Source organism: Bacteroides sp. D55t1_190419_B8 (assembly GCF_015558905.1).
Taxonomy (GTDB): Bacteria; Bacteroidota; Bacteroidia; order Bacteroidales; family Bacteroidaceae; genus Bacteroides; species Bacteroides vicugnae.
Map to the genome: position 1 here is coordinate 172,565 of NZ_JADMOU010000006.1, position 100,726 is coordinate 273,290.

At 47.4% G+C, this 100,726-nt stretch carries 110 protein-coding genes and 7 pseudogenes (1 of these 117 only partly in view); 84 read left to right on the plus strand and 33 right to left on the minus strand.

All coding sequences use genetic code 11. The features are described 5' to 3' along the window. Together I2I13_RS07945 and I2I13_RS07950 are read left to right on the plus strand one after the other, a co-directional pair. Positions 1–477 carry the 3' portion of a toprim domain-containing protein gene (locus I2I13_RS07945; RefSeq protein ID WP_005812865.1) on the plus strand. The gene continues 423 nt to the left of window position 1, outside the view, so 477 of the gene's 900 nt are visible here — the last part of the coding sequence; its start codon lies beyond the left edge, outside the window; its stop codon occupies positions 475–477. Between the two features lie 183 nt (positions 478–660). Then, positions 661–1,605 carry a hypothetical protein gene (locus tag I2I13_RS07950; RefSeq protein WP_229102524.1) on the plus strand — a complete coding sequence of 315 codons (945 nt, stop codon included), beginning with the start codon at positions 661–663 and terminating at the stop codon, positions 1,603–1,605. Between the two features lie 37 nt (positions 1,606–1,642). On the opposite strand, the gene I2I13_RS24615 is transcribed toward I2I13_RS07950, so the two are convergent. Next, positions 1,643–1,765, minus strand: coding sequence for a hypothetical protein (locus I2I13_RS24615; protein WP_255518806.1), 123 nt, complete (start codon positions 1,763–1,765; stop codon positions 1,643–1,645). Positions 1,766–1,847: 82 nt separating this feature from the next. On the opposite strand from I2I13_RS24615, the gene I2I13_RS07955 reads away from it, so the two are divergent. The 14 genes from I2I13_RS07955 (at position 1,848) to I2I13_RS08020 (ending at position 12,901) form a co-directional block, all read left to right on the plus strand. Then, the gene (locus tag I2I13_RS07955; RefSeq protein ID WP_229037530.1) at positions 1,848–2,372 is read left to right on the plus strand and encodes a hypothetical protein; all 525 of its coding nucleotides are present in this window, start codon (positions 1,848–1,850) and stop codon (positions 2,370–2,372) included. Further along, positions 2,369–3,139 (plus strand): metallophosphoesterase, encoded by a 771-nt coding sequence (locus tag I2I13_RS07960; protein WP_007837351.1) that lies wholly within the window; start codon positions 2,369–2,371, stop codon positions 3,137–3,139. Before I2I13_RS07955 ends, I2I13_RS07960 begins: the two co-directional genes overlap by 4 nt. 356 nt (positions 3,140–3,495) lie before the next feature. Then, positions 3,496–3,813 (plus strand): hypothetical protein, encoded by a 318-nt coding sequence (locus I2I13_RS07965; protein WP_229098794.1) that lies wholly within the window; start codon positions 3,496–3,498, stop codon positions 3,811–3,813. Beyond that, positions 3,810–4,142: a DUF4134 domain-containing protein gene (locus I2I13_RS07970; RefSeq protein WP_005812854.1), complete on the plus strand. Its 333-nt coding sequence runs from the start codon at positions 3,810–3,812 to the stop codon at positions 4,140–4,142. The genes I2I13_RS07965 and I2I13_RS07970 overlap by 4 nt, the downstream gene beginning before the upstream one ends. A 58-nt stretch (positions 4,143–4,200) precedes the next feature. Continuing rightward, positions 4,201–4,611, plus strand: a complete 411-nt coding sequence (locus I2I13_RS07975) for a DUF4134 family protein (protein WP_074909339.1) — start codon at positions 4,201–4,203, stop codon at positions 4,609–4,611. A 194-nt stretch (positions 4,612–4,805) separates the two neighbouring features. After that, positions 4,806–5,978 (plus strand): tyrosine-type recombinase/integrase, encoded by a 1,173-nt coding sequence (locus tag I2I13_RS07980; protein ID WP_006743472.1) that lies wholly within the window; start codon positions 4,806–4,808, stop codon positions 5,976–5,978. A gap of 124 nt (positions 5,979–6,102) precedes the next feature. Beyond that, positions 6,103–7,365: a site-specific integrase gene (locus I2I13_RS07985; protein ID WP_006743471.1), complete on the plus strand. Its 1,263-nt coding sequence runs from the start codon at positions 6,103–6,105 to the stop codon at positions 7,363–7,365. Between the two features lie 148 nt (positions 7,366–7,513). After that, positions 7,514–7,834, plus strand: a complete 321-nt coding sequence (locus I2I13_RS07990; protein WP_006743470.1) for a helix-turn-helix domain-containing protein — start codon at positions 7,514–7,516, stop codon at positions 7,832–7,834. Between the two features lie 12 nt (positions 7,835–7,846). After that, complete coding sequence (locus tag I2I13_RS07995; RefSeq protein WP_006743469.1) at positions 7,847–8,161, plus strand: hypothetical protein; 315 nt, start codon at positions 7,847–7,849, stop codon at positions 8,159–8,161. A 37-nt stretch (positions 8,162–8,198) separates the two neighbouring features. Next, entirely contained in the window at positions 8,199–9,449 is a 1,251-nt protein-coding gene (locus I2I13_RS08000) for a site-specific integrase (protein ID WP_006743468.1), read from the plus strand. A gap of 67 nt (positions 9,450–9,516) precedes the next feature. Further along, positions 9,517–10,344: a hypothetical protein gene (locus tag I2I13_RS08005; protein WP_005812835.1), complete on the plus strand. Its 828-nt coding sequence runs from the start codon at positions 9,517–9,519 to the stop codon at positions 10,342–10,344. 288 nt (positions 10,345–10,632) lie between these two features. Beyond that, the gene (locus tag I2I13_RS08010; RefSeq protein WP_005812832.1) at positions 10,633–11,031 is read left to right on the plus strand and encodes a hypothetical protein; all 399 of its coding nucleotides are present in this window, start codon (positions 10,633–10,635) and stop codon (positions 11,029–11,031) included. Next, entirely contained in the window at positions 11,028–12,266 is a 1,239-nt protein-coding gene (locus tag I2I13_RS08015; RefSeq protein WP_006743467.1) for a hypothetical protein, read from the plus strand. The genes I2I13_RS08010 and I2I13_RS08015 overlap by 4 nt, the downstream gene beginning before the upstream one ends. Before the next feature lie 17 nt (positions 12,267–12,283). After that, positions 12,284–12,901 (plus strand): hypothetical protein, encoded by a 618-nt coding sequence (locus tag I2I13_RS08020; protein ID WP_005812828.1) that lies wholly within the window; start codon positions 12,284–12,286, stop codon positions 12,899–12,901. Between the two features lie 268 nt (positions 12,902–13,169). Here I2I13_RS08020 and I2I13_RS08025 read toward each other — a convergent pair whose 3' ends face one another. Together I2I13_RS08025 and I2I13_RS08030 are read right to left on the minus strand one after the other, a co-directional pair. Beyond that, positions 13,170–13,919, minus strand: coding sequence for a nucleoside phosphorylase (locus I2I13_RS08025; RefSeq protein ID WP_006743466.1), 750 nt, complete (start codon positions 13,917–13,919; stop codon positions 13,170–13,172). An 11-nt stretch (positions 13,920–13,930) separates the two neighbouring features. Next, positions 13,931–14,431, minus strand: a complete 501-nt coding sequence (locus I2I13_RS08030; protein ID WP_006743465.1) for a nucleotidyltransferase domain-containing protein — start codon at positions 14,429–14,431, stop codon at positions 13,931–13,933. A 395-nt stretch (positions 14,432–14,826) separates the two neighbouring features. On the opposite strand from I2I13_RS08030, the pseudogene I2I13_RS08035 reads away from it, so the two are divergent. The 27 genes and pseudogenes from I2I13_RS08035 to I2I13_RS08165 all read left to right on the plus strand — a co-directional run. Continuing rightward, positions 14,827–14,928 (plus strand): annotated as a pseudogene (locus I2I13_RS08035) (DUF4134 family protein); the annotation flags it as partial. A gap of 48 nt (positions 14,929–14,976) precedes the next feature. Continuing rightward, complete coding sequence (locus I2I13_RS08040; RefSeq protein ID WP_005816074.1) at positions 14,977–15,276, plus strand: DUF4133 domain-containing protein; 300 nt, start codon at positions 14,977–14,979, stop codon at positions 15,274–15,276. 122 nt (positions 15,277–15,398) lie between these two features. Continuing rightward, positions 15,399–18,104, plus strand: a complete 2,706-nt coding sequence (locus I2I13_RS08045) for a TraG family conjugative transposon ATPase (RefSeq protein ID WP_008021336.1) — start codon at positions 15,399–15,401, stop codon at positions 18,102–18,104. A gap of 220 nt (positions 18,105–18,324) precedes the next feature. Beyond that, positions 18,325–20,865, plus strand: a complete 2,541-nt coding sequence (locus tag I2I13_RS08050; protein WP_005816117.1) for a hypothetical protein — start codon at positions 18,325–18,327, stop codon at positions 20,863–20,865. Positions 20,866–20,879: 14 nt separating this feature from the next. Continuing rightward, on the plus strand, positions 20,880–21,605 hold the full coding sequence (locus tag I2I13_RS08055; RefSeq protein ID WP_005816118.1) for a hypothetical protein: 726 nt from the start codon (positions 20,880–20,882) through the stop codon (positions 21,603–21,605). A gap of 27 nt (positions 21,606–21,632) precedes the next feature. Beyond that, complete coding sequence (locus I2I13_RS08060; protein WP_005816119.1) at positions 21,633–22,397, plus strand: DUF5045 domain-containing protein; 765 nt, start codon at positions 21,633–21,635, stop codon at positions 22,395–22,397. A gap of 43 nt (positions 22,398–22,440) precedes the next feature. After that, positions 22,441–23,271: a phage antirepressor gene (locus I2I13_RS08065; RefSeq protein WP_005816120.1), complete on the plus strand. Its 831-nt coding sequence runs from the start codon at positions 22,441–22,443 to the stop codon at positions 23,269–23,271. A 15-nt stretch (positions 23,272–23,286) separates the two neighbouring features. After that, the gene (locus I2I13_RS08070) at positions 23,287–23,688 is read left to right on the plus strand and encodes a hypothetical protein (protein ID WP_005816121.1); all 402 of its coding nucleotides are present in this window, start codon (positions 23,287–23,289) and stop codon (positions 23,686–23,688) included. Beyond that, on the plus strand, positions 23,688–24,818 hold the full coding sequence (locus I2I13_RS08075) for a hypothetical protein (RefSeq protein ID WP_005816122.1): 1,131 nt from the start codon (positions 23,688–23,690) through the stop codon (positions 24,816–24,818). The genes I2I13_RS08070 and I2I13_RS08075 overlap by 1 nt, the downstream gene beginning before the upstream one ends. A 65-nt stretch (positions 24,819–24,883) precedes the next feature. Continuing rightward, positions 24,884–25,285 (plus strand): hypothetical protein, encoded by a 402-nt coding sequence (locus I2I13_RS08080; protein ID WP_005816123.1) that lies wholly within the window; start codon positions 24,884–24,886, stop codon positions 25,283–25,285. A gap of 3 nt (positions 25,286–25,288) precedes the next feature. Beyond that, on the plus strand, positions 25,289–25,903 hold the full coding sequence (gene traK, locus I2I13_RS08085) for a conjugative transposon protein TraK (protein ID WP_005816126.1): 615 nt from the start codon (positions 25,289–25,291) through the stop codon (positions 25,901–25,903). A 12-nt stretch (positions 25,904–25,915) separates the two neighbouring features. Further along, positions 25,916–26,335 carry a hypothetical protein gene (locus I2I13_RS08090; protein WP_005816127.1) on the plus strand — a complete coding sequence of 140 codons (420 nt, stop codon included), beginning with the start codon at positions 25,916–25,918 and terminating at the stop codon, positions 26,333–26,335. Then, entirely contained in the window at positions 26,319–27,461 is a 1,143-nt protein-coding gene (gene traM / locus I2I13_RS08095; protein WP_005816128.1) for a conjugative transposon protein TraM, read from the plus strand. Before I2I13_RS08090 ends, traM begins: the two co-directional genes overlap by 17 nt. Positions 27,462–27,530: 69 nt before the next feature. Then, on the plus strand, positions 27,531–28,376 hold the full coding sequence (gene traN, locus I2I13_RS08100) for a conjugative transposon protein TraN (protein ID WP_005816133.1): 846 nt from the start codon (positions 27,531–27,533) through the stop codon (positions 28,374–28,376). After that, a complete protein-coding gene (locus I2I13_RS08105; protein WP_005816135.1) occupies positions 28,376–28,921 on the plus strand; it encodes a hypothetical protein in 546 nt (181 codons plus the stop codon). Before traN ends, I2I13_RS08105 begins: the two co-directional genes overlap by 1 nt. A gap of 8 nt (positions 28,922–28,929) precedes the next feature. Then, positions 28,930–29,583, plus strand: coding sequence for a hypothetical protein (locus tag I2I13_RS08110; protein ID WP_005816136.1), 654 nt, complete (start codon positions 28,930–28,932; stop codon positions 29,581–29,583). A gap of 87 nt (positions 29,584–29,670) precedes the next feature. Further along, positions 29,671–30,558: a fimbrillin family protein gene (locus I2I13_RS08115; RefSeq protein WP_118200184.1), complete on the plus strand. Its 888-nt coding sequence runs from the start codon at positions 29,671–29,673 to the stop codon at positions 30,556–30,558. Positions 30,559–30,638: 80 nt separating this feature from the next. Then, the gene (locus tag I2I13_RS08120; protein WP_005816140.1) at positions 30,639–32,828 is read left to right on the plus strand and encodes a type IV secretory system conjugative DNA transfer family protein; all 2,190 of its coding nucleotides are present in this window, start codon (positions 30,639–30,641) and stop codon (positions 32,826–32,828) included. A gap of 53 nt (positions 32,829–32,881) precedes the next feature. Next, the gene (locus I2I13_RS08125) at positions 32,882–33,379 is read left to right on the plus strand and encodes a hypothetical protein (protein WP_005816141.1); all 498 of its coding nucleotides are present in this window, start codon (positions 32,882–32,884) and stop codon (positions 33,377–33,379) included. Between the two features lie 88 nt (positions 33,380–33,467). Further along, a complete protein-coding gene (locus tag I2I13_RS08130; protein WP_005816149.1) occupies positions 33,468–34,676 on the plus strand; it encodes a putative resistance-associated DNA invertase in 1,209 nt (402 codons plus the stop codon). A 505-nt stretch (positions 34,677–35,181) separates the two neighbouring features. After that, complete coding sequence (locus tag I2I13_RS08135; protein ID WP_008021340.1) at positions 35,182–35,754, plus strand: UpxY family transcription antiterminator; 573 nt, start codon at positions 35,182–35,184, stop codon at positions 35,752–35,754. 97 nt (positions 35,755–35,851) lie between these two features. Further along, positions 35,852–37,054, plus strand: coding sequence for a GNAT family N-acetyltransferase (locus I2I13_RS08140; RefSeq protein ID WP_008021343.1), 1,203 nt, complete (start codon positions 35,852–35,854; stop codon positions 37,052–37,054). Positions 37,055–37,097: 43 nt separating this feature from the next. After that, positions 37,098–38,219 carry an efflux RND transporter periplasmic adaptor subunit gene (locus I2I13_RS08145; protein WP_005816213.1) on the plus strand — a complete coding sequence of 374 codons (1,122 nt, stop codon included), beginning with the start codon at positions 37,098–37,100 and terminating at the stop codon, positions 38,217–38,219. Next, a complete protein-coding gene (locus tag I2I13_RS08150; protein WP_008021345.1) occupies positions 38,216–41,329 on the plus strand; it encodes an efflux RND transporter permease subunit in 3,114 nt (1,037 codons plus the stop codon). The genes I2I13_RS08145 and I2I13_RS08150 overlap by 4 nt, the downstream gene beginning before the upstream one ends. Beyond that, positions 41,330–42,688: an efflux transporter outer membrane subunit gene (locus tag I2I13_RS08155; RefSeq protein WP_005816221.1), complete on the plus strand. Its 1,359-nt coding sequence runs from the start codon at positions 41,330–41,332 to the stop codon at positions 42,686–42,688. Between the two features lie 137 nt (positions 42,689–42,825). Beyond that, a pseudogene (locus tag I2I13_RS24465) lies at positions 42,826–43,140 on the plus strand (hypothetical protein); the annotation flags it as partial. Next, positions 43,137–43,475, plus strand: a pseudogene (locus tag I2I13_RS08165) (SIS domain-containing protein); the annotation flags it as partial. The pseudogenes I2I13_RS24465 and I2I13_RS08165, both read left to right, overlap by 4 nt. 99 nt (positions 43,476–43,574) lie before the next feature. Here the strand turns inward: I2I13_RS08165 and I2I13_RS08170 are convergent. Further along, a pseudogene (locus tag I2I13_RS08170) lies at positions 43,575–44,387 on the minus strand (IS1380-like element IS614 family transposase); the annotation flags it as partial. Between I2I13_RS08170 and I2I13_RS08175 the strand changes: the two are divergent. From I2I13_RS08175 to I2I13_RS08200, 6 genes and pseudogenes are all read left to right on the plus strand, one after another. Continuing rightward, positions 44,382–44,693: pseudogene (locus tag I2I13_RS08175) on the plus strand (ATP-binding cassette domain-containing protein); the annotation flags it as partial. The pseudogenes I2I13_RS08170 and I2I13_RS08175 overlap by 6 nt on opposite strands. 117 nt (positions 44,694–44,810) lie before the next feature. Beyond that, positions 44,811–45,344 carry a GrpB family protein gene (locus I2I13_RS08180; protein WP_008665086.1) on the plus strand — a complete coding sequence of 178 codons (534 nt, stop codon included), beginning with the start codon at positions 44,811–44,813 and terminating at the stop codon, positions 45,342–45,344. Between the two features lie 120 nt (positions 45,345–45,464). After that, a complete protein-coding gene (erm(G), locus tag I2I13_RS08185) occupies positions 45,465–46,199 on the plus strand; it encodes a 23S rRNA (adenine(2058)-N(6))-methyltransferase Erm(G) (RefSeq protein WP_008021360.1) in 735 nt (244 codons plus the stop codon). A gap of 397 nt (positions 46,200–46,596) precedes the next feature. Then, positions 46,597–46,811 (plus strand): annotated as a pseudogene (locus I2I13_RS08190) (nucleotidyltransferase domain-containing protein); the annotation flags it as partial. Further along, positions 46,792–47,532 (plus strand): class I SAM-dependent methyltransferase, encoded by a 741-nt coding sequence (locus tag I2I13_RS08195; RefSeq protein ID WP_005816203.1) that lies wholly within the window; start codon positions 46,792–46,794, stop codon positions 47,530–47,532. The pseudogene I2I13_RS08190 and the gene I2I13_RS08195, both read left to right, overlap by 20 nt. Before the next feature lie 37 nt (positions 47,533–47,569). Beyond that, positions 47,570–48,064 (plus strand): HD domain-containing protein, encoded by a 495-nt coding sequence (locus I2I13_RS08200; RefSeq protein ID WP_008021362.1) that lies wholly within the window; start codon positions 47,570–47,572, stop codon positions 48,062–48,064. A 159-nt stretch (positions 48,065–48,223) separates the two neighbouring features. On the opposite strand, the gene I2I13_RS08205 is transcribed toward I2I13_RS08200, so the two are convergent. Further along, positions 48,224–48,676: a hypothetical protein gene (locus I2I13_RS08205; RefSeq protein WP_007664626.1), complete on the minus strand. Its 453-nt coding sequence runs from the start codon at positions 48,674–48,676 to the stop codon at positions 48,224–48,226. Between the two features lie 1,362 nt (positions 48,677–50,038). Further along, positions 50,039–51,325, minus strand: a complete 1,287-nt coding sequence (locus I2I13_RS08210) for an IS1380-like element ISBaov1 family transposase (RefSeq protein ID WP_007664617.1) — start codon at positions 51,323–51,325, stop codon at positions 50,039–50,041. A 139-nt stretch (positions 51,326–51,464) separates the two neighbouring features. Here I2I13_RS08210 and I2I13_RS08215 point away from each other — a divergent pair. The 4 genes and pseudogenes from I2I13_RS08215 to I2I13_RS08230 all read left to right on the plus strand — a co-directional run. Continuing rightward, a pseudogene (locus I2I13_RS08215) lies at positions 51,465–51,962 on the plus strand (SIS domain-containing protein); the annotation flags it as partial. After that, on the plus strand, positions 51,959–52,147 hold the full coding sequence (locus I2I13_RS08220; RefSeq protein ID WP_005816226.1) for a hypothetical protein: 189 nt from the start codon (positions 51,959–51,961) through the stop codon (positions 52,145–52,147). The pseudogene I2I13_RS08215 and the gene I2I13_RS08220, both read left to right, overlap by 4 nt. Positions 52,148–52,381: 234 nt before the next feature. Next, entirely contained in the window at positions 52,382–53,524 is a 1,143-nt protein-coding gene (locus I2I13_RS08225; RefSeq protein WP_007897423.1) for an ImmA/IrrE family metallo-endopeptidase, read from the plus strand. Next, positions 53,515–54,072 (plus strand): DUF4411 family protein, encoded by a 558-nt coding sequence (locus I2I13_RS08230; protein ID WP_005816230.1) that lies wholly within the window; start codon positions 53,515–53,517, stop codon positions 54,070–54,072. The genes I2I13_RS08225 and I2I13_RS08230 overlap by 10 nt, the downstream gene beginning before the upstream one ends. A 162-nt stretch (positions 54,073–54,234) precedes the next feature. Here I2I13_RS08230 and I2I13_RS08235 read toward each other — a convergent pair whose 3' ends face one another. Then, positions 54,235–54,864: a M23 family metallopeptidase gene (locus tag I2I13_RS08235; protein WP_007837448.1), complete on the minus strand. Its 630-nt coding sequence runs from the start codon at positions 54,862–54,864 to the stop codon at positions 54,235–54,237. A 220-nt stretch (positions 54,865–55,084) separates the two neighbouring features. Between I2I13_RS08235 and I2I13_RS08240 the strand changes: the two genes are divergently transcribed. The 16 genes from I2I13_RS08240 to I2I13_RS08315 all read left to right on the plus strand — a co-directional run bounded on the left by I2I13_RS08240 (position 55,085) and on the right by I2I13_RS08315 (position 71,358). Then, positions 55,085–55,846, plus strand: coding sequence for a DUF4099 domain-containing protein (locus tag I2I13_RS08240; RefSeq protein ID WP_005816235.1), 762 nt, complete (start codon positions 55,085–55,087; stop codon positions 55,844–55,846). A 23-nt stretch (positions 55,847–55,869) separates the two neighbouring features. Continuing rightward, entirely contained in the window at positions 55,870–56,094 is a 225-nt protein-coding gene (locus I2I13_RS08245) for a hypothetical protein (protein WP_005816237.1), read from the plus strand. Between the two features lie 37 nt (positions 56,095–56,131). Then, entirely contained in the window at positions 56,132–57,727 is a 1,596-nt protein-coding gene (locus I2I13_RS08250; RefSeq protein WP_005816239.1) for a hypothetical protein, read from the plus strand. A gap of 30 nt (positions 57,728–57,757) precedes the next feature. After that, complete coding sequence (locus I2I13_RS08255; RefSeq protein WP_005816242.1) at positions 57,758–58,900, plus strand: toprim domain-containing protein; 1,143 nt, start codon at positions 57,758–57,760, stop codon at positions 58,898–58,900. Next, positions 58,897–59,382 carry a PH domain-containing protein gene (locus I2I13_RS08260; protein ID WP_005816244.1) on the plus strand — a complete coding sequence of 162 codons (486 nt, stop codon included), beginning with the start codon at positions 58,897–58,899 and terminating at the stop codon, positions 59,380–59,382. Before I2I13_RS08255 ends, I2I13_RS08260 begins: the two co-directional genes overlap by 4 nt. Continuing rightward, complete coding sequence (locus tag I2I13_RS08265; protein ID WP_005816246.1) at positions 59,363–60,064, plus strand: hypothetical protein; 702 nt, start codon at positions 59,363–59,365, stop codon at positions 60,062–60,064. Before I2I13_RS08260 ends, I2I13_RS08265 begins: the two co-directional genes overlap by 20 nt. 17 nt (positions 60,065–60,081) lie before the next feature. Beyond that, positions 60,082–60,765, plus strand: coding sequence for a hypothetical protein (locus tag I2I13_RS08270; protein ID WP_005816248.1), 684 nt, complete (start codon positions 60,082–60,084; stop codon positions 60,763–60,765). Positions 60,766–60,858: 93 nt separating this feature from the next. Beyond that, on the plus strand, positions 60,859–61,521 hold the full coding sequence (locus tag I2I13_RS08275; RefSeq protein WP_005816251.1) for a hypothetical protein: 663 nt from the start codon (positions 60,859–60,861) through the stop codon (positions 61,519–61,521). Positions 61,522–61,536: 15 nt separating this feature from the next. Next, positions 61,537–62,358 (plus strand): M23 family metallopeptidase, encoded by an 822-nt coding sequence (locus I2I13_RS08280; protein WP_005816253.1) that lies wholly within the window; start codon positions 61,537–61,539, stop codon positions 62,356–62,358. A 32-nt stretch (positions 62,359–62,390) separates the two neighbouring features. After that, positions 62,391–62,663 carry a hypothetical protein gene (locus I2I13_RS08285; RefSeq protein ID WP_007897422.1) on the plus strand — a complete coding sequence of 91 codons (273 nt, stop codon included), beginning with the start codon at positions 62,391–62,393 and terminating at the stop codon, positions 62,661–62,663. 9 nt (positions 62,664–62,672) lie between these two features. Further along, positions 62,673–64,472, plus strand: a complete 1,800-nt coding sequence (locus tag I2I13_RS08290; RefSeq protein WP_005816255.1) for a hypothetical protein — start codon at positions 62,673–62,675, stop codon at positions 64,470–64,472. Between the two features lie 82 nt (positions 64,473–64,554). Further along, positions 64,555–67,011 carry a zincin-like metallopeptidase domain-containing protein gene (locus I2I13_RS08295; protein WP_005816257.1) on the plus strand — a complete coding sequence of 819 codons (2,457 nt, stop codon included), beginning with the start codon at positions 64,555–64,557 and terminating at the stop codon, positions 67,009–67,011. Positions 67,012–67,015: 4 nt separating this feature from the next. Continuing rightward, a complete protein-coding gene (locus I2I13_RS08300; RefSeq protein ID WP_005816260.1) occupies positions 67,016–68,572 on the plus strand; it encodes a glucosaminidase domain-containing protein in 1,557 nt (518 codons plus the stop codon). After that, positions 68,569–68,751, plus strand: a complete 183-nt coding sequence (locus tag I2I13_RS08305) for a hypothetical protein (protein ID WP_005816263.1) — start codon at positions 68,569–68,571, stop codon at positions 68,749–68,751. Before I2I13_RS08300 ends, I2I13_RS08305 begins: the two co-directional genes overlap by 4 nt. 72 nt (positions 68,752–68,823) lie before the next feature. Continuing rightward, entirely contained in the window at positions 68,824–69,429 is a 606-nt protein-coding gene (locus tag I2I13_RS08310; protein WP_005816265.1) for a hypothetical protein, read from the plus strand. A 6-nt stretch (positions 69,430–69,435) separates the two neighbouring features. Then, positions 69,436–71,358 carry a zincin-like metallopeptidase domain-containing protein gene (locus tag I2I13_RS08315; protein WP_005816267.1) on the plus strand — a complete coding sequence of 641 codons (1,923 nt, stop codon included), beginning with the start codon at positions 69,436–69,438 and terminating at the stop codon, positions 71,356–71,358. 106 nt (positions 71,359–71,464) lie between these two features. Here I2I13_RS08315 and I2I13_RS08320 read toward each other — a convergent pair whose 3' ends face one another. Together I2I13_RS08320 and I2I13_RS08325 are read right to left on the minus strand one after the other, a co-directional pair. Continuing rightward, a complete protein-coding gene (locus tag I2I13_RS08320; protein WP_005816269.1) occupies positions 71,465–71,830 on the minus strand; it encodes a DUF2958 domain-containing protein in 366 nt (121 codons plus the stop codon). A 2-nt stretch (positions 71,831–71,832) separates the two neighbouring features. Then, complete coding sequence (locus tag I2I13_RS08325; RefSeq protein ID WP_005816271.1) at positions 71,833–72,126, minus strand: hypothetical protein; 294 nt, start codon at positions 72,124–72,126, stop codon at positions 71,833–71,835. Positions 72,127–72,520: 394 nt separating this feature from the next. On the opposite strand from I2I13_RS08325, the gene I2I13_RS08330 reads away from it, so the two are divergent. Beyond that, positions 72,521–73,783 carry an ATP-binding protein gene (locus I2I13_RS08330; protein WP_005816273.1) on the plus strand — a complete coding sequence of 421 codons (1,263 nt, stop codon included), beginning with the start codon at positions 72,521–72,523 and terminating at the stop codon, positions 73,781–73,783. Positions 73,784–73,923: 140 nt separating this feature from the next. Here I2I13_RS08330 and I2I13_RS08335 read toward each other — a convergent pair whose 3' ends face one another. From I2I13_RS08335 to I2I13_RS08365, 7 genes are all read right to left on the minus strand, one after another. Beyond that, positions 73,924–75,330 (minus strand): OmpA family protein, encoded by a 1,407-nt coding sequence (locus I2I13_RS08335; protein ID WP_005816276.1) that lies wholly within the window; start codon positions 75,328–75,330, stop codon positions 73,924–73,926. Between the two features lie 54 nt (positions 75,331–75,384). Then, entirely contained in the window at positions 75,385–76,836 is a 1,452-nt protein-coding gene (gene mobV / locus I2I13_RS08340) for a MobV family relaxase (RefSeq protein ID WP_005816278.1), read from the minus strand. Positions 76,837–77,044: 208 nt separating this feature from the next. Beyond that, complete coding sequence (locus I2I13_RS08345; RefSeq protein WP_005816280.1) at positions 77,045–77,929, minus strand: hypothetical protein; 885 nt, start codon at positions 77,927–77,929, stop codon at positions 77,045–77,047. 79 nt (positions 77,930–78,008) lie between these two features. Further along, positions 78,009–78,503 carry a hypothetical protein gene (locus I2I13_RS08350; protein WP_005816282.1) on the minus strand — a complete coding sequence of 165 codons (495 nt, stop codon included), beginning with the start codon at positions 78,501–78,503 and terminating at the stop codon, positions 78,009–78,011. Further along, positions 78,493–78,906: a hypothetical protein gene (locus I2I13_RS08355; protein ID WP_005816283.1), complete on the minus strand. Its 414-nt coding sequence runs from the start codon at positions 78,904–78,906 to the stop codon at positions 78,493–78,495. The genes I2I13_RS08350 and I2I13_RS08355 overlap by 11 nt, the downstream gene beginning before the upstream one ends. Positions 78,907–78,984: 78 nt before the next feature. Further along, positions 78,985–79,431: a hypothetical protein gene (locus I2I13_RS08360; RefSeq protein ID WP_004319947.1), complete on the minus strand. Its 447-nt coding sequence runs from the start codon at positions 79,429–79,431 to the stop codon at positions 78,985–78,987. A gap of 24 nt (positions 79,432–79,455) precedes the next feature. Continuing rightward, the gene (locus I2I13_RS08365) at positions 79,456–80,568 is read right to left on the minus strand and encodes a hypothetical protein (protein WP_005816286.1); all 1,113 of its coding nucleotides are present in this window, start codon (positions 80,566–80,568) and stop codon (positions 79,456–79,458) included. 254 nt (positions 80,569–80,822) lie between these two features. Here I2I13_RS08365 and I2I13_RS08370 point away from each other — a divergent pair, with 254 nt between their 5' ends. The 10 genes from I2I13_RS08370 to I2I13_RS08415 all read left to right on the plus strand — a co-directional run bounded on the left by I2I13_RS08370 (position 80,823) and on the right by I2I13_RS08415 (position 85,300). Next, positions 80,823–81,446, plus strand: coding sequence for a recombinase family protein (locus I2I13_RS08370; RefSeq protein ID WP_005816288.1), 624 nt, complete (start codon positions 80,823–80,825; stop codon positions 81,444–81,446). A 16-nt stretch (positions 81,447–81,462) separates the two neighbouring features. Continuing rightward, on the plus strand, positions 81,463–82,146 hold the full coding sequence (locus I2I13_RS08375; RefSeq protein WP_005816290.1) for a DUF3800 domain-containing protein: 684 nt from the start codon (positions 81,463–81,465) through the stop codon (positions 82,144–82,146). Positions 82,147–82,149: 3 nt separating this feature from the next. Beyond that, on the plus strand, positions 82,150–82,686 hold the full coding sequence (locus I2I13_RS08380) for a hypothetical protein (protein ID WP_005816292.1): 537 nt from the start codon (positions 82,150–82,152) through the stop codon (positions 82,684–82,686). Positions 82,687–82,880: 194 nt separating this feature from the next. Next, complete coding sequence (gene trxA / locus I2I13_RS08385) at positions 82,881–83,180, plus strand: thioredoxin (RefSeq protein ID WP_005816294.1); 300 nt, start codon at positions 82,881–82,883, stop codon at positions 83,178–83,180. 10 nt (positions 83,181–83,190) lie between these two features. Continuing rightward, on the plus strand, positions 83,191–83,766 hold the full coding sequence (locus I2I13_RS08390; protein WP_007837469.1) for a DUF6155 family protein: 576 nt from the start codon (positions 83,191–83,193) through the stop codon (positions 83,764–83,766). 14 nt (positions 83,767–83,780) lie between these two features. Next, positions 83,781–84,026: a hypothetical protein gene (locus tag I2I13_RS08395; protein ID WP_005816298.1), complete on the plus strand. Its 246-nt coding sequence runs from the start codon at positions 83,781–83,783 to the stop codon at positions 84,024–84,026. A 183-nt stretch (positions 84,027–84,209) separates the two neighbouring features. Continuing rightward, on the plus strand, positions 84,210–84,647 hold the full coding sequence (locus I2I13_RS08400) for a DUF4186 domain-containing protein (RefSeq protein WP_005816300.1): 438 nt from the start codon (positions 84,210–84,212) through the stop codon (positions 84,645–84,647). Further along, the gene (locus I2I13_RS08405) at positions 84,644–84,850 is read left to right on the plus strand and encodes a hypothetical protein (RefSeq protein ID WP_005816302.1); all 207 of its coding nucleotides are present in this window, start codon (positions 84,644–84,646) and stop codon (positions 84,848–84,850) included. Before I2I13_RS08400 ends, I2I13_RS08405 begins: the two co-directional genes overlap by 4 nt. Before the next feature lie 9 nt (positions 84,851–84,859). Next, complete coding sequence (locus I2I13_RS08410; protein ID WP_005816304.1) at positions 84,860–85,096, plus strand: hypothetical protein; 237 nt, start codon at positions 84,860–84,862, stop codon at positions 85,094–85,096. 24 nt (positions 85,097–85,120) lie between these two features. Beyond that, the gene (locus I2I13_RS08415; protein ID WP_005816310.1) at positions 85,121–85,300 is read left to right on the plus strand and encodes a transcriptional regulator; all 180 of its coding nucleotides are present in this window, start codon (positions 85,121–85,123) and stop codon (positions 85,298–85,300) included. 300 nt (positions 85,301–85,600) lie between these two features. Here the strand turns inward: I2I13_RS08415 and I2I13_RS08420 are convergent, their stop codons facing one another. Beyond that, entirely contained in the window at positions 85,601–86,092 is a 492-nt protein-coding gene (locus I2I13_RS08420) for an SLOG family protein (protein ID WP_005816313.1), read from the minus strand. A gap of 3 nt (positions 86,093–86,095) precedes the next feature. Further along, on the minus strand, positions 86,096–86,662 hold the full coding sequence (locus tag I2I13_RS08425; protein WP_005816315.1) for a hypothetical protein: 567 nt from the start codon (positions 86,660–86,662) through the stop codon (positions 86,096–86,098). Here I2I13_RS08425 and I2I13_RS08430 point away from each other — a divergent pair. Beyond that, positions 86,656–86,907: a hypothetical protein gene (locus I2I13_RS08430; RefSeq protein WP_225494525.1), complete on the plus strand. Its 252-nt coding sequence runs from the start codon at positions 86,656–86,658 to the stop codon at positions 86,905–86,907. The two genes, I2I13_RS08425 and I2I13_RS08430, sit on opposite strands and share 7 nt — an antisense overlap. Before the next feature lie 306 nt (positions 86,908–87,213). Here I2I13_RS08430 and I2I13_RS08435 read toward each other — a convergent pair whose 3' ends face one another. From I2I13_RS08435 to I2I13_RS08460, 6 genes are all read right to left on the minus strand, one after another. Further along, positions 87,214–87,492: a plasmid partition protein ParG gene (locus I2I13_RS08435; RefSeq protein ID WP_005816317.1), complete on the minus strand. Its 279-nt coding sequence runs from the start codon at positions 87,490–87,492 to the stop codon at positions 87,214–87,216. A 7-nt stretch (positions 87,493–87,499) separates the two neighbouring features. After that, positions 87,500–88,255 (minus strand): ParA family protein, encoded by a 756-nt coding sequence (locus tag I2I13_RS08440; protein ID WP_005816319.1) that lies wholly within the window; start codon positions 88,253–88,255, stop codon positions 87,500–87,502. Between the two features lie 119 nt (positions 88,256–88,374). Beyond that, complete coding sequence (locus I2I13_RS08445) at positions 88,375–88,800, minus strand: single-stranded DNA-binding protein (RefSeq protein ID WP_005816321.1); 426 nt, start codon at positions 88,798–88,800, stop codon at positions 88,375–88,377. Positions 88,801–88,853: 53 nt separating this feature from the next. Further along, a complete protein-coding gene (locus I2I13_RS08450; protein ID WP_007837478.1) occupies positions 88,854–89,210 on the minus strand; it encodes a helix-turn-helix domain-containing protein in 357 nt (118 codons plus the stop codon). Positions 89,211–89,257: 47 nt separating this feature from the next. After that, complete coding sequence (locus I2I13_RS08455; RefSeq protein ID WP_007837480.1) at positions 89,258–89,509, minus strand: hypothetical protein; 252 nt, start codon at positions 89,507–89,509, stop codon at positions 89,258–89,260. Further along, positions 89,497–90,051, minus strand: a complete 555-nt coding sequence (locus tag I2I13_RS08460; RefSeq protein ID WP_005816324.1) for a hypothetical protein — start codon at positions 90,049–90,051, stop codon at positions 89,497–89,499. Before I2I13_RS08460 ends, I2I13_RS08455 begins: the two co-directional genes overlap by 13 nt. Before the next feature lie 882 nt (positions 90,052–90,933). On the opposite strand from I2I13_RS08460, the gene I2I13_RS08465 reads away from it, so the two are divergent. Next, on the plus strand, positions 90,934–91,248 hold the full coding sequence (locus I2I13_RS08465) for a hypothetical protein (RefSeq protein WP_224204806.1): 315 nt from the start codon (positions 90,934–90,936) through the stop codon (positions 91,246–91,248). A 355-nt stretch (positions 91,249–91,603) separates the two neighbouring features. Here I2I13_RS08465 and I2I13_RS08470 read toward each other — a convergent pair whose 3' ends face one another. Beyond that, the gene (locus I2I13_RS08470; protein ID WP_004319910.1) at positions 91,604–91,990 is read right to left on the minus strand and encodes a single-stranded DNA-binding protein; all 387 of its coding nucleotides are present in this window, start codon (positions 91,988–91,990) and stop codon (positions 91,604–91,606) included. A gap of 36 nt (positions 91,991–92,026) precedes the next feature. Here I2I13_RS08470 and I2I13_RS08475 point away from each other — a divergent pair, with 36 nt between their 5' ends. After that, positions 92,027–92,212, plus strand: coding sequence for a hypothetical protein (locus tag I2I13_RS08475; RefSeq protein ID WP_005816330.1), 186 nt, complete (start codon positions 92,027–92,029; stop codon positions 92,210–92,212). Between the two features lie 607 nt (positions 92,213–92,819). Here the strand turns inward: I2I13_RS08475 and I2I13_RS08480 are convergent. Together I2I13_RS08480 and I2I13_RS08485 are read right to left on the minus strand one after the other, a co-directional pair. After that, complete coding sequence (locus I2I13_RS08480) at positions 92,820–93,002, minus strand: hypothetical protein (protein WP_004319908.1); 183 nt, start codon at positions 93,000–93,002, stop codon at positions 92,820–92,822. Between the two features lie 15 nt (positions 93,003–93,017). Continuing rightward, positions 93,018–93,602 carry a hypothetical protein gene (locus I2I13_RS08485; RefSeq protein ID WP_005816332.1) on the minus strand — a complete coding sequence of 195 codons (585 nt, stop codon included), beginning with the start codon at positions 93,600–93,602 and terminating at the stop codon, positions 93,018–93,020. A gap of 65 nt (positions 93,603–93,667) precedes the next feature. On the opposite strand from I2I13_RS08485, the gene I2I13_RS08490 reads away from it, so the two are divergent. Continuing rightward, positions 93,668–93,880, plus strand: coding sequence for a hypothetical protein (locus I2I13_RS08490; RefSeq protein ID WP_007837487.1), 213 nt, complete (start codon positions 93,668–93,670; stop codon positions 93,878–93,880). 925 nt (positions 93,881–94,805) lie between these two features. Here the strand turns inward: I2I13_RS08490 and I2I13_RS08495 are convergent. The 6 genes from I2I13_RS08495 to I2I13_RS08520 form a co-directional block, all read right to left on the minus strand. Then, positions 94,806–97,061: a cation:proton antiporter gene (locus I2I13_RS08495; RefSeq protein ID WP_195649238.1), complete on the minus strand. Its 2,256-nt coding sequence runs from the start codon at positions 97,059–97,061 to the stop codon at positions 94,806–94,808. Positions 97,062–97,112: 51 nt separating this feature from the next. Next, on the minus strand, positions 97,113–98,129 hold the full coding sequence (locus tag I2I13_RS08500) for an inorganic phosphate transporter (protein ID WP_004305685.1): 1,017 nt from the start codon (positions 98,127–98,129) through the stop codon (positions 97,113–97,115). 15 nt (positions 98,130–98,144) lie between these two features. Continuing rightward, positions 98,145–98,792, minus strand: coding sequence for a DUF47 domain-containing protein (locus tag I2I13_RS08505; RefSeq protein WP_004325331.1), 648 nt, complete (start codon positions 98,790–98,792; stop codon positions 98,145–98,147). Positions 98,793–98,870: 78 nt separating this feature from the next. Beyond that, positions 98,871–99,506 carry a DedA family protein gene (locus tag I2I13_RS08510; RefSeq protein ID WP_195649239.1) on the minus strand — a complete coding sequence of 212 codons (636 nt, stop codon included), beginning with the start codon at positions 99,504–99,506 and terminating at the stop codon, positions 98,871–98,873. Positions 99,507–99,655: 149 nt separating this feature from the next. Then, positions 99,656–100,087, minus strand: a complete 432-nt coding sequence (locus I2I13_RS08515) for a hypothetical protein (protein WP_195649240.1) — start codon at positions 100,085–100,087, stop codon at positions 99,656–99,658. 84 nt (positions 100,088–100,171) lie between these two features. Further along, on the minus strand, positions 100,172–100,618 hold the full coding sequence (locus I2I13_RS08520; protein ID WP_195649241.1) for a GNAT family N-acetyltransferase: 447 nt from the start codon (positions 100,616–100,618) through the stop codon (positions 100,172–100,174). Positions 100,619–100,726 lie beyond the last annotated feature (108 nt).

A 100,726-nucleotide genomic window follows, 5' to 3' on the forward strand; every position in this document is an offset into this window, starting at 1 on the left:
AGGGAGATACACTACAAGGTTGAGCAAAAACATTACTATGGCATTGCCTTTGGCAATCTGAGTGAAGGACATGAGGTGCGCAATCCCTATTTCAAGGGCTGCATCGGGCATAAGGACATCACCCTGCTTGCCCATACGTTCAACGAGTGGCAAAACGGTTGTCTGGTCTTTGAGGGCTTCATGGACTTCCTTGCTTATATGACCCTCGTTAAACAGCAAGACCGATGGTTTGTCGTTGAAAGCCCTTGCGACTATATGATACTGAACTCAGTCGCCAACCTCAAACAGGCATTGCATTACCTTGACCGTTACACCCACATCCATTGCTTCCTCGACAACGACCAGGCAGGACGCAAGACGGTTGAGAGCATCAGCAATGTATTCGAGTACAGGGTGACGGACGAGTCCTTCAGATATGCCGACTACAAGGATGTCAACGACTATCTGATGAGGAAGAAACGAACGGCATCTGAATGACATTATAAAGACGAAAACACCATCATTTGATGCAAAAATGGCTCAAATGCATTGAAATTACATATCAAATCTGCACTTTTTCGCCCAAACATGCTTGATTCTCAATTATTATCCTTATTTTTGCATCGTTTTAATACATTATTAAAATGTAGCAGAATGGAATTGAAAAAAGAAATAAGGATATTGGGCAGACGCTTTGAGGTGGAACCTCGTGCCAAGGAAAGCCTGAAAGGCATCACGGTTGGCGAGAAACTCTCATACCGTTTCTATGATGGCACATACCAAGGCACGCCCCTGCTGTTCGTTGAGCCCAAGAAGGGCAATCCCTCTCCACGGACTTGCGCCATCACGGGCAAGCGGTTGACCGAAGCCCTGGGACTGCCTGCGGTGTTTATCCTTGCGCCCGGACCCACCTACGAGCGACACAGACTGGCAGACAAAGGAGTCTTCTTTGTCATGTCCGAGGAATATGCCCATCTGCCAGGCATCATAGCATTGGAGAAGACAAGCAACAGGAAGATTGCCGAAGTATTGACCCCTGTGGCGCAATACATACTACTCTATCACCTACAGGTGGGCAGTATTGAAGGAATGTCGCCAAGGGATATTGCACCGTTGCTTCCATATTCTTACGAAAGCGTCACGTTGGGTGTCACCTGTCTTGAAGATGTAGGACTGTGTCAAAAGATTCAGAACGGACAGCGCAGCAAGGTGGTACACTTCGAGTTGAAGGGCAAGGAACTGTGGGACAAGGCTCAGAACGTCTTGCTGTCACCTGTGGAGAACCGCATCTTTTGCGATGACATACGCTTGGATGCGGAATACCCCGTATGCGGCATCAATGCCCTGGCACATTATTCCATGCTTAATCGTGACCGGGAAGAGATGATAATGATGACAAGCAAGGAATATCGTGCCGTCAAGTCGGCTGATGTCATGGAGAATCCCAACATCTATGACGGCAACTATATCATAGAGGTATGGAAATACCCTGTTGTCAGCAAAATGGGCGACAAAAGCCAGTGGGTTGATCGCCTTTCCCTTGTCCTTTCGTTGAGAGATGATGATGATCCGAGAGTAGAAAAAGAAGTAGAACGAATAATCAGTGAACAGAAATGGAAGGATTAGTCAAGTTCCGTGAAGCATTTGCGGAATACTCAGAAAACTATGTGGTGATAGGCGGAGCAGCCTGTGACATCACCATGACCAATACCGTGGTGCGTCCACGCGCCACACACGACATCGACATGATAGTCATCGTAGAGAACATGACCGAGGCTTTCGCCAATCGCTTCTGGCAGTTTGTGCGGGAGGCTGGCTATCGACCTGAAAAGAGGAAACAGGAGGCTGGTGAGCCACCAAGGTATGAAATGTATCGTTTCCTTGATGGTAAAGACGGCTATCCCGAGATGATAGAACTGCTGTCACGCCACCCCGACGTGCTTGGAGAGCCAAAGGGATTTGTCATAGAACCTATCCCGACCGATGAAGATGTGTCGAGTCTTAGTGCCATCATCATGGACGATGATTACTATCACTTTACTATCGCACACAGCCAACTGACTGATGGCATACGCCATGCCAATTCCGCTGCCTTGATAGCACTGAAGGCAAGAGCCTACCTAAATCTCATGGCAGACAAGCGGGACGGCAAGCATGTGAACACCAAAGACATCAAGAAGCACCGTTCGGACATCCTGAAAAATGTGGTCATAATGACTGAGGACAACATTGAGGCTCCTGCTTCAATAGTGGCATGTATAAGGGAGTTTGTCGCCTCCATCAGAGCCGACTGGTCAACTCTCGCAGAACCATTGTCAAAGTCACTCGGTCAAGACGAGGCATTTGTGACCGGACTGTTAGATCAACTGGATGAATTGTTTATAGAAGCATGACCAATATGAAGATACAATACGCATCCGACCTGCATCTGGAGTTTGCCGACAATTGGCGGTATCTGAAAGCCCACCCCTTGGAGGTGACGGGCGACATACTGCTGCTTGCCGGCGACATCGGCTATCTCGGCGATGACAACTACTCCAAGCATCCCTTTTGGGACTGGGCATCGGAGAACTACAAGGAGGTGCATTGCTGCATGGGCAACCATGAGTTCTACAAATATTATGATGTGGCGACACTGCCCGACGGCTATCTCTTGGAGGTACGTCCCAATGTATTCAGCCACTACAACGGTATTGCGAGGATTGGCGACACCGACATCATCCTCTCCACCCTTTGGTCGAGGATTCCTTTGGAGGACGCTTACTTCACCGAGCAAGTGATAAGCGACTTCCGCCGTATATTATATAAAGGTGAGCTGATGACCCATGCCCAATTCAATGCTGAGCATGAACGTTGCCTCACCTTTATCAAGGATGCAGTGGCATATTCGCAAGCAGCCCATAAGATTGTTGTCACCCATCATGTACCATCGTTCCGTATGCTCCACCCAAAGTTTCAAGGCAGCAAGGCAAACGTGGCGTTCACCGTAGAGTTGGAGGACTATATCACCGATAGCGGCATAGACTATTGGATATACGGACATTCGCACACCAACATCGATGCCAGGATAGGCAACACCCAATGCTTGTCCAACCAGTTGGGCTATGTTTTCTCTAACGAACATCAGGACTTCTCCCATGGCAAGTACCTGACCATATAGCCATCCACATTTTTTTCATCCACCCTCTTTACAAGCTCTTCCCTATCGGAAGGGCTTTTTTTGTGCCTTTCGAGTTTGATTTTTGAGTATGATTGCGAGTGTAATCAAAATTAGAGTTAAGATTTGGCTCCGCGGAAAGTCATTTCGGTTTAAGATTGAAGAAAAGGTAGTTCCTTTGCATCGGCAATAAGCCAAACCATAGTAAAATCAAACTTGAAAATATGAAGTCATTTGTAATATTCGCCATTGTCGTGACCATAATCTATGTCATCTACTATACGGTCATCATCGTGCAGGATCTGTACGGAAAGCCCAAGGACGAGAAGTCACAGGGCGAGTCGTTTGATGTCAGTGACATGACCGACGAGGAAGAGTCGATAGCGGTCAGCGAGAGCGACGGTGGTTTCAGCGTAGGCGACAACCAATATGAGACAGCCTACGAGGAGAAGCAGCTTGCAGAGCCTACAGAGGAGGCAGCCGCCACTGCGGAAGAGAGCAAGCCTCATGTGCTTGAAAAGATACAAAGCGCAATCGAGAAGAAGATGGAGGAAGTGAATACCACCTATTCCGACCCCATGTATTCGGAAGAATTGAACAACACCATCATCGCCCGCGGTCTTCGTCACAATGGACGTGACATGGTCAAGGTGGAATCACTCAATAATGAGATATGATGTCAAAAACAAGAAGTGCATTTCTATCATTATATGCCGCTTTAACCCCAGCTCTGGCCAGTGCTAAGTGTGGCAACGTGGACTACAGCTGGGGAGCGGACGCACTTGCGAGTGCCCATGACTATGCCGTGACGATGATGCTCTATATCGTTTATCTGTGCTATGCAGTGGCGGGCATCGTGGTCATAGTCAGCGCCTTGCAGATATATATAAAGATGAATACGGGCGAAGAAGGAGTGAAGAAGAACATCATGATGCTGGTGGGAGCCTGCCTGTTCCTCATAGGAGCGACCATCGTCTTCCCCGCTTTCTTCGGTTATCAGATTTGAGATACAGGTGATACGAGATAAGATAACTCAAAGTGTAACAAATTAAAAGGTAAAAAGAATGTTTGAAAGGATTAACAAGAAGGTGAAGGGATTCTTCTCTTCACAGCGCATGAAAACGCTCGCCCTGATGTTGCTTGTCGGCACCACCGCAGCAATGGCACAGAACGCAGCCGGCGACTACTCGGCAGGAACGACCGCGCTTACCACAGTGACGGAGGAGATTGCCAAGTATGTACCTATCGTGGTGAAGCTCTGCTATGCCATTGCAGGTGTCGTTGCAATTGTCGGAGCCATAAGCGTTTACATCGCCATGAACAACGAGGAACAGGACGTCAAAAATATCTTAGTCCTCCAAAATTGGTTGGAAAGGATAAGAAAGGAAGTGACAAATAAAGTGCTTAGTATCAAGCGAATAAGCGATTTTTTGATTTTTCCGATTCTTGCTCAACCGACTCTTAAAAAGATATAATAAAATGATTTTTGTTTCTGATTTGTTTCTCATATATGGCTTGATTTTCATATCTTTGCACATGCTTTCAAAGGCATAATCACGATGCAGAAACGATATATCAGCATCCGAAAAGCCCAACCCTCGCAGACCCTCTGCAAAATTCATTTTCCCTTCTTTCGGGAGTAAATTACCAAAATAAAATATAAACAAGCATGGCAAGACCAAAGAAACAAGTCAAACTGAAGGAGCCGATTAAGATTCGTCTCAAACCTCTCGCAGATGGCAACAAGAGTATCTATCTTGACATCTACTGGAAGGGAGTCAGAAAGTATGAGTATCTGAAACTCTATATCATTCCTGAGGTCAATCCACTCTGCAAGGAGCAGAACAAGGAAACGATGGCACTCGCAGAACGTATCAAGGCAGAGCGCATCAAGGCTCTCCATGGTCACGGAGTGCAAGACTGGGAAACCGTCAAGCAGGGTTCACAACTCTTGACAGGATGGATCAAGAAGTATTGTGAAGGTGGAGTCAGCACCAAGAAGTCAACCCTCCATTGTCGTGTTGAAATGCTTCACACCGTGGAGAAATATCTTGAAGAGTCCAATCAGACCTTCATCACCCTTGAAGAGGTCAATGCTGATTTCTGCCGTGGGTATGTGAAGTTCCTTCGCACCTTCCCAAACTCACACTGCAAGTACATTGAGCCAAGACCTATCAGCCAGAACACGGCAAGCCGTTACCTCGGCATGTTCTCGACTACTCTCAACAATGCTGTCCGTCAAGGTATTATCCGAAACAATCCAATGAAGGAACTGGATGCCAAGGAGCGCATTCAGCCAAAGGATGGCAAGAAGGAATACCTTACCATTGAGGAACTTAAAGCCCTCATGGCAACCGACAGTTACCGCCCAGAGGTCAAGCAAGCCTTCATCTTTGCTTGTTTCACTGGATTGCGACTCAGTGATATGTACAAACTTGCACCGATTCACATTTTCAAGACTCCTGACGGCAAGGGCGAGTATATTGACATGGAAATGCAGAAGACGGAGAAGCCTGTCATCATCCCACTCTCTGAAGAGGCAAAGCGTTGGTTACCAAAACCAAAGGGAATAACAACTCCCTTCTTTGATATACCAACTACTCAGACCGTCATAGGCAGAGCCCTTCGCAAATGGGCAGAGGCAGCAGGTGTAGAGAAGCACATCAGTTTCCACTGTTCACGTCACACCTTCGGCACAATGATGCTGACACTTGGCGCAGACCTGTTCACCACAAGCAAGTTGATGGGTCACACCAACATTCAGACCACTGAAATCTATGCGAAAATCGTAGATAAGAAGAAGGAGGAAGCCATCAACCTCATTGATGGAATGTTCAAGTAAAGGATGTACTTTGAAAGTACCCCCCCCCTCAAAGAGTTAAGGGAGGTGACTTGAAATCACCCCCTTTGATAAACCAGGGTGGTGTTTCACCCCAGTGGTATAACCAATTATAACAATCATTGATATGACCATCACACTTCGACAAAAAGACCTTGAAAACGACAACAAGAGCCTGTATCTTGACATCTATGAGAATGGCAAGCGCAAGTTTGAGTTCCTTTCCCTCTACCTAATCCCTGAGATTAACCAAGAGACAAAGGAACGCAACGAGGCTACCTTGAAACGTGCGCAGGAGATTCGTGCCGAGCGCGTCCTTCATCCCGAGACCATTCCCGAGAAAGGTCACTTGATGGTTGTACCCGACATTCCCAACGATGACTCACCCGAAGTCATTGACTGGATCCAGACTTACATGGAGTGGATGGACGGCAATCCCGAATATTCCAAGAGGACTGTCGAGCAGACTCAATACCTTCAAGAACGCATGAAGGAGTTTCTGAAAGCCAAACGCAGACCGCACATCACTCTGATGAAGTTCGATAAGACATGGTTCAAGGCATTCTTTCTTTGGCTGAAGAATGACTATGTACCTCAGAAGTATGTGAGAGTCAAGGCAAAGCCGTTGAGTAATGCCAGTTTGCGGAACATGCAGCAACGCATTGTCGCAGTATTCAACAAGGCAGTCAAGACTGGCAAGTTGAAGGCAAACCCCTTCTATCAGTTGGAGAAGGAAGACACAATCTCCAAGCCAAAGTCTGGTCACAAGCTGTACCTTACACCCGATGAACTCAAACTCTTCATGGCATCCGAAGAGACTAACGGAGTCAGGGAAACCCAGTTGGCATTTGGCTTCGCTTGCCTTACAGGACTACGCATCAGCGACATAAGGGCTTTGCGATGGTCAAACATCATGAGGAACGAGGTAACGAACACACTTGTAATCGTCCAGAAGAAGACCAAGGAACTCAATGCCGTCCCAATCTGCTCAACCGCAGAAGCATGGATGCCACCCAAGAAGGATGACAAGGTTTTCCACCTTCCTGCCCATGCCAATGTGGATGCAGCTCTCAAACGAATAGCCAAGAAGGTAGGTATCACGAAGACAATCTCCTTCCATACCTCCCGACATACCTTTGGCACATTGATCCAAGCGGCTACTGGTGACATCGAGACCACCAAGAAACTCATGGGTCACAAGTCGCTCAAATCAACCGCAGTCTATGCAGACGTGCTGACTGAGGAAAAGGTCAAGGCTATCTCCAATACCAAGACGGTATTCAGGAGTCGCAAGCCACACACCGAGAACAAGAAGATTCCACGAACCAAGCGAACGGCAGCGACCAACACGCACCCTCGCAAGGTCATAGATATACAGGATAACGAATAACGGCTAACGAGCCGATTCAGGATAACAACCAGTTTCATTTCATCAAAAGCAGTGCCCTGATTCAAGGTAGTGGTTTCCGCTACCCTTAGGGGCTTGCTATCTCAAAACCAAGCATTCAGGATAACGTAAACAACTAAATATCAAGATTATGAATAAGACTATTGACAACGAGACTCTTCTTTTGAAGGTAGAGTCATTTGAGCATCGCATCGAGGTTCTGGAGAACACTCTCAGCGCAGCCAAGGAGGTATTGACACTTGAAGAAGCAGCCCTTTTCATGGGTATATCAAAGAGCAGTCTCTACAAGATGACCCATCGTCATGAGCTTCCTTTCTTCCGTCCAAACGGCAAACTCATCTACTTTGAGAAGGCTGAACTTCTGAAGTGGATGCGTCAGAACCGCAGCATGTCTGAGGCTGAGACCAAGGAGGCAGCAGCCCAGAAGCTGAATGAACTTGCCAACCACTAATCAATGAGTATTATGAATCAGGATTTCAATCAACAGCAGTACAACGACAAACTGGCTCAGGTAGCCAGCCTTGCCGTTACCTATGCCAAGGATGGCACAGGCTATCACAGTATGAAGGATGCCTTCAATGAACTGTGCGAGATTTCACATGCCAACAAGGGCATTGACCAAGAAAACACTATCGGCAGACGAACCCTGCTTGTGCAGAGTGTCTGCATCAAGGCTATCCATGCGCTCACTCCATACCAGAACGAGCGACTTGAACAGCAGCTGAAGGACATTGCTTCGGACTATCCCGAGCATCGTCACCTGCATTTCCGCAGATAGTTTCTTCTTTCCCTTTTGTCATATCATAGACATATCAATGAGAGTTACCGCTTACATACGTCAGAAAGATACATCGAAGAACGACCTTGACAGCCGTGCTTCGGTGTACTTCCGTGTCCGTGACAAAGGGCTTGATGTCAAGTGCGCAAGCGAACTTCAGATCAATCCCAATCACTGGAGCCAAGAACGACAGGGCTACAAGAGCCGTGTCAATCTTGTGGATGACGATACCAGAAACCTCTTTGACTCACAGGTCAAGGAGATTACAGGTATCATAACCAGGGAATACTATATCGGAGCAAACTCCGACTGGCTAAGACGACTGATATTTGCCTATCACCACCCCAATGCCTATTGCATGGGCAGTGGCATGGCGGTAAGCAAATCCTTTGTCATCTGGGCAGAGAGGTACCTTCAGAACAAGCATTTCGGCAAGCATCAGGAGTGCAACACCCGATGCCTGATTGACAAGGTTACTCGTTTTGAGGATGAACACAAACACCCGATGAACATTGACAGCATGACTGCCGATGATCTTCGTGTGTTTGCGGATTTCCTGTCTTCTGACTATGACATATCTATGAATACCATCGTCACTAACATGACCTTGATGCGTACCGTCTGCAACTGGGTACGAAAGCAGGGAGTCACAAACAATGACCCCTTCTTTGGCTATGACATGCCCAAGGCACTCTATGGCACTCCATATTTCCTGACCATTCAGGAGCGTGACCAAGTTCTGGATGCAGACCTAACGGATGATGCAGAACTTGCTGAGTATCGTGATATGTTCGTGTTTCAGTGTATGGTCGGATGCCGTCATAGTGATCTTGTGACCTTCACCCCCAAGAACATTATTGACGGTGTTCTGGAATATATCCCCATCAAGACCAAGGGCAAGTTAGGTGACGTTGTAAGGGTTCCTCTTATCCCCAAGGCTATGGCTATCCTTGATGGCCATGACCATGGTGATGATGAACCAATCTTCCCCAAGCATTATAACTTCAAGTTCAACGATGCTATCCGTAGAATCTTGAAGCGTGCCAAGGTAAATCGTGTTGTCACTGTGATTAACCCTAAGACACGGCTTGAAGAGAAGAAGCCAATCTCAGATGTGGCTACCTCTCATCTTGCACGAAGGACTTTTATCGGTAATCTTTACCGCATGGTCAAAGACCCTGATTTGGTTGCTTCTATGTCTGGTCATGCCAAAGGCAGCGTTGCTTTTGCCCGATACCGAGTCATTGATGATGACATGAAGAAATCCCTGGTTGAACTTATCCAGTGATTCTCTTCTTTTTGATGGCATATTCCTTTTCCCTTTATTCGGTTACATTTCAATAATATCATAGACTATGGACGATAAAAAATTACATCGTTGCTTCACTTTCTCTGAAGAGCAGTTGAAGCATCTTCGAAGCAAGAAGTACAAGATTGACCGTATGGAATGCTTCATGTCGCTTGTGGATCTTGCCGAGCCAGTTCCAAAACTTGTGCAAATCAGCAAGACCAAGCAAGTAGAAATCTTGGCAGGTCAAGTTATGGTTGACAATACCCAACTTGCCAAACTCTGGGACAAAGACCGCAAGACGGTTCCAAAGCTGTTGGATGCTATGGAGGCTGTGGGCATTTTCTCTTCTCAGGAAGTGGAAGATAACCGCATCTACACCCTTCATTGTCTCTCAGGCTGGTATGTTGATGCCAAGTTCGTGTCGAATGCCTTTGCCTTAAAGCGCAATAACGACAGTACGGCAATCATCCATGCGGAAGTTCCTGCCTCCAAGGTCATCATCACTGAGGATCCTGATGACAAGAAGAAGGACAAGGAAGGTTCTGCTTCTGCCGATGACAAATCCAATGACTCTGCCGAGGGCAACAATCCTCAGACAACTGGCAATGTGTCGCACCAATCACCACAATCTAATGATAGTGGCAATGTGGGTAAGTCTGGAGCAGATGGCAACAAGTCACCATCACCTCCTGAAAACAATTCCCCGCAGTCTGCTGACAGCCCTTCTCCCCAAGGTGAAGCCGATGGCAAGCAGAATGAAGGGAAGCAGCATGAGCAGATACCTTCTCAGCAAGGAGGACAGCAGCCACAACAGCCTAACGGCAATCAAAGACCGCCTTTCAACGGCTATCAGAAGCCTAACGGCTACTACAACCAGAACGGCAACAAATAGCCGTCTGAGGACTCAGGAATGCGACCTGCACCGCCAAACCATCCCAAAGGACGTTTACCGATACAGGACAACACGGCAAGCCGAAACGACTTTCTAAGCCCTGACGGGAACTTAGCAGGTAAAAGGACCGATTTTTAAGAGGTACTTTTCGAGAAATCCTTTTGTACTACATTATTTGTGACCAAATTTATGCAGTCCTAAAAGTTTCTCGGGCTACTCGCAGGCTCGCAGACCTATGTCCTTCTTTTTTACTGATTTATATTCATCCCTTTAATCATATTCAAAGATATGGCTAAGAAAAAGAAGATTATCAAGAAGACACCCACAAGGGTGCATTCCTTCCGCTGTACCGATAAGGACTGGAAGGAACTGAAAAAACTCGCTAAGGAATGTGGTATGAGCATAGGCAAGTATCTCGTTGAGACTGGCAAGAAGCATCACCCACGTCAGCGACTCACTCCAGAGGAAAGCAAAGCCCTGAACTCTCTGACTGAGGCACGTACCGACTTGATAAAAGTCCGCAGTAAGTTGCACGATGCTTCACCCGAGGAAAAGCAGAAGATGTTCAGATCTCCAAAGTTCATGAAGTGGTGGATTGAAGCCGTTGAACGACTCATCAAACACTGGTATAGCATTGAAGACAACCTTACTTCTCCTGTACTGACCAAAGTTCAAGAAGACGAATGATTATACTCGCAAGACCAGTAGCCTATGGCGGCAATGCCGCAAGGTACGCAATGGAGAAGGAGGATGCAACCGTGGTCAAGGTGAACCACATGCCTGACTATCTCGATGCCACCGAAATCTGGTATCGGATGAAGCATCACTGCCAGTTGCATCAACAGGACAGGACTGTTGGGCGAAAGTTGGAACGCTTCATGACCACGTTTGTACTCTCCCCATCCAAGGAAGAGTCAGAGAACTATACCTTGGATGACTGGGCAAACCTCGCTGATGAAGGATTGGAAGCTTTGGATTCAGTCGGACTTTTACCCAAAGGCTTTAAGGAGAAGGTCAAGACCAATTTCCGCAATTCTATGAGTGTTGCTGCCTTGCATCGGGATTCCAAGTCTGGAACCCTTCACCTGCATCTTGACTGTTGCCGTGTGGATAATGACGGCAAGACCAACGATGTTCACGATGTTCACATCAGAGCAATAAGGGCTGCGGAAATTATCAACGCAAGGCATGGTTGGGAGCAACCTCAGGAGGTTCGTGAAATGCGCCAACAAGATATAGCGGAGTTTTGCGAATATACCCTTCAGAAGATGGATAGTTTCGACATTGACCGTTACTTTGATATGCTTCGCATGAGAGGCTATGAGGTCAATCCAAGGTATGACACTACTAACTGCAAACTTGTGGGCTACACCATCGGCAAGAATGCCTCAGTGTTCAAGGCTTCTGCCATCGGTCGAAAGTTCATGGTATCACAGCTTGAAGCCACATGGAAGAAGATGCATCCTAAGCCTACTCAGGTCAAGATGCGACCTGCTTCACCTTCCGTTTCACCGGCTCGCCCTGCTCGCCATGTTGCTCAGACAACGAAACCTACCCAGTCCAATTCTAAGCCATTGCCAGTTGCTACCAAGACTGCCTTCAATGTCAATGTTAGCGGTGAAATGAAGAGAATCTATATTCCGAACACGGTCAAGGACATCTTCCTCAATGAGGTTCAGGTTCCTGATTCTGATATGACTGCATCAAGAGAGGACATTTCTCATGTAGGTATGCTTCTCTTCCTTGATATGATTGATGCAGCAACAACCGTGTCCGAATCTTGTGGCGGTGGTGGTTCTGCTCCTTCCTCTGGTTGGGGTAAGGATGATGACGAAGACGAGCGTGAGCGGGCTCGCCGTTGCCTCCAGATGGCTCATGCCATGTGCAAGCCACCGCAGAAAAGACGTTCATTCCACCGTTAGACAAATCCTACATATCAATGAGAAGAACAAAACATGTAGAAGAACTCATCGAAGATGACGAGCAGAAGCCTGACTTCGATGACATGATGAACGAAGTCCAGGAAGAGATTGAAGAGCATGATGCCGAGGATGCTGTTGTCAGTCGTGCGCCTGAACTCAGGCAGTTGAGTGAGAACATTGACAAAGCGACCAACACTTGGATCAATGCAACTCTTCAACTGGAGTCTGCCATCCGTAAGTACAATTCAGCTCAGACTGCTCTTGGCAATGCCGTTGACACTATCAGTGGTAAGGTTGACACCATCAATACCCACATTGACAATGTTCTGAAGGATGCCCCAACCAAGTTGAAGGTTTCAGTCAGAGTCGATGATGTTGACTGGAAGAAGATTCAGGACATGTTCGACAAACAACATGAATGGATGACCACTCAGATGCAGAAGCATATCCGTGAGGTCAATCAAATGTTTTATGAAGAACGTAGAAGGGTTCAGGAAAGGTACAAGGAGTACGACGGAACCTACCTCGGACACTATGTGCAGTATTTCTTCTGGTTCTTCTTTGTCCTTGGACTCGTTATTTTCGGCTTGGCTATCTTCCTGATGCTCGACAGTCACTACCACTGGACGAAGTAATCTAATGTTTATACCCTCCAAAATCCCTACGAAACTTGGCATAGTCTAAGTTTGTAGGGATATTTTTTTTCTTGAAAACGTCATTTTCTTGAAAATGTGCACTATTGCCCGTTGTGGGAGCCAGATAGCATGAGTAACTTTGCACCGTCAAAATAAACGAGTGTAAACCTAATTGTTATAAAGTAAGCATTCCGTAAACCACGTATAGATGGTTATGGAATACTTTTTATATAGTCCGCTAAATGGGAATTTACAATTCTGATATACTTCAGATGTAGGTTGCCGTTTCTAAAGCAATATAAAGTTTGTTTAAACTATGGTTGGCATTGTTCAAGCCTTTGGCTTCATATCCATTTGTATCCAAAATGTCACCTGTTTCAAAAAAAGCATACAACTTCAAATTGTAGAAGTCGCACACAGATTGAACTCCAGCCAATTCCATTTCTACAGCGATGCACCCTTCTTCCATACGTTTGCGTACAAGTCCTTTTGTTTCTCTGATCATCGAATCTGTCGTCCATATTTTACCTGTAATATATGGTACAGATAATTTGTCGAAAATTATGGAAAGTTCCTTGCTTGCGGCTATATCAATATAGTCGGATGGTGCTGCAAAATAATATGAACACCCGTCCCCTCTGTAACTTTGTGTCGGTATGATAAATCTACCTTGTGTGGTTGTACGGTCAAGACTGCCACAGGAACCGAACATAATGAACTTTGATGCTCCAGTTAGCCAGCTTGCAAGATGACATTGAGAGGATGCTACTGCTGAACCTATTCCTGACAGGTAGAAAGTTATCGTAACTCCTTTATAAGTTGTTTTATAGATATGCGTATCGCCATTGCAAGCCGGCATAGTTGCAATAATTTCAGATTCGTAGGAATCAAGTAAATGCCGATGAATCTCCTTCGAGAATATTATCAGGCATATATCTGCAAAATCTCCACGTCTGCCGTAGAAATCAAACAGATTGATCATTGGTTCAGTTTCAATATCATAACTATCAGTAATCATAGCATATTGAATCAGATGTGAGTTTTATATTGCTCCGGTATCTCAAGATTGAAAGTTCTGCATAATAACAGGACGTCGTGGACATCATTTTCATCGTATTCATATCCAAGATGGAACTGTACCTGTGCCTCCGGGTTTATGCATGTTACCTCAATATTCCCGATATTTCCTTTACCTGAGAAAGTTTCGCTTGGGAAAGTGTATCCGTCATATAGAATTCCATCTTCGACATATTCGAAACAATGCAGATCGATTATTCTTCCGTTGTCATCTTTCCAGACAGTATGGCTATCGGTCGTATAGTCCATTACAACTTCTCTGTATCCCTTCCAGGTAATCACGGATATGGCCTTACCATAGTCTTTCTTCTCTACGAACAGATCGATGTCGTTATGTATTCTTGTTTCTCTGCCTATAAGTGCATCGACACCCCAACCGCCGTCCAGAAACACCTTTACAGATGCTTCAGACAGCATTTCAAGAATCTCACATGCATCAAAATAAGTGACCATAAAATTGCAATTAAAATAAACTTTGGTGCAAAGTTAATAAAATTCCGTGAGACTAAAGAGACTTATACGTAGAAAGTTAAACATACAACTGTATTTTCGCAGAAAATACTATAAAATGCCACCTGAAAAGCCCACTTTTCGTGCACATTTTTCCAACTAAAGCCATTTTTTCAACCTGATTGCTGAAACGACAATAAGGTTCACAATACCTGATTTTGCACCTTCAGGAACGCAGCACAAAATGATAGAAAATGAAAATTTCCGTTCATTTCCGTGTTAAGATATGTTAAGCAGATGTTTTCATTTTGGGGTTTTTGAAATTTTTGTTTCCAGTTTGTTTCTTTTGGTACTTTTTGCTTTTTGGGAGTGTTGATATTCAGCACTTTACAATTCGGAAGCAGATTCTCAAAAAGAAGATCATGATGGTCGTCGGCGCATGTATTTTCCTCATTGCAGCAGCCCAGGCACTGCCTCTGTTCTTCGGCATTGGAGGTTAAACGCAGCGTGAGATTGTGAGTATGTAGAACGTTAAAACACTGACAGTTATGGCAGATACAAAGCAAGAGCGTTTTCCGGATTATCCCATTTTCAAGGGACTGCAACGTCCATTGGAGTTCTTCGGGTTGCAGGGACGCTACATCTACTGGGCGGCAGCCACCGCAGGAGGAGCCGTTGCGGGTTTCATCCTCGGCTACTGCATCTTCGGTTTCGTGGCAGGACTCGTGCTGCTAGTCCTCGCCGTAGCTGTCGGTGGCGTTCTCATCGTCATGAAGCAGCGCAAGGGCTTGCACAGCAAGAAGAGTGACAACGGCATATTCATCTATGCCTATTCAAAGAAAGTGTAAAACAAAAAAGAGAATCCATTATGTCCAAGTGGAAAGCTATCAATGATTGTAAGTGAATGGAGGTGGGGGCATCACGCATGAGGGTGCGCCCGCCTTTTTGCGATTAAAAAAGAAAAAGAACAATGACCCTATACATCATACTCATATTCTCAGCCATCTGCGTGGGCATGGCCATCAGTGTCAAGGCATTCGGCACGGGAGGGAAGCGCAAGCGCATCTTCCAGGACATCTACTTCTCCATCGAGGAAGTGGATGGCATCGGCGTGCTCTATACCAAGACGGGCGAATACTCCGCTGTTCTGAAGATGGAGAACCCTGTGCAGAAGTATTCCGCCAACATCGAGGCCTACTATGAGTTCACCCACCTCTTCGCCGCCCTTGCCCAGACCTTGGGCGAAGGCTATGCGCTGCACAAGCAGGACGTGTTTGTGAGGAAGGCATTCAAGGAAGAGAACGGTGGAAATCATGAGTTCCTGAGCGAGAGTTACTTCCGCTATTTCAACGGCAGACCCTTTACCGACAGCGTCTGCTACCTCACCATCACACAGGAGAACAAGAAGAGCCGTCTGATGTCGTTCGACAACAAGAAATGGCGTGACTTCTTGGTGAAGATACGCAAGGTGCACGACCAGCTGAGGGATGCCGGCGTGAAGTCCCGATTCCTCGGCAAAACGGAAGCCTGCGAGTATGTGGACCGTTTCTTCTCCATGAACTTCCGTGACAAGGTGGTGTCGATGACCAACTTCAAGGTCGATGACGAGACCATCGGCATGGGGGACCGTAGCTGCAAGGTGTATAGCCTTGTGGATGTGGATTATGCCAACTTGCCGTCGGTCATCCGTCCCTACGCAAATATCGAGGTGAACAACACCAGTATGCCCGTTGATCTCGTGAGCATCGTCGATAGCGTGCCCGGAGCCGACTGCGTGGTGTTCAACCAGATGGTGTTCGTGCCCAACCAGAAGCGTGAGCTTGCCCTACTCGACAAGAAGAAAAACCGCCATGCCTCCATGCCCAACCCCAGCAACCTGATGGCTGTAGAGGACATCAAGCGTGTGCAGGAGGTGATAGCCCGTGAGAGCAAGCAGCTCGTCTATACCCACTACAACCTCGTGGTGGCAGTGAGCGGCGACACCGACATACAGAAATGCACCAACCATCTCGAAAACTCCTTCTCGCGCATGGGCATCCACATCAGCAAGCGGGCCTACAACCAGTTGGAGCTGTTCGTCAACTCTTTCCCCGGCAACTGCTATGGCATGAATGCCGACTACGACCGATTCCTCACCCTCGGCGATGCCGCCACCTGTCTGATGTACAAGGAGCGCATCGTGCATAATGAGGACACCCCGCTGAAGATATACTATACCGACCGCCAAGGTGTGCCCGTAGCCATCGACATCACAGGAAAGGAGGGAAAGGAGAAGCTGACCGACAACTCGAACTTTTTTTGTTTGGGTCCTTCGGGCAGCGGCAAGTCGTTCCACATGAACAGCGTGGTGCGTCAGTTGTGGGAGCAGAACACCGACATCGTCATGGTCGATACGGGTAACTCGTATGAGGGACTCTGCGAGTATGTGGGCGGCAAGTACATCGCCTATACGGAGGACAAGCCCATCACCATGAACCCCTTCAACATCAGCAAGCGGGAGCTGAACATTGAGAAGATAGACTTCCTGAAGAACCTGATACTGCTGATATGGAAAGGCTCGGAGACGCAGATACCCGAACTGGAGTTCCGTGTCGTGGAGCAGTTGGTGACGGAGTATTACGATTTCTATTTCAACGGTGTGCAGCCCTATCCTTCCTCACAGAAGGAGACACTGAGAAAAAACCTCTCCACCATGGAGAAGCGGCGCGGCACGGAGCTGACGCAGATACACGACAAGGTGGAGAAACTCATCAAGGGACTGGAGGAACGGCGCATGGCATTGAGCGTGAAGACCCTCTCCTTCGACTCATTCTATGAGTTCGCCTGTGAGCGTCTCGACCAGATCTGCATCGAGAACAACATCACCACCATCGACTGCGACAACTTCGCCTATATGCTCCAAAACTTCTACCGTGGCGGCAAGTACGACAAGATTCTCAACGAGAACGTGGATAGCACCTTGTTCGACGAGACCTTCATCGTCTTCGAGGTGGATGCCATCAAGGAGAACAAGCAGCTCTTCCCCATCGTGACGCTCATCATCATGGACGTGTTCCTGCAGAAGATGCGCCTGAAGAAGAACCGCAAGTGCCTTGTCATCGAGGAGGCATGGAAAGCCATCGCCTCGCCGCTGATGGCCGAGTACATCAAGTACCTATACAAGACAGCCCGAAAGTTCTGGGCGAGCGTGGGCGTAGTGACACAGGAGATACAGGACATCATCGGCAGTCCCATCGTGAAGGAAGCCATCATCAACAACTCCGACGTGGTGATGCTGCTCGACCAAAGCAAATTTCGTGAGCGATTCGACGAGATCAAGGCGATATTAGGATTGACGGATGTGGATTGCAAGAAGATATTCACTGTCAACCGCTTGGATAACAAGGAGGGAAGAAGTTTCTTCCGTGAGGTGTTTATCCGACGTGGATCGACGAGCGGAGTGTATGGTGTGGAGGAGCCGCACGAGTGCTATATGACCTACACCACCGAGCGAGCTGAGAAGGAGGCATTGAAACTCTATAAGCATGAACTGAAGTGCAGACATCAGGAGGCTATCGAGCGGTATTGCAGAGATTGGGATGCCAGTGGCATCGGGAAGTCGTTGGCATTTGCGCAGAAGGTCAATGAGGCGGGGCATGTGCTCAATTTGACGGACGATGGAGCCACTCGCCGCTGACACGGCGAGCACGGGGGCTGATTGATGGAAACGGAAATCCCGGAATAGACGTAAAGCCCAGATGCCCGAAAGCAAAACTTTCGGGAACGGTGGCTGGGTAGTATTTACGATTAGTAGTAAATACGATTAGTAGTGAATACTACCAATAGTAAATACTACAAGTAGTAAAGTAGTGGAATAGTAGAAACTGAAAGTAGTAAAAACGTAAAGTAGTGAAGCAATGAGACGTTTATACCTTATTATAATATATATGTGTCTTACACTTGTCGTGGGAAGGGTTCATGCGCAGTATTACAGCGTGAACTACGACAAGCAGATCGTTGCCGCCATGGCTGCCGCATTCGGTGCTGGAGCTATGGCAGAGAGCTATTATAACGAGCAGGTGGGCGAAATCTTGAAGCACTACAATGCCGCAGAGGTTGCCACTGCCGGCATCTTCGCTGCCAAGTTCTTGGAGCGCAAGGCATTCACCGACCTCGGCATTTGGAGCAGTAGCACGGAGAACTACTATTACCGCCGCATCCACAATATGGTGGCGAACAAGATTATGCCCAAGATATGGACGGTGGCAGGAATGATGCTGAAAAGTCCGCAGACCGCCCTCTACTGGGGCAGTTACCTGATGAAGATATGCGCCGACACAAAGTCGCTGTGTATGCAGTTTGAGAGTGTCGTGACCAACAGTAGCTTGACCTTTGCCGACATTCAGTTCTTGGAAATCAACCAAGAGATAGCCGCCATCCTCAAACTCTCGGAGATAGGCAATGTAGATTGGCAGCAGCTGTTGGATGACATCGCCAGTGTGCCCGGCAACTTCACCGTGGAGAACCTCACCGCCGACATCGAGACGCTTTACAATATGGGAGCATCGTTGGCGACGGCAGGTATCAACGGGGCATCAGGCGCACTCTTGCAGCAGAGTGCCTTCAACGACCTTTTCAATGGCAAGGTGAGTAAAATCATCGACATCTATGACAACTACCATGACCTCTATGAACAGGCAGAGAACGGCATCGGCAGCACACTCCTTAGTCTGGTGGGTGGCGAGGACAACGTGGCAGCCCTCTTCGACCTCTCCAACTACAACATCACCTCGTGGATGACAGACTATCTGAGCGAGACGCAGGGCAACTACTATACACAGCGTTGGTACATTGCCCGACGAGACCAAGGCAGCGTAAGCCTCTGTGACTACTATCCGCCGACCGATGACAACAGTATTCTGAACGGTGACCATTGGTATCGTATCAACACCTCCGACCCCAACTTCTACCCTAACAGCACGCAGCGAGAGCAGATACTGGCCAACTCGGAGAACCATGCCGGATGGAGCCGCAGCCGTGTGCAGCAGCTCAACGCCCAGAGCGACGGCTTCACCTATACGATGAACTATTGGATGTCGTCGTACATCATCAGCCGTGGCGGCAAGCAGACCAAGAAGGCCTACGCCTACGAGATACACGTTACCAAGAGCTGGAACAACGTGGAAGAGGTGTATGAGGATGTCTTCGACTCCTACAGCATGGACTTGAATACCTTCAAGCGTCAGTTGCAGGCACGTCTCTCGGAGTATAACGACAACGAGGAGGGCTATGTCTATTACATCGGCAGTGACGCACGCCGTTACTATCAAGCCACCGATGCCGCCAAACTGAAGGGCGTGGAGAGCGTGACCATCAGCGTCACCTGTTCGGACGGTGTCACCCTCGGACAGGGCAGCACGCAGTACAAGTGCCGTGAGTGCGGCGGTTCGCTCAATGCCCACAGCAAGGAATGCGCCATGAGGACAAGCGTATCAGAAAATAATCTCGACCTATCGGAACTGGACGAGAAGGAACGTGAGGCGAATAGCAAGATAGCCCTGTTGGAGGCGCAGATAAGCCAGTTGGAGACAGAGAACAGGAACCTGCTCACGCAGATAGCCAATGCCTCTGTGGAGGAAGCCCCTGCCTTGCGGCAGCAACATAATGTCAACAAGACGAAGATAGACAACCTGAAGAAGGAATTGGCGACATGGCAGCAGCAGTTGGCAGACATACAGAATGCCAAGAGCGAGGCGGCTAACGACAATGCCACCTCCACCGATGACTACTACCGCATCCCTGCCATCATGCAGGATGTGAAGTCAGCCTACAATCTCACGTGGCAAGGTGCCGGTTCGTGGAACGGCTACACCTACGTCCGAACTGCCACCATGCCCAACATCAACGGCATTATCACCTTCAAGGCGACACTGTCCATTGCAAGGAAGCCCAAGTACTTCCTTGGCATCAAGATACACCGTGCGATACTGCAAATATCGTGGGAGCTGACCTCGGAATACACCGACACACAGGTGGTGGATGTGCTGACCCTTGACCCGAATGCCTCTGACGAGGAGAAGACGAGGCAGGTGAACAGCCGTATCTCGGAGATAGCCCAGGAGTTCCCGTCGTGCAGCATCACCACAGAATATGCCAAGAGCGAGGCAACCCAGACCGCCGACAATGACGATGTAATACACCTGCTCTGGTCGAGCGACCGTCTGGAGATAGCCCGTGAAGTAGATAGCCGTATCACCAAGATTTACGCCGACTTGGTATCATTAGAAAAAATGATGCACTACAAGCGCAGCATCATTGACGTGCTGAAGGACATTCTTCCTTCAATCGACGCAGACCAAGGTCGCAGAAGGACACTCATTGAAGAGTGCTACGAGCGATGGAGAGAGAATGCAGACCCTAACAGAGGGAATGGTGAAGATAACGAGAACGAAAACTGAGGGAGGAACGGAGAATGAGACATACCATCATCATAGCTCTCCTGCTGATTACCCTCTTCCCCAATACAGCCTTGGCGCAATGGGGATTCGATGCGGTATCGGTGGAAGCATACATCAACGACCACAAGAAGCAGCGCAGCCTCTTGCTGGCACGCAGCACTTTGGAGTACAGCAATCAACTGCTGCATGAATACAGCAGTGAAGAGGTGGGCAAATACAAGGAACTGAATGTGGATTTGGACAAATACACCCGGGCCTTCGACATCATCGATGTGATGTACCAGTCGTTGCGCACGGTGCTGAACGTGAAGAGCACCTACCAGACGGTGAGCGACCGCATCAGTGACTACAAGAACCTGTTGGAGGACTTCAATGATAAGGTCATCAAGCGGAAACACATCGAACTGGCTGACACGATGCTCATCAGCATCAACAAGAAAGCCATCGACAACATATACAACGAAGGAAGCCAACTCTACCATAGCGTCAACGACCTCGTGTTGTATGCCACAGGAGCGGCAGCCTGTTCAACTTCCGACCTGCTGATGGTGTTGGACAATATCAACAATTCGTTGGACCTGATAGAAAAACATCTGAACCAAGCCTACTTCCAGACATGGCGGTATGTGCAGCTGCGCATGGGCTATTGGAAGGAGAAGGTGTATCGGACGAGGACGAAGGAAGAGATACTGGAAGATGCCTTCAGCCGATGGAAAGTGGCAGGAAAACTTGACTATTGACGGATTGTAAACAAAAGAAGAACGGACATGAAGAAGACAATGATACTCATCATGGCGGTAGCAACCACCATCAAAGCCACAGCCCAGAGCGTGACCTACAACCACGACTCCTCCAAGCAGAACCAGATAACGGTGATGGAGACAGGTGGCGGTTCTCTCACCCCTGAGTTCTATTATTGGCTGTTACATAACAACTATAAGAAGACAGCGGCAGAGAAGAACAAGTTAGGTTTCCGCACTCTTGCCGGCATCAACCTCTACAACCAAGTAGATGATGCGGAGAAGATAGACTCTGCCCTCACCAAGCGTGCTGAGGTGGAAGCCTTGAACGTAGCCGACCGACAGATAGACCTCGCCTGGCTTGCCGAAAGCAGCAAGATCAACGGTCAGTTGGACAAGATGAAGGCGAACATAGACCATATCATCCCTACAGGAGGCACCATCAACGACAAGCGTCGGTGGGAGGAACTGTACAATATGTACCAGTGTGCCGTGAAAGCCACCAAGGATGCCTATATGCCCAATGCACAGAGAAAGCGGCAGTATCTTAGCATCTATGCCGACCTGACGACACAGAACGAGACACTACTGAAATACCTTGTGCAGCTCAACACCCAAAGCCAGACTACCGCCCTCTTGGCAGCCACCAACGACCGTGTAGTACATAAAGGCAGCATCATCAGCGATGCCAAGAGCCGTTGGCAGGAAAACATGAAGGGCGTGAGGAGCTCGACAGGCACTGACGGCGATGATGCCAACAGCGGTGAGGGTGAAGAAAGTGTGAACAGATAGAAATAAGGGAAGAGAAGAAATAATCACAAAACAGCATAGAGATATGAACGATATTCAGATTTTCAACAACGAGGAATTTGGAGCAGTCCGAACCACAGGAACACCAGAGCAACCCTTGTTCTGTTTGGCTGATGTGGCAAGAGTTCTTGGACTAAAAACCAGCAAGTTGGTACAACGACTTTCGGATGATGTACTTTCAAAGTACCCCATCTCGGATAGTCTTGGAAGAGAACAGGTTACAAACTTTATCAATGAAGACGGACTGTATGATGTCATCCTTGACAGTCGCAAACCCGAAGCCAAACGTTTCCGCAAGTGGGTGACATCGGAGGTGCTCCCCTCTATCCGCAAGCATGGTGCCTATATGACACAGCAGACCATCGAGAAGGCATTGGCAGAGCCAGACTTCCTGATACGGTTAGCAGTCAATCTGAAGGAAGAACGACAAAAGCGTCTGCTTGTCGAACAGGAGTGTGAACACCAAAGGACACGCATCGTTGAGTTGGGATCCAAGGTGGATGACCTGCAACAGGAGGTGACGGAGATGAAGGACAAGGTGAGTTACCTTGACATCATCCTTGCCACGAAGAGCAGTGTCCTGGTCACACAGATAGCACAGGACTATGGCGAGTCGTCCATCCGCTTCAACCGACGTCTGAAGGAGATGAACATCCAGTATCAGCGTGGCAAGCAGTGGATTCTGTATGCCGACTACAAGGACTGCGGTTATGTGACCAGCGAGACCTACCTCATTAAACACAAGGACGGTACGGAGGATGTGCGCATGAACACCAAATGGACACAGAAAGGTCGCCGCTTCCTCTATGAGAAACTGAAGAGCGTGGGAGTCATTCCTGTTATCGAAAGAACATAAAATAAAGAAATAGCTATGGAATCAATATCAAAAATACAGTTACGTCTCTATGCCGCCAAGAGGAAAAACGGCAAGTGGCAGTTGGAGATGTCAAGGATGCCGAAGCGAATCAGCGTTATCGGCAGGACACCCATCGTTGATGAGCATTATATGCCATCTGATTTAGAGGTAGTTTCAATGTCAAAGCTTCACAAATATGTCGGAAGTTACTACGGCAAGATTGTGAAGACCCTCAAAGAGGAAGGCATCATCACCAAGGAATATGGAATGTGGAAACTGCGTGAAGACCTTCAGGACAAGGGCATTGCGGTATATGTCACAGGCAGGATGCGCTGCTTCTACCACTTCTATCTGTCATGGACACCGAAAGGCATAGAGTTTATCAAAGAGATTATCAACAATAGAACCAGGCACTGATGGCAGACAACATACTCAGCGATTTCGGCATCAACATCCTCGAAGAGGAGATTGACGATGTGATATTCCAGACCAACGAGTTCCTGACCGATGCCACCTTCACAGGCTCACAAGGGCCGTTCTGGTGGATCCTCCAAATGTGTATGGCATTGGCGGCACTGTTCTCTATCATCGTGGCGGCAAGCATGGCCTACAAGATGATGGTGAAGAACGAACCGTTGGACGTGATGAAACTGTTCAAGCCCTTGGTGGTGAGCATCATCCTCTGTTGGTGGTACCCACCTGCTGACACAGGCATGACCAACAGCGGCAGCAGCTGGTGCGTATTGGATTTTCTATCCTATATTCCCAATTGCATCGGCAGTTACACCCACGACCTCTATGAGGCAGAGGCGACCCAAATTTCCGACAAGTTTGAGGAGGTGCAGCAGTTGGTATATGTCAGGGACTCGATGTACACTGACCTCCAGGCACAGGCAGACGTGGCGCATAAGGGCACATCAGACCCCAACCTGATAGAGGCGACGATGGAGCAGACGGGCGTGGACGAAGTGACCAACATGGAGAAGGATGCCAGCAAACTGTGGTTCACCTCACTGACGGCAGGGGCCGTGGTGGGCATCGACAAGATAGTGATGCTGATAGCCCTGATCGTGTTCCGCATCGGTTGGTGGGCGACGATATACTGTCAGCAGATATTGCTCGGAATGCTCACTATATTCGGTCCAATACAATGGGCATTTTCGTTGCTGCCCAAGTGGGAAGGAGCGTGGGCGAAGTGGCTAACCCGTTATTTGACAGTTCATTTCTACGGAGCCATGCTCTACTTCGTCGGTTTCTACGTCCTGTTGCTGTTTGATATTGTGCTCTGCATACAGGTAGAGAACCTGACGGCCATCACCGCCAGTGAGCAGACGATGGCAGCCTATCTGCAAAACTCGTTCTTCTCGGCAGGCTATCTGATGGCAGCGAGCATCGTGGCGTTGAAATGCCTGAACCTCGTGCCCGACCTTGCGGCATGGATGATACCAGAGGGCGACACCGCCTTCTCAACCCGAAACTTCGGCGAGGGCGTGGCACAACAAGCCAAGATGACGGCTACGGGAACCATGGCGACCGTGATGAGATAACATGTGAGTGTGCGGTGAGTCACCGCACCTCCTATTGAAACAAATAAAAGTAACCATCAAGAAAAATGAAAGCAAAAAATGAAATTGAGCGTTGGCTCAAAGATGAGAAATTCATGGCGTTTGCCAACAAGCGTGCAAAGGAAGAGTTTTTCAATTCCGAAAACAACTACATCGACCCACAGTATGAGGAGATGGCAGAAGGCTTTGAGGATAACGACGAGTATGTAGTGCCTATGGTAGATTACCTGAGTTATCGCTTGCATCGTGCCAAAATCTACAGAAATCGACGGAGACGTGAACGTGACATCTGGTGGGTGTGGATCCAACTGAAATACGAAGGCATCTACGTAGAGGCTTGCATCAAGTATTACGCCAAACTGGTGGAAGAAGTTGAGAAGGACATATACACCATCCTGCACCGTGAATATGTGAGAATGAAGAGAAATCAGACCTCAAACAAGCAGTAACGTATGGTAATCAAGAACTTAGAAAACAAAATCAAGCTGGTGGGCATCATCTGCTCTGCGTTCCTCATGGGCTGCATCATCATCTCGGTGTCGAGCATCTGGACGGCGCGCTGCATGGTGACGGACGCGCAGCAAAAGGTGTATGTATTGGACGGCAACGTGCCCATACTGGTGAACCGCACCACGATGGAGGAAACGCTGGATGTGGAGGCAAAGAGCCATATCGAGATGTTCCACCATTACTTCTTTACGCTTGCTCCCGATGACAAGTACATCCGCTATTCGATGGAGAAGGCGATGTATTTGGTCGATGAAACTGGTTTGGCGCAGTACAATACGCTGAAGGAAAAGGGCTTTTACAACAATATCATGGGTACGAGTGCCGTGTTCAGCATCTTTTGCGACAGCATCAAGTTCAACAAGGAGAAGATGGAGTTCACCTACTACGGTAGGCAAAGGATAGAGCGAAGGAGCAATATTCTGATGCGTGAATTGGTGACGGCGGGACAGGTGAAGCGCGTGCCGAGGACGGAGAACAATCCTCATGGACTGCTCATCACGAACTGGAGAACCTTGCTCAACAAGGATATTGAGCAGAAGTCGAAGTCAAACTTCTAATATCCTAGCGGTATGAGTGTAAAAGGAATCAGACGGATGCTTGTGGGCGAGGATATGCCCGACAAGAACGACCCCAAGTACAAGAAGCGGTATGAGAAGGAGGTGGCGGCAGGGCGCAAGTTTGCCAAGACCGCGAGGATAGACCGTGCGGCGGCTAAGGTGCAAGGCTTTGCCAATGCCCACAAGACGCTGTTTCTCGTCATCGTCTTCGGCTTTGTCGCCACGTGCTTCGGCATCAACATCTACAGGATGGTGCGGTATTACGGTCATCGGACGGAGGCTGCAAGTGCCATCGAGCGGCAGGAAGGGCGCATGAAGCAGATGATGAATGCAGCCCATTGCATCACTCCTCCCGTGACGCATCGAACCAACGAGGAGAATCGAGACAAGTCAGTAACATCAAAATCAGACAGCGATGAGAATAACAGATAAGATAAACTTCCGTCAGCCGAAGTACATGCTGCCAGCCATCGTGTACATCCCGTTGATTGCCACAGGCTATTTTGTCTTTGACATGTTCAATACGGAGGTGGCGGAAACGCAGGACAAGAACCTGCAGACCACCGAGTTTCTGAACCCCAACCTGCCCGGAGCGCAGATTAAGAATGGTGACGGCATCGGTGGCAAGTATGAGAACATGGCGAAGTCGTATGGTCGCATAGCAGACTATTCGGCTGTTGATAACATTGAGCGTGACAACGAAGAAGAGAAAGAAGCGTATGAATCCAAGTACACAGAAGAAGACCTTGCGGAACTCGTCCGTCAGGCAGAAGAGAAGGACGATGCAGCCGAAGTGGCCGATGCCAAGGCGCGAGAAGCGGAAGCACTCGAAGCACTCAACAAGGCACTCGCCGAAGCGAGGCTGAGAGGACAGGCGGCAGTTGCCCCCGTGGCCCAGGATACCACACAGGCTGGGCCTCCCAAGGAGCAGATTGAGGTGAAAGGTCAGATTGCCGAGGACAGCAAGGCGGTGAAGGCACTGGACGAGGAGGACAAGGCACAGGAGGTGGTGAAGAAGGTGAAGGTGACTTCGGACTATTTCAACACCCTGACGCAGAACGAGCATGAGCCAAAGCTCATCAAGGCCATCATTGACGAGGACGTGAAGGCTACGGACGGGTCGAGGGTGCGGCTGAGACTGTTGGACGATATTGAGATTGGTGAGACCGTGGTGAAGAAAGGGTCGTACCTCTATGCCACCATGAGCGGTTTCGGTTCGCAGCGAGTGAAGGGTAGCATCAACTCCATCCTTGTGGATGACGAGCTGATAAAGGTTTCGCTTTCGCTTTATGACACGGACGGACTGGAGGGACTGTATGTCCCCGGCAGCCAGTTCCGTGAGACCACGAAAGATGTGGCGAGCGGTGCTATGCAGAGCAACATGAACATCGACCAGAGTGGAGCGAACAACAGTTTCTCGCAATGGGGAATGCAAGCCGTGACCAATGCCTACCAGAAGACAAGCAATGCCATCAGCAAGGCTATCAAGAAGAACAAAGTGAAGCTGAAGTATGGGACGTTTGTTTACCTTGTAAATGGGAAAGAGAAAAGGAAATAGACACTGCCCGACAACGGAATTGTCGGGAACGGTGGCTCATAGAGTATAAACATCAAAAAATCAACTAATATGAATTGTTTTCAGAAAATGAATGTCTGTGCATTGCTTTCGCTGAGCGTGCTTTCAGCCAAGGCGCAGACCACCTACATGGAGATGGAGCAGCTGACGGTCAACGACCAAGTGACCACCGTCATCACCGCCTCCGAACCCATCCGCTTTGTCGATATATCCACAGACAAGGTGGTGGGCGACCAACCCATCAACAACACCATCCGCCTGAAGCCGAAGGACAACGTGTATGCCGACGGTGAGGTGTTGGCGATAGTGACAATCGTGACGGAACGCTACCGCACGCAGTATGCACTGCTCTATACCACGAGGATGCAGGAGGCAGTAACCGATAAGGAAATAGAATGCTCGGAGCGCAATGCCTACAACAATCCCGCTGTAAGCCTGTCCACTGCCGACATGACCAAGTATGCACGTCAGATATGGTCATCGTCTGCCAAATACCGCAACGTGGCGACGAAGATGCACCGCATGGTAATGCGCCTGAACAACATCTACAGCGTGGGCGAATATTTCTTCATCGACTTCTCCGTGGAGAACAAGACCAACATCCGCTTCGACATCGACGAGATGCGCATCAAACTATCGGACAAGAAGCAGAGCAAGGCTACCAATGCGCAGATAGTGGAACTGACCCCATCTCTTGTGTTGGACGATGCGAAGACCTTCAAGTATGGCTATCGCAACGTGATTGTGGTGAAGAAGATGACCTTCCCCAACGACAAGGTGCTGACCATCGAGCTGTCGGAAAAACAGATAAGTGGACGCACCATCTCGCTCAGCATCGACTATGAGGATGTGCTGTCTGCCGATTCGTTTAACCATATACTGTTGGAGGAGGAATAATGAGAATTAGGAATGAGGAATTAGGAGTGAGGAATTGGCTTGTGCATACCTTACTCGTTGTCATCTGTTTTATGGCAAGCATGACTCCGGCAATGGCGCAGCAGAATAGCGACCGCATATCCTTGGGGTTCGGATGCCTGTATGAGCGAGGACTGGACGTGACGCTGTCCTACGAGTATGAGACGAAGTACCACAATGCGTGGGAGTATTTTGCAAACGGATATATCAAGTGGAACGAGTGCGCATCGTGCGGTCATGTCTGTCCTGAGAGTTTTTGGAACAACTACCGCAGTTATGGTTTCGGCTTTGCCTATAAGCCCTGTGTGGCAAGAGGACGCAACCACCATGGCAACATGCGCATAGGAGCATCGGCAGGTAGCGATACTGACAGGTTCTTGGGTGGCATCCACCTCGGCTATGAGCAAAACTATACACTCAGACACGGCTGGAAGCTCTTCTGGCAGGTGAAGACCGATGTGATGATCAAGGGTGAAGACCTGTTCAGAACGGGTATTGTCCTGGGTGTGAAACTTCCTGTAAAATGACTATGCGTATGAAGAAACTGTTTTCAATCTTGGCAGTTGCGGCAACGGTGTTGCTGACTGCCTGTGACGAGCATCAGGACTTTCCCGACACAGCCATGAAGGTCACCCATATCTTGACCACTGACGGCAAGGTGATGCCCTACGAAACCTACGAGCAATCGTGCAAGCAAGCCATTGCAGTGGTGTTCAACGTCAATCAGAGGGAAGAAATGGAGGGAAACGGATATGCCGTCTATCTGTGGGACATCGCTCCCGAAGCCTTTGCTGACAGTATCGGTGTGGAACAGGACACATCCTGTGACCTCACCGCCTACGACGGCAACAAGAACACTTTTGCCCTTTATGGCACGACCGATGTGAAGTCGCCTTTGGCTGAGCGTGTCTTCGACATGTGGCGTTACGGGCAAAGTGCCTATATCCCCAGTGTGGCACAGATGCGTCTGCTCTATCATGCCAAGGACATCATCAACCCATACATCCTGAAATGCGGCGGCACACCTATCCCCGATGAGGATGATGACTGTTGGTATTGGACTTCAACGGAGGTAGAAGGACAAGCGACCGCCAAGGCATGGCTTTACTCACTGGGAAGCGGTGCCATACAGGAGACTCCCAAGTGGCAGCCGCATAAGGCGAGACCCATCATCACGATTATGGATTAGCCCATATACAGACATCGAGTATCACCCGTATCATCATCAAAGTACAACAATTAAAAAAGAAAAAGCATGAAAAAGAATTTGTTTCTAATGTTGGGACTTGGAGCCATGCTCCTCACGTCCTGTGACCAAGACATCGTCAATGAGATTTACCTGCCCGGTGGCGGAGGTTCTGTGGTCGTGACCGACAGCACATCAACCAAGCAGCTTCAGGTATTCACCAATCTGGAGATGCTGCAACCTGCCGTTTCCACACGAGCCGTTGACAACCAGTGGGAACTCAATGATATGATTGGCATCTCTTCCACAGGGATGATCAACAATATGAAGTTCACCCGAAGCGGCGGCACGAATCAGTTTGTGTCAGCCAACAAGGTGTTTTTCACGGACACAGACACTCACACCTTCAATGCCTACTATCCCTATACGGCAAATCCTACCAACGACCTCATAGAGTTCCAAGTGCCGGAGGCAGCTGTACAGAGTGAGCAGAAGGTCAATGATTTTCTGTTTGCCAGTGGAGCGGCATCATACGCCAATCCGAGCCTTACATTGAACTTCACCCATCAGATGGTGCGTGTCATCATCAAGGTCTATACCTCACCAGAATACGGTTTCACCACCAATGATTTTGCAGGAAGCCTACTCACGTTCGTCGGTTATTTTGACAGCGGTACTTTCAACATCAAGACCGGAAAGGTAGAATGCAGTGACGAGTCGGTGACGACCTATTATTTCGGCGACCCACAAAGTGACCACATGGAATATACGCTTTATGTTCCTGCACAGGTTATGCCAGACATGACATTGCAACTCAGCAATGGGGAGAACTTCGTATTCCTCACAAACGACACGTGGAAAGCGGGTCATTCCTACAGCTATTCATTGAAGCCTGTACGCAACACCTTGGAGGTCATATCTGCAACTATTTCTCCGTGGACAGTAGAGTCTGAGAAGACCATCAACGGCTACGAATAAAACTCATAAGAGGATTGGAGGGTGTCCACCGTGGCATCCTTCATCTTTTCTCATTATCACCCAACATCATCGTAAAGTAAATGGAAGAAAGCAAAGAGTTACAGGGTTTTTACAAGATATTCAGGGCGGTGATTTATGTCTCCATCCTGATGGAGTTCTTCGCCTACGCACTGGAGCCGGAGCAGTTGGACTTCTTGGGCGGCGTAGTGACGGATATCCACACTCGCATCAAGCGGTGGATGATTTACCATGACGGCAACCTCGTGTATAGCAAGGTGGCTACGTTCCTGCTGATATGTATCACCTGTGTGGGAACGCGCAACAAGAAGCATCTGGAGTTTGACGCTCGCAGGCAGGTGCTCTATCCGCTGCTGTCGGGAGTGCTGCTGATTGTGCAGTCCGTATGGCTGTTCGGTCATTCGATAATGCCCTGTTTCTATACCCTCCGTTTGAACACTTGGCTCTATATGCTCACTTCCATCGTCGGTGTCGTATTGGTGCATATCGCCCTCGACAATATCTCTAAGTTCCTGAAGGAAGGGCTGCTGAAAGACCGCTTCAACTTCGAGAATGAGAGCTTTGAGCAATGCAGGGAGTTGCAGGAGAACAAGTACAGCGTGAACATCCCTATGCGCTATTATTACAAGGGCAAGTTCCGCAAGGGATGGGTGAACATCGTCAATCCGTTCCGTGGCACATGGGTTGTGGGTACTCCTGGTTCTGGTAAGACCTTCTCCATCATCGAGCCGTTTATCAGGCAGCACAGCGAGAAGGGCTTTGCCATGGTGGTGTACGACTATAAGTTTCCCACTCTCGCCACCAAACTCTACTATCATTACTTGAAGAACAAGAATGCCAAGGACAGCAAGATGCCCCATGGCATGAAGTTCAACATCATCAACTTTGTGGATGTGGAGTATTCGCGCCGTGTGAACCCCATCCAGTTGAAGTACATCAACAACCTTGCCGCAGCGAGCGAGACCGCCGAGACCCTGCTTGAATCCCTGCAAAAAGGCAAGAAGGAAGGCGGCGGTGGCAGCGACCAGTTCTTCCAGACCTCTGCCGTCAACTTCCTTGCCGCCTGCATCTATTTCTTCTGCAACTACGGCAAGGAGCCCTACGACAAGGACGGAAAGATGCTGATTGCCGAGCGGCGTGAAGACCCAAAGACGAAAAGGCTGATACCCACAGGACGGGTGTTCGACCATTCGGGCGCGGAGGTGCAGCCCGCTTATTGGTTGGGCAAGTACAGCGACATGCCACATATCCTATCGTTCCTCAATGAGAGTTATCAGACCATCTTCGAGGTACTTCAGACCGACAACGAGGTAGCCCCCTTGCTTGGCCCGTTCCAGACTGCCTTTGCCAACAAAGCCATGGAGCAGTTGGAAGGTATGATTGGCACGCTACGTGTCTATACCTCCCGTCTCGCCACCAAGGAATCTTACTGGATATTCCACAAGGACGGCGATGACTTCGACCTGAAGGTCAGTGACCCGAAGAATCCAAGTTATCTGCTCATTGCCAACGACCCCGAGATGGAGAGCATCATCGGTGCACTGAATGCCTTGATTCTCAACCGCCTTGTAACGAGGGTGAATACAGGACAGGGCAAGAACGTTCCTGTCAGCATCATCGTCGATGAGTTGCCGACCTTGTATTTCCACAAGATAGACCGACTGATAGGCACAGCCCGAAGCAACAAGGTGAGCGTGGCACTTGGCTTTCAGGAACTTCCGCAGTTGGAAGCCGATTATGGCAAGGTGGGTATGCAGAAAATCATCACCACCGTGGGCAATGTGGTGAGCGGTTCGGCAAGAGCCAAGGAAACCCTCGAATGGCTGTCGAGTGACATCTTCGGTAAAGTAGTGCAACTCAAAAAGGGCGTGACCATCGACCGTGACAAGACCTCCATCAACCTCAATGAGAATATGGACAGCCTGGTGCCTGCAAGCAAAATCTCCGATATGCCCACAGGTTGGATATGTGGACAGACCGCCCGTGACTTCGTAGTCACCAAGACCGGGATGAACGGAAGCATGAACATCCAGGAGAGCGAGGAGTTCAAGACATCCAAGTTCTACTGCAAGACCGACTTCGATATGACGGAAATAAAGAAGGAGGAATCGGAGTATGTCCCTCTCCCTAAGTTCTATAAGTTCAAGTCGAAAGAAGAGCGAGAGCGCATCCTCTACAAGAACTTCGTTCAGGTTGGGGAGGACGTGAAAGCCATGATTAAAGAGATTCAGCAGTTCCGCACTATGATGTAGTGATATTGATTAGAGTGCGGTGAGACATCGCACCTCCTATATAAAATAATGTAATGAGAAGATACATCATCGTACTATTGAGCATGTTGGCCATCTGTAGCGTGCCCTGTCAAAGCCAAACCATTGACAGGGCACTGTTTGAACGGATGGTAGCCATTACCAAACACTTCGAGGGTTGGCACGACCCAAAGACCACACCGGGCTATGTGGGCTATGGTCACCAGCTACAGAAGGGAGAGCGTTTCCCGAAAACACTGACACGTCAGCGTGCAGATTTGCTGTTACGGACAGACCTCCTCCGGCACCTGCGCCTATATGCCCGTTATGGCAGGGATGCTTATCTGCTTGCCACCCTCTCGTACCAGATTGGACCAGCCAAGTTGTTAGGCAATGGACGATACCCGAAAGCGTCCCTGCTCACCCGATTGGAACGTGGCGACAGGGACATCCTGCCACTCTATCTGAGCTATTGCAAATGGAGGGGAAAAGCAGTGGCATCCATTAGGAAACGGAGGTGGGTGGAATATCAGCTGTTGTATGCCGAGCGGTGAGGCACCATCCCTCCTATACCTGTTTGTCTGTCACTTATATTATATATAAAGGTAATAATTGCAATTTCAATGTTAAAGTCAGAGCATTATGGCATCCATCAAATTAAAGTTCAGAACATCATCTGTTCAAGAGAAAGAGGGTCGCCTGTATTATCAGGTGATACACAATCGTGTGGCACGTCAGATCCATACAGAGTACAGAATCTATTCCTCAGAGTGGGATGCGGACCATTCAAACATCATTTTGCCAACTTCCGTCACTCCACAACGTCAAGCCTATCTTCTTTCCTTGAAAGATACATTGGATGCTGACAGGAAGAAACTGCTGTTGGTCATTGCACGGTTGGACAAGGAAGGGCAGTCATATACAGCAGACACCGTCGTTGACAACTTCCATGAGGGAAAAGAATTACATGGCATTATCGGCTATACGCTGGAGTTGAACGAAAAACTGAGACGCATCGGCAAGAAGCGGATGGTAGCAAGGTACAAAACCACCCTCAACAGCCTCCAGCGTTACCTGAAAGGAGGCGATGTGCCATTGGAGGAAGTCGATGGGACAACGATACAAGGCTATGAACAGTGGCTGAAAGACAGCGGACTGTGCCGCAACACCACCTCTTTCTACATCCGCAACCTGCGCACCATCTACAATCATGCCGTAGATGACGGACTGGTCATCTCTTCCTCACCGTTCAAGCATGTATATACCGGCATCGACAAGACCGTCAAGCGGGCACTCCCCTTGGAAATCATCAAGCAACTGAAAGAGCTGGACTTGAGTCTGAACCCCCGTTTGGAGCTTGCAAGGGATATGTTCCTGTTCAGTTTCTATACCCGTGGGATGTCGTTCATCGATATGGCACAACTTACACCAAGCAATCTGCATGGCAGTACGCTCATTTACCGCCGTCAGAAGACCTCACAACAGTTGCACATCAAATGGGAACCTGCCATGCAGGAGATAGTGGCGAAGTACAAAACAGATGATTCTCCCTACCTGCTCCCTATAGCAAAAGGAGAGGGAGCCATATTCTGGAGACAGTACAAGAATGCCTATAGCCGTATCACCAAGCAGTTGAAGAAAATCGGAGAAATGATAGGCCTGTCCGTACCCCTGACCACCTACGTAGCCCGCCACTCCTGGGCAAGCATAGCCAAGAGCAAGAACGTGCCCGTATCTACTATCAGCGAGGCATTGGGGCATGACTCCGAGAAAACCACACAGATATACCTCTCCTCATTGGACACCTCTGTCGTTGACAACGCCAACAATCTCATCATCAATTCTCTTTAGGAGGTGCAGCGTCTCACTGCACCTTTATTTCAATATTTATAACTATTGTATTGCGGTGTGATACCGCAACTATAATAAAAAAGTCGGGGATTGTTGAGCAAAAAGGTGTTTCTCTCTTTAAGAGAAACTCTTCGGGATGCAAAAATATGAAAATAACTCCAATTCACCAAATTATATAGCGACTTTTTTACAAAAATGCTAAAATTTGTTGATTTCCGTCAAGCAATTGTTGAGCAAATATGTCTTTTACGATAAAATGATACCTCAATATCAACTGTTTAGCAAAACGATATTTCTCTTAAAGAGAGAAACATCTTTTGCATACCTTTTCCGACCGAATTTTTATGTCGTAAAGAGGGGCTTTGCAGGGGGTGGACTCAGAAAGATGAGAATAGATGACTATTGTAGTTGAAACACATAGAAAGTTGCTGATATACAGACCGATACGCATATCGGGATGAACCATGAGTACGTTCTTTTCTCAAAAAACACATGTCAAAACAGTATGGTGAATGTATTGGACAAGGATAAGATACTGTGGTATGTCATGCGGGCCTACAAGAACGAGAATACTGCCGAAGATCGGCTCTCTAATGAAACGTATGGCTTAGAGTATTTCATACCCAAGCAGAAAGTCCTTCGCACTGTCAAGGGCAAGAAAGTCTTTTTCATGGTACCCGTCATCCATAGTCTGGTGTTTGTGCATGCAAGTCATCAGAAGATTGTTGATTTCAAACACAATTATTATTACGACCTACAGTTTGTCACATGGAAAAGTGGCGGAGAACTTGTCTATCTGACTGTACCTGATGAAGACATGACCAACTTCATCAAGGTGTGCAAGCAGGCAGATGAAGAGGTACACTTCTACAAAATCAGCGAAATCAACAAGGAAAAAGATAAAATCAACATTGAAAAAGGTAAAAGAGTAAGGGTACATGGCGGACCGTTCGACCAGGTGGAGGGCTACTTCATAAAAGTGGCAAAAAAGAGAGGTCGGCAGCTTGTCGTCATTATTCCCGACCTACTGGCGGTTTCAGCTGAGGTGAAGCCGGAATATATTCAAATCATAGACTGAGATTATGGAAACACGAATTACCCCCCCGAATTGATTGATACAGAGGGATTAGTACAGGACAGACCGACACAAACGGCCTATTAAAGTTAGATAGAGAATGAGTTTAATTTGGATTGTCAACATCCTGTCGGTATTCTTCCTGTGCGTGTTTTTCGCAGGAATCGTGATACCGCAGATTCTGCTCATCGCCTTCCGCAGGCGACTGTTCGACGAGCCGGACGAGCGGAAGATACATCAGTGTGTAGTGCCTCGCCTTGGCGGTATGGCCTTCAAGCCCGTAGTGTTCTTCTCCTTTGTCCTGCTTTTGGCGGTCAATGTCTCAACCGGACATGATGAGCTGCTTAAGGAAATAGGCGCAGAAGCGTTGCCATTGGCATACGCCTTCTGCGCCATCATCATGTTGTACCTTGTCGGCATTGCCGATGACCTTATCGGTGTGCGCTACCGTGCCAAGTTCTTTATCCAGATAGTCTGCGGCATCATGCTGGTGGCTGGCGGAGTGGAACTGTCCGACCTTCACGGAATGCTGTTCATCCATTCCATGCCGTCGTGGATTAGCATCCCTCTCACCGTTTTCGTTACGGTTTTCATCATCAATGCCATCAACCTCATCGACGGCATCGACGGACTGGCCTCTGGGCTGTGCAGCATTGCCTTCCTGTTCTACGGGATGACCTTCATCTGGTTCCACCAGTATCTCTATGCCATGCTTGCCTTCGCTACTTTGGGCGTACTCATACCATTTTATTATTACAAGGAAATATATATCGAAACCGAACGAATTATCATTCGAAATTTCAAACAGAAGGATGCCGAAGGGTTGTTGGAGTATCTTTCCCATCCGCGTGTGAATTGCTTTGCCGGAGACCGCCTTTGTTCCAGAGAGGCGGCATGGGCATATATGCAGTATTCCCCGAAAGACATGCTGCGCTATGCGGTGAGTCTGAAAAAAGATGACTTTATTATCGGTGACGTGTTCGCTTTGCGTGAGAATGAAGACACTTATAATGTGGGGTGGCATTTCAACAAACGTTTTGAAGGCAAAGGATTCGCTTGTGAAGCGGCAGCCGGATTGTTGGATTATCTTTTCCGAGAGGCGGGCGCACGGCGTATCTATGGATTTGTGGAAGATGACAATATCCGCTCCAAACGCTTATGCGAACGTCTTGGTATGCGCCGCGAAGGATGTTTCAAAGAGTTTGTGACATTCGTAAACAATCCTGACGGCTCCCCAAAATATGAAGATACCTGTGTTTATGCCATTCTCGAAAAAGAGTGGAATACCATCCGTCAGTGGTGACACACCAAACCTATTATGAATTAATACAAAACAAGAAGAAAATATGAACAAGCAATTCATTATCACGAATTTCGCCGCATTTGCTCTCATGCTGTTCCTGCCGACCGGATGCAGGCAGGCGGACGGCAAGCAGGATGCGGTGCAGAGTTATCGGGTCATAAAGGTCGCGGCAAGTCCGGTGGAAATCTCCGAGTCCTATTCCGCCGCCATACGCGGACGGCAGGATGTGGACATCCTGCCGCAAATATCCGGGCGCATTATCCGTCTGAAAGTGAAAGAGGGTGAACGGGTGAAGACCGGTCAAGTATTGGCTGTAATTGACCAAGTGCCCTATCGGGCGGCATTACGCACGGCGCAGGCCAATGTCAGCGCGGCACAGGCAAAAGTGGAAACGGCAAGAATCGAGCTGCGGGGCAAGCAGGCATTGTTTGACGAGAAGGTCATATCCGACTACGAGCTTTCTCTCGCCCGGAACCAACTGGCAGTGGCGTGTGCTGAACTCGAACAGGCAAAGGCACAAGAATCGGATGCACGCAACAATCTCTCCTATACGGAAATCAAAAGCCCGAGCAACGGAGTAGTAGGCACATTGCCCTATCGCATCGGTGCGCTTGTCGGTCCCAATATGGCACAGCCTTTCACGGTCGTGTCCGACAATGCGGAGATGTATGCCTATTTCTCCATTTCGGAGAATATGCTACGGCGATATTTGGCTCGCTATGGCTCGATTGACAGCATGATAGCCGGGATGCCGGAAGTGGGCCTGCAACTCAACGACGGCAGCCTGTACAAGGCGAAAGGACGTATTGAAACCGTAAGCGGCGTGGTGGATCCTGTTACCGGAACGGTACAAATCAAAGCCCTGTTCCCCAATCCCGACCGCGAACTGTTGAGTGGCAGCATCGGCAATGTCATCCTTCAAAACCCGAAAACGGAGGCCGTAACCATTCCCATGACCGCCACCGTGGAACTGCAGGACAAGATTATCGCTTACCGTCTGAAAAACGGACAGGCGGAAGCCGCCTATCTCACGGTGGACCGCCTGAACGACGGCAACCGGTTTATCGTAAAAGAAGGTCTTTCGGTCGGTGACACCATTGTCGCCGAAGGCGTGGGACTGGTGAGAGAAGGCATGAGCATAACCCCTAAAAACGAAACGAAATGAACCTGCGATTTTTTATAGACCGCCCGGTGTTTTCGGGCGTTATCTCGGTGGTGATTGTACTGTTGGGCATGATTTCCATGTTTTCCTTGCCGGTGGAACAATACCCCGACATCGCACCTCCGACCATCAACGTATTCGCAACTTATCCGGGAGCAAACGCTGAAACCGTGCAGAAGGCAGTGATAACCCCTCTGGAAGAAGCCATCAACGGAGTGGAAGACATGACCTATATGACTTCCACGGCATCGAATACGGGAGATGCTTCCATCAACATCTATTTCAAACAGGGAACCAACGCGGACATGGCGGCGGTAAACGTGCAGAACCGCGTGAACGGCGCACTGAGCCAACTTCCGGCGGAAGCCACCAAGACCGGTGTCACCACTGAAAAGCAGCAGAATGCCGAACTGATGACTTTCGCGCTCTATTCGCCCGATGACCGCTTCGACCAGACCTTCCTGAACAATTACGTGAAAATCAATGTCGAGCCGAGGCTGAAACGTATCAGCGGCGTGGGAAAGGCACAGTTGTTCGGTTCCAACTACAGCATGCGACTTTGGCTGCGTCCCGACAAGATGGCGCAATACGGGCTTATCCCCGATGACATATCCACCGTACTCGCACGACAGAACATCGAGGCCGCCACCGGCTCCTTCGGTGCCAATCATCCTACCGCCAATGAATACACGATGAAATACCGCGGACGCTTGTCCGGCGCGGAAGAGTTCGGTGAGTTGGTCATCAAGTCACTGCCGGGCGGCAATGTGCTTCGGCTGAAGGAGGTTGCCGATGTGGAACTGGGCGATGAATACTACAACTATTCCTCCGAAGTGAACGGGCATCCGGCAGCCATGATGCTCATCAACCAGAAAGCCGGGTCCAATGCTTCAAGCACCATCAAGGAGATTCACGAAGTGCTTGACGACCTTAGCCGGGACTTGCCCGAAGGGACGGAATTCGTGGTGCTTACCGATACCAACAAGTTCCTGTATGCCTCCATCCACTCTGTCCTCCGCACCTTATTGGAAGCGATACTTCTGGTCATCGTGGTGGTGTATGTGTTCTTGCAGGACATCAAGTCAACGCTTATCCCTACCATATCCATCTTCGTTTCCATCATCGGCACATTTGCCGTGATGTCCATGATTGGATTCTCCATCAACCTGCTCACCCTGTTCGCGCTTGTGCTTGCCATCGGAACCGTGGTCGATGATGCCATTGTGGTGGTGGAAGCGGTGCAGGCGAAGTTCGATGAGGGCTATCAATCAGCAGTTCTCGCGGCTGATGATGCCATGAAAGGCGTTTCGTCGGCTATCCTGACCTCTACCATAATCTTTATGGCAGTGTTTTTCCCCGTAGCCATGATGGGCGGGACTTCGGGAGCGTTCTACACGCAGTTCGGTATCACGATGGCTGTTGCCGTGGGAATCTCGGCAGTCAATGCCTTCACACTCTCACCGGCACTTTGCGCGCTGCTGCTGAAACCCTATATCGATGAGCAGGGCAACACTAAGAACAATTTTGCAGCCCGTTTCCGTAAAGCGTTCAATGCCGTCTTCGACAGTCTGAGCCGACGCTATGTACGTGGAGTGATGTTCATTATCCATCGCCGATGGCTGTTGTGGAGCATCATAGGCATTTCTTTCGGGTTGCTGGTGCTGCTGGTCAATGTCACAAAGACGGGACTTATTCCCGAAGAGGACACCGGGACGGTCATGGTGAGCATGAACACGAAGCCCGGCACATCCATGGCTCAGACAAGTAAGGTGATGGAGCGTATCAACAGCCGTCTCGACAGCATCGGCGAGATTGAATACAGCGGTGCGGTCGCCGGTTTCTCTTTCAGCGGTTCCGGTCCCTCGCAGGCGATGTATTTCGTGACACTCAAAGACTGGGAGCAGCGTAAGGGAGAGGGGCAGTCGGTCAATGATGTCATCGGAAAGATTTATGCCGCCACTTCGGATATTCCCGATGCCACGGTGTTCGCCATGTCGCCTCCGATGATTGCCGGGTACGGCATGGGAAACGGTTTCGAGCTTTATTTGCAGGACAAGGCGGGCGGAAACATCGCCGCCTTCAAGGAAGAGGCAGACAAGTTTGTCGAAGCCTTGTCGCAGCGACCCGAAATCGGCGAAGTCTATTCCTCCTTTGCCACGGATTATCCGCAATACTGGGTGGATATCGATGCCGCCAAATGCGAACAGTCGGGTGTGTCGCCCGCAGATGTGCTTTCCACATTGTCGGGCTATTATACCGGACAATATGTTTCCGACTTCAACCGGTTCTCCAAGCTCTACCATGTGACCATGCAGGCTCCGGCGGAATATCGTGTGAATGCGGAATCCCTGCACCACATGTATGTGCGTGCCACCGATGGCGGCATGTCGCCTTTGAGCCGGTTCGTGCGCCTGACCAAGACCAACGGCCCGTCAGACCTCACCCGTTTCAACCTGTTCAACGCCATCTCGATTAGCGGGTCTCCGGCTCAGGGCTACAGTTCGGGGCAGGTGCTCGAAGCCATCGGCGAGACGGCACGTGAAGTGCTTCCGTCAAATTACACATACGAGTTTGGCGGCATTTCGCGTGAGGAAAGCAAGACGACCAACAATGCCACGCTTATATTCCTGCTCTGCATGGTTCTGGTCTATCTGATTCTGTGCGCCTTGTATGAGAGCGTGTTCATACCCTTCGCGGTTCTGTTGTCGGTGCCTTGCGGACTGATGGGCAGTTTCCTGTTTGCGTGGCTCTTCGGTCTGGAGAACAACATCTACATGCAGACCGGACTTATCATGATTATAGGCCTGCTTGCCAAGACAGCGATCCTGCTTACCGAATACGCCGGTAAACGGCGGTCGGAAGGCATGACGCTGGCACAGGCGGCATACAGTGCGGCAAAAGTCCGCCTGCGCCCCATATTGATGACTGTGTTGTCCATGGTGTTCGGTCTTGTCCCGCTGATGATGGCGCACGGAGTGGGTGCCAACGGCAGCCGTTCGCTTGCCACAGGTGTAATCGGTGGAATGATTGTAGGTACTTTGGCTCTGTTGTTCCTTGTGCCGTCATTGTTTATTGTATTCCAATATATCCAAGAACGTGTTAAGCATAATTAAATGAAGAAGACAGTAATATATATCATATTGTCGGGATGGATGCTTGCCGGCTGTGGCACATACAGCCGGTATCATCGCCCTGACCTCTCAACGGAGAATCTGTATCGGGACATGCCGGCGGACATTGATACAATGACCATCGCGTCCCTGTCGTGGCGGGAAATGTTTACCGACCCGAAACTCCAGTCCTTGATTGAAACCGGACTTGAACGGAACGCAGACCTCAATGTGGCACGGTTACGCGTGGAAGCGGCAGAAGCCGTCCTGATGACTGCCAGACTATCATATCTTCCATCACTGGGACTGACTGCCGAAGGTAATGCCAATAAACATGACGGAGCAACGGCAAAGACATATAATGTGGGAGCGTCGGCAAGCTGGGAACTGGACATCTTCGGCAAACTTACGGCGGCAAAGCGTGGCGCAGCCGCCGCATTACAAGGAAGCCGTGCCTACCGGCAGGCCGTACAGACACAGCTTGTCGCCACTATTGCAGACAGTTACTACACCCTTGCCATGCTTGACGCACAAATGACAATAAGTAACCGGACTTTGGAGAACTGGCGGACTACCGTACGCACTCTTGAAGCGTTGAAAAAAGTGGGGAAATCAAACGAGGCTGGCGTATTGCAGGCAAAGGCGAACGTGATGCGACTCGAAGCATCCCTGTTATCCATACGCAAGAGTATTTCCGAAACAGAAAACGCCCTGTCTGCGATACTTGCCATGCCGTCACACTCGATTGGACGAAGTGATCTGGCCGAGGCTGCTTTCCCCGATACTGTCTCGATCGGAGTCCCTTTGCAACTGCTTTCCAACCGTCCCGACGTGCGTCAGGCTGAAATGGAACTGGCGCAAGCATTCTACGCCACCAATGCGGCCCGTGCCGCCTTCTATCCCAATATTACCCTCTCGGGAATTCTTGGATGGACTAATAACGGCGGTGGCGTAATCGTAAATCCCGGACAATGGTTACTTAATGCCATCGGTTCCCTGACACAGCCGTTATTCAACCGGGGCGTAAACATCGCCAACTTGAAGATAGCCAAAAGCCGTCAGGAAGAAGCCAAACTGTTGTTCCGGCAATCATTACTGAACGCAGGAAAGGAAGTGAACGATGCTCTGACCGCATGGCAGACGGCAAAATCGCAAATTGAAATCAATGCTCGGCAGGTTGAAACATTATGCGACGCTGTGCGAAAGACAGAATCGCTGATGCGTCATTCCAATACCACCTATCTGGAAGTGCTGACCGCCAAACAGTCTCTTCTCGAAGCGGAAGTGCAACAGTTACAAACTCGTTTTGAACGCATACAAAGTATAATTAAACTTTACCATGCGTTGGGAGGAGGAATGTAACTTTACAAGAATTATAACCTAATACTGAACCATGTTGTGTAATTTTTATATTTCAGTCGTCATAAACTTATAAATAAGTAATTTAGTATGCAAAAACAAATTAAAAAGTCTTCTCTTTTTTTGAAGAGAAGCAACACCTGACCCACTTCGCTACCGAACAGGATGTAGCAGAAGAATTGTTTGAGTTACTCTTAGAAGCGAGAGAACTCTATCTTCAGGATGTGATTTTGAATGGCAAGCGGTATGACCGCTATGTGGATGACTTCATCAACAGTCATCGGTATATCAACTGCAACAGTGCAATTTGCCGAAACTGCCACGAGATGAACATCCACATCGTCAAGGGACTGCTGAACGAATGCGCCCACCTTATCCAGCCTCTTTTTGAGGCATCCGACTTCTCCTTTGAGAAGTGTATGGAGTTACAAAGGAAGTATGACCGCTCGGAACCGTTGCCGCCATACAGTTGGCACGGAGCAAGGGGGCTTTTGTGTATGGCATCTGCAACGTCGTGGGTGCCTCTATCCCAAGAAATACGGATTCCGGGACATACATCCATGTAGGACCTGAGATAGGTGTGGCTTCTACCAAGGCTTTTACAGGACAGGTAACGGTGCTGATGCTGCTTGCCCTCTGCGTGGGACAGATGCGTGGTACTGTGGATGATGCAACCGTAGAGAGGATTGTCCGGGAGTTGAAGAACATGCCCCTATATATCCTAAAATCCGCAAGCAATCTCAATGGCAATCTCAATTGCAGTAAAGAGCTTGAACACTATGCATCATGATAGTATGAGCGTGAATTTTGTCCGATTTGTGCATACCTTCCCCTTACCCCACAATGCGACTTGAGGCAATACGCAGATTAAAACCATAAGGAACGGACTTTATCCGAATCCAGTTTTGAAAGGTCTTGCATAAGCCCGGTTTTCAGTATAGATATTCAGCACGTATTGCCTTGCTGTCATGATCCACTTGGCAGGTACGGAGATGAAGCTGAAGACAAAAGCCTTTATGCGACTCGTTTCCTTGAGCCCGAAAGCCTTGGTGTCAAGCTTGCTAATGATGGTCTTATAGAAATTGTGTATCAATGCCGTAAGCAGAAGGAATACAGTGTTCTCTGACATGAACGACTTGGGGAGCCTGTTCCAGCCGAATCCGTTGTTCATATCATCGAATATACGCTCTTTGCCCCCACGCTTGTTGTAAAATTCGACGATGTCTCTTGTTGATGAGTCATAATCGTTGGTAAGAATGGATCTGTAGGTGTATTCACCTTCCCACAAGTCAAGCTCTCCATCCATGCGCTTTTGTCTCTGAATGACAAGACGATAGCACTTGCCTTCCCATTTCTCAACAAGAATGGAATTGAGTTCAAACTGGATGCCGTTGATTTCCTCCGTCTTCCATCCCCTCAGTGAAAACAAGTCATCGTAGAGCGAACTGCATCTGTTGGCGCGGATGTAGAAGTGCGTGCAATGCTTCTCTATCTCACTGACAATTTCCTTCGAGCACGAACCACAGTCGGCTCTGAAGCGATTCACACGGATGCTGTTGGCTTCCAGTAGGGCAAAGAATCTCTTGTGGGTCTCAGCCTGATAAAAGCGCACATTTGTGTTGCCATCGCTGTTCTCGACATAGACAATCATGTCACCGATGACATATACGCCAGGTCTGTAGCCGAGGAACTTCTTGTATGTCAAATTCGTTCAGTGCTAGCATCTATGGGGTTCAAACAGAACGATATTGGAAAAAGCTTATCTGTTTTAAGCGGTGGAGAAATTATAAAATTGTTGCTAGCTAAAATGCTCATGGGTAGATATAACATCCTACTAATGGATGAACCCAGTAACTTCCTTGACATACCAAGTTTAGAGGCTTTGGAAATACTAATGAAGGAGTATGCCGGAACTATCGTGTTTATCACCCACGATAAACGCTTACTCGAAAATGTAGCTGATGTAGTTTATGAAATTAGAGATAAGAAAATAAATCTGAAACATTAAATTTAAGGTAGTCGCTGATCAGTATAGTCTGTTCTGGCTGGCGGCTCCATTGTTAAAAAGTATAAAGACTTTTTTCTAAAAATATTATTCGTTGAGAATGAGATTGGAGGGTTTATATTGTTTATACGAGTAGTTCCGTACGACCCCTTTTGGGAAGTAGAGTATGAAAATGAATCACAGAAGATAAAGAATATATTGAAGGATATATTGGTGGAGGTTTACCATATTGGCAGTACAGCAGTCAAAGGGTTAGCCGCTAAATCAATCATTGATATAATGCCCGTAGTGACAAATATTAGTTTGGTTGATAAGCATAACAAAGAATTTGTAGCGATTGGTTATGAGTGTATGGGTGAGTTTGGTATTGAAGGACGTAGATATTTCCGCAAAGGCGGCGATAACAGGACACACCAGATTCATATTTTTGAGCAAAGCAATCACAAAGATATTAATAGGCATATAGCAGTAAGGGACTTTCTGCGTACACATCCAGACATCGCTTTAGAGTATGGTGAATTAAAGATGGAGCTGGCTTATCGATTCTCGGAGGATATTGAAGGCTACTGCACTGGTAAGGATGCATTTGTAAAGCAACTAGAAAAGGATGCTTTGCTATGGTATCAAAATAATGAATCATATAAAACACGATAGAAAATATATAAAAGTATGAAAGAGAGGTGTATCCTATGATAGGACCAGATAAGAAAAAACTATATCCAAATGAAAACATAAAAACTGTTTGTTAATGAAATAAATTAAGGAGGGGTTATAATGAACAAAGTAAATATAAAAGATAGTCAAAATTTTATTACTTCAAAATATCACATAGAAAAAATAATGAATTGCATAAGTTTAGATGAAAAAGATAACATCTTTGAAATAGGTGCAGGGAAAGGTCATTTTACTGCTGAATTGGTAAAGAGATGTAATTTTGTTACGGCGATAGAAATTGATTCTAAATTATGTGAGGTAACTCGTAATAAGCTCTTAAATTATCCTAACTATCAAATAGTAAATGATGATATACTAAAATTTACATTTCCTAGCCACAATCCATATAAAATATTTGGCAGCATACCTTACAACATAAGCACAAATATAATTCGAAAAATTGTTTTTGAAAGTTCAGCCACAATAAGTTATTTAATAGTAGAATATGGTTTTGCTAAAATGTTATTAGATACAAACAGATCACTAGCATTGCTGTTAATGGCAGAGGTAGATATTTCTATATTAGCAAAAATTCCCAGGTATTATTTCCATCCAAAACCTAAAGTGGATAGCGCATTAATTGTATTAAAAAGAAAGCCAGCAAAAATGGCATTTAAAGAGAGAAAAAAATATGAAACTTTTGTAATGAAATGGGTTAACAAAGAGTATGAAAAACTGTTTACAAAAAATCAATTTAATAAAGCTTTAAAATATGCGAGAATATATGATATAAACAATATTAGTTTCGAACAATTTGTATCGCTATTTAATAGTTATAAAATATTTAACGGCTAAAAACAATAGGCCACATGCAACTGTAAATGTTTAGTTATAGGTAGGGTAGCATTAGTTAAAATGCTATTCTGCCTTTTAAAAGTATGGTATACATTCCTGAGAGAGATTGGATATGTTCCCGTATACCGATAGTGCCAAAAGCGAAGTGGATATGTTTCCGAGAACGGACGTACTCAAATGACATTCATTCTGTCCTCTCCAGCCACGTGGAAAGTTTAGTTTGTCTGACGAAGCAGACAAACTAAAGCGATATAAATCCTCACGGATTTGCGATATACGCTACATTTCATTCGCGTGCGATATGCCTCTGGCGCGATATGTGCCTTCGGCACGTGAGCGCACTGCGTGCGCATAGGGGCGCGGGAATTTATGTTCGCGTACTTTCCACCACGTTCGAATAGGCGAAAAGAAAGCTATAAAACTGCTTGAAACTTTTTAATATAAACCTGAAAAATACGCCAAAGGGTTAATCATATTTTTGAATTACTCGGTCTTTCACTTTTTGAATGCTATGATATGACCGGGAAGCCTTATAAAGAAGTGAAGAAAATTGCAACGGAGATAAATAACTTTTTAAACAAGGGGAATTCAGATGAAAGAAAACAAATATGATGATAATATATTTTTTCAAAAATACAGTCAAATGAGTCGCTCACAGCAGGGACTAGCCGGTGCAGGAGAATGGGAAACATTGAGAAAGCTGCTGCCGGATTTTAAAGATAAGCGTGTGCTTGATTTAGGATGCGGCTATGGATGGCACTGTATTTATGCGATGGAACACGGTGCTTCTTCTGTTGTAGGTGTTGATATTTCTCATAAAATGCTCGAGGTAGCCAAAGAAAAAACACATTTTCCACAGGTTGAATATAAATGCTGTGCTATAGAAGATGTGGAATTCCCAGAGGAGAGTTTTGATGTAATATTAAGTTCACTTGCGTTTCACTATGTAGCAGATTATGAGATTTTAGTAAAAAAGATATATAGAATACTGAAGTCTGGTGGTAAGCTAGTTTTTACGGTTGAACATCCTGTTTTTACTGCCTATGGAACACAAGACTGGCATTATAACGAAAAAGGAGAAATACTGCATTTTCCAGTGGATAATTATTATTATGAGGGCAAACGGACAGCTGTATTTTTGGGAGAAAAGGTTACAAAATATCATAGAACACTGACCACATATCTAAATACGCTGCTTTCAAATGGTTTTATAATAAATCAGATTGTGGAGCCACAGCCGCCGGAAAACATGATGGATATTCCGGGGATGCAGGATGAAATGCGCCGTCCCATGATGCTGATTGTATCGGCCAATAAAAAAATGGATAGATAGAACTAAAACACCTATAAAGAATAAATAGAGGCAATTTATGTTTAAAGAAAAAATTATTATAGAGATGAAAGAAGTATTCAAAGAAATACCTTTTGGCATAGAGCATACTCTTAAAGTTTTGAAAAATGCAGAAGATATAATGAACGGAGAAAATATCGGAGAGGAAGAAAAAGAATTCATCAGTATTACTGCTATACTACATGATATTGGTGCGGTTGAAGCACAAAAAAAATACGGTTCTATTGATGGTGTCTATCAAGAAAAGGAAGGACCAGCAGTAGCGAAAGAAATATTAAAAAAGGTAGGCTATAACAAAAATATTGATAGAATATGCTTTATAATAGGCAACCACCATACTCCATCTAAAATTAATGGACTTGATTTTCAAATACAATGGGAAGCTGATTTGCTTGAAAATTTAATGGTTATGGATAAAGAAAAAGAACAGGAAAAGATAAAAAAGTGTATAGGTGAAAACTTTAAAACAAACACAGGGAAAAGGATAGCTTATAATCGCTTTATTTTAGATTAGTAGTAGATTATTACAGTTATGTATTTTACTCAAGTTTCGGATTTAGGTTTTATGCAGTCTGAGCGATCAGTTGCATGGCCTTGAACCTGCGGTTATCCCGTATAATTTGCTCCATCAATTCGTTCTCGTCAATGGTAAAAATCTCAGCCACGATTGCTATTACATCAATAATGATTGACCAGATCTTTTCCACGACGGTGAGCTCGTGTACGCCTTCATATATATCGGCGAACAATCCTCCAATGGTCTCTTCACCATGCTCTTCAGGCGCTCAAGCTTGGATACGAAATACTCTTCCTTGCGTTTTTCGGTCTGGCAGTCTCTGTCACGCTTGCGGTTGTAGCGCCTCTCGCGCTGCCGGGCCGTAAGACCTTGTTCCTTGCCATCGACCTTCCCTCTCTCGCCGTGAATCGAGAAGTCCACGACAAATTGAGAGCGGCCGTCGCTCCAGCACAGGGCCAGCAGCTTGTAGCCGAGAATGCACCGCTGAAACACGTGCGAGAATATCTTGCCAATACACTCCATCCTCAATCCGGTCTTCGGCAGGTCGGAATCATCCACAATAAGCACTGCCGGAAGATGGCTCTTTTGATAGTCTTTCCTTATGGTCACGGCCTTGATGAGATGACAGGCGATGTGCCAGATGATGTTGCTAGTCTATATTGTCCTTGGCCATAAACGAATAGAGTAGGTCCTTCTTACCCCCGAACAGTTTCGAGATTGACGATCCGGCATAATGAGAAAAACCCGGGACGGCCATAAACGGCAGAATCAATATGATCTGGAAAAGTTGAAGGTTGGTAAGCTGACAGTTCTCACGTTTTTTCCCTCCGAGATCTTTGTCTGAAATCCTCATCCCCTCAAGGAGGGTCATAAACTTGGAAAATGCGGGATTGATTCGTTTTCCCGTGAAAAAGTTGCGGATCTCCGATGGAATTTTTGTAATTTTGCTCATGGCTTTGAGTGATTGTAATTAGTTGTTTGGGCACCTCTAAATTACTAAATTTCCGTGACATACGGAAATCCTCAAAGCCTTTTTTATGCCCAAATCTATCCTCTCAACCTAAATCCGAAACTTGAGTAAATTATAATTATGAGATGCTACGTGCTTTTGTTCAATATACCCTAAACGTCGATTTAAATGCGCCTGTGATAAAGGATTTAGTTGAAAAGTATAAGGATATAGAACAATTTAATAGGAGCATAACAGATAAATACGTTGCAATATGTAAACGCTTTTAATATTTGAATTTAGCCGTTTATGTAGAATGAAGGTGTGCAAACAAACAGACCCTGAAAAGGGTCTCACCCCCGTTAACCGCAATGTCAAAGACTTGCGGATGGCCAGATGACTCCTATACATCCGACCCCAACGGGGTCGAACCATATAATCTGTAGAAAGGTTCGACCTCCGTTGGGGTCGTGGATTGGGAAGGCACTTCGACCCGCACATTGTATCATGTGCGGTTACTTGAAGTTCGACTCCCGTTGGGGTCGATGGCTCGTCGTTATTCTGAATCTTAGCAAATCCTCTCTTTTTTAATGAACTGTGTGCTTGATCACTGAAAATAATCCTTATTTTTGCCACGAGAGTTTTACGAAAGATAAATAGATAAAGTATTGGAAAAGAAACATAACTGTCAGCAGTGCCCACTGAGGCGGCGATACGACCGTTCACCCAAGTCATTGTTGGGTCGTTTTTGGCGATGGCACATCAATTTCTGTCCGGGATGGAAAGCCTATTTCCTGTCGCTGAGCGAAGAGGAACGGCATGTATTGAGAAAGCAATACGCTTTTCATAAGCCTCAAATCCGCAACTAAGTCCTTCATCGTCCTATTTACGTGTACACGTTCTCTCATTACTGAATTATTAGATAAATTGAGGCTGAAATACCCACTTCTGCCTACAATACCCCCTTACCCCACAATGCGACTTGAGACAATACGCAGTATCATACCCATAAGTTGTAGTCGTCATCCAAAATCAGTCTGGAATACATCTGCGTAAGCATTATTACAGGTATAGATATTCAGCACATACCACCTTGATGTTCTGATCCATTTGGCTGGTACAGAGACAAATCTGAAGACAAACGCTTTTATGCGACTTGTTTTATTGGGTCCGAACCTCTTTACGTCAAGTCTTTGGATAATGACCTTGTAGAAGTTACGGATAAGTGCTGTAAGAAGAAGGAACACTGTGTTCTCTGCCATGAAGGATTTGGGCAATCTGGACCATCCGAAACCATTGTTCATGTCATCGAAGATGCGCTCCTTTCCTCCGCGGAGGTTATAGAACTCGACAATCTCTCTTACGGAAGGCTCGTAGTCGTTGGTCAGGATGCAGCGGTATGTGTATTCTCCTTCCCAGAGGTCAAGCTCACCGTCCATCCGTTTCCGCCTTTGAATCACAAGCCGGTATGTCTTGCCTTTCCACTTCTCTACAAGAATGGAATTCAGCTCAAACTCAATGCCGTTGATTTCTCCCCTCTTCCAGCCTCTGAGAGCGAAGAGGTCATTGTAGAGCGAACTACAGCGGTTGGCACGGATATAGAAGGTCTTGCAGTGGGTGGCAACCTCTTCCACGATCTCTTCAGAGCACGAGCCGCAATCAGCTCTGAAACGATTGATAACAAGATTGTTCTGTTCAAACCTTTCGAAGAATCTCTTCAGCGTGTCCTTCTGATGGAAACGGACGTTTGTGTTGCCGTCGCTGTTCTCAATGCCGACAATCAAATCTCCAATAACCGCCACACCTGGTCGATAACCAAGGAACTTCTTGTATGTATGCTTTGCATCATATTTCTCTGTTTCTATGAACTGGTGGTCGAAATCAACATCATACATCTCACCCTCTTTCAGCTGACCAGCTGCACACATACAATTGAGCAGTAAGGTATTGAGGGTGTCAGCCGTATTGAAATCGTAGTTCTTACCCGTATCTGACGTGTATGAAATGTTCTCCTGCGTCAGTTCCTTTATCGCTCTGAGGATAGTGTCAGAGCTGCAGGTACGAAGTGTCGGATGAAGCGAGAGATGGGGCATCAAATGAGTTGTGACATCCTCAATACATGAGCCGCCACAGAAGTAGATGCTCATGAGAGAACGGATGATTTCGCTGTATTGATAACCATACAGCCTGCATCTTAGACCGAGGGTTGTGTCAATTACATATGACAATGTGGAGTCAAATTGCTCCATCATTGCAAATATTCCTCCAAAAGGAGTGAGTTTCTCAGATTTTATTGCTTTCTTTGCCATGTCTGTCGGGTTTGATACATATTTTGATTTGCAACACTAAGATAGGTGAAAAATCTGACATGACAAAATCCTGAGCAACTTTTTGTTGCTCAGGTACTTAAAAAGTTATATTTATAATAGTGTTGCGGAATTAAGGTATATAAAAGATGTGTTGGGACTTGCTGACAAAATCAAGAACTTGTCGAAGATATACACCTATGCCCGCAACTTCCTTTATCTCGGTCGTGGGTACAACTACCCCACCGCCCTTGAAGGTGCGTTGAAGCTGAAAGAAATATCCTATATCCATGCGGAGGGTTATCCTGCTGCGGAAATGAAGCATGGACCGATTGCACTTGTAGATAGCGAGATGCCCACGGTGGTCATTGCTCCAACGGACTCGCTGTATGACAAGATAATCAGTAATGTAAGGCAGGTGAAGGCGCGTGGCGGTACGGTTGTCGCCATCATTACCAAGGGCAATGACGCAATGAAGGACATCGCCGACCATTGCCTTGAAGTGCCCGACGTACCCGAATGCCTTACACCTCTCGTTGTTTCCGTCCCATTGCAGTTGCTGGCCTATTACATCGCCATCAACAAGGATAGGAATGTTGACCAGCCAAGAAACCTTGCTAAATCAGTTACCGTAGAATGAATAGAATATTATCACTTATTGTTACCATCCTCTTTGCGTTGTGCATTGAGGCTGGCATCTTTATGCTTATTGCCCACTGGTGGGGCATGACTGCGGCCATTACCGTGATAGCCATTGAATGTGTGTTAGCCTTATGGACAGTTTACGAAATGAGACATGCGAGTGATGAACCAGTTGATGAATAACATTGCAGGCTGTGGTTAGAACGAAAAAGGCTAAAAACAAAAGGACGGGTCGATGATTCGTCCTATTTTTGTGTCTTTTTGGTGGCGAAATGTAGCGATTTAGCAAAATAAACATAAATTCCAGTGATATTCAGCATGAAAATTCGCCCATTTAAGTGAAAATGTGTAATTTTGCAACGCAAAATTGTGCCTAAGCATTTGCATCAAAACAACAATAGTTCAATCGAGGCTGATATGAAAGTAGAGATTAACAAGAAACGTTTAGAATACCTGCTGGCATTATACAAGATGTCGGTGGATGACTTGTTGTCTCTTCTGAACAAAGGCAGGAAACGGATAACAGGAGCCGCAGACATCAGTGGAGATTCTATTGATTTGGGGGTGTTGAAGCGTATAGGTGAGATATTCGACAAAGAAGTCAGTTTCTTTCAAGACTATTCTAAGTTGTCAACCAATGCAAGCAGCAGTATCTTCTTCCGCAAGACCTCATTCGGAACAGAGCTGAACTTGGAGTCGATCCGTACTGTAAACCGATTCGAGAGTCTGAAAAACGCTTTGGATGCATACAACAAACTGTCGCAACTGGATGTGAAGTTTGACATAGAACACTACACCCTACAAGATGACCCTAAGACAGTAGCCGTACGTGCAAGAGATTTTTTTTATCCCGGGGAAACTGTCAATCATAGGCAGTTTCTTGTGAAGATGATAGAAAAAATCGCCGATCATGGCATTTTTGTCTTTGAATACATAGAGACATGGAACAAGAAAGAGAAAACCAACATTGACGGTTTTTACCTTAAGCCCAATGTGATAGTGCTTAAGCATCATAAGCATTACAAGCGAGAAATATTCACTCTGGCGCATGAATTGGGGCATTGTCTATTGGGGATTGAAGAAGTGGAGTCGGTGGACATGATGGACATCTCGGCACAGACTTCATACAGTGATGTCGAAAGATGGTGCAATGATTTTGCATATCAGTTCATTATGGGACAAGAAGCAGAAACACTTGCTAACATAGCATGTGTAGATTCCCGTAACGACTACTGCATTGACCTCTTCAAGGCTATCAGTGCACGGACGCACATTAGCCGTCTTGCCTTATATACAAGGATGTATATCGACAGGAAAATCAGCTATTCGAGCTACAGCAATGTCAAGAGTGAATTGGCAGAGGAATACAGAAGAAGAGAGGAACAGGAAAAGTTGAAAAACTCTGAGAAGAGAGGCGGGCGAACACCAAAGCCCATCATTTCTCCGCTATTCTTGAAAACCATGCAATATGCCTATTTCAATGGAGTGGTCAACGAGACCACTTTCTGTTCGAGACTCAATGTCAAACCAGCAAATTTTGAGAGGGAGTTATGGCGATAGTTGTTGATACATGCTCATTGGTGATGATTGCCAAGAATTATCTTCCCTTGGATAAGGACGGACAGTTGTACTCATTCCTGGAAGAGGCGTTCTCCCGCAAGGATTTGATGCTACTTGATGTGATTCTGGATGAATCAAAACGCACCTCCAAAGGAATTGCAGTTGAAAAGATGCCTTTCCTCAAAGACAAGAAATTGGTCATTCCGACAAAGGATCTATTTCCATGTGCCCCAGAGAGATTCAGCAACATGATAGACAACAATTTCTGTGTAAGACTGAAGAAGCAGGAACTGACTGAAGAAGAATACATAGAGCAAAAGGAAGAATACCTTAAAACAGGTGATGCTAAGATTATCATTTATGCACTGAATGTACGACACTCGGACGCTATCCATCTGGAAGAGATGCAAGTAATGACGGAGGAAACAAGGCAGCAGAATGACGGTAAGTTGTTCAAGAAACTTCCTTTGTTGTGTGAGCAGATAGGGATTGGAACACTAACCGTTTCAGAATATCTGCATAGAAACGGGTTCTTTATTGACAAATAGCATAGATATTAGTATCATCTTATGACATCTTTCACGAAATCATATTATATTCGTGAATAAAACACTTGTTTTTCAAGAATAGAAATTGTTGAGGATTAGATATTTAAGACATTATTGCAATGCGGAAGGGGTGATGTGAACGACAAAAGACAAGGCGTTCTATTAGAGTGGATGCTTGATAAGATTGAGAAGAATGGACGGGTCGATGGCTCGTCCTTTTTTTGTGTCTTTGAGTGTGAGGTGCAGGTGGGGACCAGTACTGCGACCACTGTTGCCTGTCAGCGCGATGATGATGCCGGGACGGACGTGGGTGCCTTTGGTGACGAGAGTTTGGGAGAGGTGGCAATAGCTGACGGTGAAGTCGCCGTGACGGAGGGTGACATAGAGGCCTGAACGTTTGTCCTTGCCTACCTTGATGACCTCGCCGTGCATCATGGCGTATGTGGGTTCGTAATTTGCCTTCAAATCAAGCCCGTTGTGTAGGGCTTTTCTTTTTGTAAATGGGTCTCTGCGGTAGCCGAAAGGGCTGGTGACAGAGATATGACGGAGTGGACTGACAAGTGCCGTGTGGCGGTCGGTCTGCTCCGTTTGGGTTTGTAATGGGGCAAAGGCAAGAGAGTCTCGCCGCTGATGCGGCGAGCACGGAGGCAGTTGTTCGGATGTTGCGGACTGCGTCGTTTTTGGCACAGCCTTGCGGTGTACCTTAGTCTGTGTGACGGTATTGAACTGAGCGCATACTGTTGCTGATGAACAGAATATTGCTGCTATTGTGATGAGTAGAAATCGTTTCATGGTGCAAAAGTAACAAGCAATTCTTTGACTGGCATAAAGAACAAAGGGAAGACAAGAAGATTGTAACATAATATAGCAATCGAGTTTGATTTTTGAGCAGAAATCAAACTCAAATAATAATAATCGTCAAAAATAACACGCATTATCTTATGCAATTCTGCTTGTCTCTGAATAGGTATATAACTTTGCATGAGTTTAATTTCAAATTCAAAGTTAAAGTATGAAGCAAGTACGATTTGAAGAGAGCGAGGTGCCTTATCAGACACTGGCTCGTTTTGGTCTCACACAAGAGAAGATTGAAGACCTGCCCATGTGGGCGTTGGAAGATATTGGTCAGGGACGACGTTCACCGTTGCTGCCCATTCAGGTGAATAATGATGAGGGCGAGACATTGAAGAGCCGCACCCGATTTGCGTTGGTCCGTATGGAGGACGGCAAGGTGGATGTGGTCTTCTATCCGCAGTTGGAGAAATCACCATTGGAGGCTTTTACTCAGGAACAGCAGGAGGACTTGCTGGCTGGAAAGGCTATCCTTGCCGATGTTAAGGATGCTGATGGCAGGAGCAGCAAGGCTTTCGTGCAGATTGACACGGAGACCAATCAGGTGATGTCGGTACCTACGCCTGTCATCGGGCGCAACTTGGAGGTGCTGAAGGATGAACTGAAACTGAGTTCGGCAGAACTGACCGTGATGCAGAAGGGTGAGCCGCTCACGCTCATCATGGAGGACGAACAGGTGACGGTGGGTATTGACCTGAACGATAAGACCGGCATAAGGATTAATCAAGGCGACAGTCAGAAGTGGAAGGAGAACACCAAGCGAGAGTGGGACAAATACACCTTCGGGTGCTATGGCTGTTGGGTAATGGGCGATGACGGTAATCTTGACTATGTGCCTGAAGAGGAATACACGGAAGAACTTTGGAATGAGCAGAAGAAGAATGGAGAGCGCAACCGCGCCTCTTTTTCCATGCACAAATAATCTACACATAATATAATAAGTATATGGCATCAAATAAATATTATCCAGAGGATGTGCTCGTCGAGAAGATACAGAGCGGCGAGTACGGTTGGTTGGAGTATGTCAACCATCATTCTGCTGAATGGCAGGAAGAATATGAGAGCTATTGTCTGAACAACGGACTCTGCATTTGTGAAGAGAGTGCGGAGCAGTTTGTCCATCACAAAGATGAGGAACTGGAGAAGGCAATAGAGAACGGTGAAGCATGATAAATGAAGAGTGAAGAATGAAGAGTGAAGAATAAGTATGGCGATAAGAAAGAATACGAATCCCCAACAGATGGACCTGCAACCAGAGATGCGTGACTTGCTCATGCGCAATGGTATGCAGGCTCATGTGGTGAGTAATGGCAGCGGCTATCAGCTTGTGGTGCAAGGGCATGACAGTCCGCTGCTTACCTATAACATCACCGAGAAGCAGATGTTGGCTCTGACCGACTGGGGTACGAATCATGCCAACAAGTTAGCCTACAATACCTTTACGGGCATTGTGGGCAACGACTTCTATATGCCCAAGAACTTCGTTCATGCACGCAATGCCAACGGTCGTGTAGCTATGGGGCTGCACGGCTATCGTGTTGGTATCGGCGAGTATGGACGGATGGGGCGCATCGATATGCCACCACCCTTTTTAGGTTGGACACCACGCAGTCAGGAGGGATTCCATCTTCGCAGAGTTGGAGGACGATTGTTCTTCCCCGAAGCCCCGATTGTGCCTGAACGTTGGGACGGCAGAATGAAGCCTGGCGAATTGCAGAGCGGCGGTTATGGGTTCTATTATAAGGGACAGCAACAGAGTTATAGCCCTCAGCAACAGGATGTGCTGAAAGATTTGGAGGGAATCATAATGCCTTCCATCAGCCGCACGAGAAGCACGGAGCCAGCCAAGCCTTATAAGGAACTGATTACCTCGCCTGTCTATTTCACCAATGAGAAGTGGCAGGAGTGTCTGGCATCGCATGGCATCATCATTGATGAGAATGCGAAGACGCTGACCATTCAGTCGAACAGCGTCAATGCCGACATGGTGTATGACCTGACAGATGAGGAACTGAAGAAACTCACCTCCAACTCCATCAAGGAAGTGCCCGTCGTTCAACGCTTGGAACTGCTGAATGGCATCATCAAGGACGACTTTGCTGACAAAATCCTGATGGACACACTGAATAGCAAGGAGCGCATCGACCTGCATCTGCATCCCGAACTTGAACAGGAGTTGCAGCAGCGTCAGCAACAAGACGAGGAACGGTTGCTTCCGTTGGAAGAGGACGAGACTGTCAGACGTGACGTGTTGCAAGGCGATGCCATGGTGAGAGGTGAAGACCTTGCCTTGATTAATGAGAACAAGGGTTGGTATCGTGAGGGAGCGCATGGGCGTGAAGTGAAAGTCGGTGACATCATGGTGGAGAAAGTGCCTCCGATGGAGGGAGATAAGAAAGGCGAAGATAAGTATCGCATGACCGCCATTATCAATGGAGAAGCCATCACGCACGAAATCAAGCAGAAGGACTACGACAAGTTCTTGGCGGTGGATGACTACCATCGCATGAAACTCTTCTCCAAGGTTTTCAGTGAAGTGGATATGAAGACACGCCCCGAAACCAACGCCGGACTGGGCACGAAGATATTGGCGGCTCTGACGGCAGGAGCAGTCGTTACAGCAGAGGTGGCGCATGACATAAGCCACCATCATCACCATCCAGCCCCGGAGTTCTATGCAGAGCATCATGGCGGTCCACGTCCTTACTTCAAACCGGGAGTGGATTCGCCACAGGAGATTGCGGCAAGGTACTTTGAGGCAGAAGCAAATCATGTTGCCACGGAGATAAGGAGAGGATATTAACAATGTATAATTTACAATTTATAATTTATAATGAGTAGTGAACTGACATACGATGACTTTCTGGACAGGTTGAGCATACAGGAAGTACTGGTGGACGCAGGGTATCATCTGAACAAGAGAGATGGCTTGCGTTATCCGTCGTATGTGCGTACTGACAGTGAGGGCAGACGGGTGCGTGGTGATAAGTTCATTGTCACGCAGAATGGGAAATGTTGCTTCCAACCACCGCAGCAGAAGGTGTATAATGTCATTTCGTTCATCAAGGAGCATCCAGAAATGTTTTCAGAGAACAAGGTGGGAATGTCTCCTGACCGACTCGTCAACCTCGTCTGCAACCGACTGCTCAACCAACCCATAGAGGACAGACCATCGAAGATTACAGAACCAAGAAAGGACGGAAAGCCATTCAACCTGAATGACTACGACATCCACAAGTTCAATCCGCAGGACAGGGAAACGCAGAAAAGGTTTTATCCCTATTTTAAGTTCCGAGGCATCGACCTCTATACGCAGTATGCTTTTCATCGGCATTTCTGTCTGGCTACTAAGCATCGGACGGATGGACTTACCTTTGCCAACCTTGCCTTTCCGCTTGTACTGCCCAAGACACCCGACAAGACTGTGGGCTTTGAGGAACGAGGACGACCGAAGATGGACGGTAGCGGCGGTTACAAGGGCAAGGCAGAAGGAAGCAACAGCAGTGAAGGACTGTGGATTGCCAACCTCACGGGCGAGCCGTTGGATAAAGCAAGCGAAATTGTATGGTTTGAGAGTGCCTACGATGCCATGGCAGAGTATCAGATAAATCCTGTAAAGATGGTGTATGTATCTACGGGCGGCACACCCACCGAGGGACAGATGCGAGGACTTCTGTCCGTTACTCCCAACGCACGGCACTATTTGGGTTTTGACAAGGACGATGCAGGGCGGCAGTTTGTTGCAAACTTCAGGAAGGTGGCAGCAGAGATGGGCTTCCGTCACGAGCATGTGCAAGCCTATCATCCATTGGGTTGCTACAAGGACTGGAACGATGCGCTGCTCAACAAGAAATCAGCAGAACTGATTGCCAAGGGCGAACCAGATACCTTCGACTATGCCGAGTTTATCGCAGCCGGCAAGGCAGAGAAACAAAGGGAAAAAGAAGAAAAGAACACATATCATAGAAGCGTATGAGACAAGAAGATAATAGCATCATCACCTTGTGCCCCAGCATCGGACAGTTTTTCATCAACGAACTGCCTCTGTTGCTGTTGTGCGTGGCAATGCTCCTAATCGGAGGATTGCCCGGTTGTGCATATAGTACCCTGTTGCTTGTCTTCAGCCTCCTGTTCTCCCTCTGTTTACTCTACCGATTCATCTATCTGAGGAGTATCCGCTACCATATCGGGAGCGAGCAACTCATCTGTGAGCACGGAGTGTTTCAGCGGAGCGTGAACTACATGGAGTTGTACCGAGTGGTGGACTTTGCCGAGCATCAGACATTGATACAACAGTTATGCGGACTGAAAAGCGTGACCGTGTTGTCGATGGATAGAACGACACCGAAACTGGAAATGACCGGCATCAGCAACAGCTATGACGTGGTGAGTGTGATACGAACAAGAGTAGAAACGAACAAACGAAGAAAGGGCGTATATGAGATTACGAATAGATAAGATTTGGTTCATTGTCGTGGCATTGGTACTGAGCGTGCCGTCAGCCCATGCACAGATTGTGACTGCCAACCCTTTGGAATGGATGGCATTAGCAGAGGGCAACGAAGCCATCAACGGTGAGATAGAGAAGGAAATCAAAGGTCAGACCAAGACTGCCCTGTTGCAGAATACCATCGCCGCAGAGTTCACCAAGATACACGAATGGGAGAAGAAGTACAACAGTTATCTGAAAACCGCCAGTGGTTATGCCTCTTCCCTCAAAGCCTGTACCTATCTGTACGACGATGGAGTGAAGATATTCATCACCTTGTGTAAGATGCGCAAGGCCATCAACAATAATCCGCAAGGCATCGTTGCCACCCTCTCGATGAACAACCTGTATATGGAGACCGCCACGGAATTGGTGTCCGTCTTCACACTGCTGAAAGATGCAGTCGCCAAAGGAGGCAAAGAGAACATGCTGACTGGTGCGGAAAGGAGCAAGACGCTGTGGGCACTGAACGACAAGCTGAGTGCCTTCAGCAAGAAGCTGCATCGTCTTTATCTGTCTATACGATATTACACCATGACCGATGTGTGGAACGGCGTGACGGCAGGGATGATAGACCGAAGCAATGGAGAGATAGCCACCCAAGCCCTTAGCAGATGGCGCAGAGCAGGACGTATGACCATCAGTGATTAACGATAAAGGAATCAGTCATGAAGTATTTCATATCAATTGCCATTTTTATGTTTATATCATCTTTTGCAGGAGTGCGGGCGCAGAACGACCCGACTCTTGCGGGGATGATTCTGATGTACACCAACAAGGCGGAGAAAGAACTGAAGAATCAGGAGAAAGTGATGCTGCTACAATCCACCGGCCATATCTGGACCAAGGAGGAAGTGGAAGCCACTACCGACCTGCAGCGGGAGTTCAACAACTATCTGGACTCCTTCCGTTCCATCGTCAGCTATGCCGCACAGATATATGGTTTCTATCACGAGATAGGTCAGTTGGTGGACAATATGGGTGGATTGGTGGCGCAGTTGGATGCCCATCCTGCCAACGGACTTGCCGTAGCCCTGTCAGCCAAGCGCAACAAGATATACCGCGAGCTGATTATGAACAGCATCGAGATAGTTAATGACATACGCACGGTATGCCTGTCGGGCAACAAGATGACCGAGAAGGAGCGTGTGGAGATAGTCTTCGGCATCCGACCCAAACTGAAGAAGATGAACAAGCAGTTGAAGCGACTGACGAGGGCGGTGAAATACACCACCATGGGCGATGTTTGGATGGAGATAGACGAAGGGGCAAGACCCACCAAAGCGAACAAAGCCGAGATAGCAGCGGCTGCCAAGAGGCGGTGGAAGCAGGTGGGCAAGAACGTAAACTGATGGAGCAGCGAGAGCAGAGCCGAACTTGTTCGAGCTATGCCGAGTCGTGACAGAAGAAGACGAAGTCAAACCGTGATTAAAAAACGATAAGATATGGGATTTTGGAGTTCATTATTGAAATATGGTGGCAAGGCGGCACGAGGTACTGGCCATGTCATCGGAGTAACTGGAAAGACCTTAGGCAGTGCGGCACTCCACCCGCAACGCACCCTTATGGGAGCCGGCAAGGCTATGCAGACGGCCGCAGTGGGTAGTGCCGCAGGCTATGTGACATGGGAGAAGCTGACCACAGACAAGAGCGTGGCACGCATCGTAGGTGATGCTGTCATCGGCGAGAATGCCACGGAAGCGGTGGCACAAACCGCCAACGATGTGCAACGTCTGACGGGCAAGGCTGGTGAAGCCGTTGATGCGGTGAACACTGTAGCCGGAAAGATGGACACCCAGTTCAGCGGCATCAGTGATTTCTTTAGGAATATGTTCGGAGGCGTAGGATGCGACATGATAGGCAATCTCTTTGGCAATATCGGCAAGGGCAACGTGTCGGGTATGAGCATCGTCGGACTGGTGGCTGCCGCCTTCATGGTATTCGGACGCTTTGGTTGGATGAGCAAGATTGCGGGTGCCCTGCTTGGAGCGATGATCATCGGGAACAATTCTAAGGTGGCGCAAACTCTGCCTAACAGAGGCGGTACGTCTTCACATGGGCAGAACATGAAAGAAGCAGAGACCCAAAGCAGAGGGATGAAACGATAACCAATATACAGTGATATGAGATATACAGAAGAAATGATACTGCGCTCATCGAGCGGCTACTGTATGCCGTTTGAGGAGCCTATAAAGCAGGACGTGCAGATGTCCTTGGGTTACGGAGAGCAGAAAAATCCCGTGACGGGAGAAACATTCTTCCATCACGGCATAGACTTCTCAGTGAACCATTACCTGCTGTCGGCGGTGGCAACGGGAACCGTCTCTGCCATTGGGTCGGACGCGGAGCATGGCATCTACCAGACCATCCGCTACGGCAAATACGAAGTGACTTACAGGCATCTCTCCAATGTCTTCGCCAACTTCTCCCAAAGCGTCAAGGCCGGTCAGACCATCGCCATCAGTGGCGACCTGCTGCACATGGAGGTGAGGTTTGACGGAGAGGAAATCAATCCGTTGGAGTTCCTCACCATGCTCTACGGCAATATCAAGGCATTGGAGCACAATTCCCAAATGGGCATCAATGAACTGGACATGAACATCCCTTCACCCTACGACACCGACCGTCAGGAGATAGAGGCATTGATGCTCCGCTTCCTTCCCTCCTACTTCGAGGACCTTCAACAAGGAGCATACTCTCTGCCCGAACATACGGAGCAGTCGTTGAGAAACATCTTCTCGTTGGGAGCGAGCAAGCATTATTTCTACGAGACCATGCCGAGCATGGCTAATCCCTTGGGCATCGGCAACCGCTGTATGCCTTTGGCGACTAAGGTGCAGAACCTGCTCATTGCCGACTTTCTCAACTATCTTGCCATGCGACATCAGGTATATCTCTCCACGATGGACGAGGTGTTAAAAAAAAACTCCAAGAGCAAGCCCTGACGCATGACGGCATCATCGACCCTCTTGCCGACTTGGACGTGGATATCCAGAGCTTCGACATTCCGAGGATAGTGAGCGTCTATCCCGACCGGGCTGGCGTGAGATGGTGGACAAAGGCATGGTTCAATGGTAAGGAAGAGGGGGAACCCTCCGTGGAGATTGAGGAACGTATGGCCGTGCAGTTCATCCACTGCCAAGTGGACAAGGACGCATGGTTGGAGGAACACTATCCTAAGCAGATGGAGATATATCACAATGCCATCGAGCAGACAAAGGAACAGATATTACAGCAGTATAATATATAAACAAGGTATATGGCAGTTAAGAACAGTCAGCGATTCGCAGAGATAGAGCGTCTGATGGGCGACTACTTCGGGTGTCACCTTGCCCCCGTGATGGGCAGGGTGCAACGGGACTTGTCCAACAGACAGGCAGACGAGATGCGAGCCTACTCCAACAGTACGGCTGGCATCCTACGCTCATTGGCCACTGCCAATATGCCTGGTGATGACCCATACGCCACGCTGAAGATTACAGGCAAGTGGAACAGCAAGACCACCGAAGACTATCTGGCGATGTGCAAGGAGGCTATTGTCGGCAACAAGGATATGCAGCGTGACCTTGCCGTGATGGCTGAGGAATGGCGCAAGGCGGTGGTGACGGAGATAGGACGAGAGCGGTACGATGCACTCTCTAAACAACTCGGTTGTGATTTGGCATACGCCTATATCGATCACCGCATGGAGCAGCTGATGATAGAAAAAATGGTGAAAGACCGTATGCCAACATCTTCTGCCGACTATATCATCCGCAAGGCGGCACAAAGCAGTCTGTTCGGTCTGCCCTACGAACTGAACAAGTCACCCCTTGCCGCAGAGATAGAAGCCAAAGGAGAGGCAGCCTATAAGCCCTCTCGAACAGAGAAGGCAGCGGGATGGGCAGCCGGAGCGGGTGCCGATGTCGTGGCCATGGGAGGGATTGGCTCATGGGCAACCTTCGCCAAGTTTGTCGGTATCGATATGGTGATGAATGTCGGCATGGAGCACCTAAGCAAGAAAGGTAGCAGCCAAGAGGTCTGTGTCGAGGAGTGTATCAGCAAGGGAGTTTTCGGTACGGGCACCAACGTCTTCGCCTCATTCCGCAAACAGGCAAAAGTCATCAAGAACCACGAGAACAGCTATATCAAGGCTACCAACAGCCATTTCAAGAACAAGATTCCCACGAGCAATATCACTTTTATGGATTGGACGAAACAAACCGAGCAGACCTCTTTTCCTTGGAACAAAGGTACGTTCCTTGACCCTCAGAGAAACGAAGCAACCAAACGTACAGGCAAGTACAAGGATGTGCCCTTGATAGTTGCGCCTGGACAGGAAGACGAGTATCTGGAGGTTAAGGCGAGACTGGATGCAGAGGCTGAGAAGGAGAAGAAGGCAGAACCGAAAGAAACTCCTGATTCATCGACTGAAGAGGCAACACCATCTGTAGTCCAGCAGGAGGAAACAGCCTTACAAACAAACGAAAATGGATGGGACGGGCTGTTGCAGAGTTTTGGACTGAACGGCTTTTCAGACATCGGCAAGAACCTTGGTTATGTGTTGGCGATGCTGCCCGATGTACTGGTGGGACTGTTCACTGGCAAGACAAAATCGCTGAATATGGACAATAGCCTCCTTCCTTTGGCCTCTATCGTGGCTGGAATGTTCGTGAAGAATCCTATACTGAAGATGCTGTTGATGGGTATGGGAGGTGCCAATCTGCTCAACAAAGCGGGACATGAGGTGCTGGGCAGGAAACAGCAGGAAGGCATTGCACCTACAGTTAGTCCTGCTGCATCTCGCATTCAGTACCGCCAATATCCTGATGAACCACTCAATCCTCGTATCAGCAACCCGATGCTGCAAGGGCGGTGTCTCGTTGCCAACATTGACCATGTGCCTTGTACCATTCAACTGCCTGACAGTGTGATTGGGGCGCATCAGTCGGGGGCATTGCCGCTGAATACATTGGCTAACGCCATACTTGCCAAGAACGACCAGATGCGACAGATGGCAGCAATGCAGTACGAAGAGCAGGCACGGGAGAGCGTGGTGCGACCGAGGGGAATACAGTGAAGCCCGACAACAAAATTGTCGGGAACGGTGGCTTGGTAAGCCAATTATAGAATGTGATTGAGATAAACAAAAAGATAAAAGCATGAAAGAGAAATCAGAATTTGAGAAGCGGACGGCGGAGAAGCAGGTGTCGCTGCTCACTGAGGCACTGACGAGTGCGGTGGATGCCAAGGGACATTGGTTGAATGCAAGCGGCAAACTCTATCCGAAGCTCTATCCCAAGGGCTTTTCGGTCAGTCCGTTCAATGCCCTTGTCCTTGCCCTTGACTCCGATGCCAAGGGTTGCAAGAGCAATCTGTTTACGCAGTTCTCCGAAGCGAAGGCACGGGGTGAGAGCGTGAGGGAGCATGAGAAAGGTGTGCCGTTCCTGTATTACAATTGGAATAAGTACGTCAACCGCAACAATCCCGACGATGTCATCACCAAGGAGGCATACGCAGAACTGTCGGAACAGGACAAACAGCAGTACAAGGGAGTGAAAAACCGTGAGATCCGTGTGCTGTTCAATATCGACCAGACGCTACTGCCTATGGCTAACGAAACAGCCTACACTACGGCATTGAAGAAGGATGGCACGGTGGAGGATAGAGGTTATGGCGACAAGGAGGACAAGCAGCTGCATGGGTGCGTCAACGGATTCCTTCAGAAGATGAAGGACAACCTCGTGAATGTACGTCAGGACGGCACGGGTGTGGCGCACTACGACACCGAGAAGGATGTCATCTACCTGCCACGGCAGCGTGACTTCGAGCACTACAATGACTATGTACAGGAGATGATGCGTCAGTTGGTGTCTGCCACCGGTCATCAGCAGCGGTTGGCACGTGAGGGCATGGTCATGAAGAACGGCAAAGCCCCGTCGGAGGATGCCGTGAAGAAGGAACGACTCATCACTGAGATAGCTTCGGGCGTGAAGATGCTCGAACTGGGACTGCCTGCCCGTCTGTCAAAGGACAGCCTTAGCATGGTGGACTATTGGACGAGGGAACTGAAGGAAGACCCTTGTCTGATTGATGCCATCGAGAGTGAGGTGAACGGTGCGCTGAAGGTGTTGAAGAAAGCCGAACTGGGTGAAAAGGTGGAGTATGCCACCGACCAGCATCAGCGAGAGACGGCGCAGATACAGGTGCAGTTGCCCAACCACTACTTCGTAGCAGACGAAATCAAGCAGCATCCCAACGAGGAGCAGCGTACTGTGGTCATCGTGCGTGATGATGCCAGCAAGACCGCCGATGTGGTGCTGCCACAGGGTGCATCGTTGGAGGTGAACAACGAGATCAAGGGCATGAACAAGCAACGCTTCACCAATGCCTTGCAGAAAGAGGGTTATGACAACGTGCGTTTCTACAATCCCGACGGAGCCTTGGGCTTCCGTCCCGACGACAGTTATTTCGCCGACAAGAAAATCACGGTATCAAGACTGCGCAACTGGTCTATCGAAGACCTATCCTCGTTGGATGCTTCTGAGGCCGTAACCCACAGCCGTGACATCGGTTTCGACAATGTGCAGTTGGTAAAGGATGACAAGGAGCGGTGGGCATTGTACATCAAGCCCGAAGGTAAGGAGGGCTTTGCCGTCTATCCCGACAAAGGAGACCTCAATCATTTCTTCACCACCTTGAAGCAGTCGATGGACAACATCGAGCGTGTGCGTGAGGAACTGGCACAGAAGTATTATGCTATGGCAGAGGCGAAACCCGACCTGAAGGTGGACATCTTCGGAGGTAATGAGCAGGAGGTTGATTTGAACCGCATCCAGCGTGTGGCAGTATTCCGTGCCAAATCGGGCGAATGCCTGTGTGCAGCCACTATTGACGGCAAGAAGTTGCAGCCGAGAAGTGTCAGTCCGTCACAATGGCAACGATTGTGGGTGGCTCCTGACAGGGATTCCTACAAGCAGAACCTTGCCGCCTCGCTGTTTGCTGATGTATTGCAGAAAGACAACAATGTCGAGCAAAGTACACAAGAGAAGCAGGAAGAAGCGACGGAGGTGAAGCAAGCGGAGACGGCAATTGTCGATAAGCATGATGAACAGAAGGAAGTGGTACTTAAGGAAGATAAAAGCTCTGAACAAAGGGAAGAGAAGAAACAAGAGGAAAAGAAAGAAGAAAAGAAGGATGAAAAGGCTGTCAAGGCTGCTGTCTCTCCCCTTGTCCAACAATATCTTGACTTGAAGAAGAAGCATCCTGATGCCATTCTTTTGTTTCGCTGCGGTGACTTCTATGAGACCTACAAGGATGATGCGGTGAAGGCATCCAAAATATTGGGTATTACGCTGACAAAGAGCAATGGGCGCAAGGATGATGAAGGCAAGCCGTTGGCAATGGCAGGATTCCCATATCATGCCCTCGACACCTATCTGCCGAAGCTCATTCGTGCTGGTGAACGGGTGGCCATCTGTGACCAGTTGGAAATGCCGAAGCAGACAACATCATCGAAGCGTGGAATTACGGAGATGGTGTCACCTGGAAAAGAGACAGGAAAGCAGATGGCACAGGAAAGTCAAGAAACAGAACAACACACCAGTCTAAGGAGATAGGCTTATGGGAAAGAACGCAGCGTATGCCGCACAATATGCGGAGGAAGCCAAAGAACAGATGCGGATGTATGGGATTCCTGCCTCCGTCATCTTGGCGCAAGCCATACTGGAGAGCAGCAACGGACAGAGCCAACTGTCGCGCGAATGCAACAACCACTTTGGCATCAAGGCTACGGCATCGTGGTTGAAGAATGGCGGAGAGTATGGAGTCTATACGGATGATAGGCCCAACGAGAAATTCTGTAAGTACAAAAGCGTGGGTGACAGTTATGAGCATCACTCGCAGTTCCTGAAGCAGAACAAGCGTTATGCGCAGTGCTTCACGCTGTCGCCTGACGACTACAAGGGATGGACGAAGGGCATTGAGCGTGCCGGCTATGCCACGGGCGGCGGTTATGCTGCAAGTCTGCAGCGCATCATTGAAGCCAACGGACTGGACAAGTATGACAGTGAGGTGATGGCTGAGATGCGGGCAGAAGGTCGGTCGTTCGGGGTGGAGAATAATCCTCGTAGAGAAATGCCTGCTGCCCATGTACCGCAGTCTGCCGGGTATTCCTTTCCTGTGGAGCGAGAGGAGTTTCTCTTCATCACCTCGCCTTTCGGCAATCGCCAGGATCCGATGGATGCCACCAAGCAGCAGATGCACAAGGGCATTGACATCAAGACGAACCATGAGGCGGTGTTGGCCACGGAGAACGGCGGCAAGGTGGTGGCGGTGAACCATAATGCGAACACGGCAGGAGGGAAATCCGTCACCGTGGAATACAGCCGTGAGGATGGCAGCAAGGTGCAATGCTCCTACCTGCATCTGTCTGACATAGCAGTAAAGGTAGGTGACGTGGTTAATGCCAGTCAGAAGTTGGGGGTGTCGGGAAATACCGGCACCAGAACCACTGGCGAGCATCTGCATTTCGGAGTGAAGAGTGTATCGGCTGACGGCTCAAAAAGGGATATGGATCCAGCCGCTTATCTGGCAGAAATCGGACAGAAAGGCAACATCAAGCTACAGGCCCTGCATAACGGCAATGACCTGTTGGCAAAATACAAGAGCAATGCGCCACAGGAGCAGAAGGTTTCGTCGGAGGACTGGATGAAGAAAATCCTTTCCTCGGAGGACAGCGGCGTGGGCATTTCGGGAACGAATGACCCTATACTCGACATGGCGATGACCACCTTCATGTCGCTGATGATGTTGGCAGCGCAGATTGACAGCAATGATGAGGAACGACAAAAAGGACTTATCTCTGCCATGGCAGCCAACCGGCTCGTAGATTTGACCTCGCTTGTTCCAGGCATGAGGCAATGCACCATTACTGTGGGTGAGAACGGCAAGACTGTGCTTCATGCAGAGAGCGGTACGGTGAAGATTGACCGTGAACTGACCTCCTCGGAGATGAACCGCCTGTCGCTCATTTTGGGCAATGCCAATCTGTCGGAAGAAAGCAAACGGACGAAGATTGCGGGAATGGTGACAGGCATCGTGGCGACACAGCAGGCTTCGCAGAACTTCGAGCAAGGGATGGAGGCTGAGAGTCAACAACAAAATCTGCAAAGGAAATGAAAAGGATAGCAAGTCATCTGTGTACATTGCTGGTGGGTATGGTAGCTGTGGCAGGACACTTCATGCTTACCCAATGGCTTTTCGGTCAGACCGTGGCCATCATCTATCTCGGCTTCCAACTTATCATAGCAGCGTGGATAGTCTATGAACTGATACGTGCGCTAGTATATGATGATTGAAAAGAGATTATTGTCATTGCTAAGACATTTCACTTGGACGATGGATATGTATAATTCAAATAGTATCGAGCAATGATCAAATGTAATGTAACAGTGTGCGGAACGGTCAGCAAGGCTGCGACCTGCCGCACGAACAAGGAGGGCAAGGCATTCGTGAGCTTTGCCATGAACGTAGTCATTCCAGCGAAGAGCGGGATTAACAAGACCATCGAGGTGTCGGTCATCAAAGATGGGACACTGACGGAGGTGGGCAGCTGCAACATCGGCGAACGCATTGAGGTAGCCGGTGTATTGGTACCAAGAAAATGGGGCGATGTCCTTTATTTCAACCTGTCGGCAAGCAGCATCAGCCACCAGCCTGACGAGGCAGAGGACTGCATCAAGGGCGTGATGGAGTTCCGCGGCAAGGTGGGCAAGAGCATTGAGGACAAGACGGACAAGAATGGTGTGCCGTACTGCCAGTTCTCCGCTTTCAGCGCAGAGAAAGTACAGGACGGATTTGAATACATCTGGGTAAGTTTCTTCCTATTCGATGGCAAATGCGAGGCATGGCTGCAACCAGGCGTGAAAGCGAACATCAAAGGGGCATTGTCTGTCAGTGTCTTCAATGACAAACTGGACTTCTCCTGCCGAGTGTCTGAAATGAGCGAATATGTTCCGCAGCCCTATAATGGTTAATTGACTATGGGAAAGCCTTATGCTAAGGAAGGTCCGAGTGCCGAAGACAAGGCACTCGACCTGTTTGCCGATATGATGATTGAGCGTATTCAGTCGCTGTCGGGCAAAGACGGATGGAAAAAGCCCTGGTTTACTGAAGGTGCGTTGCAATGGCCGAAAAACCTGAACGGACGAGAATATAATGGCATGAACGCTATGATGTTGCTCCTGCATTGCGAGAAGGAGGGTTACAAGATTCCTCGCTTCTGTACCTTCGACCGCATACAGCAGTTTAACAAAACTGGCAAGAAAGACGAGGAACAGAAGCCCCGTGTGTCAGTACTGAAAGGTGAGCATTCTTTCCCCGTGATGCTCACCACGTTTACGGTGGTCAATAAGGAAACAAAGGAACACATCAAGTGGGAGGACTACAAACTGCTCTCTCAGGAAGAGCGCGAAAAGTACAATGTATATCCAAAGCTTCAGACTTACCATGTCTTCAATGTGGCGCAGACCAACCTGAAGGAGGTCAGACCAGAGTTTTGGGAGAAACTGGAACAGGAATACTCGATGCCCAAGGTAGAGAAGGACGAGCAGTTTGCCTTTGAACCCGTGGATAGGATGATAGCGGACAACCGTTGGATATGTCCCATCAAACCGATGTTCGGTGATTCCGCCTATTTCTCCATCAGCAAGAATGAGATTGTGATGCCTGAGAAAAGGCAGTTCAAGGATGGGGAGTCTTTCTACTCGAACCTTTTCCACGAGATGGGACACTCCACGGGTGCGGAGGGACAGTTAGACCGCATCAAGCCCGCTACCTTCGGCTCGGCAGAGTATGCACGCGAGGAACTGGTGGCAGAACTGACGGCTGCGCTGACCGCTCAGCGGTATGGCATGACAAAGCATCTGAAAGGAGATTCGGCTGCCTATTTGAAGTCTTGGCTGGATTCGCTGAAGGAGTCGCCGCAGTTCATCAAGACCACGCTACTCGATGTGAAAAAAGCTACCTCAATGCTCACGCAGCATATCGACAAGATTGCTATGGAGATAGACCAGGAGAAAAAGGCTGAGCAGGAAAACGGGCAAGGGAAAAGTTATCTATCCATAGATGACGGCGACCATGCAGTCTTGGCATATAATGGTTCTGCTGTATATATCCAGCATCATGAGAAGGAGGACTCTGTAAAGATTGCTGTGCCGACGAGTAACGGTCTGGAAGTGAAACTCTCTGTTCCTTACGACCACGGCAAAGACCTTGACACCAATTATCAGGAGGCTTTTGCCCAGTACAAAAGCCTGACAGAGCCTTCACAATCGAAAGAAAACGTCTATTATGCCTCCATCGCCTATCTCCAATCAACGGATGACACATCGGAACTGGATAAGCTAAAGGAGAAAGGTGACTATCAAGGACTGCTGACGCTTGCCAAGGAATACTATGACGGGAACGGCATGGACGAGGAGCAGACCTACAGGAAGCCGTGCCAGAACAGAGGCGATGACCTGCTAATAGAGGACAAGGACTTTGCAGTGGTCTATAACGGGAGTGTCGGCGGTACGTATGAGGTGTTCCTGAAGCATACGGAGCAAGAAGTGCGTGACCATATCACTCGCTATGGCATAGGACGTGCCAGTGAGGACGTGAAGGCTGTGGCGAGGGAGATGACCGCCGAAGAGTTTTCGGAATTGGCGCAGCGAAAAATGCCGATATTCCAAATGCCGAATGGTGGTTTGCTGAACCTGCAATATAACAAGGATAAGGATAGCCTGGATGTGGGGACTGTGACCAATGCAGGACTCTCTGTGAAGCATACCTTCCCTTTCAGCCACAACCATTCTATGGACGCAAACATCAGCTCTGCGTATGAGCAACTGCTTGACATGGAGGAGTACCAGAAGGAAGAGGTACAAGAGGAGCACGTTGCCAAGTCCGCTTTCCGAAGATGAGAGTAGTATCGTAGTATATACTAATCGTAGGCTTTACTACTCATAGTAGGTACTAACAATAGTCAGCCGCAAGGAGTAATGTCCCTGCGGCTGATTTAATTTGGGGTCATTCCATATTATGAAGGAATGCTTGTAAATCCTCGTCTGGAATGCTCTTCAGTTTCACCGGCTTGAAGCCGTCCAACTGCTCCACTTGAAATATCTCGTCCACTCCATATTTGGAGCCATCCACCTTTACGCTCTCCATTTCATTGACGGAGGTATAGCCATACTCCGTTTCATGCAGACCGCATACGATGGTGAACAACGTGGTGTCGTTACCTTCCGGCTGTCCTTCAAGTACGAACCAACGGACGTGTCCGATGAAGAATATTGCCACACAAACGGCATCCTTGCCTTTGCCGTCCTGTGAATACAGAGGATAGGATTTCAGTATCTCCTCCAATACGGGTGTAATCAATCTGCTTGCCATAGTCAATCGTTGTTAAGTGTTCTGTAATACATTCTGTTCTCTACAAGGTGTTCGATGGCCTCTGCTGCCAATCGGCACACCCACTCGTCACGCTGGTCATAACGACCTTTTTGATAGTCGTTGGCAAGGCGTTCCAAGAAGGCAAACACCACCTTGCCCTTTTCGTTGATAAGATAGCGATGGTCATCTGCAAGGGCATTGCCTACCTTGGCGGCTGACCCCATCTGACCGTTTACGAACCGTGAGAAGCACTCGACAAATGCCTGCTCGTTTTCTGATAATCTGTGTAATTCCATACGCAAAGAAATTATTTGTTCAACTTGTTTTTCTTCCCTCCTTTTGAAGCCTTTCGGCTCCTCTTGTCGGGAACTGATTTTTCGTGCATCAAAAGACTGCGGAATGAGGGCGATAAGGCAAGAAAACAGACGGAGGAGTTAATGAAATACCCAAATCTTTGATTTGCGGAAAGCTGTCGTTCAGTCCTCTGCCTGTTAGCATGGCGGTACTTGACCATTCGCCCGGGCAGTAACTTTGCAAAGAAAAATGGGCATCGGCAAGTGGAATAGACACTACAAAACAGGAAAATCATTGATTTTTAGTGCATTTTTCTTTATTTCTTTCTTTGATTTAGGATAAAATATATAACTTTGCCTCCGAAAAAGTGTCACAAGTGACAGTTTTTCGTAAAATATGATAGTAAACAGATATAGATACATAGAACAGTTGAGCCGTTCAAAGAACAACGGGCTCATAAAGATAATCACAGGATTGCGACGTTCAGGCAAGTCGTTCCTTCTGAAGAAACTCTTTCATCAGCATCTATTGGATGAGGGCGTGAGAGAAGACCATATTCTCGTCATCGACATGGAGAGTAGGAAGAACAGAGAGTTCAAGAACCCGGACTACCTGTTGGACTGGGTGGAAAAGATGATGATTGACTATGAGACTTATTATATCATCATCGACGAGGTGCAGGAGGTGGAAGACTTTGTAGAGGTGCTCTCTTCCTTGTCAGTTACCGAAGGGGCGGATGTGTATGTCACAGGCTCCAACTCGCGTTTCCTGTCCTCTGACCTGGTGACGGAATTCCGAGGCAGAGGTGACGAGATACATGTGTGGCCACTATCCTTCAAGGAGTTCATGACGGTGTATGATGGTTCGAAAGAAGACGGTTGGGCTGAATACAGACTGTACGGAGGTTTGCCGCAACTACTTACACAGGTTGGGGATGAGAAGAAGGCTGATTTCCTGCGTCGCCTTTATCGCACGGTATATCTACGTGACATCTACGAGCGGAACAACATAGAACTGAGACCTGAATTTGAAGAATTGTCGAAGACCGTAGCATCCAGTATAGGAGCACCTGTCAATGCACTGAATATAGCCAATACGTTCAAGTCCGTAAGCAATGTGCAGAGCATAACCGACAAGACAGTGTCGGCTTATCTGGAATATATGCAGGATGCTTTCCTTATCGAAAAATCCGAAAGGTTCGACATCAAAGGACGGAAATACATAGGTTCGTTGTCCAAGTATTATTATCAGGACGTAGGTCTGAGGAATGCTATTCTGTCGTTCCGTCAGAGCGAGCCGACACATATCATGGAGAACGTCATCTACAATGAGATGCGTATGCGAGGATGGCTCGTGGATGTGGGTAACGTCTATCATCGAGTGAGGAATACGGAAGGAAAGCAGCAGAGGGTGACATTGGAAGTGGATTTTGTCTGCAACAAAGGGAGCGAGCGGATCTACATCCAGTCGGCGTGGCGTATGCCCGATGCAGAAAAGATGGAACAGGAGAAACGGTCGTTGCGTCTTGTAGATGACTCTTTCCGCAAACTGCTGATCGTGGGAGAACATACCAAGCAGTGGAGCGACGAAAACGGCATACAGATAATGAGTATATATGACTTCCTGCTTGACTGGTCAAGTACTGAGAAACACGGATAAAAAAAAGATATGCGCATAGAATATGCGTTAATACATATATGATTAAGGGAGGGCCTATCCATCACGGACAAGCCCTCCCTTTCTAAAATTTATCAATGAAAAAAAAGTTTTAGTGCTCTTGTTCGGAGCTGTATGTCTGGCTATAGATACAGCAGGATTCTGGTATGGCGGTTCGCCTCATTGGGCGAGTAATCGTCAATGCCGCCATCGAAAATCTGAGAGATGGTGCCATTTTCCATACCACGTTTCATCAGTTCCTCTGCAATGAATCTGGCACGGGAACGGCTGAGGTTATCATTGATGGCTTCACTGCCTGTGGCACTGTCGGCAGCGCCGATGACCTTAACTTTCAAGCCATATTTCTTGGCGATGCGTGCTACTTCGTCGAGATTGACGAGCTGTGACCTGTTGAGCAACCTGTCAGTGCCAAGTTCAAAGAAGAAATAGATGGGCGCACCTATGCAAGCCTTTCCTGAGTGGATGAGCGATAGGTAATCGTCTTCCGGCTCACCTTCAGCATTGCCATATTCTTCTGTACAAGAGGCGGACTCCATGACCTTTGTCTTTTGACCATTACCATACTTGTCTCTCATTCTTGCACGCAGCGAGTTGAGACCGCTGTAGTCGTTTCGAGGATAGCCATTTGTGACGGAAGAAGCGGCATCGTCAGAAAAGAGGTGGCCGTACTTGTCCAGAAGTCCCTCGATGGCAAGAATCTTGCGCAGCTGCTCCAGAGTCTGACAATCTCGATCGTGCTGGGCGTGATAGCGGCTGTTGCTGTCAGAAAGGGATGAGGCGTATGCCGAAAGCCATTCGTTCTGTGCGATGTACGGGCGAGCGTCTATCACTCGCTTCCAGCCAGTCTTGCCGATGCGGACAGAGAGGCCGAGGGATGCGGACAGCAGATGGTCGCCAAGGCGGTGTGCCTTGCCATAGCCGTCAAAATCCTGCATGGTGGTCATGTTGCCTATCTCTGCCGTAACAGCAATGCGTGGGGAGAGATGATACTGCCCCTGTATGCCGTAGGAAATGGCAAAGGGCTTGTGGGCATTCACCTTGTTGTGCAGCATACCCACGCCCACGTATGGAATGACACTCCATCTGGCAAGAGTGTGTACATCGTCCTTGTAGAGGTTGCCGAGGACATTCCACATGAAATCAGCACGCAGGTACTGGTAGTCCTGCGAGGAGTTGTTGCAGTCGTTGAACTGCATACCGCCATAGTTCAGACGACCGCCGACGGAAGGTGTGAACCATTTGCCGATCGACACGGAGAATGCCGGTTTCATGCGACCGAATAGGTCGTTGCATCCGAGCGGTTTGCCGAGGAAGACCGTAGTTCCTCCTGCCGCTTGGACAAACCAGTTGTCCGTCCATGGCGAAGCTACCAATGCCCCTTTCATGTAGGAAGGTTTAAGCGGACGAAGCATACCGTCTGCCGAAAGTCTGCATACAACGGTGGTGGTGTCCGCCGTGCGGTGATAGTCTTTGGCTTGCGCACCCAATGAAAGGGCGAAGCCAAGGGATAGAATAAGTATTTTTCTCATGTTGTTCAATTTAATCTGGTGAATACTATAACAGGTGATACGTGACAGTGCCGCTTATCGTTTCTTCCTTTTGCCGGAAGAGGGGCGCATCATGCGTGCAGCTTTCATCATGCAACGGCGTGCCCAAGCGCGTTCATCCTCGTCATCGTCACGTCCCCATTTGAGGTCGGACGAACTGCCGCCACCGCCATGACCTTCGGCAAAGGTGGTGGCATCATCGACGTAGCCGAGGAATAGAAGCGTGGCACAGTACATCACCTCCGTTCCATTCTCCGCAAAGGCCTGAAGCAGGGAACCGTCAAACACGTCCTTGCCCTCATTGGAAAGCCGTGCCACACGTTCGGAGAACTCGCTGACCATGTTTTCGAGAAGGGCATTTCTGAGAACGGTGTCCGCACCTTGTCGGATAGTATCGGAATATCTGTGTGCCTCCTGCCGCAACTCCTCCGTGCGCTCCTTCATGGCGGTCATCTCCTCACGCAGGGCATCGAGCTTGCGGTCAGCCTCTGAGAGCTTCTCCTGCTTGTCGTCCAGTTTCGACTGGATAGCGGACAGTTCCTGCTCCAGCTCTTGGACTTGCTGACGGAGAGCATCAGGATTGTCGTGACCTGCAAGAATCTGCCGATGCAATTCAGCAAGTGCCGCCTCCTTCTCAGCCTTCTCCTGCAAGAGGTTGTTGACCATTGAGGTGAGTCCTTTTACTCTCCGCTCTGCCAGACGGATGTCCGATTGGAGCGAGGCGAGTGTCCGCTGATGGGTGGCGACGGACTGCTCAATGGTGGTGCACTGTTCTGACAGCTGGCGGCGGTATTCTTCGGTGGTGCGGTGGCGTGCTCCCGTCTCTGAGACGGAAGTTCCGCGCTCCATGCCCCAACGCTTGTTGACATCGGCAAATTCGCTGTGCAGGGCTTTCATCCTGGCAGAAAACTCGTACTTGTCCTTTCCGGCGAATATCTGTTTGTATGCAAACTTGCCGTCCTTGATTGGCAAGAGGGTGCAGTGAACGTGCGGATTGGTTTCGTCCAAGTGTAAGATGAAAGCGACGATGTTCTCCTCACCGTATTTGTCCGCAACAAAGCGGTAAACATCCTTTGCCCATTCCTCAATGTCCTTGCATCGGGTTAGATGCGAATTGTCCGCTCCGTGAGTGAGATTCACCTTCTGGTCACCGAATGCCAATTCTGTCATACGTTCTCGTGAGCCTCCGAAGATGAAATTGACCACTGTGCGGAAGCGTGGCTCTGCCAGTCCCTCGTTGGGGTCTTTGATTCCACGGCTCCGCAGGATGTCTGCCATGCGCTCCGGGATGCTTCGGCTCTTGTCTATAGGACAAACCTTGCCGCCCCGAACCTCGAAGTTGAGCCGCTCACGGCTGCGGTCGTAGTTGCCTGTTGATTCAGCGGATCCCCAACCCTTTTCCGTCCAACGGCGTTGGTGCTCGTTGCTCTGTGCTGTGGTGATTCCCTTAGATGGTCGGAAATCCATAACCTGTTTTGGTGTTGCCATAACCTATTTCCTTTTATGTGTGTACAACTCTCCTGTCTCCAGCTTGCTGCTTGTAAGGACAGCCTCCCGATGGTCGGAGACCAAGAGGGGTATTAGGCTACCCAAATTCCCTCATTTCCGACCAACGGGCAAGCCCGATTATTTTACAGCAATGGCAGACGTGTAAACACTGTGCCAGTAGAAAAGAAGAAGCGTTGTACGGTGATTATTAGAGGTTAATACAGCCTTTTGATGGACAGGAGCCCTCTTGGTTGGCTACAATGGCAAGGAACGGTCGGCAGAGTGACTGAAACTGTGACTTGATGGCTGCGCTTTCCTGATGCAAGGCTGGTGAGCTGCCATCCAATGCCAATTCTGATATTGCCTTTGCCGCCTCGATGAATGAGAGCCAGTCTCCTCCCAGGTCTTTGTAAAAGAAGGGAAGAAGGGAGGTAACGAGGGCGTTATCTGTTTCCTGCGAAAGCACCTGATGGAAGGTGGCTTCGCAGACAGCTGTGAGTGCAGTCATACAAAAGGCGTGTCCTACAGATTCGGGAATGTTTCTTCCGCATGGCACCTTGCCAATTGAATTGCCATTGTCGGCTTTCTGCAAGATAATGGCTACTTCCTCTGTTGCATCTTCGTAGAGTTGTTCACATTCCGAGGCGCAAGCCGATGCGGACATCTTGCCGCTTCGCCATTCGTCCAATGCGGTACACATCTTCTGGCGGAACACATCCAAGGCTGCGTCAATCGGAGAAACGGCAGGTGTCTCAGCCAACATCGGGATGGTGATGATTTGGCTCTTCGTGAGACGGGTGACGGAAATCTGGTTCATCTTCTCCAACTGCTCGATGAAGGTGCGGACAGTGGCGCGGTGCCAATGCCAGCATCCTGCCAGTTCGGTAATGGTGATTACAAACTGCCCGTTGGACAGGCTGAACTCCTGCTTGCACAGATCCTTGGGGATGTACTGTACAGAAGCCTTGTCTACAAGGTCAAGGTAGGCTTCGAGCTTCGACAGCCTTATCCCGGACCTCTCTTTCAAGAACTCCAACAGGGACATCCGTTCAGACATCTTGCCGGAACTCGTTCTATGTTTCTGTTTCTTCATTTCAATAATCTGTTTGGTGAATACTGTTGTTTGTCGCCAGCTCCATTATACAAAAGGAACGGCATGATACAGGTGATACTTAATAGTAGTATATGATGAGCATTTCTGTGTCTTCGAGGAGCATCTTGCGGTCAGCCTTGTTCTTCCACAGCGATATGACTATGCGCGAGGGATAGAACAGTGATGCCAGAAGGACAAAGGAGATGGTGACAGCAAGCGTGAACAGATGAGGAGTGAAGACAAACACCACTGCCGCCAACGCGGCGATGCAGAAGGGTGTCCGCTCCTCGTGCAGACGCTGTAGCCACCTCTCCACATCCATAAAGACAAAGAATATGGCAAACGCTATGGTGGAAGCCACTACGCCTATGTCGTTATAGTGTACACAGAGGTAGAGGAAGTGGAACACGTACAGCAGGATGAGCAGCATCAACCGGTAGAGCTTCCTTGCTGTCACAAGCGCGGTCATGCGCAGATAGAACCGTGTCATAAACTGTCTGCGGCTTCTGTGCAGAATCATCGTCACAAAGAAGAACGCTGACATCAGGATGAGAAACAGTATCTTACTTGTCATAATATGTATAGCATGTGAATAATGGAAGTGGACTCAGGTCGGGCTGGACGACACCGTGTGTGGCAGTGGATATGATACGCTCCACATCCTCCAGTGTCAGTTCTCCCTTGATTATTCTCTGACGGAAAGCTCCGTCGGTTGTCCGAAGGCTCTTGATAGCCTGTTCCAAGTCGTACTCGGCTATCTGCCACACTTGCCCTCTCGTGTAGGGGAAATGATGGTGGATGGCCTTGACCACAAGCACACGGCTGAGGATGTCGGTCATTCTGCCGTTCCTGACTATCGTGTGGTTGCGGACAGTGGCGATGCTCTCAATCTCCAGCCATGTGCGGTGACGGTCGAGAAGATGGATAATCTTCATGTAAAGCGTTTCCTTCATCAGATGGTCGGGAGCTTGTGGCATGACTTTGGCCTTTGTTGTGGACAACAGAATGGAGCGTTGTTGCGGTAGAACAGGACTGTCATCTGGCAAATGTAACTTTCAAATGAAGTCGAGCAGGACTTCCTCCTTGGGCTTCATGTATTTGAAGAACCCGTTCTTGCAATGCAGACTGAGGTCGAGGCATACATCTGCCGACATGTGCTCCAGCGAGTCATAGATGGTCACTTTTATCTGGCTGACCATGCCACGCTCATCTGTGGAGCCGTTGACCTTGAACATCCGTCCGAAAGAAGGGTTGGAATAGGCACAGCAGCTGTGTCCGAACTCCGTATGACGGCTTGGAATGTGGTGATAGAGGATTATCATTTCCATCTCGTCTTCGAGCATATCCATCACCTCCTCTATCGTGAAAGGGGTGTTCAACTGGAAAGTAAGAAGCACGTAATCGTCATACTTGACAGGCTTCTCCATCTTGCGCTTGTCCAGCAGTTCTGGCAACTGCAAAGGCACGACGGCAAGGAAATCATCGCAAAACTGTTCTAACATAATCGTATTCTCTGTTTGGGGTGTTTATAATCTTGTGACATAAATCTTCATCATGAGCATGGGCATATCCGACAGGCGTTGCTTGTCGAGGTGCAGTTTCTTGGCCAGACCGTCCATCTCCTTGGGGAGCGCATCGGCTATTTTGTAGAGGTCTGCCTTGTCCTTGTCGGAGAGCACGCTCACGGAAAGGTCATCCATCGTCATGAACGGCTGCATCATCATCAGGAGGTAGGCGTGCATGGTGTGCTCGTCCTTTACCCTGCCACTATTCAGATCCTCGATAGCCGCTTGTGCGTTGCGCAGCAGACGGTGGTTGGTGCGCATGGAGAGGTATATCATTGCATCCTTGTGGGACAAATCCTTGCGGTCGGCGGCACGGAGTATCTCCCGACAGCAGTGTTCGGTGTTTCGTCTGATGTCACCGATGTCATCGTCAGCAAAATCCGGCAGGTATTGCAGGAAGGATTTGAAATACAAATGCTCTTCCTTGATGAAAGCGAGCAGGTCTTCCTTGCCGTGAATGCCTTGCTTGGCGGATTTTTGCAGGAACAGCAGGTAACGCTTCAGTACCGCCTGTTTACCACCTTTATTATATATAGGCAGGCTATCCAAGGAAGCGAAGAATGGCTGTGCTTCCTTCACGGCTTGCTGTAGTTCCTCATCACCAACATGGGAAGAGGTCTGTTCTCTGAGATAGAGCAGGTCGTGAAAGGTGCGTTGCTTAGACATCGCCATACGGCACAGCTCGATGTGGATGGAGTCGTTCAACTCATGATATACCGTGAACGGGTATGAGTGGGCTTTCCTGACAGTGTCACGTGAGATGCACGATGTCACGGAATCGTCCAACACGCGCCATTCGTTGACAATCTTAACTAATGTCTGAATTGAGACCTTGCCGTTCTGTCGAAGAGTGGTCAGAAAGCCATGATACTCTCTGATGGCTTCATCGCTCGAATGGAACGACTTCGTGCCGTTTCCGTCTGAACATGCTGTCAGCATGACTACGGCAAACGCAGTGGCAATACAAATGGCAAGTCTGATACAGCCATGCGAGTTTGATTTTGCATTATGCAATATTTGCTTCATGCAATGGAGGTTGGTTTGTCCTCCGAAAAGTTGGGTTTCATATTTCATTGTTGTCATTATTTTGAGTCTGATTTTGAAATTGACGGTGCAAAGTTAATGCGTTTCAGCGATATATTTGCAAGAATGACAGTAAGTTTAATCTTATTTGTGTATCATACTTGCGAGTATGATTTTCAATGAAATCAAGTGAAAAGAAAATGGCAAATTATCGTGTTTAAGTATGATTTTTCGTTCAAGTATGATTGTTTCTCGGAAAAATAGTGTACCTTTGCACTTGATTTCATTTAATAGCGTACAACAGTATGGCAAAAGTAGGTTACATCTTTATCGCCACCAATGGCGAAGAGTATGCAGAAGACAAGGCTTGGATGCAGCAATACGGCTGTGTTCAGGTGATAGAGGAACTGTCCGAACACGAGAGGCTGCGCCCGATGTGGAAGCAGCTCATATCGAGTCTGGAGCGCGGCGACGAGCTGGTGGTGTCGAGGTTCAGTAACGCACTGCGTGGCACCCGTGAACTGGCTACATTCATAGAATACTGCCGTGTGAAGGTGGTTCGCATCATCTCCATCCAAGACCGCATCGATACGTTTGACGAACTTTTCCCCGACACCAAGCCCTCACAGGTCATCCGTATGTTCGGGTCACTCTCTGAGGAGTGTGCCGTGCTGCGCAAGGCATCGGCACACATCATCCATCTGCAACAGAATATCCGGCCGCCCAAGAAGTCGGAAAGGGCACTGTCGAAACTGGAGCGTGAGAAGAATATCGTGAACATGTACAACGAGGGGCACAGCATAGATGACATCTTTGCCATCAGCGGCTTCACAAGCCGAAGTTCCGTGTTCCGCATACTCAACAAGCATGGTGTGACGCTGAACCGTGGACCTCATAGTGGACCGCTGAAGAAAAGGAATAAAGAATAAACAAAAAACAGATACAATGAATAAGACATTCAACATCTACTGTGATGAAAGCACCCACATGGTGCATGACGGTCATCCCTACATGCTTTTGGGATGTACAAGTATAGCATACACACAAATCCGCATGGCAAAAGATGCCATAAAAGATATTAAGAAGAAGCACGGCTATAGTGATGAGCTGAAATGGACAAATGTCCACGAGGCCACGTATAAAGTCTATGCAGAGCTTATAGACTGGTTCTTTATGAATGACATGGAATTTAGGGCTGTGGTTGTTGACAAGAGTCAGATTGACGAGAAACGAGAAGACTATACGTTTAATGATTTCTACTTTCGCATGTACTACCAATTGCTGCATCACAAGATGGACATGGATTATACATATAACATATATATGGATATCAAGGACACATGCAGTAGCGATAAGCTGGAGAGGCTCAGAAAAATAATGGAATACAACTCTTCCATTGGCAGGTTTCAGTTTATACGTTCACACGAAAGTGTCTTCATCCAATTGGCAGATGTTCTAATGGGAGCCATCAACTACAACCTTAGATATGAAAAGGGAGAAGTTGAAGGAAGGGTGAGAGCCAAAATGAAGCTGATTGAAAAGATAAAAAAACACAGTAATATCAGTCTCAACACCACAACTCCCAAATTTAGAAAGAAGTTTAATTTGTTTTTTATCGCACTGAAATAGCCAATGAGCAGTTTGAATATTATCAAGAAATACCCTGAGCTGCTGGAACTGGCATATCTCAGTGAACGAGAAAGAGAGCATGATCTTCATGCAATATTCAAGCGTGATATAGAAGATAACTGTCAATTCTCATTCAGAGGGTGGCGCATCTATCCTATAAAGACAGATGGCGAGATTGACATGGCAAGATTGTTCAAGCATCTTACCTGTGAAGAAATCATGGTTGAGAACGAAGACGGTACGACTTATCCAAAGCGAGTATTCGAGATGGCTCGTTCACAAAGGCTTCATTGGATAAATCACCATGTGAGAGAATTGACACCAGACAATCTGGATGTATTTACCATAGAAGAGAGGGACGGCAAAAAGCGTAAGGTCAAGAAAACATACATCTATGATAAAGTGGAAAAGTATGTTATTGTCTTGGAACAACAACGTAGCAACGGATTCTATCTGTTGACAGCATACCATCTTAACAAAGAGTATGGACTAAAGGCTTTGGAAAAGAAGATGAAAAAGAGATTGCAGACACCACTATAAAACGCAAGACCCGAATTGCATCAAAGGCAACCGGGTCTCGAAACTCCTTCTATCTATAGATGAGCGCTGCAAAGGTACGAATATTCTTTGAAATAACGAAGGTTTTTCATTGAATTCTTCTCGATTTTAACATTTGCAGGGCAGTATTGTAAGATAACAGGAAAGAAAATAGCATAATTTTACAGAAAATCGTAATGGAAACATTCAAAGACGTTATATCAAGTGACCAACTTGTCTTGGTCGATTTCTTCGCCACCTGGTGCCAGCCATGCAAGATGATGCACCCCATCCTTGAGCAGGTGAAGGAAGTGTTGGGTGACAGAATCCGCATCATCAAGGTAGATGTGGACAAGTATGGGGTGACTGCAAGTCAGTATGGCATACAGTCTGTGCCCACATTGATGCTGTTCAGACGCGGCGAAGTGTTGTGGAGGACGAGCGGTGTGATGCAGAAATCAGAGTTGCTGGCAACGATTGACCCGTTTTTAAGATAAAAGAGCAGAAATGTCAAAATCTAAATTAAAGTCTGTCCTCATGTCCATGGACAAGAGTGAAATAATAAAAATGGTATTGGAACTTTATTCTGCACGGAAAGAGGCAAAGGAATATCTTGACTTCTATGCAGAGCCGAATGAGGGCCAGAAGCTGGAAGAGTATAAGCACATCATACGGGAAGAGTTCTATCCGAGCAGAAACAGAGAGCCAAAGACACGCTTCTCAGTGTGCCGCAAGGCATTGTCCGACTTCAAGAAACTGAAGCCTTCGGAAGATTCAGTCGCAGAATTGATGGTGTTCTATATGGAGAATGCCTGTCAGTTCACTTATGACTATGGAGACATGTGGGAGCAATTCTATGATTCTGTTGAGAGTAATTTCGACAAGACATTGCGCCACATCGTGCTTTATGACCTTTGGGACAAGTATGATTCCCGAATCAAGCAATGCCTTCGTTGGGCAAGCCCTTGTGGATGGGGATTTCCTGACGCACTGAATGATATGTATGAGGAAATGAAGGCGCAAAATGAGGAACTCCGAAAGAAATACAGGAATTTCAAGATGCCCATCAACGCTGATTATTAAACGAATATACTCAAATGGGGAAACCAAAGAAAAAACATAAGAAAGCGAAACAACTGCCCTTAAGCAAAGAAGAGCAGATTTTTCAAGCGGCAAGAGACCTTGCAGCTGAAATTGGCATATCCTATTCTGAGGCATTAGGGTTTACTTTGGGCATAAAGGACGTAACGTATGGTTGGGAAGAAGACTATACGGAAGAAGAGTTTCAGGCACTGATTGACCACGCTGTGGGAGACACTGATTATGAGCACACCCTCTATTGAATCATCTACACGAGAGGAACGTTTGGATTACGTTCTGAATGAATGGAGATGTCTGCACAACTGTGAGCTGTGCGGTAAGTGCCATATTCTGAAAGGCAGAAGCGAAGAAATACTCTATGCAGACTATATAGACGGCAAGCGGTCATATATGGATATAACATTAGAAATCAGAAGCAACAGATAATGATGTCACAGAAATACATATATCCATCGTTGTTCCAAGAGGAAGAGCCGCAAGAAAGCGTTCCTGGTGATAAGAAAGAGTATGACCTGACGAATCTCTTTGAGAGATTGGCAAAGTCTGATTTTCGCAGCCGGTTCCATCTGTCCAAGCAAGACAGGGAGTATGTAATGGAAAAGGGATTGCCGACGATACGAAAACACGCAGAGGACTTTGTGGCAAAAAGACTTGCTCCGGCTGTCATACCGAACGACGGCAAGCAGACTCCCATGCGTGGGCATCCTGTTTTCCTGGCTCAACATGCCACTGGCTGTTGTTGCCGGGGATGCTTCTTCAAGTGGCATCACATCTCAGCAGGCAGGGCACTGACCAAGGAAGAACAGGAATATGCTGTTGCCGTATTGATGGCATGGATTGAAAAACAGATGAATAAAGGATGAAGATAGAAGAAGCCATAGTATATGTGATGGTAAAGCGAAATGGCGGCATGACAACCGACCAGATTGCCGATGCCATCAATCGTCATAGGCTGCACCTGAGAAAGGACGGTCAGCCTGTGACAAGCAAGCAGGTGTATGCAACAATCTGCCGTTTCCCTGAAATGTTCACAAAAGAAGCTGGCAGAATCATGTTAATGATATGACGTAACGATATGACAATAGATACAACCAACATGTGCTCACACCTTCAGAAGAAGTTGTTTGAACCAGAAGGTGTGTATTATCCTATATGGCAAGCCATGCAGGATGATGAGACCTTGACAGCAGTGGTACGAAGCAGACAGCTGCACATCTACAGAAACGGGAAGAAAATTCTCGTTCTGGCAGGTAAGGCACAACCGAAGATTATAAGGGAAGACAAAATACAAGAGTTAATAACAAGATTATAAACAAAACATCAAATCATCAAAACAATGGACGCAAAAGAAAAAGTATTGGCAACAATGAAAGAGGCTGGTCAGCCTCTCAACGCAGGTAAAATCGCAGAACTCAGCGGTCTCGACCGCAAAGAGGTAGATGCAGCCATGAAGCAGCTGAAAGCAGAGGGTGCAATCGTCTCTCCTGTGCGTTGCAAATGGGCACCTGCAGAGTAAGGTTTATACTGCTGTCTTGAAATATAGGCAGCAGTATCTTTATTTTTATCAAAATGTTAAGGTGAGGAATCTGAATATCCTTGCCTACGGACACAATTATCCGCTGCATCTTTTTGGGGTAAGGTGCAGACGTATGGCTGTCAGCGTATCTTGGTTTAAAGACGCTTAGCGGTCACGGCGGAAGTCGTTTCGTCTCTCTCCGCCGAACAAAGCTCTGAGCACATTGCCCAAAGCTCCGAACACGAAGTAGCAAACGATGATTGCAACAATATCGTCCATAAGCATTTTCTGTTTTATGGGTTATACACTATTATGAAGATTCACTATGTCCAATCCCTGCCTCTTGGCTTCTCTGACGGTGTAGAACGTGCCGCCCTTGGGATTGCCATCGAAGTAGGCTATGAGACGTGAACTGCGGTTGACCATATAGTCGTTGCGCCTCAGAAGGCAGCCATTGTAGTATTGCTCGCTCAATACGACCACGTCATCCACGATGCGCAGGATGGCATCATACTTGGCTTGCTCTTCCTTGCTCCACCGGTCAGACTGACCACGGAACGGCACAACGGCTATCACCTGCAAGTCCTTCAACTCGCATTGCAACGAAAGGGCGGCTTCTGCCGCCAGCAGGTCAAATCCCATTGCCATGCCACAATAGAAATACCGGTAGCCGTCGGCATACGCCTTGGCTATCTCCGATTTGAGACATTGCTTCAACTCCCTCCGCTTGGCGAAAGGTACGCTGCGGTGTCCGCTGAAGCATACGGACACTGCCTTGTCGTACTTTGTCATACTTTACCTTACTTTATAATGTGTGCGTGCGAGGAACATACCGCCAATAACACATGCCCCGAGCCTTTCGAGTTGGTTGGCATACTTGGCATAGCTGAGACCCTTGGTTATCACATCGTCAAAGACCAACACCATTTTGTTGTCGAAGAACGGCTCATCAAACTCAACGACATTCGCCTTGCGGACTTCATCCTCGTTCTTGCGGTTATCGTGGATGGTCTTACGCTCTCCGCATACCCTCACGTGCTCGTAGCCGTTTTCCGCTCCTGTCAATTCACACACCCTGTGGCAGAAAGCCTTGTAGCGGAGTTCGTTGCTCTCGCTTGTGGATGCTGGAACGGGGGCGAAGACGATGTTCACGCAACCCTTGCCGTAGAGTGTCAGCATATTCTCTGCGGTGCGCTGCGCCACTTCCTCGTAGGCTCTTCCGTCCTTGAAGTCAAACACTAATTGTCTGTCGGCAATCTCCTTCTCACCCACATTGCGGATGCGTGCGGGATAGTATTTGCAGAACCAAGTCTGAGGCTTGTCTAACTGCTTTTGGATTTGATAGTCATTCTTGTGTGCCATTGCTCTTATGTTTTTTCTTCCCTTATTTCGGAGGCTTTTCCTGCCTGCCCAAGGGATATTTTTTGCTTTCCAAGAGTGATGGCGATCAAAAAGCCAAATCGGGAGCGAAAAATACGCTCTGCACGCAGAGGAAGATTTTTCGGTCAAATGCAATGGACGATTTGGTGTTTGAACAATCGCCAGCATTACCTTTGCAAAACAATATCCGCAGCGGCAAGGCAGGCGAAAAGAAATCTGTTATGTAAAAGAGGAAACGGGCGGGATGGCGTGGGGCGAAGCTGTATATGGGGAAGGACGATAGTTGATATGAGGGAAAAAGAGAAAATCTTGTAATAGGGAACGACATTGCCTTTTATCAGCATGGAGACAGTCCTACAAGCAGAGAAAACTATTGCCCTAAAAATGAGTTGGATAGTATTTTCTAAAAGTAGTATCGACTACGAATAGTATAATAGTCGAATAGTTTTTACTACCATACTACGGATAGTAAAGTCTGTTTATAGAAGAGATAGCGGTATCATCGTCTGTTCGGCGATGATACCGCGCGGCACTCATGTGTCATGCCGCTTTAGGTATTCTGTCATTGCCTCATTGACAATATCACGCAAGGACATCCCTTTCTTGATGGCGAGGTACTTCATCCTCGTGTGGATGCTCTTGTTGATAAGGAAATTGCAATGCACCGGCACTTCGGTAGTCTCAGAAACAGACACAGGTGGTGCTGGTGTAGTTTCTGTGACTATCTGCTCCTTACTCGGCTTCTTTGTGGAAGAAAGGAGTCCGTTGAGACCGCCTTTCATTCCCTCTTTCAACATACTGCTCTTGCTCATGGCTATGCTATTTTAAGTTTAACACTTCTTTTGCCAAAGACATATAATCACTGGCACCATTGGATTTGGGATTATACTCAAAGATAGTCTTGCCGTTGATGGGTGCTTCTGCCAAAGCCACATTATCACGGATGACGGTCTTGAAAACCTTCTCGTGAAAACTGTCATTGACGATTTCCCTCACGCTTCGGTTCAACGTCTTGCGGCGATCGAACTGGGTGATGACGATGCCGCCCACTTTAAGGTTGGAGTTGAGCCGCTCCTGAACGATGCGGATGATGTCCATCAACTTTGCCATACCTCTCATGGCAAGGTATTGCGCTTGAACAGGGATGATGATGTAGTCGGCTGCGGTGAGGGCATTCAAGGTCAGCAAGCCCAATGACGGTGGACAGTCGATGATGATGTAGTCGAAATGCTCTTTGGCGATGGCTTTGGTGATAAGTCCCTTCAAGATAAGCTCCCGTCCCGGCTCGCTGATAAGCTCTAACTCAGCCGCAGACAGGTCAAGGCATGAGGGTGAGACGGTGATGCCGTTGTGCAACTTGACCAACGGCAAGGTGTACTGTCCACACATTGCGCCATAGACTGTCTGTTCTTCCTCGATGGACAATCCCAAGGCTTCCGTGAGGTTGGCTTGTCCATCCATGTCAATAGCCAAGACGTTCTTCTTACTCAGTTGCAGAGCTGCCGCAAGGCTTACTGCGGTCGTACTTTTCCCTACACCACCCTTGTGATTTAATACTGCAATTATCTGTGTCATAACATGATACTACTATTAGTGAATACTACTTTACTATTCTACTACTGATAGTACATACTAACCATAGTAAAAGCGGATTTACTACGATTAGTACGTACTACTCTCAGTTGATACTACCCTCAGAAGGGAAGGTCTTCGCTCTTGTCCTGCGGTGCATCGGCTGGCGGTACGGGAGCCTCGCCCTCTGCCTTGGCTGCCTTGCGTGCCTTTGTTGCAGGTGTGTCGGTTGCATCCTTCTTCCCTGCATTGACAAAGGCGATGGAGTCAGCTATGATGCTATGCTGTATGTGGTTCTCTCCGTTGCGGTCTGTCCAAATGGAAGAAGTCAGTGTGCCTTCCACAAGCACCATACGACCCTTGGTGAGGTATTCAGCCAAACGGATATGGTTCTCCTTGCTGCTCTTCACCCTTACCCAAGTGGTGATTTGCTTGCCCTTACTGTAGTCGTCCACTGCGATGTCAACAGCCATGAATGTTCCGTGTGTACCTGTGATGACGCGGCAATCCTTTGCTCCGATGCGTCCGATAGTGTGAGTGTAAATCATAATGTGAAAATGTTATAGTGGCAAGTTGGTTAGACTTGCCGTTACCTTGTTATTTAAATGACTTTTCTTGTTGATTGAACATAAGCTATTGCTTCATTCATAATTTCTGCTCGTGACCTACTCTTGTTATCTTGCATCCACTCATCAATTTCAGATTTGAGGAACATGATACGTTTCCCCTTCTTATGGAATGGTATTTGTTTATTGCTTGTCCAACAATAGATTGTGTGTTCAACTGGATGGGTAGGGAGATACTCACTCAATTCGGAAACACTAAGCCATTCCAATCCCTTATCGGGCTGAATTTGAGTCATTAGTGTGGAAAACTTTTCTTCTAAAATCTCCAGCTTGTTTATTACTAATGACAATGCTGATGGCAAGTCATTAAAACTCAATATTTGCTTTTCCATATCAATATATGTGTGGCAAGTTGGTTAGGCTTGCCGTTACCTTGTTATTAATATCCTTTCTTCGTCTGCCTTGTATTGGCGACAAAAGACTTGTTGCTGCCTGTGAGACTGATAGAGCCGCAATTAACAAACTCTCCGTCGGAATAGACTCTGTACTTCTGTCCGCTTACCTCATGCTTCTGTTTGATGCGCTCTCGCATCCACTTCTTGGCTGCGGTCAATGAGCAAAAGGTCTCGCTCTCCTTGGTCGTCTCGTCATATACGATGCACTGGGTCATACATGCTCCTACTTCATCCATGCACCTATACTCGACGTGACATAGTCCAACTGACCGCCAAATATGTCGCTTGGCTCTATGTCGTATTGTCCATCCCTCACTTCCTTGTCCTCTCCAAGAAGCGACAAGTTTCCGTCGGCATCCAAACGTGCTGCGTCTATGACGATGTCACGAGGCTCGTCAAAGAGATAACCTGCCACGATGGGCTGCTCTCCCTCGAAATGCACCTCAAAGCCTCCGTCCACCTCCGTGCCGTACTTGCGAAGAGCCGCTTTCAGCTCGTCCTGCTCCCGGTGCTGCAATGCCTGGAGTTGTCCGTGGATAGTGAGGTCTTGCAGTTCTGCCTCTCGTTTGGTGTGGGTTGCCTCGCCGGTCTTGCAGTCGATGTCATACTTGTGGTAAACCACTGGGATATGGTCTGCCGATGTGACAAGCCATGTGATGTTGTTCACTGAGAAGCCCTGTCTGGTGAGGAACTCCTCGATGTCTGAGCCGAGAAGGTGGTCGGCTACGTCAAGATACTCGATGCGTGCGTCAGCATCATGCAGGATGATAATCTTCATTGCCTTTCTATTTTTAGTGATACAAATAAGTTTGTCGCCCATGTCGCTGGACTTGTTTAACTACGTTGAAGAAACTTACGCTCAGCATAGTGAATAAATTCCCTCTGCGTTCGCTTAACCGTTTCTTTCTCTTCCCTCCTTTCGAGACCTTTCAGCCTGTGGAGGGATATTTTCTGCTCCCACAAGCCGCAAGAAAAGACATAAAGACAAATTATGTGTGAAGAATACTCTTTTCCGAGGAAAAGGAAGATTGTTCACAGTCACAAGACCTCAAGCAGAATTTGACGATTGTCTCAGACGCGGCTAACTTTGCAGGAAATATGCCTACCACTGCGCTGATTGGAAGAAGATTATTGATATTGGCTGCAAGAGGAATGATGTGTTATATATAAAGAGGTAAGAAGAAAGATTGAAACAGTAAGGGTGGGCAGTGAAGTGTTTGCAGGTCTGCTGTACCGACATAAAGCGAGTGTGTTGGCTGACCGGGATGCAAGTCATCAAAGCTTCAGCCTTGATAGCTTGTAGCACGGACAGACAATTCTCTCGCGTCGGTACTTCGGCATACTGTCAGCTTTGGCTAATAGCAACGTGTTGCCATCAGCCAAGGATGTCTGTATGACGACAGACCATGTAACGCTTCGCAAAGGCGTGGGGCAAAGCAGTATAATTTAGAAGTAGATAGTAACGTATATCAGGCAAGAAGAGACAGTTGCGCAACGGACAAATCGGGCACTCCTGTCAGCATGACAAATGTGCCTTGTCCTTGCCGCAGGACACTGAGGCAGATTGGACGTAGCAGACATGTCTGCCACATTCAATATGCCTGAGTGGACAAGAACTGCCTCTTGTATAGCAGAAGAGAAATTGTAAAACAGTTGATTAGTGGTAAAGGTGGTATGGGTGGGCAGAATGGCATTACACGGACATTGCCGAAGCCCGATAATGGGACAGCCAGACAGCAATAAAGGCAGTTATCAGAAGTGTCAGTTTCTGATAGTGACATTGTTGGCTGCCTGTCACATGGGATTCGTGCGGTGTCCGTACAGTAATGCCGTTCTGAAGGTGTGGGGCGAAGCGATACAACGCACTTGGACGAAACCACCGCTTATAACAGAAAATATTTTGCAGTCAAAGAGAAGAAGAATAGTAAAGCAGGTGTGGGTGGGTAGTGAAGCTGTCGCAAGATTGACGGTCTGAATATCAAGGCGAGTGGATAGCCAGTAAAGGACACAATTATCAGAAGCCTCGGCTTCGGCATCTTGTGGCATAGATGGCAGTCCTCTCGCGTTCAGACCTTGGCATACTGTCTTTCTTGGCTAATAGCGACTTTGTCGCCATCAGCCGGGAATATCTGTATGCCAACCATCTTGGTGACGTTTCGCAAATGGTGAGGGACGAAGTGGTTAGAATAAAGGAAGACGGCGTTGCCGTTATGGTTAATAAATGCACATGGTTGTTATTAGAGAAGATTATCACACGCTATAACAGCAGATTGATGTCCCTGAGCAAAACAAAAGCGACCCGAAGGTCGCCTTGTTATGGAGAGGAAAGGCTATTTCTTGCCTTTCTTGGTTGCTGGCTTGGCCGGCTCTTCCGCAGGAGTCTCCTCCTTGTCGGGACACTCGTAGAACTTGGTTGCAACCATGATGATTCTGGAGTGCTTCACGCCATCCTTGTCTGTCCACTCCTCTGGCTTGAAGAAACCCTCGACGGTGAGCAACGTGCCCTTGGTGAGCTTGTCGAATGATTCGGTGTGCTCGTTCTTGCGCCATGCCTCCATATTCATGAAAGCCGATACGCGGTTGGTTTCCTCGCCGTTCTTCTCCTGACGGCCTACTGCCAATGAGAAGCGTGCTACGCTGGCGTTTGCGAACTGACGGATTTCTGCATCCTTACCTACGAAACCTGAAACTGTGAAGTTGTTCTCGATCTTTTTCATTTTGAATTGAATTTAAAAGTGAAACTTAATTTTTACATGCATTCAAAAGCAGGGATGTGGCACCATGTGGGAAGCACCATGAAAATCGTTCGCAATACTCTTTTTGTCGTTGGCGGTAAGGGAGAAAAAGGAAGATTACGCACTATTTTATTGGTCACAGCGATAGCGGCCACACAAGAAGGAGGAAGTCCTTCGCAGCATCACGCTACCTTTGCATGGTAAAAATAAGTGGCTTTCAAATAGCTCAATTCAGAAAAAGACGGGGCCAAACAATGGAACAAAGGTTGTAAGCAAGGAGGCAATCCGTATGCAACAGACAGGGGCACTGCTATGGCTGTATGCCTGGAGAAACGAAGCGGGAAATCCGACCTTACAGCTGTATCATCAGAAGAGTGAGGAGCATGAACACTGATGCACGATGAACGACAAGCCTAAGGGTCAGCTTAGCAATAGAGGCATCAAGCCAAAAGAGGACAGACATCAGAGGATTGGCGATAGCACTGTCATCATGCTAAGACCAAGTTCTGTGTCCGACAAGGAAGAGTCGCAAAAGACAGACGAGTAAAACCAAAAGGCGAAATGACCATTCCTATAACAAGGTACAGAGACGCTTAAAACGGCGAAGGGACTTTGGCGACGTATCGCTATACAGGTGTCGAAGCATCGCTTCTATAACAGGACTGGAGCAAGTGAGCAAACCGCACAACTTGCTCCCAAGGTATTTCAGTTACAACAGCCATAACCTCATTGGAGGATTGTCCTAAAAGAGTTTTTGCAGTCAAAGGAAGAAAGAGTCTGCAAGCCACATAGCCAACAGACTCTCTCCTGATTATTCACAGATGACAACATCATCCTTGTACTCCGTCACTTCCTTGCCGTTGATGAGCTGGACAATGACCTCACAACCCAAGTCCTCGACAATCGTTCCCTCTGTCTGACCTCTTCGGGGATAAAGCAAGGTGCAGAAACACCCTACAACGCCGTCCAACTGCTCCATGTCTATCGTTGCCATATCCGTTCCTCCTTGTTAGCCGAATGTGATTGGATTGATGCAGAAATTCGTGTCCTCTGCCTCATACTCGTATTCATTGATGAAGTCAATCATCTTCTGTTCGCTTCTTCCGTCCTGTGAGACACCAGTCTTCTCACACCACAACTTGATAGCATCACCAAAGGTGGAGTAAGCACCCTCACAATCCTCAAAGAGTTCTCCGTATGCAGTGACGTAGCACTCTTCGGGGAAGAAGTCGTTCTCATCGTGCGTATAGAAGATGTCGCAACCTGGCTCAACCTCTCGCCAACTGATTGAAAGTTCATCGCCAAGTGCCTTGTTCACCTCCTCAAAGAACAAGTCGCATGAAGACCAAGCACTTTCGGTGTCAAAGGACAAGAGGGCATAATCGTCTTCCACGTTCTCCTCATACTCTGCCCAATAGATGTGTCCTCTCACCGAGATGCCTTTCTTCTCGTAGTCAATGCCATAGTGTTCTGCCAAGAGATACAGATACACATTATTACTGTTCACCTCCAACTCTTGGAGTGTGTTCCAAAGGTCTGCCACGGCTTTGCGTGAGCCTGTCACCTTGTACTGAGTGTCGCAAATGTTAGCCATAAGATAAAATTTTTATTTTCTTCCCTTATGTAGAACCAACTACCATCGGGATTGATTAAAGAATTATGTTGCCCCAAAAGGTGTTATGGCTCATCAATGCAAGGTTTTGCCGTCAAATACTACCTCTGCCACAATCAGAGCGTGGAGATTTCACGGACAAACCACAGGCACCGACCTTGCAGGATGAACGCCATGACAGGTACCTTTGCAACACAATTCTTATCAAAGCCCGATGGGGTGGTACATGGCAGACTGCATGGTACAGCAGTGTGAAGTGACGTTATAGGTGGAGATAAGGCTATAAGAGGTTTTTGCAGTCAAAGGAGAAAAGAGTCCACAAAGTGCAGTATCTACAGGACAAAAACACTTTAGTTTACCTTGGTTAGCTCTTATATATATGCTAACCTAAAGTAAACTGTATATATGTCCGTCTAAAACCCGAAAACCGTACGGGTCAGCTTACGTCAGAAACAGAAGTATAGAACCATAGAAGTGGTTCAAGAAGTCTTTCTTCCTTTGACTGCAAAATATTATCTTTGCACGAATCATAATTGCCCTGTAGGATTTAATATAATTTAACACTCTTTGTTGAATGCAAGGAAGAACAGCTTCAATATGCTGAATATCAGTAGTATAACATTGTGTTAACCCTTAATCTGTAGAAAAGGATGTTATCATACAAAGTAATGTCCATTTGTACTTTTTCTATATGGTTTTATACTTACATTTGCATATCATTTGTATCTTGATAACAGTAACTAACTGATTATCAGTATACTTTATATTTGAGGAAGTGAAATAAAATCGCTGAATAAGACGATTGAAATAATAGAAAAGGGTTGAAAGTCTATGACTTTCAACCCTTTTTATTTTTGAATGACTATTATTCTATATCGGAAAGTTCAAAAAAAAGTCTGTACGTTTTTTTTAGGGAGATTTGTCGAATAAATTTTCTGGTAATGAAAATGTAGCTTATCTTTTAATACTCCTTCCCGTAAAGCGATATATGATAAAATAATGGAAAGAAGTTTGGGTAAACAAATGTCTTATGAGGAGTTTGCCGTATTTGATTCGCAGAATAAATTACAAACGCGCAGTGCTAAATCAACAGTAGGACCAAGTAAGCCATTCATGCGTCCCCACTTTGTAAATAGAATGTTAGATAAGTAAGGCAGATGTATTCCATTCTGGCTTAGATACCAATTACGTTAAGTACAGTATTTTTCTAATCTTTTCCCGGTTGCCCACAATCCAAACGAGATCTCCTAATTGGAAAGTTGTGTCTTTATCCAGGGGAATCAGTTCGTCATTTCGTTCAATAGCTACAACAATACTGTCATGCTTCTCTCCTAAATGAGACTGAGCGATGGTCTGATTTAAAAAGCGGAATTCTTCGCCTACCGTGAAAGAGTGGAGAGTTATCTTTTTATCCACTGCATCCATATCTGATGTGTTTTTTACATCTTCTATTCTATTTCTGAATTCCTGTAATTGCGTATCTGTACCAACTACTGTCAATTTATCCTGCGGATAGATGTGTTCAGAGCTTTTCGGTATATATATGTTCAGATCGCCACGAGTGATTGCGACGACATTTACTCCAAAATTTTGCCTGAATGAAAGTTCTCCTAAAGACTTGCCGATGTAATCGGAATAAGGCGATACGAGGATAGATGTCAAATCAAGGTCTTTATCATTGAATTCGCTATTGAAACTTGTTTTTAGCGGGTGCCGTTTTTTAGCTACCTCTTCCCGTCGGTTAAGATTGGAAAGGAATCTTGTTTCCAATCGTGAATATTGCGTGAGGTCTTCCCTAAGAATAAGAATCAATGCTACCACGGCTATGGCAATAATCACACTTATTCCCCAGTTTAGTTTAAAGTAGCTGATGACTACACTAGTGATAAAGAAAAGAGCAACAGATACACGTCCCAGAACCAGGGAAACCAGGCGTCCGTGATTGTAATTCTCGTCTCTCCATAGCTTTAGGAATAATTCCGAAGAGTTGTATTTGTTGGAGATGAGCGCCCATAAAAAAGGAGTCATAAGTAGAAGAGTACCCAGACACATCACCAGGTTGATCCATACAGTGACAGGAGCAAACATTTCGCTGATGGCGGGATAAATGATTTGTATCGACAGCAGCCAAATAGCAGTGAGCAGTACGCTATAGATAACAACTCTCCCAATCATGTTTTTTAGTAATTTCTTCCAGTCACTATCGTGGTTCATGGTCTTCTTGCCGGAAGCATAACGATCTAATGTCTCCTGTACTTTAGTAGGCAATATTTTGTAAAACCATTCGGCAAAAGGATTGGCTAAACGGATAAAGTAAGGAGTCGTGAAAGTGGTGATAACAGATACAGCCACAATGATAGGTGAAATAAACGGATCAAGCACTTTGAGCGAAACACCCAGTCCGGCAATGATGAAAGCAAACTCTCCGATTTGTGCCAGACTGAATCCGGATTTGATGGAAGTATTCAGTGGTTCTCCGGATAAGAGTACGCCAAACGAAGAGAAAATGGCTTTGCCGATAATGGTAACCAGTGTAATGATGATGACAGGCCAGGCGTATTCTACCAATACAGCCGGATTCACCAGCATACCGACCGAAACGAAAAAGATAGCTCCGAAGAGGTCTTTTACCGGTTGTATGATATGTTCGATGTGTTCGGCCTCGATGGTTTCGGCAAGGATAGATCCCATGATAAATGCTCCCAGTGCTGTTGAAAACCCTGTATAAGTAGCCAATACTACCATTCCCAGACAAAGACCGAGAGAAACAATCAGAAGAGTCTCGTTATTCATCAACTTCTTTGCTTTTTTGAGAAAAGCCGGAATAACGAAGATACCTATGAGAAACCACAGGATTAAAAAGAAAACGACCTTGAGCACACTTATCAGTAAATCTTCACCTACAAAGTCCTGACTCACTGCCATTGTGGAAAGAAGCACCATCATTAAGATAGCAATCAGGTCTTCCACTACCAGAGTACCGAATACGATACCGGTAAAACGTTGGTTACGCAATTCCAGATCATTGAAGGCTTTGATAATGATTGTAGTGGATGACATAGACAACATTCCCCCCAGGAAAATGGAATTCATGGTGCCCCATCCTAATAATTGTCCCACCAAATACCCAATGAGTAACATGCTGATTACTTCGGTGATAGCCGTAATAAAAGCTGTGGAACCTACATTCATGAGCTTCTTAAAGCTAAACTCCAGTCCGAGTGCAAAGAGCAGGAATATAACACCTATTTCTGCCCATATATTGATATTCTCAATATCTCCCACTGTAGGGAAAATATTAATATAAGGACCTGCCAGCAATCCGGCAATAATGTAACCTAAGACTAAAGGCTGTTTTAGCCATTTGAACAACAAGGTTATGATACTGGCCGATATTAATATCAGCGCAAGGTCGGCAATCAAAGTTGGCAAGTGTGACATTAGGTGTGGGTTTATTTATTATAACATTCCTGATAGATAATATGTTTCCATCTATAAAAAGATGGAAACAATATAATAAATAGCTGCAGCTAAGAGTCCACTGACTGGAATTGTAAGAATCCAGGCAGTCATGAGGCTTTTGGTTACTCCCCAACGAACGGCAGAGAGGCGTTTAGTTGCACCTACTCCAATAATCGCTCCTGTGATAGTATGTGTGGTACTAACGGGGATTTTCAACATTTCCGTAATGTAGAGAGTGAAAGCACCTGCTGTTTCGGCAATCACTCCTTCCAGTGGGGTTACTTTGGTAATTTTTGTTCCCATTGTTTTCACTATCTTCCAGCCACCGGACATCGTACCGAGTGAAATTGCTGTGAAGCACGAAAAAGCAACCCAGTCGGGAAGGTCATTGATACTGTTGATGCCCATGCCCAATCCCATTGAATGGCCGGCTATCATGGCAGCGGCAATAATACCCATTACTTTCTGTGAATCGTTCAAGCCATGTCCGACGCTGAAGAGGGCGGAGGATACGAGTTGTAACCTCTTGAACCATTGCTCGGCTGTGTGGGGATGTGCGCGTCGGCAGATGTAGAGGACAAACAGGGTGAAACCGAAAGCAATGACCATTCCGATAAAAGGAGCCAGAAAGATAAAGGCTGCAATTTTAAGAATGATGTTAAGCTGAATTGCTTCAAATCCGTTTGCCATAATGGCAGCTCCTGCAAAACCTCCGATAAGGGTGTGTGAGGAAGAAGACGGAATCCCTTTCCACCAGGTAACCAGGTTCCAAGTGATAGCCGCTATAACTCCTGCTAATATAATGGGCAGGGTGATATATTGCTCTACCACAGTCTTGGATACTGTATTGGCGATACCGAATCCACCTATTATATATTTGGCAATGAAAAAGGCTACGAAGTTGAAGAAAGCAGCCCATATTACAGCTTGAAAGGGAGTAAGCACCCTGGTAGATACGATGGTAGCTATTGAGTTTGCTGCATCGTGAAAGCCGTTGATATAATCGAATATCAGAGCCAGAATGATGATAGTCACTAATAATTCCATGTGTTCCGGCTTGCTTTATGCGTACTTTACAATCAGATTTTTGAGAATCTTGCCTACATGCTCTGCGGCATCGGTCGTTTTTTCCAGTTCATGCATGATCTCCTTTATTTTGATAAGTTCAATGCAATCTTTTTCCTCTTCGAAAAGTTTGGTGATAAAGAATTCGTATACATCATCCGCCTGGTTCTCGATTTCATGCAGTTTGGAACAATATTCACGGAGAAGAGTCGGTTTCTTACGGAATGTTTCGAGTTCGTCCATGGCTTTGCATATATAGATCGCTTCCTCCTGAATCAAACGGCTCAACTCTTTGCCATTCTCTGAAATAGGACGGGGATTGTAAATAGAGATTCGTTTGGCACAACTGTTTATTCCGTCGATGACGTCATCCATGCAGGAAGCTAAGTCATGAATATCTTCGCGGTCGAAAGGAGTGATAAAGGTAGTACCTAATTCATCAAAAATCAGGTGTGTCAGTCTGTCGCCTTCCCGTTCCAGATCTTTGATTTTTTTGTAGTAGTCCGAACGTTCTGTAGGTGAGTCATGTTGCAAGCTTTCTATTAAAACAACTGATGCTTCGCAGAGCACTTCTGATAGCTGTTTCAGTAAAGGGAAAAATTTGGGCTCCTTTGGAGTAAACCGGCTAAAAAAAGAATTTTTCATAAGTGTAAAAACTTTAAATTGTTTTTTCTTCTCTATTTATATTAGTAACAAATGAATACAGATTATAGTTTGCTGTTTTTAAGATTTTAGTTTGGCACGTACTACCTCTATAATGGCAGGCAATACAGAGATAAATATGATGGCTACAATCAGTAACTTCAGGTTTTCCTGCACAAACGGAAGGTCGCCGAAGAAATAACCAGCATAACAGAATACGGCAATCCAGAGCGCACCACCAACTAAATTATACATCATAAAATAGTAGTAATTCATCTTTCCCATTCCTGCTACGAAAGGTGCAAACGTGCGTACTATCGGGACAAATCTGGCTAGAATAATTGTTTTCCCACCATACTTTTTATAGAACTCGTGTGTTTTCTCCAGATAACTTTGTTTGAATATCCTGGAGTTGGGATTATTAAACAGCTTTCGACCGAAGAAATGTCCTATCATGTAATTGCAGGAATCGCCTAATACGGCAGCGGCAAATAAGATAATGACAAGTATATGCACGCTGATGGGCATATCGGGTAATGCTGAAATGGCTCCTGCAACGAAGAGTAAAGAATCACCGGGAAGAAAAGGAGTGACCACTAATCCGGTTTCACAGAAGATGATAAAAAACAAGATGGCGTATGTCCAGGCATGATAATCACGCACAATCATCACCATATATTGATCGATATGAAGTATAAAATCCAATAAAAAGTCCATTTTATATACTTTGGTTATTATTGTAATGAAAGAATGTTATAGGCTTCCAGACCATAGTGAATTTTCTTTTCACTCAAATGGTGGATGCAAACAGAAAGTGGGGCATAAAAGACTTGAATTGTCCTATGCCGAAAAAAGATATAAAATGGCTAAATGAGTATGTGTCCTAATGAATAGATATGATATCTATCGGAATATTTAAAAAGATTGGTATAATATGAAAAACCTGTCCATTGATTTTGAGGAAGTTGAATCTTTAGCGAGCTTAGCATGCGGATAGTGACAGAAGGAATATTGAATCTTAGTATTTTTAAGGGAGAGAGGTGGCGGAAGGAAAATGGATTTAAAACGCCGTTATCGTTATTGTAATTTTGCTTTCCGGCGTATTCTTTTGTCTTGACTAGTTTCTGTTCTTGATCCAGTTGTATAATGCTAGCTTTAGAGGTGTATGAATTGGAATAGGTTTGTATGCCGTTACTACCGGCTTCTAACCGGTATGCCTCTTGTGCTTCGTCGGAAATCAGATGGAATCCCCAACACAGAAATACGCCTAATAGTATACAAAATATGTACTTCATCATAACCGCCGCAAAGGTAGAAACTATTTTTATATGAAATACATATTCACAAGCATAATTAACAATTATATCAGTGATTACCGGGAATTATTCTTTGAAGTTGCTTATCGTAAATTTCATCGGAGTATATGTTATCCCATTGGTACATTGTTTCCCGGCAATTTTATCGAAGCCCAGACTTTGATAAAAAGGAATAGTGTATGTGGATGAATTAACCGTCATTTCATTTACCGGGCAATGCTTGATTGCAAAATTGAATAATTGTTTGCCGATGCCTTTACGGTGGTGTTCTTTTCCGATGAAGAACAGGGATAGATGCTTCCCTTCATTCTTCGTTCCCATAATTCCTACTAGATTTTCATTGTCAAAAGCCCCGTAAATCACTAATTCATTCATAAGTTGCTCACTAAAGATAAAACTTTTGAATGAATTCAAACCTTCTTCATCGAAGTCTTCCGCTCCACATTGTATATATACCTCTAATGCTAATGAGGTAGCCCGGTCGTATTCGGTCTTGTCTAATTTGCGTATCATGGCGATTGCTTTTATCATTAATTTGCCGGGAAATTTACTATTAATTCCCGGATATAACATTGGAATATGATTTCTTTTTCTTTTTTTTTGTAAAAGCTGTAGGCTATT

Excerpts from the sequence above, each read along its gene's own strand:
- I2I13_RS07955 (WP_229037530.1), top strand. The coding sequence starts at position 1,848 with ATGTATCGTTTCCTTGATGGTAAAGACGGCTATCCCGAGATGATAGAA.
- I2I13_RS07960 (WP_007837351.1), top strand. The coding sequence starts at position 2,369 with ATGACCAATATGAAGATACAATACGCATCCGACCTGCATCTGGAGTTT.
- I2I13_RS07965 (WP_229098794.1), top strand. The coding sequence starts at position 3,496 with ATGACCGACGAGGAAGAGTCGATAGCGGTCAGCGAGAGCGACGGTGGT.
- I2I13_RS07970 (WP_005812854.1), top strand. The coding sequence starts at position 3,810 with ATGATGTCAAAAACAAGAAGTGCATTTCTATCATTATATGCCGCTTTA.
- I2I13_RS07975 (WP_074909339.1), top strand. The coding sequence starts at position 4,201 with ATGTTTGAAAGGATTAACAAGAAGGTGAAGGGATTCTTCTCTTCACAG.
- I2I13_RS07980 (WP_006743472.1), top strand. The coding sequence starts at position 4,806 with ATGGCAAGACCAAAGAAACAAGTCAAACTGAAGGAGCCGATTAAGATT.
- I2I13_RS07985 (WP_006743471.1), top strand. The coding sequence starts at position 6,103 with ATGACCATCACACTTCGACAAAAAGACCTTGAAAACGACAACAAGAGC.
- I2I13_RS07990 (WP_006743470.1), top strand. The coding sequence starts at position 7,514 with ATGAATAAGACTATTGACAACGAGACTCTTCTTTTGAAGGTAGAGTCA.
- I2I13_RS07995 (WP_006743469.1), top strand. The coding sequence starts at position 7,847 with ATGAATCAGGATTTCAATCAACAGCAGTACAACGACAAACTGGCTCAG.
- I2I13_RS08000 (WP_006743468.1), top strand. The coding sequence starts at position 8,199 with ATGAGAGTTACCGCTTACATACGTCAGAAAGATACATCGAAGAACGAC.
- I2I13_RS08005 (WP_005812835.1), top strand. The coding sequence starts at position 9,517 with ATGGACGATAAAAAATTACATCGTTGCTTCACTTTCTCTGAAGAGCAG.
- I2I13_RS08010 (WP_005812832.1), top strand. The coding sequence starts at position 10,633 with ATGGCTAAGAAAAAGAAGATTATCAAGAAGACACCCACAAGGGTGCAT.
- I2I13_RS08015 (WP_006743467.1), top strand. The coding sequence starts at position 11,028 with ATGATTATACTCGCAAGACCAGTAGCCTATGGCGGCAATGCCGCAAGG.
- I2I13_RS08020 (WP_005812828.1), top strand. The coding sequence starts at position 12,284 with ATGAGAAGAACAAAACATGTAGAAGAACTCATCGAAGATGACGAGCAG.
- I2I13_RS08025 (WP_006743466.1), bottom strand. The coding sequence starts at position 13,919 with ATGATTACTGATAGTTATGATATTGAAACTGAACCAATGATCAATCTG.
- I2I13_RS08030 (WP_006743465.1), bottom strand. The coding sequence starts at position 14,431 with ATGGTCACTTATTTTGATGCATGTGAGATTCTTGAAATGCTGTCTGAA.
- I2I13_RS08040 (WP_005816074.1), top strand. The coding sequence starts at position 14,977 with ATGGCAGATACAAAGCAAGAGCGTTTTCCGGATTATCCCATTTTCAAG.
- I2I13_RS08045 (WP_008021336.1), top strand. The coding sequence starts at position 15,399 with ATGACCCTATACATCATACTCATATTCTCAGCCATCTGCGTGGGCATG.
- I2I13_RS08050 (WP_005816117.1), top strand. The coding sequence starts at position 18,325 with ATGAGACGTTTATACCTTATTATAATATATATGTGTCTTACACTTGTC.
- I2I13_RS08055 (WP_005816118.1), top strand. The coding sequence starts at position 20,880 with ATGAGACATACCATCATCATAGCTCTCCTGCTGATTACCCTCTTCCCC.
- I2I13_RS08060 (WP_005816119.1), top strand. The coding sequence starts at position 21,633 with ATGAAGAAGACAATGATACTCATCATGGCGGTAGCAACCACCATCAAA.
- I2I13_RS08065 (WP_005816120.1), top strand. The coding sequence starts at position 22,441 with ATGAACGATATTCAGATTTTCAACAACGAGGAATTTGGAGCAGTCCGA.
- I2I13_RS08070 (WP_005816121.1), top strand. The coding sequence starts at position 23,287 with ATGGAATCAATATCAAAAATACAGTTACGTCTCTATGCCGCCAAGAGG.
- I2I13_RS08075 (WP_005816122.1), top strand. The coding sequence starts at position 23,688 with ATGGCAGACAACATACTCAGCGATTTCGGCATCAACATCCTCGAAGAG.
- I2I13_RS08080 (WP_005816123.1), top strand. The coding sequence starts at position 24,884 with ATGAAAGCAAAAAATGAAATTGAGCGTTGGCTCAAAGATGAGAAATTC.
- traK (WP_005816126.1), top strand. The coding sequence starts at position 25,289 with ATGGTAATCAAGAACTTAGAAAACAAAATCAAGCTGGTGGGCATCATC.
- I2I13_RS08090 (WP_005816127.1), top strand. The coding sequence starts at position 25,916 with ATGAGTGTAAAAGGAATCAGACGGATGCTTGTGGGCGAGGATATGCCC.
- traM (WP_005816128.1), top strand. The coding sequence starts at position 26,319 with ATGAGAATAACAGATAAGATAAACTTCCGTCAGCCGAAGTACATGCTG.
- traN (WP_005816133.1), top strand. The coding sequence starts at position 27,531 with ATGAATTGTTTTCAGAAAATGAATGTCTGTGCATTGCTTTCGCTGAGC.
- I2I13_RS08105 (WP_005816135.1), top strand. The coding sequence starts at position 28,376 with ATGAGAATTAGGAATGAGGAATTAGGAGTGAGGAATTGGCTTGTGCAT.
- I2I13_RS08110 (WP_005816136.1), top strand. The coding sequence starts at position 28,930 with ATGAAGAAACTGTTTTCAATCTTGGCAGTTGCGGCAACGGTGTTGCTG.
- I2I13_RS08115 (WP_118200184.1), top strand. The coding sequence starts at position 29,671 with ATGTTGGGACTTGGAGCCATGCTCCTCACGTCCTGTGACCAAGACATC.
- I2I13_RS08120 (WP_005816140.1), top strand. The coding sequence starts at position 30,639 with ATGGAAGAAAGCAAAGAGTTACAGGGTTTTTACAAGATATTCAGGGCG.
- I2I13_RS08125 (WP_005816141.1), top strand. The coding sequence starts at position 32,882 with ATGAGAAGATACATCATCGTACTATTGAGCATGTTGGCCATCTGTAGC.
- I2I13_RS08130 (WP_005816149.1), top strand. The coding sequence starts at position 33,468 with ATGGCATCCATCAAATTAAAGTTCAGAACATCATCTGTTCAAGAGAAA.
- I2I13_RS08135 (WP_008021340.1), top strand. The coding sequence starts at position 35,182 with ATGGTGAATGTATTGGACAAGGATAAGATACTGTGGTATGTCATGCGG.
- I2I13_RS08140 (WP_008021343.1), top strand. The coding sequence starts at position 35,852 with ATGAGTTTAATTTGGATTGTCAACATCCTGTCGGTATTCTTCCTGTGC.
- I2I13_RS08145 (WP_005816213.1), top strand. The coding sequence starts at position 37,098 with ATGAACAAGCAATTCATTATCACGAATTTCGCCGCATTTGCTCTCATG.
- I2I13_RS08150 (WP_008021345.1), top strand. The coding sequence starts at position 38,216 with ATGAACCTGCGATTTTTTATAGACCGCCCGGTGTTTTCGGGCGTTATC.
- I2I13_RS08155 (WP_005816221.1), top strand. The coding sequence starts at position 41,330 with ATGAAGAAGACAGTAATATATATCATATTGTCGGGATGGATGCTTGCC.
- I2I13_RS08195 (WP_005816203.1), top strand. The coding sequence starts at position 46,792 with ATGAAAGAAAACAAATATGATGATAATATATTTTTTCAAAAATACAGT.
- I2I13_RS08200 (WP_008021362.1), top strand. The coding sequence starts at position 47,570 with ATGTTTAAAGAAAAAATTATTATAGAGATGAAAGAAGTATTCAAAGAA.
- I2I13_RS08210 (WP_007664617.1), bottom strand. The coding sequence starts at position 51,325 with ATGGCAAAGAAAGCAATAAAATCTGAGAAACTCACTCCTTTTGGAGGA.
- I2I13_RS08220 (WP_005816226.1), top strand. The coding sequence starts at position 51,959 with ATGAATAGAATATTATCACTTATTGTTACCATCCTCTTTGCGTTGTGC.
- I2I13_RS08225 (WP_007897423.1), top strand. The coding sequence starts at position 52,382 with ATGAAAGTAGAGATTAACAAGAAACGTTTAGAATACCTGCTGGCATTA.
- I2I13_RS08230 (WP_005816230.1), top strand. The coding sequence starts at position 53,515 with ATGGCGATAGTTGTTGATACATGCTCATTGGTGATGATTGCCAAGAAT.
- I2I13_RS08235 (WP_007837448.1), bottom strand. The coding sequence starts at position 54,864 with ATGAAACGATTTCTACTCATCACAATAGCAGCAATATTCTGTTCATCA.
- I2I13_RS08240 (WP_005816235.1), top strand. The coding sequence starts at position 55,085 with ATGAAGCAAGTACGATTTGAAGAGAGCGAGGTGCCTTATCAGACACTG.
- I2I13_RS08245 (WP_005816237.1), top strand. The coding sequence starts at position 55,870 with ATGGCATCAAATAAATATTATCCAGAGGATGTGCTCGTCGAGAAGATA.
- I2I13_RS08250 (WP_005816239.1), top strand. The coding sequence starts at position 56,132 with ATGGCGATAAGAAAGAATACGAATCCCCAACAGATGGACCTGCAACCA.
- I2I13_RS08255 (WP_005816242.1), top strand. The coding sequence starts at position 57,758 with ATGAGTAGTGAACTGACATACGATGACTTTCTGGACAGGTTGAGCATA.
- I2I13_RS08260 (WP_005816244.1), top strand. The coding sequence starts at position 58,897 with ATGAGACAAGAAGATAATAGCATCATCACCTTGTGCCCCAGCATCGGA.
- I2I13_RS08265 (WP_005816246.1), top strand. The coding sequence starts at position 59,363 with ATGAGATTACGAATAGATAAGATTTGGTTCATTGTCGTGGCATTGGTA.
- I2I13_RS08270 (WP_005816248.1), top strand. The coding sequence starts at position 60,082 with ATGAAGTATTTCATATCAATTGCCATTTTTATGTTTATATCATCTTTT.
- I2I13_RS08275 (WP_005816251.1), top strand. The coding sequence starts at position 60,859 with ATGGGATTTTGGAGTTCATTATTGAAATATGGTGGCAAGGCGGCACGA.
- I2I13_RS08280 (WP_005816253.1), top strand. The coding sequence starts at position 61,537 with ATGAGATATACAGAAGAAATGATACTGCGCTCATCGAGCGGCTACTGT.
- I2I13_RS08290 (WP_005816255.1), top strand. The coding sequence starts at position 62,673 with ATGGCAGTTAAGAACAGTCAGCGATTCGCAGAGATAGAGCGTCTGATG.
- I2I13_RS08295 (WP_005816257.1), top strand. The coding sequence starts at position 64,555 with ATGAAAGAGAAATCAGAATTTGAGAAGCGGACGGCGGAGAAGCAGGTG.
- I2I13_RS08300 (WP_005816260.1), top strand. The coding sequence starts at position 67,016 with ATGGGAAAGAACGCAGCGTATGCCGCACAATATGCGGAGGAAGCCAAA.
- I2I13_RS08305 (WP_005816263.1), top strand. The coding sequence starts at position 68,569 with ATGAAAAGGATAGCAAGTCATCTGTGTACATTGCTGGTGGGTATGGTA.
- I2I13_RS08310 (WP_005816265.1), top strand. The coding sequence starts at position 68,824 with ATGATCAAATGTAATGTAACAGTGTGCGGAACGGTCAGCAAGGCTGCG.
- I2I13_RS08315 (WP_005816267.1), top strand. The coding sequence starts at position 69,436 with ATGGGAAAGCCTTATGCTAAGGAAGGTCCGAGTGCCGAAGACAAGGCA.
- I2I13_RS08320 (WP_005816269.1), bottom strand. The coding sequence starts at position 71,830 with ATGGCAAGCAGATTGATTACACCCGTATTGGAGGAGATACTGAAATCC.
- I2I13_RS08325 (WP_005816271.1), bottom strand. The coding sequence starts at position 72,126 with ATGGAATTACACAGATTATCAGAAAACGAGCAGGCATTTGTCGAGTGC.
- I2I13_RS08330 (WP_005816273.1), top strand. The coding sequence starts at position 72,521 with ATGATAGTAAACAGATATAGATACATAGAACAGTTGAGCCGTTCAAAG.
- I2I13_RS08335 (WP_005816276.1), bottom strand. The coding sequence starts at position 75,330 with ATGAGAAAAATACTTATTCTATCCCTTGGCTTCGCCCTTTCATTGGGT.
- mobV (WP_005816278.1), bottom strand. The coding sequence starts at position 76,836 with ATGGCAACACCAAAACAGGTTATGGATTTCCGACCATCTAAGGGAATC.
- I2I13_RS08345 (WP_005816280.1), bottom strand. The coding sequence starts at position 77,929 with ATGAAGAAACAGAAACATAGAACGAGTTCCGGCAAGATGTCTGAACGG.
- I2I13_RS08350 (WP_005816282.1), bottom strand. The coding sequence starts at position 78,503 with ATGACAAGTAAGATACTGTTTCTCATCCTGATGTCAGCGTTCTTCTTT.
- I2I13_RS08355 (WP_005816283.1), bottom strand. The coding sequence starts at position 78,906 with ATGCCACAAGCTCCCGACCATCTGATGAAGGAAACGCTTTACATGAAG.
- I2I13_RS08360 (WP_004319947.1), bottom strand. The coding sequence starts at position 79,431 with ATGTTAGAACAGTTTTGCGATGATTTCCTTGCCGTCGTGCCTTTGCAG.
- I2I13_RS08365 (WP_005816286.1), bottom strand. The coding sequence starts at position 80,568 with ATGAAATATGAAACCCAACTTTTCGGAGGACAAACCAACCTCCATTGC.
- I2I13_RS08370 (WP_005816288.1), top strand. The coding sequence starts at position 80,823 with ATGGCAAAAGTAGGTTACATCTTTATCGCCACCAATGGCGAAGAGTAT.
- I2I13_RS08375 (WP_005816290.1), top strand. The coding sequence starts at position 81,463 with ATGAATAAGACATTCAACATCTACTGTGATGAAAGCACCCACATGGTG.
- I2I13_RS08380 (WP_005816292.1), top strand. The coding sequence starts at position 82,150 with ATGAGCAGTTTGAATATTATCAAGAAATACCCTGAGCTGCTGGAACTG.
- trxA (WP_005816294.1), top strand. The coding sequence starts at position 82,881 with ATGGAAACATTCAAAGACGTTATATCAAGTGACCAACTTGTCTTGGTC.
- I2I13_RS08390 (WP_007837469.1), top strand. The coding sequence starts at position 83,191 with ATGTCAAAATCTAAATTAAAGTCTGTCCTCATGTCCATGGACAAGAGT.
- I2I13_RS08395 (WP_005816298.1), top strand. The coding sequence starts at position 83,781 with ATGGGGAAACCAAAGAAAAAACATAAGAAAGCGAAACAACTGCCCTTA.
- I2I13_RS08400 (WP_005816300.1), top strand. The coding sequence starts at position 84,210 with ATGATGTCACAGAAATACATATATCCATCGTTGTTCCAAGAGGAAGAG.
- I2I13_RS08405 (WP_005816302.1), top strand. The coding sequence starts at position 84,644 with ATGAAGATAGAAGAAGCCATAGTATATGTGATGGTAAAGCGAAATGGC.
- I2I13_RS08410 (WP_005816304.1), top strand. The coding sequence starts at position 84,860 with ATGACAATAGATACAACCAACATGTGCTCACACCTTCAGAAGAAGTTG.
- I2I13_RS08415 (WP_005816310.1), top strand. The coding sequence starts at position 85,121 with ATGGACGCAAAAGAAAAAGTATTGGCAACAATGAAAGAGGCTGGTCAG.
- I2I13_RS08420 (WP_005816313.1), bottom strand. The coding sequence starts at position 86,092 with ATGACAAAGTACGACAAGGCAGTGTCCGTATGCTTCAGCGGACACCGC.
- I2I13_RS08425 (WP_005816315.1), bottom strand. The coding sequence starts at position 86,662 with ATGGCACACAAGAATGACTATCAAATCCAAAAGCAGTTAGACAAGCCT.
- I2I13_RS08435 (WP_005816317.1), bottom strand. The coding sequence starts at position 87,492 with ATGAGCAAGAGCAGTATGTTGAAAGAGGGAATGAAAGGCGGTCTCAAC.
- I2I13_RS08440 (WP_005816319.1), bottom strand. The coding sequence starts at position 88,255 with ATGACACAGATAATTGCAGTATTAAATCACAAGGGTGGTGTAGGGAAA.
- I2I13_RS08445 (WP_005816321.1), bottom strand. The coding sequence starts at position 88,800 with ATGATTTACACTCACACTATCGGACGCATCGGAGCAAAGGATTGCCGC.
- I2I13_RS08450 (WP_007837478.1), bottom strand. The coding sequence starts at position 89,210 with ATGGAAAAGCAAATATTGAGTTTTAATGACTTGCCATCAGCATTGTCA.
- I2I13_RS08455 (WP_007837480.1), bottom strand. The coding sequence starts at position 89,509 with ATGGATGAAGTAGGAGCATGTATGACCCAGTGCATCGTATATGACGAG.
- I2I13_RS08460 (WP_005816324.1), bottom strand. The coding sequence starts at position 90,051 with ATGAAGATTATCATCCTGCATGATGCTGACGCACGCATCGAGTATCTT.
- I2I13_RS08470 (WP_004319910.1), bottom strand. The coding sequence starts at position 91,990 with ATGAAAAAGATCGAGAACAACTTCACAGTTTCAGGTTTCGTAGGTAAG.
- I2I13_RS08475 (WP_005816330.1), top strand. The coding sequence starts at position 92,027 with ATGCATTCAAAAGCAGGGATGTGGCACCATGTGGGAAGCACCATGAAA.
- I2I13_RS08480 (WP_004319908.1), bottom strand. The coding sequence starts at position 93,002 with ATGGCAACGATAGACATGGAGCAGTTGGACGGCGTTGTAGGGTGTTTC.
- I2I13_RS08485 (WP_005816332.1), bottom strand. The coding sequence starts at position 93,602 with ATGGCTAACATTTGCGACACTCAGTACAAGGTGACAGGCTCACGCAAA.
- I2I13_RS08490 (WP_007837487.1), top strand. The coding sequence starts at position 93,668 with ATGTTGCCCCAAAAGGTGTTATGGCTCATCAATGCAAGGTTTTGCCGT.
- I2I13_RS08495 (WP_195649238.1), bottom strand. The coding sequence starts at position 97,061 with ATGTCACACTTGCCAACTTTGATTGCCGACCTTGCGCTGATATTAATA.
- I2I13_RS08500 (WP_004305685.1), bottom strand. The coding sequence starts at position 98,129 with ATGGAATTATTAGTGACTATCATCATTCTGGCTCTGATATTCGATTAT.
- I2I13_RS08505 (WP_004325331.1), bottom strand. The coding sequence starts at position 98,792 with ATGAAAAATTCTTTTTTTAGCCGGTTTACTCCAAAGGAGCCCAAATTT.
- I2I13_RS08510 (WP_195649239.1), bottom strand. The coding sequence starts at position 99,506 with ATGGACTTTTTATTGGATTTTATACTTCATATCGATCAATATATGGTG.
- I2I13_RS08515 (WP_195649240.1), bottom strand. The coding sequence starts at position 100,087 with ATGATGAAGTACATATTTTGTATACTATTAGGCGTATTTCTGTGTTGG.
- I2I13_RS08520 (WP_195649241.1), bottom strand. The coding sequence starts at position 100,618 with ATGATACGCAAATTAGACAAGACCGAATACGACCGGGCTACCTCATTA.